Origin of the sequence: Novacetimonas hansenii (assembly GCF_014843995.1) — a bacterium.
Classification (GTDB): Bacteria; Pseudomonadota; Alphaproteobacteria; order Acetobacterales; family Acetobacteraceae; genus Novacetimonas; species Novacetimonas hansenii.
The window spans coordinates 114877-230219 of record NZ_CP062147.1 but is presented as its reverse complement, the minus strand read 5'-3'; the positions used below and the strand labels follow the sequence as shown (position 1 = coordinate 230219).

Genomic DNA, 115343 nt, shown 5'->3' with positions numbered 1-115343 from the left:
GCGGTAAAAAAATATTCTGAACTTGACCTGCTTCGAAGTGGTTTCAAGACACAATGGCATGTCATTGGTGCGTTGATCATCCGGGAGCTGCATACCCGCTTCGGCCGTGACAATATTGGCTTCCTGTGGGTCATGCTTGAGCCTTCGTTACTGACGCTTGGGGTTTCGGTCCTGCATGCCGCCGAAGGTCCGTTTATGCATATCGGCATGCCAACCGGCTCTTTTCTTGTGTCGGGTTACACGTTCTTCTGCCTGTTCCGTTCCGTGGTCAATCGCGCCGGCGGTGCGATCGAGGCTAACCGCTCGCTCCTGTACCATCGAATAGTTACAATTTTTGATATTCTTTTTTCGCGTGCCGTACTCGAGGCGGCCTCGACCGTGATGGCCGTGATTTTCCTGTCGCTGATCATGCAGGCATTTGATTATGGCTTCCTGCCTCAACGGCCGCTGCTCATGATCTGGGGGTTGGTGCTGCTGACATGGATATCGTTTGCATTATCCATGATACTGGCGGCTTACAGCGAAAAATCCAGTACAATCGAACGTCTGGCGCATCCCTTGATGTATCTTAGCATGCCTTTGTCAGGGGCGTTTACGATCCAGCAGATGTTGCCCGACCCATTTCGCTGGTACCTTTCATGGTTTCCGACAACGGAAATATTCGAATATATCCGCGAAGGACAGTTCGATTTTTATGAAAGTGATTATACTTACCCAACCTACGTGATTGGCTGGTGTCTGGTATTGACCTATATTGGGCTGATAAGCATCCGGAATGTTCGTAAGGACATACATCTGGGCTGATGTGGTCCGCCTGTGACCAGTATGTTATATGTCCCCGCCATTCCTAGATAAGAGGTAGTATGATCAACGCTGATACGCCGGATGCAGAGTCTGGCATGATGGTATTTTTGCGACGACGTGCACCTGTCCTTATTGTCGTGGTCCTACCGACTGTGCTTGCGCTCCTGTACTATCTGTTGCTGGCAAGCGGGCAGTACGAGTCCGAGGCCGCTTTTGTGGTCAAGGACAGTCGTCCCAGCGCGCGTAGTATGGCGAGCGGTGGTGGCAGTATGATGGGCGGTGGGGCCATGGGAATGGCCATGGCCGGTGGTGGTGGATTGGCAGAAGGCTTTGCCGTCAACACCTATATGAAATCTCATGATGCGGTTGACGCCCTGCAAAAGCGCCTCAATCTGGTTGCGATGTATCGTCATGCCGATACGGATATCCTGTCGCGCTTGTTCTATGCGGACCCGACACCGGAACGTCTGCTGTGGTATTATCAGAATCATGTGGATGTGGTGTTCCACGAAGATACAGGCGTCACATCCCTTGATGTGCGGGCATTCCGTCCTGATGAAGCCAAGAAAATCGCCGAAGAACTGCTGAAGCTTGGCGAAGAACGGATCAACGAGTTTAACGAGCAGGTTGCGCAGAACACCATCAAGGTGGCGGATGTCGAGGTCAGTGCCGCAGAAAACCGGGTCAGGGAAATCCAGGCCCGTATGACGGCATTCCGTCAGAAATCTGGCGATATCGACCCAAGCAAGAGCAGCGTCGTCGGTATCAGCCTGATTGGGCAGTTGCAGACCGAACTGGCGCAGGCGGATACGCAACTGACACAGATGCTGCGCAATCTTGCCCCCTCCAGCCCTCAGGTGCAGACGCTGAAGCTGCGTATCAATGCCCTTGATACCCAGATCAAGGACCAGCAGATGCATGTTCATGAAAAGGGCGGTGTTTCCGTTAATATGGCGGAATATGACCAGTTGATGCTGGAGCGTGAGTTTGCGCAATCTGCCTATGTCTCATCGGCGACCCAACTGGAAACAGCGCGGGCGGCCGCCCTTCAGCAGCAGGTGTATGTCGTGCGTGTCGTGCAACCGAATCTGCCGGGCATGCCCACATATCCCCATACATTCCTGATGGTTCTGGCCGTGCTGGTGGGGTCGAGCCTGACCTTCATGATCGGACGGTTGCTGATTACTGGTATGCGTGAGCATGCTATCTAGAGTATGGAAATGGTGTCTTGCGCGCGGTCGCGCATCAGTCTGATACGGGAAAGCCGAGACATATCCCCCATAATGGGAGCTATGCTTTCGAATGAAAGAAAATTTCAAGCGTGATGGCCATACAACCTTCCAACTTCATGCGAAAATTTTTTCTGGAGTGCAAAAAGGCATTTGCGATTGGCATCCTGCCGGTCGCCCTCCTTGCCGGGTGTGATACCTTACCAGATAGTGCGCCTACGGAATCCGGTGTCAAAAGCGCGCAATCCAGTCGCAAGAAAAATACCATCGGGTATGGGATTGTTCAGATCAGTCCTGACCTGATTACGTTGCTGAATAGCGAAACGCCCCCCCTGTTTTCGAATATCGCGCAGGCACCGGCGCAGGAACATTATAACAGTGATCGCGCAGGGGCAGGCGATACGCTGGAAATCGATGTTTATGAAATGGGCGAAAGCCTGTTTACGACGCGGACCAGCAGCAATACCGCGTCAGGCATTGCAAGGAGGAGTAATTTCCCCTCCATCCTGGTCAATGGCGATGGAACCATCGACATGCCCTATGTCGGGCATCTCATGGTTGACAAACTGACCTCCGATGAGATCGCCGACAAGATCCGTGCAGGGTTGAAGGGAAAATCAGAGGCCCCGCAGGTTCTTGTGCGGATATCCAAGAATCTGGCGAATTCGGTCATCGTTTATGGTGATGTCAAGCTCAATGGCCGTATGCCGCTTACATTGCATCAGGAACATCTGGTGGATGCCGTCGCCCTGGCGGGGGGAAGCCTGCATGACCCGGAAGACACCATTGTCGAGCTGACCCGCCATAACCAGATTGCGACAGGCCCCCTGAAGCTGATTGAGGATAACCCCGAACAGAATATTCTGCTCGAAGCTGGTGACAGAATTCACCTTATTTACGAACCGCGTACCTACACGGTTTTCGGTGCGGCAGGTAAACCTGTGGAAACGCCGTTTTCAAGATCGAGCGTCAATCTGGCGGAAGCCTTGGCACGTGTCGGCGGCCCGGCGGACTCACGCGCGGACCCGAATGCGGTCTTTATCATTCGGTATGAGAGTTCCACGATTGCAGAGCGTCTGGGCCTGCCGGTGGATTCAACCAAGCCGACTACGCCCATTGTCTATCAACTTGATATGATGAACCCCGCCAGCTTTTTCCTGGCGGAACATTTCATCATGAAAAACAAGGATACAATCCTGATCGCGAATGCCAAGACGAATAAGGTTCAAAAAGTATTCAACCTTATCAATACGTTGATCGCTCCGGGCATGTCGGCTGGACGGAATTTCTGATAAAACCAGTCCCGTTCTATGGGTGTCTGTATTCAGGCAGACACCAAAAATACCGACCGGGATATTTGTATGTATTGATCTCTGGTATGTTTCTGTATTGACGGATGTGGAAAACATTTTGATACAATTTAAGAGGCATTGTCATCTTAAATATATTGAATGGTCATCTGGAATATGGCGTTAAGGAGTGTTCAGGAGCCCTGGCACGCTATATGATATGAAGGGAACTCTGAGGTGGTCCAGAAGATTGGACTTATGCAGATCGGTATGTACGAATAAGCTTGATTCGGGTTCCGTAGCCTCGTATCTGATGCCCTGAGACACATATGCTTGGGGCTGACGATGGGAAGGTTTTCCCCGTTGGATGGCAGCGTGTCGTCTGGAGCAGTCGGGTAATAGAGTTCAAGATGGATTGGTGCGTACCGTAGGCAGTTTCTGCTTTATGTTCCAGATCGGCTTTTCGAGGTGTAGCCAGCATGCAGGATAACAACAGGCAGAAGATGGAGGAGCCGGTCAGGTTATTCAAGAATTCCATCCTTGAACGCCTGACGCTGCTGTCTTTCAACGTCTTTTTGTCCGTCTGGCTGCCGCTTCTGGTTCTGTCCCTGGCCTATGGCGCGTGGAAATCTGCGTCTGTCATTGTTTTTGTGCTCTATGCGGTCATGGGCTTCCTGATCTGGTTTCCCACGGAATATCTGCTGCACCGTTTCCTGTTCCATCTTCAGGCCCGCTATGCCCCGGTGCAGTCTTTGGTTTACCTGCTGCATGGCAATCATCATGAGCAGCCAAACCATCCCCTGCGCAACCTGATGCCGCTGAGTGTCACACTGCCACTTGCGCTACTGATCTGGGTGGGGTGTGCGTTTTTCATCGGTCAAGGCCGGGGGGGAAGTCTGGCGGCTGGTTTCTTTTGTGGTTACGTCTTTTATGACGTGATCCATTATTCCTGCCACCAGTTCCCGATGCGTGGTCCGCTGTTGCGTCGGCTGAAGATCCACCATATCAATCATCACTATCGGGATCATGATACCAATTATGGTATCACCAGCATCTGTATCGATCGTGCCTGCCATACATTGTTTGTGATGCAGGAAAAAAAGTCCTGATTATCGGTGTTGGACAGGTCGTGCGACAGTAAGAGAGTGTTTTAAAACACATCATTGATAAAAATAAGAAAAGTTTTTGGGTGCTGCCTTTTGATCGAAAAAGGCGGTATCCTCTGAAGCTTTTCAGGGAAAGCTTTACCAAAAATCGTTATAATTTCAGTATGTTATCTAGTCTGGCTGTTTCAAACAGTCTCTAAGGCCAGATTTTCTCCATACGCGTAATTTATGGAGGATTATCCGCTAGTCCTGCGTATTTTCCTTTTCATGTTCGTATTCCTGCGCCTCGTTATCAAGGTCGTCGAGTTCTATCATCGCACTTTCCGCACTTTGTGCGGGGGGCAGTGACGGGACGGAGTCCATTTGCGGTTCAGGGGAAGCAACCTTAAGATTGCGCACGACACTGAACGCAACTGTCACTGCACCTATCCCGAACAGGACGCTGCCCAGAACCTGTCCCACCTGTACGCCCATGGGGCCGTACTGCATGCCGATCCATACGAACGGCACGGTTCCCAGCGTCGCGCGTCCCCAGTTGAACAGGGTCGAATAAAGCGGGTGCCCAAGGTTGTTGAACGCAGAATTCGCGACAAACAGGATGCCGATGAAGAAATAGCCGCCGATGGTCCAGTTGCAGAACAGACGGATCAGGTCAGCGGTGGTGCCCGTCGCCGAAAAGATACGGATGACCAGATCCTGTCCCACAAACAGGATTGCCCATGTCAGTCCCACGCAGCCCAGCACCAGTTTCAGGGAGGCGACGAGTGTTTCATGGACCCGCCCCACCTGCCCTGCCCCAAGGTTCTGCGACATGATCGGCCCGATCGAACCTGTCAGTGCAAATACGAAAGCAAAGGCAACGGGTACGATGCGGTCGATGGTAGCCTGCCCCGCCACGGCGGACAGGCCGAAGCTGGCCATGGCATGGGTGACGAAGATCCCGCCGATCGGGGTGGCAAGGTTCGTCAGGATGGCAGGCATGGCGATCTGTCCCACCCGGTGGGTATCGCTGCGGATGAACCGCGCAACCGGCCAGGCCAGCAGGTCATGCTGACGGGCGCAATAGACCCCCAATCCCGCCACGACAGCACGTGATATCAATGTGCTGATGGCGGCACCCTGTAATTCGAAATGCAGCCACAGGATCAGCACCGGGTCCAGCAGGGCAGAAATCAGCGCACCCGCCAATGTAACATTCATGGATTGTTGTGCCGCCCCAACCGCACGCAGCAGGCTGGAGGCCCCCATGCCGACCGCGATCAGCGGCAGCATGGGGGATGCAATATAGAGATAGAGCGCCGCCTGATGTTCCGCCTCTCCCTGCGCGCCCAGCGCATGCAGGATGGGATGTGCCAGAAGGGCAGTGCCAAAGCCGAGCAGGCCTGTCAGCAGCAGCATGACCACGGAAAATGACGAGGCAATGCGCTGGGCCATGTCATGATGGCCTGCCCCTATCTGTCGGCTGGTGGTGGCGCCCAGCCCGATCGACATGCCGATGGAAACCGCGATCTGTATGAAACCGACAGCGGCCGTGAACCCGATGGCGGCGGTCATGGCCGGATTATGCAGGGTGGAGATGTAGAACAGGTTCAGCAGGTCAACCATGAACACGGCCATCAACCCGATGGCACCCGTTCCCGCCATGACGATCACATGGCGCATGATGCTACCCTGACAGAATGCGGCGCAGCGTGTGGATGTGCTCCGTCGCCTGCGTGTCATGCGTAAAGACGCCGGGCGCGATAGAGGATCATGCGAGGGCGGCCAGGGCCTGTCATGCGGTTCATGAGCCCATCATACAGGACATCCCAACGATCAGGAACATGCCGTACGTTGTCCCTTTCGAAGAATATCCCTCATTTTGGGGCAATGCACTGATATGTGTCATTTGTGTCTATATTTCCGCGTTGATTGTGCAGTGCAAAACAAATACAGTAATTGTGCAGTGCAACAAAAGTAAAAAAGAGGTTTATTTATTTTTTACGTTGACGTGGGGAAAATTAAATGGCAATAAGGAGTCATGAGGCCAGCAGGGCTTCGAAAAATACTGAAATGTCCAGCCTGAATACAGGCTGGTATAAAATTCCACATGATGTCCTCATGTGCGGTCAACTGACGGGATACATTGCCATGGCGATGTGTCCCGTTTTTTTTGTCTCTCCCCTGGAGTAGCCGTGCAGCCTGATGGGGGGAGACAATGGTATTTTACCTGTTGGTAGATCCCCGATGAGGCGTAAACTTTACAAAGGATGGCTTTTCATGGGGCCATCCAAGACAGAAGGATACGGATCATGTCCAGACTGACAGCCGCCGAACGCGATGCCCTGCCGGATTCGGCATTTGCCCTGCCCGGCCGACGCTATCCCATCCCTGATGAGACACACGCCCGTGATGCCCTTGCACGGGCAAGCGAGATGCTGCATCGCGGCAACCTGACGCAGGAAGAATACGATACGGTGGTCCGTCGCGCGCGCGCCGTGCTGGGTGAGGGATAAGGGCACAAAGTCGCGCCTATCCCTATCCCTATCCATAAGAAGTTGTTTTTAATTAACAAATTTACAAATCAGGATAAAATTCCTTCGGTGGTGTCTTGTTTCAAAAAGGCTTCACCAAAATCTTTATGCCTTTTCAAACGACCTCTTGGAGGCTGTTTGAAAAGGAAATCTCAATAACATCCTGAAATTATAAAGGTTTTTTGGTGAAGCTTTTTTCAGAAAGCTTCAGAAGACGCCGCCTTTTTCGATCAAAAGGCGACACCCAAAAACTTTTCTTATTTTTTATCAATGAGTTGTTTTTAAACAATTTCTCAAGAGGTCTATCGCGGTTTTTCCTTGGGAAAGCCCCAAAAAAGAATGCCGCCTTTTTTCAAAGGCGGCACCCTGAAATTTCCAATCATCATGCCGCCCAAAGGGGAATGCCCTTTGGCGGTGTCCAGGGGCAGAGCCCCTGAATGGCCGGGATCAGCCTGCCTTGTCGAGTTCTGCTTCCAATGCAGGCAGCACCTCGAACAGGTCCCCCACCAGCGCATAATCCGCAATCTGGAAGATCGGGGCCTCGGGGTCCTTGTTGACGGCAACGATGACCTTGCTGTCCTTCATGCCCGCCAGATGCTGGATCGCGCCGGAAATCCCCATGGCGATATACAGTTCCGGCGCCACAATCTTGCCGGTCTGGCCCACCTGGTAATCATTGGGCACGAAGCCTGCATCAACTGCCGCGCGCGATGCGCCGATAGCGGCCCCCAGACGGTCAGCGAGCGGTTCGAGGAGCTTGAAGTTTTCCTCGTTCTGCATGCCGCGCCCACCGGACACCACGACGCGTGCGGACTCCAGTTCCGGACGCTCCGACTGCGACAGTTCGGTGCCGATGAACTTCGATGTGTCCTCGCCCGCCGGGGTGGCAACGCTTTCGACCGGGGCGGAACCGCCCTCCGTCGCGACGGGATCGAAGGCGGAGGCACGGACAGTCAGCACCTTCTTCGCATCGGACGACTTCACCGTCGCCAGTGCGCTGCCGGCATAGATCGGGCGCACGAACGTGTCGGCGTCGATGATTTCCACGACGTCGGGGATAGGCTGCACATCCAGCAGGGCCGCCGCACGGGGCAGGATGTTCTTGCTGTTCGCGCTGGATCCACCAAGGATGTGGCTGTAGCCGTCGGCCAGCGACACCAGCAGGGCTGCCACGGGTTCAGCCAGCTCATCCGCGCTGGTGGTATCGGCGGCGGACAGGACTTTCTTCACGCCCGGCAGTTTTGCCGCAGCCTGTGCAGCTTCAGCAGCATTGCGGCCCACGACCAGCACATCGACATCGCCCAGCTTTGACGCGGCGGTAATGGCGGAACGCGACGCCTGCCGGATGGCGCCTGCTTCATGGTCGAGAAGTACGAGGACGGTCATGATCAGATCACCTTTGCTTCGTTACGCAGCTTTGCAACCAGTTCGGCGGCGGAACCTACCTTGATGCCCGCCTTGCGCCCGGTGGGTTCGGCCACGGATACGATGCTCAGGCGTGGGGTCATGTCCACACCCACATCGGCGGGCGTGATCTTTTCCATCGGTTTCTTGCGTGCCTTCATGATGTTCGGCAGCGAGGCATAGCGCGGTTCATTCAGGCGCAGGTCCGCCGTGACGATGGCGGGTAGCGCCAGTTCGACGGTCTGCAGGCCACCGTCGATTTCGCGTGTGACGGTGGCCTTGCCGTCATGCAGTTCCACCTTGCTGGCGAATGTGCCCTGTGGCCAGCCCAGAAGCCCCGCGAGCATCTGCCCCGTGGCGTTCATGTCGTCGTCGATCGCCTGCTTGCCAAGGATCACCAGATCAGGCTTTTCCTTGTCCACCAGTGCCTTGAGCACCTTCGCCACCGCCAGAGGTTCGGTCACGCTGTCGGTTTCCACCAGAATGGAACGGTCAGCACCCATGGCCATGGCGGTGCGCAGCGTATCCTGAGACTTGGCTTCGCCAATGGAGACAACCACGATTTCGGTGGCGACACCTTTTTCCTTCAGGCGGATGGCTTCTTCCACGGCGATTTCATCAAACGGGTTCATCGACATCTTGACGCCAGCGGTTTCAACACCGGTGCCGTCGGCCTTCACGCGCGGCTTGATATTGTAATCGATCACGCGTTTTACGGGGACAAGAACCTTCATCACATCTCTTCTCGGTCTGTGTCTGGATGGGGGATCGGAAAACGGGGGACGCCATGACGGGGTCATGACATCCCTGTGGGCATGGGATTACATGCCGCCGGGGTAGTTCGGACCACCTGCCCCTTCGGGCGTGACCCAGTCGATGTTCTGGGTCGGGTCCTTGATGTCGCATGTCTTGCAGTGGACGCAGTTCTGCGAATTGATCTGCAAGGCCGGGGCGGCCTGCTCATCCACGACCTCATACACCCCTGCGGGGCAGTAGCGGCTTTCGGGGGAGCGGAACACATCCCAGTTGACGGTCTTCCACATGGACGTGCTGCGCACCTTCAGGTGCACGGGCTGGTCTTCTTCATGGTTGGTGTTCGACAGGAAGACGGACGACAGCTTGTCGAACGTGACTTTGCCGTCAGGCTTGGGATAGTCGATCTTGGGCGAGATGGAGGCGGGCTCCAGCGTCTCGTTATCCGCATGGCGGGTATGGAGCGTCCATGGCGCGCGACCGCGCAGCAGCATGGCGTCGATGCCGGAATACAGCGCGCCGCCCTTCATGCCAAAGCGCGCGAAGGCCGGACGGATGTTGCGCACGCCGCGTAGTTCGTCCCACAGCCAGGATTCCCTGATCCGCCGCGTGTAGGAGCCCGGCTCCACCCGGTTGGTCAGGAAGGCTTCGGCCACGGCCTCGGCCGCCAGCATGCCCGACTTCATTGCGGTGTGCGTGCCCTTGATCTTGGGCACGTTGAGGAAGCCCGCCGTGTCCCCAACCAGCATGCCGCCGGGGAAGGTCAGGCGCGGAATGGACTGCAGCCCGCCTTCGGACAGGGCGCGCCCGCCATAGGACAGGCGACGCCCACCCTCGAAATACGGACGGAAGGAAGGGTGCAGCTTCACACGCTGCATTTCGTCAAACGGGGATAGCCACGTGTTGGGATAATCCAGCCCGACGACAAAGCCGTAGGAGACGAGGTTTTCCCCGAAATGATACATCCACGCCCCGCCATAGGTGCGGTCATCGAGCGGCCAGCCAAAGCTGTGCTGTACCAGTCCGGGGCGGTGCAGTTCGGCGGGGACTTCCCACAGTTCCTTGATGCCCAGGCCGTAGGTCTGCGGATCGACCCCTTTGCGCAGGTTGTACATCTCCATGACCTGTTTGGTCAGTGACCCGCGGCAGCCCTCGGCGAAGATTGTGTATTTCGCGCGCAGTTCCATTCCCGGCGCATAGTTGTCACCGGGCTTGCCATCGCGACCCACGCCCATGTCGCCGGTTGCAACGCCCATGACGCGCCCGTTTTCGGTCAGGACCTCCGCCCCGGCGAAACCGGGATAGATCTCGACGCCCATTTCCTCGGCCTGTGCGCCAAGCCAGCGGCAGACCTCGCCCAGACTTGCGATGTAATTGCCGTGGTTACGCATGTGCGGCATCACCCGGTCCAGCATCGGGATGCGGTAGCCGCGTGTGGGCGTCAGGTAGAGCATGTGCTCCTCGCTGACGGGGGTGTTGAGTGGCGCGCCAGTCTTACGCCAGTGCGGCAGGAGTTCGTCCAGCGCGCGCGGCTCGACCACCGCACCCGACAGGATATGTGCCCCGATTTCGCTGCCTTTTTCAATCAGGCAGACGCTGGTGTCAGGGGCCAGTTGGCGCAGGCGGATAGCCGCCGCCAGTCCGGAGGGACCGCCGCCGATGATTACGACGTCGAATTCCATAATCTCGCGCGGGTTTTCACTCATACCTAGATCTGTCCTCTTGCGCCATGACCGGGATGACATGGATAGGTGGGATACCACATGTAGCAACGCTTCCTAGAACCGTTTGAAACGGGAATAAAGGTTTGTGTGCATATATGTTGCGCATGTGGCGCATATCCACAGGCCGGACCCCGCAGGTCAGGCGTGTCGTTCAGGCCCGTGCGGGCGGGAACGACAGTTCGTCATGTGCCCGCCATTCGGGACCGACATAATTGACAATCAGCGTCCGGCGCAGCCCTGTGATGGGGCGGCGGACAAAGCCGTGCCATGACCGGTCGGACGGGATGAACAGCAGGCCGGAATTGAACGTACCCGACGCCCGCGCCACGGTCTCTCCCTGCGGGGTCAGCAGGTCGGTGCCCCAGTCATGGGCATTGGCGTCGGTGGAAAGGGAGATCAGCAAAGTCAGCCGTTTTGCCCCGATATCGGTATGCGGCGCCAGCCAGAACCCGTCCGTATCAAGGCATAGTTCCAGCCGCAGGAACGTCCCCGCGAGGTCGATGCCGCAGGTCCGTTCGAAATGCTGCCGTGCCGCCGGGGCATCGAACAGATGCGCCAGATGGTCGAGCGCCGTGTCGTGCGCCCGTCGCGCAGGGGTCACGAAAATCCGGTGTCCGTTGCGCATGGCGCGCTGACCGCCGCTTTCACCCGCATGGAACCGCGTTCCCGGGTTCCAACCCAGCAGGGAGTGCGTGACCGATGGCGGCAGGACATTTTCCATGTTCCAGTGGGGGAACGGGTCCGACCGGCATGGGGCCGTCAGCAGTGCGGTGATGACGGAGGTGTTCGTGACGCCCGGCGTGGCGGCAGAAGATCGGGCGTGGGGGGGCATGGTCATATTCCGCTGGCGTGGCGCTGGGGCATGTCCATCTCAAGGTGGTGGTCGAACGCGGCCGCAACATGACGCAGGAACGCGCGTCCGGCCTCGGTCACGTGGAGTCGCTGGCCCGAGATGATGACAAATCCATCCGTTTCCAGTCCAGACAGTTTGCGCATGTCGTCGCTGAAATATCCAGCGCGCAGCCCATGGCGGGCGATGAATGCGCCAAGGTCGATTTCCATGTCGCACATCAGGCGTTCGATCAGTTCGGCGCGCACACGGTCATCATCGGTGCGGCGCACCCCCCGGACAACCGGCAGGCGGTCGGGTGTTTCGCCCATCAGGCGGGCATAGGCCGCAGCCGATACCGCATTCTGCGTCATGCCCTGCGGGAAAGAGGATATGGCCGAGGCCCCCACACCGATCAGGGTCGTTGCCGGATCGGTGGTATAGCCCTGGAAATTGCGATGCAGCGTACCATTGCGCGCGGCGATGCCCATCGGGTCGGCATGGTGGCTGTAATGGTCCAGCCCCACGGGCAGGTAGCCTGCGGCGCACAGGGCATCGTTGATGGCCGCGCGCTGTTCGAACCGGGCGATGGCATCGGGCAGTTCGCCTGTCGGCATCAGGTTCTGGCGCTTTTGTTTCCATGGCACATGGGCATAGCCGAAAACCGCGAGCCTGTCGGGGGACAGCGCCGCGATGGCGGTGGCCGTGTCGCGTACGCCCCGCACGCTCTGTCGTGGCAGGCCATAGATCAGGTCGATATTGATGGCGCGGATACCCGCCCCGCGCAGTGCGTCGATACAGGTGCGTGTCTGCTCCAGGCTCTGGATACGACCACAGGCTTCCTGCACGGTGGGGTCGATATCCTGTACCCCCAGGCTTGCGCGGTTGAAGCCGAGTTCATGCAGGACCGCCGGATATTGCGCGGGCAGATGGCGGGGGTCGATCTCTATGCTGATTTCGGCATCGGGCAGCAGCGTGAAGCTGTTGCGGATGGTCTGCATCACCTGCCGCAGCGTGCCCACCGGCAGGGTCGTGGGTGTCCCCCCGCCCCATTGCAGGTGTGAGACGGGATGGCCCGTGCCAAGCTGTTTGGTAACGCGGCGCAGTTCCTCGATCAGCAGGGCGGCATAGGCGGCCCGGGCATCGGCGTTGCGCAGGACGGCAGTATTGCAGCCACAGAACCGGCAGAGCGTATCGCAGAAGGGAACATGCAGGTAGAGGGAGAGCGCATCCCCCGCAGGGACGGCCCGCAGCCAGTCGCGGGCGTCGTCCGGCCCCACGGCGTCAGTAAACTGCGCCGCCGTGGGATAGCTGGTGTAACGTGGCAGGTTCCGGGCATACCGCGCAACCAGCGCGGCGGGGTCCGCCACGTTCATGTCATCAGAACCGGTAGGCGATACCGGCGGAAACGACCGTCGGATCCAGCGAGTCGTGGGCACGGACCTTGGTGGTTTCGGAGCCGTTTTCAGCCCATGCGTGCATGCGCACGAACATCTGCTTCACGTCGAAGTTGAAGAACCAGTTGCCCACCAGCTGGTAATCCACACCGGCGTTGATCGACGGACCACCGGTAAAGCCGGAATTCAGCTTCGTCAGGCCAAGCGCACCGCTGGCGTTCATGTTGTGGAACCACATCATCGTGCCACCCACGCCCACATACGGGTTCAGGCGCTTGTGCGGACGGAAATGCCATGCCGCCGTAATCGTCGGCGGCAGCACCCAGGCGCTGCCGACGTCGGTCTTCCCGCCCAGCGCGCCGCCTTCACCAGCGACCTCATGACGGGTGCTGGTGGCGATCAGGTCCAGCGAGATATTGTCGGTCAGGAAGTATTCGAACGTCAGTTCGGGCATGACCTGATTGGTCGTCTTGATGCGCGCGCCCGGCAGGGCTTTGCCATCAAGCCAGACCTTGCTGTCACGATCTTCCGGCAGCACGCCGACGGCCGAGAGGCGGATCATGAAGTCACCCTTGCCCAGACCGATCTTGGTGCTGGAGCATGTCTCAAAAATGCCACAGTGACCGTGGGGACGCGAAGGGGCGACCGGGGCGGCAAGCGGGGCATTCACATAGGCGGACGGCGTCGCAGTCTGAGCATGGCCCGCGACCGGCGCGACAGCCGCGGCGCCCAGCGCCGCCGCAAGGGCAGTGTTACGCATTTTCTTCATCTGGTGCGGACCTTTTCATTCTGACGACTGGACGTCGTAATCAACGTGTTTTGATGACTGGCAACAATCACGCGGCGCTTACATCGCACCTTGATATGGATCAATCAGGCGGGGGGCGAGAAACCGTTAATTTCCGTCAAAAGCAGTGTTCTTTCGACTATGTGGTCGGCAGGACACACTTTTGGGTCCTGTGATGTCATTTTTGCGATGGGCTGCATTGTTCGCATTGCATGACATCCGAGTTCCTGCGCCAGTCGTGTCATGGCCGGGTGAAAGGCGTTCATGACGTGCTGTGCATCGCCGGGCGTCATGACGATGCAGTGGTCACTGGTCAGGACCTGCCCAAGGCGGATGTCGAAATCACGGCGATAGGTCGCCATGGCGCATGGCAGGCCGCGTGTCCCGTAATGCGCGACCAGGATTCCCTGACGCGGGCGCTTGCGCTGTGCGGACATCCGGCGACCGACATCCATCCATCGCCGTCGTTCCATTTCGGGAAAGGCATGCTGGATCAGGGGATAGAGGACCAAAATATCCGCAGCGCCAAGCCGCCGGACCGTCAGGGAGGAGTGTCCATGCACTGGGGGCGGCATCCTTAATTTTCCGATGATTGCAGACTGTTCTGATTTACCGGATTGGGATCGGGGCTTCGCATTGATTTATATCAAGGGGTCAGACATAGTGTCGGGCCTTCGGGGCGCAGTTATTTCGCCGGTGCCCACAGTGCCATGCGCTGCGTCCCGCCCGGGACGACCACAGGGTGTTGCATTGGGCAACAGCAGGGAATTGGGATAAACATGCCGGATACGTCTTCGTGCCAGTTCGAGCAGCGACCACGGCGCCTTGTCATGGGGGCGGTTGGTCTCCAGCCTGATTTCTGCAAGATGTGCAATGTGCGCCCATCCAGCGTGTGCAGCGCCATTGAGGACGAGGATATCTCCCGCCTGTCCGAGGCGGCGGTGGAAACCATCATCACCCCAGGCCGATGCTTTATCGAGGAAGGGGAGCCCGCCACCGATTTCTTCAATGTCACTTCTGGCACGGTCAAGCTGTTCAAGGCCCTGCCCGATGGGCGGCGGCAGATTACAGGATTCGCAGGGCCGGGTCATTTCCTCGGGCTTGCGGTGTCCGACCGGTATGCTTTCGGCGCGGAAGCGGTCGATACCGTGCGCCTGTGCCGCTTCTCGCGGGAGCGGATGCGCGCCCTGCTGGATGATTTTCCCCGCATGGAACGCCGCCTTCTCGAAGAGGCATCCAACGAACTGGTTGCGGCCCAGAACCAGATGTTGCTGCTTGGCCGCAAGACTGCGCGTGAACGCGTCGCCAGTTTCCTGTTGGACCAGGCCAATCACGGTGAACTCAACAGCGCGGGACAGTTGCACCTGCCCATGACGCGTGGCGATATTGCCGATTACCTTGGCCTGACTATTGAGACCGTCAGCCGTACCCTGAGCTGGATGCGTGCGCAGGGGATGATCGACGTGGGCAAGGGGTATGCCATCACGCTGCTGTCGCGGGAACGACTCGAAAGCCTTGCTGAAGGTGAAGACTGAGGGCTCTCAGTTACGGGATACCGCCAGCTTGCGATAGCCGGGCGCTGCCTGGGCCCGGCAGGTATCGCGATCCCTGCATGAAAATTCCAGGATAGTTTTTGATGTTACCTGGTTTTCTACGAGATTGTTTGAAAATAACTCATTGATAAAAAATAATAAAAGTTTTGGGGTGCCGCCTTTTTTTAAAAAGGCGGCGTCTTCTGAAGCTTTTTAGAAAAAATCTTCACCAAAAACTTCTATTCTGTAAATCAAAGCCATGGTTTGCCAAAGGGCTATGCCGCCCTTTGGCGGGTGTCAGGGCAGCGCCCTGAGCCTTACTTCCCCGGCGGCTGACTGTCATCCTCATCAATCATGTCCGGTGTGAATAAGGGCGTCGTCGTCGCCCCCCGTGTCGGGCCGCCGACGATGTGGCCGATAGGGGTCAGGATATCGACATGGTCACAGATGATCTTGAATACAGCGAGCAGCGGCACGGACAGGAATGCGCCACCGATCCCCCACAGCCAGTCCCAGAACATCAATGATCCCATGACCAGCACAGGGTTAAGCGTAAAGCGCCGCGCCAGCACCATGGGCGTGATCGTCTCCCCCTCCGTCAGGTGGATGCACAGATAGATCGCAGGCGGCAGGGTTGCCTGCAGGACGGAAGGGAACGTGAACAGCCCCACAAGGAAATAGATGGTGATCCCCATCATTGGTCCGATGATGGGGATATAGTTCAGCAAAAATGCCATCACCCCCCACAGCAGCGGGTTGGGCATGCCCAGCAGCCAGCATTGCAACATGTTCGCAAGGCCGACGAGGAAATTGATGATCGTGATCGTTGCCAGATAGAGCGAGACATTACGTTCGATCTGATAGGCGATCTGCACGGTCCGCCGCTTGTCCGCAAAGGTGGGCATGATCTCCACAAACCGTCGCAGCAGGCTGTCCCCCTGCGCCAGCAGGAAGAACAGCATCAGGATCATGGTAAAGAACTGCCCCACAAACGCCCGCGTTCCCAGCAGCAGGGAGGAACCGAAGCTGTCGAATCCCCCGCTGGCGGGGGCTGTGGACATCACGATATGTTCGGCGTCATCGCCGCCCGCCTTGGTCGCGTGGTCAAGGTGACTGCCTGCGATGTTCATGAAACTTTCGATCCGCGCCGAGGCGGTGTTGAGCAGGTGGATCGGGCCGCGCAGGAATGCCAGGCGTTCGCCCAGAGCGTTCATCGCCTCTGGCGCGCGTTCGATCCATCCGGCGGCAGGCACCGAAATGGCGGTTCCGATTGCGCCCACGACCCCGAACACCCCAAGGATCAGCACCAGCGCCGCCAGCGGCTTGGGCAGTTTAAGCTTCAGGTGTAAAAAACGCATCGGCGATGACAGCAGCAGGTTCACCACCAGCGCCAGGATCATCGGCAGGATGATCGAAGCCGCGAAATACAGCGTATAGAACACCGCAAGGATGCACAGCACCAGCAGGCATGCGGTCTTCAGGTCCATGCGGGTGTGGCGCATGACCTCCCGCGCGCGATGCTGCTGCATGCTTTCGTAAGTGGGCGTGGCGGACGGCGTTTCAGACGGGGTGGGCATGGTCTCTTCGGGCGGCATGATCCGGCTTCACCTTTGGCAAGACGCAGGGGATCAGGGGACCGACCAACCGGCTTTACCGAGCAAGAAACAGGAAAACAGGCCTAGTCCGTCCGGATTGCCTCCGCAACCCACAACAGTGGCGGGCATTGCCGCTACGCAATTCTTGCAATGGCGGCACGGCACGTATGATGCGGGTACACATGATTGTGAAGCCATTCTTCATCCCACGACGGCGCTTCCCCCTGAGAAGGAGTTGCAAGGTGCCGGATTCAGCGTTCAAATGCTTCATGGATATGAAGGTTTGTCGCCTTCATCGCAGGAAATGGAGAAAAATCATGGCATGGAATACACCCAAGATCACTGAAGTTCCCCTGGGCGCGGAAATCAACAGCTACGTCTGCGGCGAAAAGAAGTAAGACGTTTTCATCGCCACCCGTCTCGTCACGGGTGGCGATTTGCTTATAAACGTCTGCCATGATCGACATCATCGTTCTTGGCGCGGCTGCTGGTGGCGGGTTTCCGCAATGGAACTCCAACGCCGATGGCTGCCGACGGGCCCGGTCCGGCGACCCCGCCGCACTGCCCCGCACACAGGCCTCGATCGCCATCAGTGGCGATGGAGTGCACTGGTTCATCATCAATGCCTCCCCCGACCTTCGGACGCAGATCAGCCAGACCCCTGCGCTGCACCCGCGCGAAGGGCTGCGTTCGACCCCGATCGCGGGTGTGATCCTGACGGGGGGCGAAGTCGATACCATCGCGGGCCTGCTGACCCTGCGTGAACGCCAGCCCCTGACATTGCTGGCCACGGATATGGTGCTGGAGACGCTTGACGCCAATCCGGTATTTGAGGCGTTGAACCGGCAGGTGGTCACGCGCACGCAACTGCCGCTGGAGCAGGATGTCGCGCTGCATCTGGTCGATGGCGCGCCTGCGGGACTGGGCATCCGTGCCTTTGTGGTGCCGGGCAAGGTGCCGCTTTATGCCGAACGTGGGCCGAACCCTGCCGCCATTGTTGAAAATGGCGAGACGATCGGCCTTGAGATCACCGATGGAAAGCGCCGTGTCTGTTTCATCCCCGGCTGCGCACGCATGACCGACGCACTGCGGCGGCGTCTGTCGGGCGCGGACCTTGTGTTCTTCGACGGCACGCTGTGGGTCGATGACGAGATGCTGCGCGCGGGCATTGGTGAAAAGACGGGTCAGCGTATGGGCCATATGTCGCTGATGGGCGAAGGCGGCACGTTCGAGGCGTTCCGCGACCTTGAGATCGGGCGCAAAGTGCTGATTCACATTAACAATTCCAATCCCGTACTGCTTTCGGACTCGGCAGAACGCCAGCAGGCCAATGCGCAGGGATGGGACGTGGCCCATGACGGGATGAGGATAACCCTATGACCGGACAGATACTTTCCCCCGACGAACTGGAGGCCGCGCTGCGTGCCATCGGGGCGGAGCGTTACCATAACCTCCACCCGTTCCACCGTGCCCTGCATGATGGCCGCCTGACGCAGGGGCAGGTTCAGGCATGGGCGCTGAACCGGTATTATTACCAGTGCCGGATCCCGGCCAAGGATGCGACGTTGCTGGCGCGTCTGCCCACGGCGGAACTGCGTCGCGAATGGCGGCGGCGTCTTGTGGACCATGATGGCGAGGCACCGGGAACCGGAGGGGTCGCGCGCTGGCTGAAGTTGACGGACGGGCTGGGCCTTGACCGTGCCTATGTCGAGTCGCTGGAGGGGCTGCTACCTGCCACGAAGTTCGCGGTGGATGCCTATGTCGAATTCGTGCGTGACCGTTCCATCCTTGCTGCAATCGCCTCTTCCCTGACGGAACTGTTTTCGCCGACCATTATCAGCGAACGCGTCTCTGGGATGTTGCGGCATTATGATTTCGTCAACAGCGAGACCCTGGCCTATTTCCATCCGCGCCTGACGCAGGCCCCGCGGGATTCCGATTTTGCGCTGTCCTATGTCCGCGAACATGCCCGGACGGTGGAGCAGCAGGAAGCGGTGCTGGGCGCGTTGAAGTTCAAGTGCGGCGTGCTGTGGTCCATGCTCGATGCGCTGGATTATGCCTATGTCACGCCGGGGCGGATTCCGCCGGGTGCGTTCCGGCCGACCTGTCCATGACGGATGCTCTGCCCCTGACGCCCGACAGTGTCGTGCGGTTTGCCCGTGGCGTACGGCTGCAACATGACCGCGTGCGCGACCAGTGGGTGATACAGGCGCCCGAACGCGCCTTCCTGCCTGATCCTGTCGCGGTGGAGATCCTGCGCCTGGTCGATGGAACGCGCACGCTTGATGGGATTGTCACCGATCTTGCCGCGCGTTTTGCCGCCCCACGTGACCTGATTGCGCGTGATGTGATGGAAATGGCCGCCGACCTTGTGGCGCGGCAGGTGCTGCTGCCATGACGGAAATGCCCCCGCCCCCGATGAGCCTGCTGGCGGAACTGACGCATCGGTGTCCGTTGCAGTGCCCGTACTGTTCCAACCCGATGGCGCTGGAACCGCGCGCCAATGAACTGACCACCACGCAATGGATCGACATACTGGATCAGGCCGCGGATCTGGGGGTATTGCAGGTACATTTTTCCGGGGGCGAGCCAATGGCGCGTCCTGACCTGCCTGACCTGATCCGTCATGCCGTGGGGCGTGGGCTTTATACGAACCTGATCACGTCTGGCGTGCTGATGACGCCAGCTTCCTTCGCCGCGTTGGTGGGGGCCGGGCTGGATCATGTGCAACTGTCGTTTCAGGATATCGAAACCGCCAATGCCGAGCATGTGGGTGGCATGAAGGGCGCGCAGGCGAAGAAGATGGCCGCCGCCGCGATGGTGGTGGCCGAGGGCATGCCGCTGACGCTCAATTTCGTCATTTATCGTGAAAATGTCGGACGTGTGGCGCAGATGATCGATGCTGCGGCGCAGATGGGCGCGCGGCGGGTGGAGATCGCCCATACGCAGTATTATGGCTGGGGCCTGCGCAATCGCGACGCCCTGATGCCAACGCGTGAGCAGGTGGAACAGGCCACCCGTGCGGTGGAGGCCGCGCGTGCGCGATATGCCGGGCGCCTGTCCATTGATTACGTTACGCCCGATTATTATGCCGACCGGCCCAAGCCCTGCATGGGGGGATGGGGGCGTCGTTTCGTCAATGTCTCTCCATCTGGCAGGGTGCTGCCATGCCATGCGGCGGAAAGCATCCCCGGCGTGAAAATCCCTGATGTGCGTGACGCGACGCTGGGTGCGATCTGGGACGAGGCCCCGTTATTTACCATGTTCCGCGGGACGGACTGGATGCCCGCACCCTGTCGCACCTGCGACCAGCGTGAAAAGGACTGGGGTGGGTGCCGCTGTCAGGCGCTTGCGCTGGCGGGGGATGCGGCAGCGACCGATCCGGTGTGTGAGCGTGCGCCAGCCCACGATCAGGTCACGGCAGCCATTGCACGCCTGCCCGAAGTCGCACCGCCGTTTGTCTATCGCCGCTATGCCAATAATGGGGATGACAGACACTGACGGCCTGTATCCTGTTCAGAGAGGGGGTATGGAGTATTATTTCCATATGGCAACTATGTCGCGCGAAGAAAAATCCATAAAGGCAATAGAATTGATCCATGATATGTGAGTAAAAATGTAAATATACATCTCTTTTTTGGAATTGAATTGTATATTTACATAAATTTACAAGCTTGATATAAAATTATGATTTATCAATCAAGTTGTGAAGATGATCATCGCGACCTCTGCGAAAGAACGGCGTAAATGACGGACCATAGTTCCTTTCCTTGTTCGATCTGTATTGATGGGTTTAACCTTGCTCTGGAAAAAGGTACAGGGATTGCGACATATGCGCGTGTACTTTCATATAATTTGCAGGCGTTGCATTGCAGGTTATCCGGGCTATACGGACTGAATTTTCTGGATTCCACGCCTGCATCGTTACGCGAAGTCCTGTTTTTTGATCAGATCGGTCGGGAGAACAGGTGGAAGCGTGGGAAATTTCCCACGCCTCACTGGCTGAAGGAATCTTTTCGCGATGTGAGGGGCATTACCGCAACGCCCGTTCCCCTGTCGGGGCGTATCGAACGGCGCATGCATAAGGATCGCCTGCCCGATTTTGAACGCCTGCTGAATATCCGTGGTCTTTTTCAGCGCGCACCGCAATATTTCAACAAGACCGGGAAATTTTTACGTATCCGCATTCCCAATCCACCACAAATCATGCACTGGACTTACCCGCTTCCAATAATCGTCGAAGAGTCTTATAATATATATACAGTGCATGATATGGTTCCGCTTGTTTTCCCAAGTACGACACTGGATAACAAGAAATACCATTTCAATCTTCTGAAGCGTATTTCAGAAGTTTCAGATGCGGTATGTACCGTGTCGGAATCCAGCAGGAATGATTTTCTTTCGTTCTTCCCGGAAGCGCGGGACAAGGTATTCAATACTTATCAGTCGCTGGATGTCTATTCTGAAAATACGGATGACGCTGAAAAAATTGATATCAGTAAATTCGGACTGATGCCAAAGGAATATTTCCTGTTCTGCGGGTCCTTGGAACCCAAGAAAAATATCGGTCGGATCATACAGGCATTCCTGGCGACACGTTCGTCGCGGAAGCTGGTCATTATTGGCGCCATGGCATGGAAGAATGAGGAAGATAATCGCCTGATTGAATATGGGATCGAACTGGGGCGTATTATCCGGCTTGATTATGTGTCACGGGCTACGCTGCAGAAATTGGTAAGCAGTTCGCGCGCCTTGTTGTTCCCTTCCCTCACGGAAGGGTTTGGGTTGCCGGTCCTTGAAGCCATGGCGCTTGGGGCACCTGTCCTGACAAGCAAGGAAGGGGCGTTGCCTGAAGTTGCCGGTGATGCGACGCTTATGGTCGATGCGTACGACCTGGCATCAATCGAGGCGGGCATTGCCAGACTGGATCAGGATGATGATCTGTGTAAATCGCTCTGTGAAAAAGGTATGTCACAGGCTGAGATGTTCTCTCCCGCCGCCTATCAGAAGAGGCTTGCTGCAATGTACAGGGCTGTTCTGGCGCATGCCCGAACCTGATGAGTGAACGGGCAGGTGTCATGGATGCCTGTCTGTAGAAAATTGGTAAAATAACAAAAGTTTCTTGGGCGATTATTTTGAAAAACTGTTTTTAATAAAAGATGTTTGAGGAATTTTTCCAGAAACTTTTGTAATTTCACGGCGATCGGACAGAAGGGGCGTTTTTGTAAAAATGATGAAAATTTGTTATGAAATCAGGTTTTTTGTATTCCATACAAATTCCTTCGCGACTTAGAGACTGTTTGAAAAAGCAAGTCCGATAAGATCGTGAAATCATAAAAGTTTTTGGTGAAGCTTTTTTCAAAAAGCTTCGCAAGATGTCGCCGTTTTCGATCGAAAGACAACACCAAAAATCGTTTTCTATTGTTTATCAATGCGTTGTTTTCAAATAATATTCAAGGCCTTTTAGGAAAGGCTTCACAAAAAACATTTATAATTTCAGGATGTTATTAATCCTGACTTTTCAAACAGCCTCTTATCGATAGGGGTCGTCCGTATCGAGATAGGTCCGCACAAAATGCGCGATGGCATCCTCCAGCCTGGTGCCCGGCCTGTTATAGCCATCTGTGCGCAGGCGTGTGTCATCGGCCTTTGTAAAATATTGATATCGTGGTCGTATTTCTTCTGGCATATCAATGAAGCGGATACGGTGTTCCTGCCCCAGAACATCGAAGATGGCCCCGACCAGATTGCGAAAGCTCCGTGCCTGGCCGCTTCCGACATTATAGAGGGCTACCCTATGGGATTGATCCAAAAGCCACAGGATCACGCCAAGAATATCTTCCACATACACGAAGTCGCGTAACTGTTCCCCATCCTTGTAATCCGGATGGTGGGAACGGAAAAGGTCAATGGTTTCGCCTGCTTTGATCTTGTCGAAATATTTCGACGCCAGACTCATCATCGACCCTTTATGCTGTTCATTAGGGCCAAAGACGTTGAAGAATTTGAGGCCCACGCAAACAGGGGGCAGCTTCTTCCCGCTTTCCATCCGGGTTGCGACCACCTGATCAAACAGATGTTTGCTCCAGCCATAAAGGTTAAGCGGTCGCAAAGTCCGCAGATGGGCCAGTGACAGGTGATCGCTGAACCCCTGTGTGCCATCGCCGTATGTTGCCGCGGACGAGGCATAGATCAGCTTGACACCACGTGCCGTGCACCAGTCGAGAAGGGAGAGTGAGAAACGGAAATTACTTTCCATCACCTCATCGCCATCCTTGGCAAGGGTGGAGGAATTGGCACCCATATGGATAACCGCTTCGATATCTTCATGCTGTTCCAGCCATGACATGAGTTCATGGGGGGGGACGATATCCTGGATCACACGTTTGCGTAGGTTATGCCACTTTCCATCATTTCCCAATGTGTCGCAGACCACGACATCCATCCGCCCCACCTCATTGAGGGCAGCAACAATGTTCGAACCAATAAAACCGGCCCCACCCGTTACGACGATCACGTGAAATTTTCTCCCTGCCTCAAAGTCGAAAATATACGAATCCCCCTCATGATGGTAGCGCCAGTGTCGGAACCCCATACGGATGCCTGAAAACTGTCCTGGTTTGACAGGGGGGCGATAAGAGGCTGTTTAAAAAGTCAGGCTCAATAACATCCTGAAATTATAAAGGTTTTTGGTGAAGCTTTTTCTTAAAAAGCTTCAGAAGACGCCGCCTTTTCGAAAAAAGTCGGCGCCCAAAACTTTTCTTATTTTTTATCAATGAGTTGTTTTAAAACGCTCACTAAACGATTGGGAGGCCCCGGCATAGTGTCAGCGACGTCCCAAGTCATTCCAGTCGTGTCTGGCAGGTAAGGCCGTTTGCATCCCAATCCGCACCACCGTCAGTCTTTCGCCAAGCATAATTCAGACAATGCGTTGCAAAACTTTGTTTCTTTTCCATGGATTGACCAAGGGAGGCGAAGATATGCCGAATGGCGGTCCGGCCGATGTCAGCCCAGCCTGTTGTGAGAAAGGATCATATGAAAACCCGGATCGCGATCATCGGGGGCGGGGCGAGTGGCGTTCTTGCCGCCCTTCATCTGGCGCGCAGAACTGATCCTGCGGGATTACTGGTTATCGAACCCCGGAAGGGCCTTGCACGTGGCGTTGCCTATTCGACAACGGAACCCGCCCACCTGTTGAATGTGCGCGCGGGCAATATGGGCGCGTTGGCTGATGCACCGGAAGATTTTGTTGCATGGCTGTCACAGCGTGGGGATGGGGCGGCGGATGGCACATCTTTCATGCCGCGCATGCTGTGGGGGGAATATCTGGCGGCACGGTTCGCCACAAGCAATGTCCCTGTTCTTCATCAATGTGTGACCCGGCTGGAGAATCGTGGCAATTCGGCCATCCTCCATATGGATGACGGCAGCAGAGTAGAGGCAGGAAGAACGGTTCTTGCCATGGGACATGCGCTGCCGGTGGATATTCCATGTTGTGATGACGTTGTCCGTAACTCGGGACGATATGTCCGGGCTGTCTGGGACACATGGCCCCGCTGGCCAGAGGCGGATGCACCGGTTGTCCTTGTCGGTTCCGGCCTGACCGCGATTGATATCCTGCTGCGTCTGAGGGCCGGAGGATATGGCGGTGTTATCACGATGATCTCGCGCCATGGCCTGTTACCTTGTGCGCATGGCCCGGTCGAACCCGTGCCTGCCCCGGTTATTCCCATGGATACGTTGCCCACGGCACGGCAGTATCTGCATCACGTGCGCCTGGCCCTGAAAGATGGTGTATCGTGGCGGGCAGCCGTGGATTCATTGCGGCCCTGTAGCAATGCCCTGTGGGCGCGTTTGTCGGACAAGGAGCGATGGCGGTTCCGCAGGCATCTTTTTCATCGCTGGCATACGGCGCGCCATCGTATGGCCCCACCTGTTGCGCGGCGGATTGTCGAAGAAATGGCTTCTGGTCATCTCATTGTCCGCCGTGGCCATGTGGCGGCCGTGTCAGGGGATCGCCATGGCCTGCGGGTTCATGTACGAGCCAGCGAGGGGGAATATCATCTGATGGCCGATATGGTCATGAACTGCACGGCACCGGATACGAATTTCGGTCGCGTGGATAATCCGCTGTTGCATGAACTGTTTGCTCTTGGCATGGCGGTTCATGGTGATCTTGGCAGCACCTTTGCGACTGATGCCAACGGTGCGCTTTTTGGTCATGATGGGCTGGTGTCACCATGGCTGCATGCAATTGGCCCGTTACGTGCGGGAAGCCTGTTTGAAACTACGGCCATTCCTGAAATCCGCCAGCAGGCGCAGGCTCTGTCTACTTTTTTGTTTCCCACATAATATTGGGATGCTGGAGAAGATTTTTAGAGATTTTTTAAAAACAAATCATTGATAAAAAATAAGAAAATATTTTGGGTGCCGCCTTTTTCAAAAGGCGGCGTCTTCTGAAGATTTTCAGGAAAGATTCACTGAAAATATTTATAATTTCAGCATGTTATTGAGGGTAATTTTTCAAATAACCTCTTGAAGACGGTTTAAAAAGCTAAGTCCTATAAGATCATGGAATAATAAAAGTTTTTGGTGAAGATTTTTTCAAAAATCTTCGAAAGACGTCGCCTTTTTTGATCGAAAGGTAACATCAGAAAACTTTTTCTGTTTTTTATCAAATGCATGTTTTCAAATATTCCCTTAAAAAATCTAAGGTCAGAAACACGCGCGTATTACAAAATATTTTTTCATTTCACTTCTGTAGTATTATGTTTATGGCATAGTATATTTCTATCAAAATCCCGTTTTTCAGGAGGATACCCATCACGACTCTTGCTTATGTCACCAAGAGTTTTTTTGAGGGGTGTTTTTTTAAAATCACTGTATTTATAGTATGTTGCAAGCAGAATCCCGAAAATTTCCCAGAGCGTCATGCAGGCTCTACGGACAAGTGTTCTGTATTTTGCCTGTTTGATTTAAAACTACATTACTAAACAAGAAAACATTAAAAACAGGCACGAAGATTTTTCCATTTTCCCTTGAAATTTTGTGTCTGGGCAGCCCGCCCAATATCCATGAATCGTTTTCCTATGCCTTTATTTCCCGGTGCCTGACATTCATATCGCGGCAACTTTTCTCTTCTACCTTACCGATACAAGTCCTGATCCCGGAGCCTGATGAACGTCTGATGTCCGGGACGATATGATTGAGGTGCGGAGAATGAAAATCGAACGTCTTGCCATACCTGATGTCATTCTGGTGACGCCAGCGCGTTTTGGTGACCCTCGCGGCTTCTTTTCCGAAACCTACAACCTGCATCGGATGGCGGATGCCGGTATTCACACCCCCTTCGTGCAGGATAACCAGAGCCTGTCGCGGCATAAGGGGGTCGTGCGTGGACTGCACTGTCAGCTTGCCCCCCATGCGCAGGGCAAACTTGTGCGGTGTACCCGGGGGGCGATCTGGGATGTCGCGGTGGATGCGCGCATGGGCTCACCGACCTATGGGCAATGGGTTGCGGCGGAACTGTCGGAAGATAACTGGTCACAGCTCTGGCTACCGCCGGGTTTCCTCCATGGTTTTGTCACTATGAGCGATAATTCCGAGGTGCAGTACAAATGCACGAGCCTGTATGACAAGGCATCGGAACGCGCTGTGATCTGGAACTGCCCCGAATTGAAGATCGACTGGCCCATCGCGCAGGAGGGTGCGATCCTGTCGGACAAGGATAAAGTCGCACCCGGTTTTGCTGCGGCTCATGGATGGTTTCCCCATGCGTGAGGCCCCAACGCTGAAACCGGTTCTGGTGACAGGGGGCAATGGTCAACTTGCCGTCTCACTGGCCGATGTGGGAGGTGCGCGCGTGATTAAGGTCGGTCGTCCAGATTTCGATTTTGACCGGCCTGAAACCATCGACGCAGTGGTCGCGCGGTATGATCCGGCCTTTGTGGTGAATGCTGCGGCGTGGACTGCTGTGGATGCGGCGGAAACCGAGGTCGCTGCTGCATCCCGTGCCAACCAGACCGGGCCTGCTATTCTGGCATCGGTATGTGCGACGCAGGGGTGCGGACTGATCCATATATCGACGGATTATGTCTTCGCCGGGGACAAGGGCACGCCGTATGTGGAGAGTGACCCGACCTCACCCCGCACGGTCTATGGCGCAACGAAGGCGGCGGGGGAAACAGCAGTTCGGGCAGCATGCCCACAGGCCATCATCTTGAGAACTGCGTGGGTGTATTCGGCGCATGGCAAGAACTTCGTTAAGACCATGATCGCCGCCGGGGCCAAAAACCCGAAATTGCGTGTGGTGGGCGATCAGTTTGGCAACCCCACCAGTTCCGATGATCTTGCGCAGGCCATCTTTGCCATCATCGCCCGGATTGAAGAAACGGGATGGCAGGTGGCTTATCCCGGCGTTTATCACGCCACCGCGCAGGGGGAGACGACATGGCATGGTCTTGCGGTCGCCACGTTGGAACAGGCCGCCCGTCATGGTCAGACACTGCCGGAAATAGAGGCTATCCGTACGCAGGACTGGCCCACTCCGGCGGAAAGGCCGCAGGATTCCCGCCTGAATTGCACGAAACTGAAGCAGGTGTTCGGGGCCAGTCTGCCGAACTGGCGGCAGTCTGTGGCGCGGACAGTGGACAGAGTTTTGGGGGCTTGAAATTGGTGCGACAGGCCATGGATTCTACAGGCCGGGGTGCTGCCCTGAAACCGGCCAGAGGGCTTTGCCCTCTGGAAACCGTGACTTGGTGCCGGGGCAGGTGAAAAAGCCTGCACTTCCTATACAGAGCCGGGATATTCCGGGCTTTCATAATTCAGGGACAGACCGGAATATCGTGAAAATATCAGAGTTTTTCAGTGAATATTTTTCAACATGCCTCAAGGGGGGTACTGCCGTCCTTGAGAAATGCAGCACCCCAGAATTTTATTTTCTTAGAGACTGTTTGAAAACAAACTGTTGATAAAAAACAAGAAAATTTTTTGGGTACCGCTTTTTTTCAAAAAGGCGGCGTCTTCTGAAGCTTTTTAGAAAAAGCTTCACCAAAAACCTTTAGAATCTCAGTATGTTATCGAGGCTGACTTTTCAAACAGTCTCTTATGGGAATGATAAGGTCCGTAAACCACAGTTCATGACGGCCCCGTCGCGGTGGTAGCCTGTGCCGCCTTGCGCGAGGGTTGCCCGATCTCGCGCAGTGGCAGGCCCGCCATCAGGCGCTTTTCAATTCCTTCAAGGCTCATGTCCCGCGTTTCAGGGATGAAGCGCCACGTCACGAATACGAACGCCAGGTTGAACGCTGCGAACATCCAGAAGGTCGGGCCATTGCCGATCCATTGCAGCAGCGACAGGAAGGTCGCGCCAATGATCATGTTGGCGATCCAGTTGGTCAGCGTGGAAATGGAAATGCCAAGGTCACGCCCCTGCAGCGGCTGCACCTCTGAACACAGGACCCAGATCAGGGGACCAGCCGACATGGAAAAGCCTGAAATATAGATCATCAGCATGAACACGGCGATGATCTGCTCCCCCGGTCCCAGAGGCAGCGCATTGAGCAGTACCCCAAGGCCCCCCATACCGACCGCCATGATCAGGAATCCTGAATACAGGATCGGCTTGCGCCCCCATCTGTCCACCAGCCCGATGGCCACGAATGTCGCCAGCATGTTCACCAGCCCGACCATCGCCGTGCACCACAGTTGTGCCGGGCCGACATATCCCGCCAGGGCAAAGATCTTGGGCGCGTAATACATGACCACGTTCACGCCAGCCAGTTGCTGCATGATCTGCAACCCCATTCCCAGCAGGATGGAACGGCGGAAATTACGGTTCGCCAGTAATGCCCAGCCCTTCTGCTTCTGCTGGAGCTGGTCGCTGATGCTCTGGATTTCGCGTCGGGCGTCGCTGCGGCTGTCACGCAGGTTGACCAGCACCTCCAGCGCTTCGCTGCGGCGGTCTTTCATCATCAGCCAGCGCGGGCTGAAAGGCAGGAACAGCGCGCCGATCAGGAACAGCACCCCCGGTACCGCCGCCACGGCGAACATGCCGCGCCAGTTGCCGGAATAGCCGAAGAACGTATTGCTCATGAATGCCAGGAAGATGCCCACCGTAATCATCAACTGATAGGTGGAGATCATGGCCCCGCGTGCGGTCTCGCTTGCGATTTCCGACAGGTAGAGCGGCGCGGTGAAGGCCGCGACCCCGATTGCCAGCCCCATGACCGTGCGGCCCATGATCATCGACGGCACTGACCATGCCAGCGCACACCCGACGGAGCCAAGCACGAACACCACCGCACCCACCAGCAGCGTCCGCTTGCGCCCGATATGGTGTGACATCCATCCTGCGCACATTGATCCCACGGCCGCGCCTGCCATCATGGAACTGACGATCCATTCCTGCGCCACGGTGGAGGCATGGAATTCCTTGGCCACGAAATCCAGCGCGCCAGAAATGACACCGATATCCAGACCAGCCATCAGGCCCGCCAGCGCCGCAAGGCACCCGATAATCACGGAGCGCATGCGCGATGACCCCACAGGCTGCGTGACGGACTGATTCATATGTAATGATCCTTCATTTATTTTTTCTTCGTGACCAACTGGTGGTGGGCGATGGCCCCCATCGGTTTCAGCTTAAATTCGCGATGGCGCAGGTGGGCTGGCCTGTTTCAATTCCTGTTTCAGATCGGCGCGGCGCGCGTCACACCAGTCAGGAAGTAACATGGAACCCCATAGGCACGGGTATGATCAGGATCATTTTCAACCAGATCATTCACCATAAAACGCCGCAGCCGCAGGATCGCCACACCGCCTTCATCCGATATCGCCTCCATATCCTCGCTCATGTCCACGTACCATGCCATGACGCCTGGCCGCTCCGTCAGGGATACGGGCGTGCGGGGGCTGATGGACAGGCCATGCGCCAGCATGGCATCGGCCTGTGACGAGGTCGTGACGATATAGAAAAAACCGTCCGTGGCGTCGGCAGGCCCGAAGTGACGCAAGGGGACGGGGGACAGGCCGATTTCCGTCGCATCAAGATGCGTAACCCGGCGGGGTGGGACCGGGACGGGTGGCAGGGGACGCGCGAACAGGTCTTCCTGTCCTGCTGGTGGGGGGGCAGGCGGGCGTGGGGTGCGCTTTTTCGGGGCGGGTACCGACCCGTTGTCCCGCGGGGCAGCGGGGGGATGCGGCAGGGGCAGTTCGCCCGTTTCGTTGCGACGCGAACGCGTCATCGCGACACTCCGCCCGGCTGCGGGACTCTGTGGTTTGTGCTCTGCCTGCCGCCCCTATGGTGGCAGGTGGACCCGCATCATGCCGGGAAATGCGATGGGGATGCAATTACTGTAATGTGGGGTGGGGTCTGTCGTTGGCGGGGGCTGAAACGCGCAAGAAATATTAGAGACTGTTTGAAAAGTCAGGCTTGATAACATACTGTAATTATAAAGGTTTTTGGTGAAGCTTTTTCTAAAAAGCTTCAGAAGACACCGCCTTTTTGAAAAAAGGCGGCACCCAAAAACTTTTCTTATTTTTTATCAATGAGTTGTTTTCAAACAATCTCTTAAAGGATGCCGCCCCCCTGAAAAAACGCCATGCCTGAAGATCTGGCGGGCCTGTTTTGTGCATACTGTTTCGAAAATATTGTCAGGAAATATTGTCAGGCACAGGCGGCGCAGATGCCCTCGGCCTCTATGGTGGAGGTACGGATGCTGAATTTGCGTGCCTGTGTCGCGGCTACCAGTGCATGGACGATCTGGCTGTCTTCAAGTTCGGTGACATGCCCGCATCGTGTGCAGATCAGGAATTGCGCACTGTGGAGATGGTTTTCACAGTCATGTGCGTTGTGAAGCATATGGCGGCAGGCGACGAAGGCTGACAGGCGTTCGATCTTGTGAATCAGGCCGTGTTCAAGCAGGAAATCCAGCGCGCGATAGACGGTGGGCGGGGCGGCCCCCTTCGTATCGCGGCGCAGGCGGTCAAGCAGATCGTACGCCCCGACCGGTCGGTCCGCACTCAGGACAAGCCCCAGCACCTGACGCCGCTGCTGTGTCAGGCGTGCGCCATGGCGACGGCACATGTCATGCGCGCGTTCCAGCATCTGTTCGACCGCGGGGGTAAAGGTCGGGCCGTCACCTGCTGTTCGCGCATCGTCACGACGATCATCATTGCCCATCTGTCCGGCTTGCTCCTGTCATCCCGTGGGAAGGATATACGCCTCAATCCTGCGGTGATGAAGCCCCGGCACTGTGGGCATGGCCTGCGGGGGAACATCTGACAGGTATCGGGGTGTCTCTTGGGCAAAGGATGACACCGGGGAATGCCCATCTTCCTGATGATGGTATGGTCGGGTGGCGTTTTTTAACGCGGCAGTGAACTGTCCCACCACGCCATGATCAGGATGAATACTGTCACCCCCACCTGTATCCCGATCAGTACGCGCCACGACACGACCGGAACGTCCGGTCCGTCGTCCCCGTCCTGCCGTGTCGTGTCGTTGCGTGGTCTGGGTATGCGCATCCGCCGTATCCTGCCATGTCCGGGAAGGTCCATACGGTCGCAAAGGGATTAATTTCACGTAAAACCCACGCCCGGGACGGCATGGTGGCATGTCCTGGATGGCGGATGGAAACATGTCCCCCCGACAACCTGTTGAAAGTCATGAATGTTTTTCGTGAATCTTTTTTCGTAAAGCATCAACAGATGTCGCCCCTGTTCCAGAACGGGCGACATCTGAAATTTTCATTTTTCGGTAACGCGGTGTTGGTAAAACTCTTTCAGGCTTCGTCGGACGGAGGCAGCATGTGATAGGTGCGGTTGAAATAGATCAGGCCACCATGACTGTCCCCGGTGCGCAGGCTTTCCACCGCGCCGAACATCACGCTATGCGTCCCGACCTCCACGATGCGCTCGATCCGGCAGTCAAAGGAGGTCACGGCTTCCGCCAGAACAGGGGCCCCGGTCGTCAGCGTGGCCCAGTGGCCGGAGGCGAAGCGTTCATGCTGCTCCTGTGCGGAGGCGAACACGCCGGAAATCTCCTGCTGTGCTGCGGACAGGACGTTGATGCACATCGCCGCCCCTTCACGAAAGCGCGGGCGGATGCGCGATGCACGGTTGACACAGACCAGCAGGGTCGGGGGGGTGTCGGTGACGGAACATACCGCCGATGCCGTGAAACCGGCCGGGTCCTCCAGCGTGCCGGTCGTCACCACGCTGACCGCCGCGCCCAGTCGCGCCATTGCATCCCGATAGGTCCGGGCGTCGATACCCATACTGTTTCCTGTTCTTCCTGACGTCACATGATCGCGCGTTGATTAAAACATGCCCCTGACGGGGGTTCCGTTTCCTTATTCTGTCATGCTTGAAGAAGATCGACAATTCGGGAGACGCCGTTGCGATGACACATGAAACGCTGCGCATTTCACGTCACGGGCATCTGGGGCGCATCACGCTGGACCGCCCGCGCGCGCTCAATGCGCTTGATATCGGCATGATCGAGGCGATTGCCGCCTGCCTTGCCCGCTGGCGGGAGGATCGCGAGGTCCGCACCATTGTAATCGACAGCACGTCTTCACGCGCTTTCTGCGCCGGGGCGGACCTGCGTGCACTCATCACGCTGTTGCGGGCACAGGGGGCCGGGGCCGCGCGCGCGGTTTTTCGCACCAGTTACCGTCTGGTCTCCATGCTGGCGGGATATCCCAAACCGGTCGTCTCCTTCATGGACGGCATCGCGATGGGCGGAGGCATCGGGCTGGGCGGGCATGTACGCCACCGGATTGTGACGGAAACTTCCATCCTTGCCATGCCGGAGGTCGCGATTGCCCTGACCCCGGATGCGGGCGGGTCGTACCTGCTGTCGCGCGCGCCGGGCCTGTCGGGCCTGCGTCTGGCTGTAACGGGGGGGCGGATGGATGGGGCGCAGGCCATCGCATGTGGCTTTGCCGACCGGATGGTACCCTCGTGCGATCTGGCGCAGTTGGCGGATGACCTGGCGCGTCATCCGGCGGGACGTGTGCTGGACCTTGCGTCACATGTGTCGGTGGTCGATGGCGGGTGGGGGGACGTTGCGGGGATTGACGCCGTGTATGATGCACCGGACATGGGGGGGGTGGCCGAACGCCTGCGTAACTGCGATGCGCCGTGGGCGCAGGCCGATCGCGCCGCGCTGGCACAGGCGGACCCGTTCGCGGTAGAACTGGCATGGCGTGCATTTTTCGCGGCGCGGGCGTTGCCAAACCTTGATATGGTGCTGGAGCAGGAGTTCCGCCTTGTCTGCGCGTTGATCGAGCGCCCGGATTTTGCCGAAGGGGTCCGGGCGCGCCTGATCGACCGCGATAACGCCCCGCAATGGTCCTGCCGTGATGGCGATGCGGTGGATATGCGTCAGGTCGCCGCCTGTTTCGCATCTGCCCCCCTCTCGCTGGACCTGCCTGTCCGATCCCATTCCCAAGGTTGAAGCCCATGCCCTTTTCCCCTGACTATCGTCCTGACACACGGCACATGACCCTTGGGGATGCGTTTTACGATCCGGTGCGACCGGCTGACTTTCCGGCCCATATCCTGCGGTTTCGCAATCAGGACGCGGCGGCGCGCATTGGCCTCGACACGCTGACGGGGGCGGAGTGGATTGCCCATTTCGGTCGGTTCGACCCCCTGCCCGGCAGCCTGCAGCAGCCGCTGGCGCTGCGCTATCACGGCCATCAGTTCCAGTCCTATAACCCCGACCTTGGCGATGGGCGCGGTTTCTTGTTCGCGCAGTTATATGATGCGTGTGATGGGCGGTTGCTTGATATCGGGACGAAGGGCAGCGGTACAACCCCATGGTCCCGTGGGGGGGATGGACGCCTGACGCTCAAGGGGGGCATGCGTGAAATTCTGGCGAGCGAAACGCTGGACGCGATCGGTGTCACCACCTCGCGCAGCCTGAGCGTGATCGAGACGGGGGAGGCGCTGCACCGCGGGGACGAGCCGTCGCCCACGCGTTCATGCGTGCTGGCGCGGCTGGGGCATTCGCATATTCGTATCGGCACGTTCCAGCGCCTTGCCGCGATGCAGGATACGCCATCGCTGCGCCGTCTGCTCGATTACGTGGTGGCGACGTACTATCCCGCCCTGTCGGGCGCGCAAGATCCGGCGGCGGCCCTGTTCGATGCGCTGTGTACGCGCCTTGCATTGCTGACGGCGCAGTGGATGACGGCCGGGTTTGTCCATGGGGTGCTTAATACCGACAACATCAATATCGCGGGTGAAAGCTTTGATTACGGTCCGTGGCGGTTCGCCACGCATTACGACCCCTCATTCACGGCTGCCTATTTCGATCATTCCGGCCTGTATGCCTTTGGCCGGCAGCCCACGGCGATGATGTGGAATCTGGCGCGGATGGCGGAATGCCTGCTGCCATTTTCGGAAATGGAGAAAATAAGAAGTATTTTTGAAAATTTTCCGCAAAGATACGAAAGATTCCTCGATATTTGTACTCTGCAACGCCTTGGTATAAAGGAAATATCAAGAAATACGTCCACAGAATTGCGCGAATCCGTTTGGTCTTTTCTCGAAGAAAGCACGATCGGGTTTGAATTTTCGTTCTTTGACTGGTATGGTGGTGCCATCAGTCACGACCGTGCCATGTCTGGACCGAGGAAGTATTTCTACGCCTCTCCTTCCTTTCAGACGTTGCGAAGCCAGATCGAAAACCATCCGCCACGTGCGGGTGTCGATGTCACGTTGCCCTATTTCACGCGCGACGATCCATGCACGATGTGGATTGATGCGGTGGAGGACATATGGCGCCCCATCGCCAGCGATGATGACTGGTCCGCGTTCCATGCGACCATGGCGCATGTCGATGAAATGAAGTCCGCCCTTGGCGCGGCGGGGCATGTCCGGTGCGAAACGGATGGAACCCTGCGTGACGCCGGGAATTAAACAGACACCAAGCCATAAGGAACAGGCATGCAGAATTATTCCCCACAATCCCCGGCCGCCCCCTCGGCGCAGCCTGAACCCATTCCCGATCTGTCCGACCTCGAAATCTCGCCCAACGCACAAAAGACGCTCTGGCTCGCAGCCATCGTGGCCGCCATCTGCGGTGGCCTCTATGGCTACGATACCGGTATCGTCTCTGGCGCATTGCTGCTGATTACGCGCGATTTTCACCTCAGCAGTTTTTATCAGGAAATGGTGGCCTCCGCGATCCTGGCGGGGGCGGTCATGGGGTCGTTCATCACCGGGTGGATGTCTGAACGCTTTGGACGGCGTAACTCCGTCATGATCGTCACCGCGGTGTTCGTCACTGGCGCGCTGGCCTGTGCATGGGCACCTGATGTCTATGCCCTGATCGCCGCACGCGTGTTCCTTGGGCTGGCGGTGGGGGGCTCGACGCAGGTCGTGCCGATGTACATCTCCGAACTGGCACCGGCGAAAAAGCGCGGGCACATGGTCACGATGTTCAACATCGCCATCGGTGTCGGTATTTTTGCCGCCAATGTCATCGGCTTTGCCGCGCGTGATGCATGGGGATGGCGCCCGATGGTGGCGATCGCGGCCATCCCGGCGGCGGTTGTCTTTGTTTCCATGTTCTTCCTGCCCAAGAGCCCGCGTTGGGCGGCGGAGAACGAAAGCCTTGATTCCGCCATCGAGCAGTTGCGCCGCATCCGCACCACCCGGCGCGAGATCCGCAAGGAGATCAAGCGTATCCAGGTGACTGCAAATGACGATGCGGCCGCTCATGAGAGCGGCTGGCGTGGGTTGATGCAGTCATGGGTGCGACCCGCGCTGGTTGCCGCGCTTGGTGTTGCGTTCTTTACGCAGGCTGGCGGGCTGGAGATGATGATCTATTACGCGCCGACCTTCCTGTCGGATGCGGGGTTTGGCAGTTCGGCCGCCCTGCTGGCCAGTATCGGCATCTCCATCGTCTATCTGGTCATGACGGTACTGGGGTCGAATATCGTGGATCGTATCGGTCGCCGTCGCCTTGTGCTGGTGATGGGGCCGGGTTCGGTCCTCAGCCTGATCGGGCTGGGCATCATGTTCCTGATCCACCCGGACAAAGGCAGCATCGGAAGCTGGATGATCATCATCTTCATGCTGCTGTTCATGGTGTTCAACGCGGGCGGCATTCAGGTCGTCGGCTGGCTGCTCGGTGCGGAGATGTTCCCCCTGTCGATGCGTGGTAATGCCACCAGCCTGCATTCCGCCATGCTGTGGGGCAGTGACCTGCTTGTAACCAGCACGGCGCTGACGCTGGTGTCCACCATCACGCTGGGTGGGACGATGTGGTTCTACGCCGGGGTTAATCTGGCGTCGGTGCTGTTCATCTATTTCTTCGTGCCCGAAACACGTGGCGCCTCGCTGGAGGATATCGAGGATGCATTGCGCGAGGGACGTTTCCGCCCCACGCGTGAATCCTCCGCCATCGTCGCGGAAGAGGACTGAAAGGGTTAAAGTCCCTGGTGCCGCCTTTTTTCAAAAAGACGGCGTTCCTTGACGCTTTTTGAAAAAAGCTTCACCAGAAACTTTGCTTTCATTTACCGCAGGACGACGTGTTCGCCGTCCTGCGCCGTGGGCAGGCCGAGCACCTGGCGGTAGAAATCGAGTTCCAGTTCAAGGGCGCGGCGCACTGTTGCCTCCTTGCGGAATCCGTGCCCTTCCCCTTCGAATTCATACTGTGCGCAGGTGATGCCGCGTTGCCGCAGGGCCCGCGCCATCTCGTCCGCCTGTGCGGGCGGCACCACCTTGTCATCCAGCCCGTGCAGGAACAGGACCGGCACATGGATATCCGCCGCCTGCGTCAGGGGGGAACGCGCGATATAGGTGTCCTCGTCCTGCGGATAGGGGCCGATCAGGGAATCGAGGTAGCGGGATTCGAATTTGTGTGTCTCCTGCGCCAGTGCGCGCAGGTCGGTCACGCCATACAGGCTGGTGCCGGCGGCGAACAGGTCGGAACGCGCCAGCGCGCCCAGCACCGTCAGTCCACCTGCACTGCTGCCACGGATGACGATGCGTTTCGGGTCCACCAGCCCCTGTGTCATCAGGTGCTGGCATGCGGCGATGCAGTCGTCGATATCCACGATGCCCCATTCGCGTTCCAGCCGTTCGCGATAGGGGCGACCGAACCCGGTGGACCCGCCATAATTGACATCCACCACGGCAAAGCCACGTGACGTCCACCATTGCACCTTGAACGAAAATGCCGGGTTCGCCCGTCCTGTCGGCCCGCCATGCGCCATCACCACCAGCGGCGGCAGCGTTCCTGTCACGCCGCAATATCGTGCATTGGCGGGGGGATAGAAAAAAGCATGTCCTGTTCCCGCCGCCGCATCGGACAAGGGGAAGTGTAGGGCCTGTGCATGGGCGATATCATCCGCCGCCATCGGCAGTGTGATCGCCCGGCGCAGGACGGTGGGGGCCTGTCCCGGTGCGCCGCGCATGACCGATGCGGCATCGTCTGGTGGTGTATCCAGCCACGCCAGCATCCCATCCGACAGCGCGACCGGGCATTGTGTGGGGAAATGCAGGTCCACCGGTGTGGCGGCGCCATCGCGCAGGACCAGCATGCGGTTTTCCCCATCGCGGATGGCAAGGGCAAGGATTGATCCATCCGGCAGCGGGCAGTAACTGCGCAGGCCAAAGATCCATTGCGGCAGACCTATTTCCGCCTGCATGGGCACCACCGGTACCGCCGGGGAGGCATTTGCGACATCGAAGCGGTAGAGGTTCCACCATCCGCTGATGTCCGATGATGCCAGCAGGTTCCCGTTCGCCTCCCACCGGGGTTCGATGACGGATCGTGCCGTCCCGTCATCACCCGCCAGCGTCCAGGGGGCGGCAAGGCGGGGTATGTCTGTTCCCTCCTGCAACAGGGAGGCCGCGCGCAGGCGGGTTGCGTCCCATGGCATGTTGGGATGGTCCCACTCCACCCATGCCATAAAGCGTCCGTCAGGCGACGGGCGGGGGCTGGCGAGGAAATCCGGTCCCATCACCAGCGCCGTGCCGCCATTATCCGTGGGGTCTGCATCCGCGCCGCAGTCGAAGGCAACGATGGCGGCTGCGGCCTCCCCATTCGTGTTGTGGTCTTCGCGCACGCAAAAGACGAAACATCCATCCGGGCTGAGTGCGAAATCGGCAAAGCGCAGGCCATCCATTCCGCCAAGCGCACGCGGCGCGGCATCACCGTCGATCAGCCATACCGAACCGTCGGCCCGGTTGCTGAAGACGACCCGTCCCCCCGCGGCGGTATAGGCCCCGCCCCCATATTCATGGACGCGCGTGCCGACATCGAATGGCGGCGGCGTCATGTCGCGCGTGACGCCCGCACGCCAGCGCACCAGCACGCGGCGGCCTGCCTCGGCCGGGCGTCCCTCAATCCAATAGATGTCCGCCCCATCGGCCCGTACGTCCGACAGGCCCAGCGTTGCCCCGGCGACGAGATCCGCGCTGATGGGGGATGGCCATGTGCCATAGGGAAGGGAGGTCCGGTCCACCGGACTGGATGTGCCCGGATTGGATATGCAAGGAGCCATGTTTTATTCCTGCCATCGTCAGAACGTCGTGATAGAACTTGGCATCTGGGGGTGGTGCCGATATTCCCCCTCCTTGTCCCTCATGCACCACACTTGCCACAAGACGGGTAAAGTCCACTGCTTCAGCATTTTGAACAGCTTTTTCAGCATTATGGCTATGGCGTAATCGGCGTTATCGTCATGCTGGAAAGCATGGGCGTGCCGCTGCCTGCGGAAACGCTTCTGATTTCCGCCGCGATCTATTGCGCCAGCACGCATCATATGGAGATCCGCTGGGTCGCCACTGCTGCCGTGCTGGGGGCGATCATGGGCGACAACCTTGGATACCTGATCGGTCGTATCTTCGGCTTTCCGCTGCTGGAACGTCATGGCGCCAAGCTGGGCCTGACGCCAAAACGGCTGAAACTGGGGCGGTTCCTGTTCAAGCGGCATGGGGGAACAATCGTCCTGTTCGGGCGCTTTGTCGCCATATTGCGCGTATTCATTGCCCTGCTTGCCGGGGCGAACCATATGCCGTGGCATCTTTTCCTGGTGTTCAATGCGCTTGGCGGCCTGTTATGGGCGGGGGGATATGCGTTCGGGGCCTATTACCTGGGACATAAGGTGATGCAGATCTCCGGTCCCGTGGGTATCACCTTTGGCGTGCTGGGGGCCATCGGGCTTGTGGCTTCCATTGTCTTCCTGCGTCGCAATGAACAGCGCCTGACCGAAGAAGCCGAAGCCGCCATGGAAAAAGACATGCAGAAATCCGAACAGCAGGACGCCTCATCATGACAGTGCAGTGGGATATCACACAGGCGCCGCGCCTGAAGGGGCAGGTGGCGGTTGTCACCGGGGCCACTGGCGGGTTGGGATACGCCACCGCACAGGGGCTGCTTGCGCGCGGGGCGGAGGTCATCCTTGCGGGGCGCAACCCGGCCAAGGGGGCCGCCGCGCTGGAACGGTTGCGCGTTGCCTGCCCGGATGGGACGGTTGATTTCATGACGCTGGACCTTGCCTCCCTGCACTCCATCGCCGATTTCACGCAGAACCTGTCAGGGCGCACGGGGACGGTCGATATCCTCGTCAACAATGCAGGTATCATGGGGGCACCCCGGCGGCAGGAAACCGTTGATGGGTTCGAACTGCAGTTCGGGACAAACTTCCTCGGTCCGTTCGCCCTGACGGCGCGGCTGCGCCCCTTGCTCTGTGCGGGGCGGAATGGCGCGCGGGTCGTCACGGTCGCAAGCCTTGCCGCGTTGGAGGGCAGGTTGGTGTTCGATGACCTTCAGGCGCGTCACAGCTATACCCCTTTCGGCGCCTATCGGCAGAGCAAGCTTGCCGACCTGATACTTGCCCTCGAACTCGACCGGCAGGCACGCCAGCATGGATGGCCGATCCATTCCATCGCCGCCCATCCCGGCTGGGCCATGACCGATATCGCCACCAGCCGTTCCACCAGCCCGCAGGGATTGCGTGAACGCCTGCTGCGGCGTGCGACACGGGTGGCCTTTACCCTGATGGGACAATCAGCCGAACGTGGTGCGCTGCCGATCCTGTTTGCGGCTACTGCGCCACAGGCGCGTGATGGTGGGTATTATGGGCCCGATGGCTGGGGGGAACGGCGTGGCAACGTGACGGAGGCGGTCGTGCCGCCCGCCGCGCGTGACCTGCAACTGGCACAGCGTTTGTGGCAGGTATCGGAACGGCTGACCGGGACCGTATTGTCATAAGGGGTGTTTACGGGGGCTTTGTCCCAGTCCCCTCAAGGGTCATAGACCTTTGGAAACCATGATTTTCAAATGAATCAGGGTGCAGGGAACGTGTTCCCTGCCGGGTTCGGGTTCGGGTTCGGGTTCGGGTCTGGGCCGCGCCCGGACGTTTCATGCGTGCGATGGTGTATCGGGGGGCACAGAAAAAGCCGTCAGTTTCGTATAAAGGTCCAGTAAAATGGCTGCCGTCCGGCCTTCAGCGCCTTGGCCTCATACCGTGTCGGCGGCCAGCCTTCGGGGCGTTCGAGTACCGGCGGGGCTGTGCGGAATAATGTCTGCGCACCCATCACTTCCTCCACCCAGGCCTGATAGGTGGGATCGTCGCTGGCCACGCGCCAGATTGCGCCGGGTTTAAGGATGCGCGCCATCATGCGCACCGTATCCGGATGGACAAAGCGTCGCTTGGCATGGCGTGCTTTTGGCCATGGATCGGGAAACAAGAGGAAGGCGCGCGCGATCGACGCATCGGGCAGTTCACGCAGCAGGATGCGCGCATCTTCGTCCCATATGCGCAACATATCGGGCACCGGCGCATCACCTTCGTGATCGTCGGGGACAAGGCGTGACAGCAGCGAACACAGGCCGTTGTCAAAAACCTCGCACGCGATATAGCCCACATCGGGATGGGTCGTGTGCTGCGCAAGGGAGTGTTCGCCCCCGCCAAAACCAACCTCCAGCCAGATTTCACGTGGGGTGTGGCCAAAGGCGTGGGCCGGGTCCGCCATCGCGGTTGTGGGAAAGCGCATGCGGGGCAGCGTCAGATCAAGCAGGCGCTGCTGGCGCGGACGCAGGGGATGGCCACGCTGGCGCCCGTACAGGCGATCGGGTGACGCCTTTACATCCACACTAGCCGTCATGAAAAAAGTCATCCTTGGTCGGATGCGATGGGGCATTGCCCGCATCGCGTCATGGCGTGACTGGCCCCGCCATCAACGGGACCGGCCACGCCGTCAGGCACTCAGCGGTTGAAGGCGCTGCGCAGGGTGTCGACGAGGTCCGTCTTCTCCCACGTGAAATCGTCCTTCGCCGCGTCGGGCGTGCGGCCGAAATGGCCATAGGCGGAGGTCTGGGTATAGATCGGGCGGTTCAGGCGCAGGTGCTTGCGGATGCCGCGCGGCGACAGGTCCATCACTTCGCGCAGGACACGGCCCAGCTTGTCTTCATCCACATCCTTGCCCGTCTCTGCAAGGTCAACATAGACCGACAGCGGATGCGACACGCCGATGGCGTACGAGATCTGCAGCGTGCAGGCATCGGCCAGGCCCGCCGCAACGATGTTCTTTGCCAGGTAACGGCAGGCATAGGCCGCGGAACGGTCAACCTTCGTCGGGTCCTTGCCGGAGAACGCGCCGCCGCCATGCGGGGCCGCCCCGCCATAGGTGTCAACGATGATCTTGCGTCCCGTCAGGCCGCAATCCCCATCGGGACCACCAATCACGAAAACGCCGGTCGGGTTGACGTAGAATTCTTCTTCCGGGCACATCCAGCCTTCGGGAAGGATATCCTTCACCACGCTGCGCAGGTCTTCGCGGATGGCCTGCTGGCTTGCGCCTTCGACATGCTGGGTGGAGATCACGACCGAGGTCGCGCCCACCGGCTTGCCATCGACATAACGCAGGGTGACCTGGCTCTTGGCGTCCGGCTGCAGGGCTGCGGCGCGCGGGTCGCCCGCCTTGCGCAGGTCACGGATGCGATGAAGGATGCCATGTGCGTAATGCAGCGGTGCCGGCATCAGGCTTTCGGTTTCGCGCGTGGCAAAGCCGAACATGATCCCCTGATCGCCTGCGCCTTCGTCCTTTTCGCCCGCGCTGTCAACGCCTACGGCGATGTCGGCGGATTGCGCATGCAGGTAATATTCAACCTCGGCGTTTTTCCATGAAAAGCCCGGCTGGTCATACCCGATGTCGCGCACGGCTTCACGCGCGCCTTCGATCAGTTGCTCTGGCGTGACAGATGCAGGGCCACGCACTTCACCGGCAAGGACGATGCGGTTGGTCGTGACGAGGGTTTCACACGCAACGCGGGATTCACCGTCGGCCGTCAGGAACGCGTCAAGAACGGTATCGCTGATCCGGTCGGCAACCTTGTCAGGATGTCCTTCCGATACGGATTCCGAGGTAAATAGAAAGTCGCCTTTGTTGCGCATGTTAATTCCATAATGTCTGGTAAAAGGACGATGGGACGCCTCGAACACAGGCGTTAAACAGTGCACGGATTTGGCCGAAGTTCCCGTTAGCGTCAAGTTTTTTTGCGGAATACCCCCATCGCGTGCGTGAAATTCACTCCAGACCCAGTACGTTATCCATTGAATACAGACCAGCCTCCCGCGTTCTGCTCCACTGTGCTGCGCGCACCGCGCCAGTGGCATAAATGCGGCGGTTAAAGGACCGGTGGGTCAGAGAAAGCTGTTCGTTGGCGGACGTAAAGATGAGGCTGTGTTCGCCCACTACCTGTCCCCCGCGCAGGACGGCGAAGCCGATGGCATCGTCGGCACGCGGGCCGGTATGTCCGTCACGGGCGGTTTCGATATGGTCCTTCAGCACGATGCCGCGCCCGTCCGCCACGGCGTTGCCAATCGCCAGCGCCGTGCCTGAGGGGGCATCGACTTTCTGCCTGTGATGCATTTCCAGTATTTCGGCATCATATTCGCCTCCCGGCAGGGCCGCGGCCATCTGGCGCGCCAGGCGGGTCATCAACGTCACCCCGGGGGAAAAGTTCGCCGCCTGCACCACAGCAATGCGCCGGGCCGCCTGCTCGACTGCCGCCTGATCTTCATCGCCCAGGCCGGTCGTGCCCAGTACCCATGCCGTTCCGGCCTGTGTCAGGGCCTGGGCATGTGCGCGCACGGTTGCGACATTGGTGAAGTCGATTACCACATCGCAGACCTGTGCAAGGTCCGCCATGGAGGTAAAGACAGGACAGGGCGGGGCGATGGTGTCGCCGCCAGCAGGGTCCATGACGCCGTTGCGTGTTGACCCCCCCGCCAGAATGGCGCCAGCCGCCGCGACTTCCTCACGCAGCAGGCGGCCCACCCGACCATTGATCCCGGCAATGCCGATACGCACCGTTTTCGTGTCCATGAAACTCTCCGCCCCGCTGTGATCCTGATAAAACTAACAAAAGTTTCTGGGGGCCGGATTTTTTCACAAAGGCGGCTTTCCTTGAAGCTTTCTGGGGAAATCTTCATCAAAAACTTTTTTCGAAAGTGTTTGAAAATAACCATTGATAAGGAATGGGAAAATTCAGGCGTTTCCCCGGTCTTTTGAAAATGTGCTGTCCTGTAAATAATGTTCCAAAAATATTTGCCATTCCAGTGGGTTGCTGGACAAAAATTTCAAACGGCCTTTTGTATTTTCAGGATTTTCGCTGGATTGCCTGTGCAGACAACCTCCATAAGAGAGTGTTTGAAAACAAGTCATTGATAAAAAACAGGAAAAATTTTTGGGTGCCGTCTTTCGATCGAAATAAGGCGGCGTCTTTCGAAGCTTTTTGGAAAAAGCTTCACCAAAAACCTTTATAATTTCAGTGTGTTATCGAGCCTGACTTTTCAAACAGTCTCTAAACAGATGGCGGCGCGACCGGGGGATCGCGCCGCCTGTAACATATCCATGGTGCAAGTTGGGGGGACACCATGCATATGAAAAAGGAGCCTATACCCGATCCGGCGGCCATTTCAACCATGGCGCACCGGGCCGGGGCGATGATGGTCAGAGCTTGCCTTCGAGGAAGTCCTTCACCTTGCTGAAGAAGCCGGTGCTCTCCGGGCTGCCCTTGTCATGTCCCCCACCATCGGCCTCGAACTCCTCAAGCAGTTCACGCTGACGGCGCGTCAGGTGGCGCGGGGTTTCCACGACGACCTGAATATACATGTCGCCCCGTGCCGAAGACCGCAGGACGGAGAACCCCTTGCCACGCAGGCGGAAATTCTCGCCCGTCTGGGTGCCTGCCGGGATCTTTACCTTGGTACGTGACCCATCGACGACCGGTACCTCGATTTCCGTACCCAGCGCCGCCTGCGCCATGCGCACCGGCACACGGCAGTAAATGTTGGCCCCGTCGCGCTGGAACAGGGGATGGGCCTCCACGCTGATATGGACATACAGGTCGCCCGGCGTGACGCCTGCGCCACCGGCCTCGCCCTCGCCCGACAGGCGGATGCGCGTGCCATCCTCGACCCCGGCCGGAATCGCGACCTCCAGCGTGCGGTTCTTTTCCACCGTGCCGGTGCCATGACATGCCTTGCAGGGATTGCGGATCAGGCGACCGCTGCCATGACAGGTCGGGCAGGGACGTTCCACAAAGAAGAAGCCCTGTTGTGCGCGGACCTTGCCCGCACCATGGCAGGAGGGGCAGGTTTCTGCCGGCTGGTCCTTGTCTGCGGACCCGGTGCCGTCACAGCTTTCGCAGGTCACGCGCGTGGGGACGCTGATCTGTTTTTTAACGCCGGAGAATGCCTCTGCGAACGTGATGCTGACCTGCACCTGCAGGTCAGCCCCCGCGCGACGGCCGCCGCGACGTCCCCCCATCATGTCGCCGAACATCTGTTCAAAGATATCGCCAAGCCCGCCACCGCCGAAATCAAAGCCACCGGCACCAGGGCCGCCACCCTCGAACGCCGCATGGCCAAAGCGGTCGTAGGCTGCGCGTTTCTGATCGTCCTTCAGGACGTCATAGGCTTCGTTGATTTCCTTGAACCGGTTTTCGGACTCGGTATCGCCGGGATTACGGTCCGGGTGGTATTTCATGGCCAGCCGGCGATACGCCCTCTTGATTTCGGTGCCATCGGCATCACGGGCAACTTCCAGAACCGCGTAGTAATCAAGATTGGTGGCCATAATGGGTCCTCGGTGGAAACGGGGCCGCCCCGGGACGGGGGATGGGTGTCCCTGTTATGGGCACGGCGGAACCGTTGTCGATTGGGGTGGGGAATCCGCATCGGATTCCTGTCGGGGCTTTAAAAACAGGAAAGGCGCCCGTCTTCCACGAAGCACGGGCGCCACCTGGGACCAGGGGCGGAATGCACATGGCTTCCGCGCCCCCGTTACCGGAGTATGTATGACGCCTTGCGACGATCAGGACGATTTCTTGCTGTCGTCCACATCCTCGAAGTCGGCATCCATGACCTTTTCGCCGTTCGGGGCGGCACCCGCACCCGGCGCGGCACCTGCGGCACCCGGCGCGCCTTCTGCCTGACCGGCCTTATAGACGGCTTCACCCACCTTCATCGCAGCCTGTGTCAGGCGATCGGTCGCCGTCTTCAGGGCTTCGGCATCGCTGCCTTCAAGGGCCTTGCGGACCTCGGCAATCGCGGTTTCAGCTTCGGCCTTGTCGGCTGCCGGAACCTTGTCGCCAGCTTCGGACAGGGACTTTTCGACCTGATGGGTCAGACCTTCGGCCTGGTTGCGGGCCTCGACCTGTTCCTTCTTGATCTTGTCGGCGGCGGCATTCGCTTCCGCGTCCTTGACCATGTTTTCGATGTCGGATTCAGACAGCCCGCCGGACGCCTGGATCTTGATCTGCTGTTCCTTGCCGGTCGCCTTGTCCTTGGCGGACACGGACACGATGCCGTTGGCGTCGATGTCGAACGTCACCTCGATCTGCGGCACGCCACGCGGGGCGGGCGCGATCCCGGTCAGGTCGAACGTGCCGAGCATCTTGTTGTCGGCAGCCATTTCACGTTCGCCCTGATAGACCTTGATGGTCACGGCGTTCTGGTTGTCTTCGGCCGTGGAGAAGGTCTGGCTCTTCTTCGTCGGGATCGTCGTGTTGCGGTCGATCAGGCGGGTGAACACACCGCCAAGCGTTTCGATCCCCAGCGACAGCGGCGTCACGTCGAGGAGCAGAACGTCCTTCACGTCACCCTGCAGCACGGCGCCCTGTACCGCGGCGCCGATGGCCACGACTTCGTCAGGGTTCACGTTGCGGGCGGGTTCCTTGCCGAAGAACTGCTTCACCGCCTCGATGACCTTGGGCATGCGGGTCATGCCGCCGACCAGGATCACTTCGTCGATTTCACCAGCGTTGACCGACGCATCCTTCAGCGCGGCGCGGCAGGGTTCCAGCGTGCGCTGGATCAGGTCGTCAACCAGGCTTTCCAGCTTCGCGCGGGTCAGCTTCAGCACAAGGTGCTTCGGACCGGACGCATCGGCCGTGATGAACGGCAGGTTGATTTCCGTTTCCTTGGCGGAGGACAGCTCGATCTTCGCCTTTTCCGCGGCTTCCTTCAGGCGCTGCAGGGCCAGCTTGTCCTGACGCAGGTCGATGCCCTGCTCGCGCTTGAACTCATCCGCGAGGTAGGAAATGATCCGCGCGTCAAAGTCTTCACCGCCGAGGAACGTGTCGCCATTGGTGGACTTCACCTCGATCACGCCATCGGAGATTTCGAGGATCGAGACGTCGAACGTGCCACCACCAAGGTCATAGACCGCGATCGTGCCGCCGTTCTTCTTCTGCAGGCCATAGGCAAGGGCTGCTGCCGTCGGCTCGTTGATGATGCGCAGGACTTCGAGGCCCGCGATACGGCCCGCGTCCTTTGTCGCCTGACGCTGCGCGTCGTTGAAGTAGGCCGGGACCGTGATAACGGCCTGCGTCACCGTTTCACCGAGATAGGATTCAGCCGTTTCCTTCATCTTGCCCAGGATGAAGGCGGAAATCTGTGCCGGGGCATATTTCTTGCCCTGCGCCTCGACCCACGCATCGCCATTGTCGCCCTTGACGATGGCATAGGGGACAAGGTCCTTGTCCTTTGCGACGGTCGGGTCGTCAAAGCGACGGCCGATCAGACGCTTGACCGCATACAGCGTGTTGGACGGGTTTGTGACGGCCTGACGCTTTGCCGCCTGACCCACCAGCATTTCACCATTGTCGGTGAACGCCACCATGGACGGGGTGGTGCGTGCGCCTTCGCTGTTTTCAATAACGCGGGTTTCGTCGCCTTCGCGAACCGCAACGCACGAATTGGTCGTGCCAAGGTCGATACCGATAACCTTACCCATGAATACTCTCCTTGATAGCTGCCTGCGTGGACCCGAAGCATCCGCGCAAACCCTTTGATCGTTCATTCATTTGCCAACGGGGACAGGGGACTGTCATCTTCACATCCACCCGGCGCACCCGTCAGCGTCACTTTCCGATTTAAGCAGCCCCCTGCGCCCTTTCAAGGGGGTGGGCGCCGATCAATCGGCATTTTCAGCCCGTGATATCAGGCCTGTCCCTTGGACACGACGACCATTGCAGGCTTCAGCAGGCGACCATGCAGTGTCCATGCGGGCGTCCATGCCTGCATGACGGTGCCGGCGGGGTGTTCGTCGCTGTGCTGTTCGGCCATCGCCTGGTGCTGGTTGGCGTCGAACGGCTTGCCCTGTGCATCCACGGCGACGATGCCGTTGCGTTCAAGGATGCCGATGAACGAGCGTTCGGTGCTTTCGATTCCCTCGCGCATGCTTTTGATGATGCCGTCTTCGTCCTCTGTGGGGGCGGGCAGGCTTGCAAGCGCGCGCTTGAGGTTTTCTGCGGCTTCCACCACGTCGCGGGCGAATTTCTGCGTGGCGTACTGCCGCGCATCCTCGATTTCGCGCTTGGTGCGGGTGCGCAGGTTCTGCATTTCCGCCTCTGCGCGTACCCATTTTTCACGCATGGCAGCGACTTCGGCCTCCAGCTCCGCAATGCGGTCCGGGGTTTCGGCACCGGTTTCCGTCGCGCCTTGCGCCGTGGCTTCGGCCTCGGTTGTCGCGGCGTCGTGTGGTGACTGCGTGCCCTCTGTGTGGGGCTGGTGTGCGCTGGCGCCGTATGGGGCGTCAGCGTTGGGGGTGGGGTCTGTATCGTGGGTCATGACCTATCAAGTAGGTAACGGTCGCCAGATGGACAAGGCATGACGCTCTGCACAGGCATGCCGAATTTGCGTGCCGTGCCGTCTTCGCTTTCTGCCCCGTCTGGTGCCAGGCGGCCGTCCCGTCCCTTCCTCATGTTCATCAATATGGCGCATGCCCTCATGACATGCGGGTCGATATGACGCTATGCTTCAACCGCCCCACAAGGCAAGTCCCCGACGCGCGCGCCCGGTGGCCGCAATCCGCAGATGAAGCAGAAGAGATCCTGATGGAGCCGACGAAACAGACGATCGTGCTGGTTGATGACGATCGCAACATCCTGACGTCCGTGCAGATGACGCTGGAAGCGGAAGGGTTCACCGTCCATACCTATACCGATGGTGAAAGCGCCCTGCATGGCCTGATGAGCCGTGCGGCCGACCTGGCGGTGCTCGATATCAAGATGCCGCGCATGGACGGGATGGAGCTGTTGCAGCGGCTGCGTGCGCGGTCGCAGCTTCCGGTTATCTTCCTGTCGTCCAAGGATGAGGAGGTGGACCAGTTGATGGGCCTGCGGCTGGGGGCGGACGACTATATCACCAAGCCTTTTTCGCAGCGCCTCCTGCTGGAGCGTATCCGTGCGCTGCTGCGCCGTAACGAGCTGACCCGTAACGAGGCCGTGGGCGCGAACCCGGCGGGCAATATGGTGCGCGGCAACCTCTCGCTTGACGAGACGCGCCACCAGTGCCTGTGGCATGGGCGTGATATCCAGTTGACGGTAACGGAATTCCTGCTGGTCAAGGCGCTGGCCACGCGTCCTGGCCTGGTAAAGTCGCGCGATCAGTTGATTGATGCCGCGTATGGCGAGAACATCTATGTCGATGACCGGACCATCGACAGCCATATCAAGCGTGTGCGCAAGAAGTTCCGGCAGGTGGATGAGGATTTCAACCAGATCGAGACGCTGTACGGCATAGGCTATCGCTATAAGGAAGAGTAGGATTTTCCCCTGAAGCGCCCGATCACCATGCCTGATATCGCCGTGCGCCTGTCCGCGTTGCGCGCGCGCCTGCGCCCCAGGGGCACGGGCGGCCGCCTGTCGGGGAACACGGCCGCTGCCGTGGCGTATATGGAGTACCGCACGCGGCTGGTCTCTCCGCTCATGCGGCGTATCTTGCTGGTCAATATGTTGCCGCTGGGGCTGCTGGCGCTGACATTGCTGTATCTGACACAGTTCCAGAACAGCCTGCTGGAGGCCGAGGTGTCGGCCCTGCGAGAGCAGGCGCGCATCTATGCCGGTGCGCTGGGGCAGAGTGCGGTGACATCCACGCGCCATGGGGTCCTGCTGGACCCTGCGCTGGCGCGTCCTTTGCTGCTGCGCCTGACCGAGCCAAGCCCAAGCGCGCGTGCCCGCCTGTTCGCCCCCGATGGCCAGCCGGTTGCCGACAGTCGTGTCGAACGGGTTGGGCGCGCCCCCACACCGCCCGGTGGTACGGCGCATGACGGGATGGGGGAGGAAGACGACCATTCCCCCCTGTATCCCGAGTCCCGGAATATTGGCGAACGGCTGTATAACTGGCTGCTGTCGCAACTGCCGACCCTGTCGGGGGAGCGTATCATGACGCTTGACACCCCCGACACCGACCCATCGGTGCAGCCGGTGGCCGGGCCGAACGGCATGCGCATCATGGAAATGCCCCCCTATATCCGCCGCACCGCGCACCAGCGCCTGATGGTGACGGTGGCTGAACCCGTGATGCATGAGGGGCAGACCACGGTGGGGATCATCCAGTTGACGCGTGAGGCGCGCGACGTGGACCGGTCCCTGTTCGCCGTGCGATCGTCCATCCTGTCGCTGTTCCTGATGGCGCTGGCGCTGACGATCCTGCTGTCATGGTATCTGTCGCTGACAATCGCGCGGCCATTGCTGCGCTTGGCGGCATCGGCGCATGTGATGCGTGAATCTTCCGGCCGGACCGATACCGTGCCCGAACGCCTGCTGTTGCGCCGTGACGAGATCGGGGAGGTGGCGCGTGCGCTTCAGGACAGCGCGAGCGCGCTGTGGGCGCGCATGGACGCCATCGAACGCTTTGCTGCCGATGTCAGCCATGAAATCAAGAACCCTCTGTCATCCATCCGGTCCGCCATTGAAACGTTGCTGCGTATCGAGGACCCCGAACGCCAGCGGCGGCTGATGATGATTATCCATGACGATGTGCGCAGGCTGGACCGGCTGATTACCGATATTTCCGACGCCAGCCGCGTGGATGCCGAACTGTCGCGCGCGCGCGCAGAGCCCGTCGCCGTGGTGCCCCTGCTGTCGGTCCTGGCGGAAATCCACCAGACCACGCGCCAGCCCGGACAGCCGGTCATGGGTGTCGCAAGCAGCGGCAACAGTGCCGAGCGTCCGTTGACCGTCATGGCGGTGGAGGACAGGTTGGTGCAGGTGTTGCGTAACCTGATCGGCAACGCGATTTCGTTTTCGCCCCCCAATGGGCAGATCCTGCTGAGTGCGGTGCCAGCAGGAAACATGGTGGAAATTGCCGTTGCCGATGAAGGGCCAGGCATTCCGCAGGCGAAGCTGGATAATATTTTTGACCGTTTCTATTCCGAGCGCCCGACAAGCGAGAATTTCGGACAGCATTCGGGATTGGGCCTGTCCATCAGCCGCCAGATTGTCGAGGCCCTGCGCGGGACAATCAGTGCGGAAAACAGGATTGATGCCGATGGGAAAGTGACCGGCGCAAGATTTGTCATCTGCCTGCCAAGAGTAGGTTAGATGCGATATGAATGTGCAGTCCAAGGCATGGTTTCGCGAAACCCATTGATTATAAAATGGTATATTTAAATAAAAATTTGATATGGACCTGGTAATTCTGGATGTTTCCTTTTTCCGGGAATTGTCACGGACCTCGTGCTTTGGGTTCAGGAAGAGACGCCATATTTAAAAAACATGGCGTCCGGGAATGTTTTTCACCATAGGATCACGAATGGCATTATGCCTCGTGTAACATGACGGTGGCGGGTTGTGCATCGTGTGTGGATTTTGGTGTGGGTGTGGTGCCTGATGACACGATGTCGGTAATGGCTTTGTAAATCCTGTAATACACCATGCGTCCGAAGTGCTCCCGGTCGGTCTGGTCACTTTTGTCCCTGACATAATCATCAAGTTGCAGGGGGAAAGAATTTTTTCTTTGCGTTATCAGCTCAATGATTTTCTGGTTGAACGGGATATGGGTCAGAACTGTTTCAAGTTCATTTTCCCGATTGAGGAATTGTTCCCCACCCAGCAGGATAAATAAGAAAGCCCCTTCGGGAATGCGGGATAGGATATCCCTCAGGCAGTTTTCGAAATATGATGGGTCAGGGCTGTGATAATGAAAATCTCCTGATGCGGCATTGCGGAAAATATCATCAAGGAATTTATTCTGGTCATGGTATTCTTCGCGTGAAAAATTCTCCGTCATGATGGAACGGCATTCAGGGAATGGATACCTGATGACATTATCCTGGTATGAATATGTTGCGTACAATGCATCAACGGAAAAATTCAGCACGTACACATCAAAGGTCATATCATTGAACTGCGTTTTAAAATCTTCACGCCGATAACCAAGCTGCGATATCCATTCCAGCCGCTCATCCGTCAGTCCATAGATCGCGTCACGGAAAAGTTGTGAATGGTCAATGCGGATGCCGACACCATCGCGACAGAAATTCTGTTCTTCAACCACATGGTTCCGGCCCTGTTTCAGGTAATGGGCCAGTCCGGCAGCGTGGCAGCCCCCGCGAATATATATGCTCTTTTTATGTGTTGTGGTTTCGGTGGCGGCGTCACGTCCTTCCTGATTGATCCAGTCAATGTGGGCCGGGGAATTCACATCCGATATGACCTTACCCTGTACATGCAGGTCGGGTCTGTCCAGCGACTGGTAAACCCATTGTTCAATCCCCATCCCCAGGATGCGGCATGAAAAACAGAAATGCTCAAAATAGCTGATCCTGTTGACTGAGACGAGGGAATAGAACCCCACGATACCGTAATCACCAAATTTATCGCTTACGCGGACGAGCCCCGAATATCTGAATGCCTGCTTGATCTGTGACAGCAGGATATCCCTGGATTCCTGCTGGTTTTCGGGCAGGCGCTGCTTTGTAAAGTTCAGTTGGTTTGTACGGTTGATCAGTTCAATGGCACGATCAAGGTGGTTTTCGACATCATAGATGATTTCCACCTTGATGTTACTTTCTTTCAGGAAGCCTTCGATGGTGGAGAAGGTTTCTTTCTCTTCATCCCGGCTTTCAAGAATTTTGTAATGTTTCAGTCGTGACAGGACCGTATCATCCTTGCCCATCATACGTGCATCGACCAGAAGGTGGGGAATGACATGTTCATCCGCAACCTGGATTGCCGGGTTGACCGACAGCACTTCCTGAAGATTATGGGGATTGTCATCAATGAACAGGACTGTTTCAGGACGAAGCTGTATACGCCTGATGATTTCAGAAACCCTCCCCCCTTTTGGGGACCAGTCGATGCTGGGGAATACGAAATAATCCCAGATCCCTTTTTCCTGCAGGATGCGTTGAACGGAATCTGGGTCATTTTTTGAACAAATGGAACTCATGATGCCTCTCTTGGCAAGTTCCACGACGATATTATGATGCTCATCCGAATAGGAAATGCCCCCTTCGGTCAGGGTGCCATGCCAAAATGTTTCATCAAGATCCCATATAACAAGACGAATTTCTTCAGACATAAAATTTCTCCATCAGGCGGATGACGCTTTGGCGTATTGGAGACAAAATATTGTAAATTATTCGTCAATATTTTTATGAACTTTTAAAGTAATATATAAACATAAATCTATGATAAAATCTGGCTTTTAAGAGTATTTGAATAATTTTTGCAGAATGTATTACAAAAAATACAGTCCTAAAATTTCCATTAAGAACCTGTTTGAAAAGATAATTCCGATAAAATATTGGAAATAGTAAAAGTTTTTGGTGAAGCTTTTTTTAAAAAAGCTTCGAAAGATGTTGCCTTTTCCGATCAGGAGGCAACATAAAAATATTTCCCTATTGTTTATCAAAAATTTGTTTTCAAACGGGTTTTTAAATCTCCTTCCCAAGAGGAAGATGGTACCAATGACCGTTTTCAAAAATTGCCGGGCTATGGGCGTCCTGATCGTTTACGATCTGCCCTTCGACCGGGGTTGGGATGTTCCTGATCTGATGTTCGGTCATAGTGGGCAGGATGACGCCCTGTTTTGCGTTCAGTCTGCCAAAAATAATGGTATCCCCCGATCCTGTCAGTTCAAGTGCATCTTCATAATGTGTCACCAGATGCATATTTCCATCATAATCACCAAACATCTTGATTCTGTTCGGATCGCTGCGGCCAAAAGAAACTGGCCCCAGTTCCCCCAGCCAGAGTGCGGGCGCACAGATATTTCCAGGGCATCCGGTATTGGCATAACGCAGGTCTATGGCAGCATTTTTATAGGCCCCCATGATCTGGAACGCACTGTCATAAAACGTATAGGCCCCAGCGCGGAGCAGGATGCCATTTCCCACCTCAAGAGTGTTGTGGCTGTCGTCTTTTTGCTGTTGTGATCCAACGAGGAGGGCAACCCTGTCATGCCCGTCGTCCGCACCGCTGGCATACAGGTCTATTTCAGCGGATTCTATTCCCCCGGCCTTTGATGACGGTAATCCCGTCTTGTCGATCACGCCTGTATTTATGCCTGAAATCTGGCTTCGTGGGCCATGGCTGTCGGTAATGGCGGGGCGGATCGCAAAAAGGTTCGCATCTGTTTTTATGGCCCCGTTATAAGAGGCGGCGGTCAACTGGCTGCTGAGGCAATAGACCTGTCCCCGATTTTCGATGCTGGCTTCGTCACAGTTTTCAGTAATCCCAAAATGGGCGTTGTAAACAGGGTTTTTCGTGGTATTCCAGTTTTTGGCAGGTGTGTTGATCGTGTAATCCACACTGACCACTGCGCCGTCGCCAGCATGATTGCCGTTTTTGGCGATGTTGAGGGTGCCGGCATAGTTGGAGATGACCGTATCACCGGTCGGTGCGGGAAAAATGCGAAAACTGTTCCCCGATGCGGCATCGCTTGCGCCATCGGATATCCAGATCTGTGTGCCCTGATACCCCGAAACGGGTGGCGTGTGATCTGTAAATGATCCTTTTGGTATCCGCAGCAGGGCCGAAGACGTAAAACTGCCCCGATAGGCGTCGAGGGAAAGGCTTTCATCACCTCCATCGAACCTGCCCCCAAAATCCAGTGGCGACAGGATATCATTGAAATGTCGTGCCATGGTACGGGATGTCATGCCGCCTGCCGTCCGTACCCGTGCCGGGCTGGCATCCCCGTCAAAGGCACCGGTCGTATCCAGTCTGGCGACGCCACCGGGTGATCCTATGTCTGTCTGTTGTACGGCGTGATCCGCATATGTTGCGATTTCACCAAGGGTCATGGGCCAGGACAGGCCGGTAACGGTATCCCGCAGGTCGAGTTTTTCCGGCGGGGTCGAGGATGTGCAACCCGGCGAAAGGGCGGTCGTATTATCCGTGCATGGGGCTGCTGGATGGCGCAGGTGGTTGGGGATGCTTTCCTGTGCGATGGCGTGCCCGATACTGAGGAACAGGAAAGCGGCCACGGTGCGTTTCAGGGGCATGGCTATCGGGCTTTCATGCTTTAAGTAAAGCATATCAAATATATTGGAGAGTTTCTGAGAAATTTTGCTGCAATTTTCATTGCATATGGATTTTCATTCACATATTCACCAAATTTTTAGTGATATTATGATGCCATGTTGTGCATGACCTCTTTAATGAACAATTAACAAAATAAAAATAACATTGATATATACAATATTAATAATATGTTAATATGAAGTGTATTTGTTAATTACTTGTTAATAGTTGACCATATTTTACATGTATTTTATGATATTTTTATAAGATTATTGTTACAAGGGGTGATCGCGCCATGATTACATATTCTGTTCTTTCTCCGCTGGCTGAAGAAAGCGGAGCCAATGTAATCATCTCCAAGACACTATTCCGCTTTCTGCTTTCAGAATATCTGAAATCCCTTCCTTTTGACGAGCAGGCCTATCTTCAGACAAACCCTGATGTCGATGCGGCAGTTCATCGGGGGGAGATAAAAAGTGGTCACGAACATTTCCTTTATACCGGTTTTTTTGAAGGTCGTGATACCGGCGGGAATGAGTTTGATGAAAAATGGTATCTGAAAAACAATCCCGATGTTGTGGCATCCGTCCGTCGTGGCGACTGGACAACAGGCAAGGAACATTGGCAGGCCGTCGGTCGTGCTGAATTGCGGGCGCCAAGCCGCGCGCTGGTGCCGCTGTATGATACGTGGCGTCAGTTCCTGTTGAACAACAAGTATAAATAAAAGCAGGAGATATTCATTGCCGGGCCTGTTGCAGGGGATTCTATACCATGAATGGTGATATGGATGATTTCATAGAAGGGTCTGCCCGTCGCTATATCCTGTCCCTGTCTTCGCGGTATGATGAACTTCTGCCACCGTCACAAGATCTGGCGCTTGTGCTTGGTCGTCTGGAATATCTCCAGCGTGCGCATCCCAGTGCGCGTGACATCATGTTGGGAATTGGCCTGTGCCGTCTGGCGATTGGTGAACCGCGTGCATCGGAACCACTTGAATATCTGTCCCTGCATGCTACTTCCCCCATTGCACGTTTTTTCCTGTTGCTGACACGCCTGCGGTTTGGGGCGCATGATCGTACTTTTGGTGAACTGCGCGCATTCCTTCGTGAAGTGGCTGTTGTTTATGAACATGTTGCCTTTGTGGTTTTTAGCATCCTGTCGGGTGCGCACCGTTGTGGCGGGTGGTGCGCCATGCAACCCGATGGCCGTATTGTCATCGGGTTGGAGGATGGTACTGACAATGATGACATCAGGTGGCGCCATGACGATACCGAATATCAGGCGGAGCTGCGCTTGGTTGGGGGCTTTGGCGGATTTTCGGTCTATGAGATTACAAATTTCGAACTTCCCTCCCACCTTCCCGCCATCCATGTCCTGCATAATGGCCGGGATATGTTGGGCAGCGCCCTTGAATCCCGGACAATCTGGCGATGCGAAGGGTTTGTGGAAGGCAGTTCCGAAGGCCTGACGGGATGGTTCCGCCACCCCAATAACCTGGCATCGGTCGATCATGTGTGGGTCCGGGCTGCTGATGGTGATACCCTGCTCTTTGACGGTGTGCTTGGCGATGTCGCGACCGACTTCCTTGTCGCAGAAAAGGAGCGCACGGCATTCCTGATTCCGTGGGGCGACCTGGCCGGGGTGGAAACACCATGTGTCCGGGTCATGGATCGTTTCCAGCAGGAATTTTACGGCAGTCCGCTCGATCCCCTTGCCGGTGCGCGGTATGCGCGTGCGCAGGCGCAATGGGTGGCGCGAACATTCCCCACTGCATATTCCAAGGTTACGTCACCTGAATTCAACCAGCCCTTTCCCGCGCTGTATACGCCGCAATTCGCACAGCAGGGTCTTCCTGCCGTATGCCGTGAAGCACGTAGAAACCGGGTTGCCGTCATCATCCCGGTTTACAAAGGGTATGAAGTTACAAAGGAATGTATCGAACTGGCCCTGCAATGGCGGGGCCCGGACGAGCGGCTGGTCGTGATTAACGATTTCTCACCCGACCCCCGTATCGTCGATTTCCTTGAAACCGTCGCGGGGCAGGAGGGTATTACGGTTCTTTGCAATGCGCGTAACCGTGGCTTTACTTATTCCGCCAATCGTGGTCTGCGCGAAGTCGGCGGGGATGAGGATGCGATCCTGTTGAACAGCGATACCATCCCGCCCCCGGGCTGGATTGGGAAACTGCGTGATGCCATCTATCGCGCGCCGGACATCGGAACGGCAACGCCACTGTCCAATGCCGCGACCATCTTCAGTTATCCACGCAATGATGGCAATAACCCGATCCCGTCATATGACGAGGTGGTCGAGCTTTCATCCATGCTGGAGGAAATCGGCAACGCGGAGATTGTGGAGGTTCCGACAGGTCACGGGTTTTGCATGTATATCCGCGCGGAATGCCTGCACCAGACAGGTGTCCTGCGCGAGGACGTTTTTGCCCAGGGCTATGGCGAAGAAAATGATTTCAGCCGTCGTGCTGCGTCACTGGGATGGCGGCACGTGGTATGTCTGGGCACTTATGTCGGACATGCCGAAGGACAGTCCTTCAGTGCGTTCAAGGGCGATCTTATCCGGCGTAACCTCGGACTGCTCAATGGATTGCATCCCGGTTACGATCGCCTTGTCAATGAATGGCAGAAACGCGACCCCCTGCATCGGTTCCGGCGTGAACTTGATGTCCGCCGCCTGTCGCAGGCCGTTGCAGGGCGTCATACCGTTGCATTGATGACGCATGACCGCGAAGGGGGGGTGCATCGTTTCGTACAGGAACGCGCGCTGGCCATTGTCGAAGATGGACGCATTCCGCTCATCATCTCTCCCTGCCCGGCCGATGCGCCAGATGGCTATCCCCGGTGGGAGGTTGTGCCTTATCTCGCCGATGATTATCCCAATATCATTCTATCGCGACGTGGGCCGGACCTTCGTGAACTTCTGCTGTCGCTCAACTGTGAAAAAATGGAAATCCACAGTTATATTGGCGCAGGAATAAAGGACATCCATTGGGTTTCCCTCTTTGGACTCGCCTATGATGTTTATCTTCATGACTATTCCTGGTTTTGCCCACAGATTACGCTTGTATCGCACAACAATCTTTATTGCGGTGAGCCCGAGGCTTCCGCTTGCGAGACCTGCGTCATGGACCGTGGCCGGGCGACGTCTGATGATACGGCATTGTCGTTATTGCGGGAACTCAGCACGGATATCCTTCGGCGGGCACGGGCAGTGATTGCATCATGTGAGGATGTGGCCACACGTTATCGCCGGCATATCGATGTCGCGATTGTCCTGGAACAGTGGGAGGCACCAGTGACAACGCAGGATATCATTTTCAGGCCACGGCACCCCACGGATATCAGGCGTGTTCTGCTGATCGGGGCAATCGGCATTGAAAAAGGATATGATATCCTGCTCAGGCTCGCGCGATATGTTGCATCCACGGGGCTGCCGCTGCGGTTTTCAATCGTGGGGTTTACATGTGACGATTCACGGCTGCTGGAAACCGGGGTTGTGGATATTACCGGACGTTATGCCGAAAACGAACTGACCTCACTGATACAGATGCAGCATTGTGACTGGGGCTTTCTGCCTGCCGTGTGGCCTGAAACCTGGTCCTATGTACTGACGGAGTTCTGGCGTCACAAATTCCCCGTGGTGACATTCGATATCGGGGCCCCGGCCGAACGTATCAGGATGGCAGGCGGGGGGCTTGTTATCCCGCTTCATCTGCCTGTCGCGTCGTTGGCCAACATCTTGTTGAATCCAGCGCATTTCATACAATCATGATTCATGCGGGAATTTCCTTATCTCCATTAGTGCAGAACAGGTTTTCACAGGGACAGAGAGTATTGTGATGTCGATTGAGGATCTGGCCATAAAACATGACTGGGCATGTTTCAACGCGTCATGGTACAAACAGCATTATCACGCCGTCATCAGCGCATTCGACCTGCATGATGATGGCAGTATATTTCGGTTTTATAAGGATTTTGGAGAAACGCTGGGCCATTCACCCAACATGTTTTTTGACGAGGAATGGTACAGGATGGTCTATCCCGATGTCCTTTCCCTTATTGAATCCGGGAAGGTTTCATCAGGATTTGAACATTATCATCAATATGGGTGCAAAGACCGTAATCCAAACTGCTTTTTTGATGAAGAGTTCTATTGCCGGACACAGGTCTGCATGTCCCCTGAACAGCTTGAGGCACATGGGCTGCGTAATGGTTATGACCATTTCCTGAGATATGGGGCCCACGAAAAACGCGATGCATCCCTGTTCTTTTCAACGACGCTGTTTATCAGGGAAAACCCTGATTTTCTTTATGATGACCGTAACGGCATATTTGCGGCATTCCTTGAAAACGCTACGGATCATACCGTGGTCGAGCGTCGCACATCCGCGTATTTCGACCCGGAATGGTACATGCGCGCCTATCCCGATATGTCCAGGCATATAGATGAATGGCAGCATCCGCTGCGACATTATCTGGGAAATCCGTCACCAGAAGCGTTTGATCCCAACCCGTTTTTTAGCGAACGATTCTATACGCAGGGCAACCCGGATGTGACGGCGGTTATCGCGGATGGATGTTTCAGGAATGCGTATGAACATTTCATACGTTATGGGCAATATGAAGACCGTCGTCCACATGCAAGGGTAAACCTGACGTCGTATGCGCAGGACCCGGCCATTTCGGATGTTGTGGGACAGGGGAAATATCCTACCCCGTTTGCCGCCTATGCCATGCTTTATGGAAAATTCCCTGATTCAGGCGATGAATCTCACGGACCCGAAATGGTCTGCAAGCGCGCCTATCGCCGCATGTCAGAGGTTCGGACGGCGCTTTTGCTGAAGCAGTGTATGGATTTTTCATGCGACCTGCCTGAACTGAGCGTAGTGATGGTGGTTCATGACCAGTTTGCGTTTACCATGACGGCGCTTGCATCGTTGCGTGCGACCTGCGACGCGGCGATCCAGCTTATCCTTGTCGATGGGGCCTCGACAGATGAAACGATCCTGATCGAACGTCATGTCCGTGGGATCGAGGTTATCCAGCTGTCTGAAAATGTCGGGTTCCTTGCCGGGGCCAATTTGGGTCTGGCCCGGGTGGCTGCGCCCTATGTGCTGTTCCTGAATAATGACGTGGAACTGTTGCCCGGTGCGGTGAATGCCGCCTGTGCGCGTCTGCGTCGGGACGAAAGAGCGGGCGCGGTTGGCGCGAAGCTGGTCCGTACGACCGGCGAGCTTCAGGAGGCAGGCTGTATCGTCTGGAATGACGGCACGACCTCGGGCTATCTGCGGGGGGCCTCCCCCATGTTGCCAGAGGCGAATTTCGTGCGTTCCGTTGATTTCTGCTCTGGTGCATTTCTTCTGGCACGGACCGAAGTCGTCAAGGAACTCAATGGATTCGATCCATTGTTCGCCCCGGCGTACTATGAAGAAACCGACCTGTGCGTCCAGATCAGGCAGCGTGGTTTTGAGATTGTCTATGACCCTGATGTCGTTGTCCTTCATTATGAATTCGGCAGTGGCAGGCAGGATGACATTGATGCCTGCCTTGGGCGGAACATAGGAAAATTCTTCCATAAGAACCGTGATTATGTAGAGGGAAAATACCGACGTGACGAATCCAACCTGCTGAAGGCACGCTTTGCCGAATCTGGGAACAGGCGTGTTCTGTTTATCGAAGATTACCTGCCGCAGCGTGCGATCGGGGCAGGTTTCCCCCGTTCCAACGATATCGTACGCACCATGGTGGACATGCTGGGCGCACATGTCACGGTCTATCCCATTTTCCCGCCACGGTCGCAGCCCATGACGCGATATCAGGATTTTCCAGACAGGGCAGAGATCATATGGGATCGGGGGCTGGGGGATCTTGCGGCGTTTCTGCGCACCCGTGCGGGTTATTATGACATCATATGGATCGGGCGGACCCATAATGCGGATCGTCTGAAGCCCATTTTTACGGCATGTGAGACGGCCCTGACAGGGTGTCGGGTGGTTCTGGATACCGAAGCCCTCACGGCGTTACGCCTGCAGGGCAGGATGCGGATCATGGGGCAAACGGACTTGCCAGACCTGGAGGGCATGCTGCGTTACGAATTGCGGAACACGGATTTCATCGACCGCTTTGTAACGGTCAGTAAAGGGGAAGCGACCTTAATCAGGGGGATTGTGAATCAGGATGTGTCCGTTCTGGGCCATATGCAGACGCCGGTTCCCCGTTCGCGCGCCTTTAGCGAACGCAGGCATTTCCTTTTTGTAGGGGCCATCCAGAATCTGGAATCCCCCAATTGGGATGGGTTGGCGTGGCTGAATGACCATGTCGTGCCCTTGCTGGATAATTTCCTGCCCGAAGACATCCGTATCAGGGTGGCCGGGTATGTTGGCAATGGCATCGACCTGTCCAGCATATTGACACATCCACGTTTTGAATTGCTGGGGGCTGTCGAAGATCTGGTGCCCCTGTATGATACACATCGTGTTTTTATTGCCCCGACACGTTTTGCGGCAGGCATACCGTACAAGATCCATGAAGCCGCGGCGCATGGTCTGCCCATTGTGGCGACCGATCTTTTGATCCAGCAGGTGGGCTGGGAACCGGGGGGCGATATCGCAGGCGCATCGGAGACGCAGCCACTGGCATTCGCAGGGGGTATGCAGCAGGTCTATACGGATGAAACGCTGTGGAATCAGCTTCGGCGTAATGCGTTACATCGCATATTCCTCGAAAATCGAGCAGATGATTATACAAGGGCCGTAACAGATATCCTGAATTTTAAAAACTGATTGTGAAGTTGGTAGATATTTTCATATCTCACGGTTTTTACTTCGTATGTAATAATAAAATCCACGCTGGATTTCCGGGAAGCCTTTTGAACAAGCATATTCTGGCAAAAGATAGCAGATAAAACCCATTATTATCAATGGTTTAAGTTAGAGATTGTTTGAAAACAAACCATTGATAAAAAACAGGAAAAGTTTTTGGGTGCCGCCTTTTCTCAAAAAGGCGGCGTCTTCTGAAGCTTTTTGGAAAAAGCTTCACCAAAAACCTTTAGAATTTCAGTATGTTATCGAGGCTGACTTTTCAAACAGTCTCTTAGATGTTTTTAAATGTGGGCAGGAAGCTGAGACAAGCTTGGGCAGGGGCATCAGGGACGTCACCATTCGGTATGTCTGTGAAGTATATATTAACAAAAACCTTATAACATAAGGGACCATCATGTTGATCAGTAACGCTTCCTAGGAAAATATAATGGAACCTGTCCGGTTGGTCATTTGGGATCTGGATGAAACATTCTGGAACGGGACCCTGAGTGAAGGGGGCATCCATCCAGTTGAAAAGCACATCACCCTGATCAAGGCCCTGTCGGAGCGGGGGATTGTCAATTCCATATGTTCGAAAAATAATTTCGGGGATGCCGAAGCTGAACTGAAGAAAATTGGTGCATGGGAGTATTTTATCTTCCCACAGATCGCCTTTGCCCCCAAGGGACCAATGATAAAGGCAATTGTCGAAGCGACGAATCTGCGTCCCGAAACGATGATGTTCATTGATGATAATCCGATGAACCTGAACGAGGCCCTGTTTTTTTATCCAGGCATGCAGGTTGCCGATCCTGGAATTATTGGCAACATGCTTGAAGATGACAGGTTCCAGGGCAAACCGGATGCAGGGATGGATCGTCTTGCAAGGTATAAGGTGCTGGAGGAAAAGCATAAAGATCGGCAGGACATACAGGGGGATAATATCAGTTTTCTGAAACAGAGTGGGATCAGGGTCAGTTTTCATTATGATATAGAAAAAGAGTTTGATCGCATACATGAACTGGTCAACAGAACAAACCAACTCAATTTCACCAAAAATCGCTGGCCGGAAGATAGGGGTGCAGCGTGGAATATGTTCCAAAATGAGTTTTCGGAACGGTTTCCAGCAATCTCTGGATATGTAAAAGTTTCTGATAAATATGGTAACTATGGAATATGTGGGTTTTTCCTGATTGGTGAAGGCCGGGCAACACATTTCCTGTTTTCCTGCCGCATCATGAGCATGGGGGTGGAACAGTTCTGTTGGAACCACCTCATGCGGCCACATGTGCATGTCGTGGGGGATGTCATATCCTCGTTGGACGGGCATGTGGACTGGATAGAGATCGTTGACGATGTTGATGATGTTTCAAATAATTTTATCAGTGAATATGCAAAGAATTTGAAAGTATGCCTGCGTGGTGCATGTGATTTCACGTCCATGGAACATTATTTCCGGGCCCGTTATAATGTGATCGGGGAATTCCCGCTTGCTTATAAATCATGGGCTTTCAGCCCTTGGGTCAGGACTGTTGCGGTGACTGAGGCCTTGCAGACCCCGGAGGGACGCAAGCTTTTGCAGGCAACAAGTATTTTCCCGGAAAATTATCTGGAGTCGGCAGTCATAAGCGGGGAAGCCGATATTTACGTCCTGTCATTTTCCGTTGAATATGCAGCACATTTATATAGGTCCCGTTCCACCGGAGTAACGCTTTCATTATGCAATGATTTTCTGGCCGGGCGGGATTTCAGTGAAACATCCTATGAAACACTTGTCCAGAAATTTGGCCGCGATCCTGGCTTTTCGGAAAGCGAATGGGAATTCATGCAAAATGAGTTTGAATTTTTCGCCCATCATGACATCGGGATGTTTATGGCCGATGTCTGTAAATTATTTGAAAAATTAAAGGGTAAAAAGGTTATCGTGCTGGTCCTGAATGAACGGATAGGTACGGATAATTGGATCAGGTCGGTTTATGGGAACATCAACAGGATTGTCGTTCCCCTGTCGAAAATATATGGCTTTGATCTTGTAGATTACGGAAAATACGTCAGATCCACCGATGACCTCGCTGCGCCAGATGATCACGGAGTTCATTTCTCCCGTGAAGTATATCTGAAAATGGCTACGGAAATCATGGATATTTGCGATAAATATGCACTGGAAGTCGAAAAACCCGATTAATAGTCGGGAATCATAAAAGTTCTTGGCGCGGATTTTTGCAAAAAATTGGAAGAATAGTGTTTTTTGGAAAAAATACGCGCCAAGGACTTTTATTGTTTCACCAATCGGCTGTTTTTAAAAAATATCTGGAACCATTTCAGGGAATCATAGGTGATGGATTGAAAATTTCTTAATACCAGAGCATTTCCACCGAAAACCGGTTCGGTGGAACTGTTCCAGTTTGTTGTCTTTACGAGCATCTTCACCTGTTTGAATGCAGGCATTCAAACAGGATCTGCTTTAGCCGTATTCAGGAGGCAATATCTTTCGAGGATTGTTGAAAGAGAGGCATCATAATATTTTTAGGAAATATGTGATTATTAAAAGATATTTTTATAAAATGCGCGAGCAGGAACGGATTATGTCCAGTGATCCTGATCCCGTCATCCGATTCGTGTCACGCAGTTTTCACACGGGACCGGCATATGATTTATTTTCTGTTTATGAAGCATATATAAAATATAAAAATCAGGGATAAGGAACATAAAATGAACGTGGTCGCTGTGATGAGGCTTCTTAACGAAGATGATGTTATTGAAGCAAATATAAGACATCACCTTGCTCATCTGGATCGTATTATTATCCTCGATGATGGCAGCGCGGACAGGACATTAGGGATCATTGAAGACATGATTCAGGAGGGTCTGGCAATCACGTTGATAGAGAAGCCATGTATTGTGTCGAGTGAACGCGAAAGAAATACATTCCTGTACAATACTGCATGCAGAGATTTTGATGCGGATTGGGTATTTTTCATTGATGCTGATGAATTCATTGATATGCGTGGCAGGGTTGAGGGGTTTTCGAATTTCATAAAAACCGTTCCCCCCAATTTTGAATCCATCCTTCTTCCCATCAGAAACTATATGGATACAATATTTGATAAAACCGAAGAACGGGTCGTGCCCCAGCGTATGATATGGAGAACGATAGAGAATATCGGCGTCCTGAAAGTTGCCGTCCGGGGCAAGATCCCTGGCAATATCCAAATCAGTGAAGGCAACCATACCGCATATCGTGACGGTATCGAACTGCATGCCTTTGGGGGCAGCAACCTGTGCATTGCGCATTATCCCCGGCGGTCCGGCTGGCAGGACATATATAAATGGATCATCATGCGATTGAAGATCACTGCGGCGGGGCGGCGTGAGGTCACAAAAGGCACGGGATCGCATTATATCGAACCCCTGCGGATTTTGATGAACGACCCCAATCGGATCATTAATGACAAGGGTTTTTTCGAACGAACCCCTAACAGCGATTATACAATGGATATGATGAAGTATGATGGTGGTGACCTGAAATATACCGAAGACGCAGATTACAAGGCAAAATGTATCAAGCTGGTTCTGGAATATTCATTTTCTCTTGCGCGGGCATTCGGGCAGGAAATGGACGAGAACGAGCAGTTTCGTAATCGTATACTTGCATAAATCACCATCGGTCCCACAGGGACGTGTATGCGTAAAATAATACAGCTTTCCAGAAGCCCCTTTTTTAAAAAGGGTGCGTCTGGGGAATGATTTGAAGAAAATATTGTCATAAAAAAAAACCCTCCTGCATGGCGCAGGAGGGGTTTTCGTCACGGTTCGGATTGCTACGACGGTGGCTTACGTATTCATCGCGTCGAAGAAATCCTTGTTCGTCTTGCTGTATTTCAGCTTGTCGAGCAGGAAGTCCATTGCATCCATCGTGCCCATCGGCGCCAGGATACGGCGCAGGACCCACATCTTCGACAGGTCGGCGCGATCGACCAGCAGCTCTTCCTTGCGGGTACCACTCTTGGTGATGTCGATGGCCGGGAACGTGCGCTTGTCCGCCAGCTTGCGGTCAAGGATCAGTTCGGAGTTGCCGGTGCCCTTGAACTCTTCAAAGATCACTTCATCCATGCGGCTGCCGGTATCGATCAGGGCGGTTGCGATGATCGTCAGCGACCCGCCTTCCTCGATGTTACGCGCCGCGCCAAAGAAGCGCTTGGGGCGCTGCAACGCGTTGGCATCCACACCACCGGTCAGCACCTTGCCCGATGACGGCACGACCGTGTTGTAGGCACGCGCCAGACGGGTGATCGAATCCAGCAGGATAACCACGTCGCGTTTGTGCTCGACCAGGCGCTTGGCCTTTTCCAGCACCATTTCGGTCACCTGCACATGACGCGTCGCCGGTTCGTCGAAGGTGGAGGACACGACCTCCCCCCTTACCGAGCGGGCCATGTCGGTCACTTCCTCGGGGCGTTCGTCGATCAGAAGGACGATCAGGAACACTTCGGGGTGGTTTGCGGAAATGGAGGACGCGATACTCTGCAGCATCACGGTCTTGCCGGTCCGTGGCGGCGCCACGATCAACGCGCGTTGCCCCATCCCGATGGGGGACACAAGGTCGATCACGCGTGGGGTAAAGTCGCGCGCCGGCCCCTTGCCCTTGCCTTTCGCACTGCCTTCGGCTGGTCCTACGGCGGTATTCTCGACCTCCATCTGCAGGCGGCGTTCGGGATATAGCGGCGTCAGGTTATCGAAATTGATGCGCTGGCGTACGGCCTCGGGCGGTTCGAAATTGATCGTATCGACCTTGAGCAGCGCAAAGTAACGTTCCCCATCGCGGGGCGCGCGGATCTGCCCTTCCACCGTATCGCCGGTGCGCAGGCCAAAGCGCCGCACCTGGCTGGGGGAGATATAGATATCGTCGGGGCCGGGCAGGTAATTTGCCTCTGGCGAGCGGAGGAAGCCGAAGCCATCCGACAGGATTTCGAGTGTTCCATCCCCATAAATCGCCTGGTCATTCTCGGCCAGTGTCTTGAGGATGGTGAACATCAGTTCCTGCTTGCGCAGGGATGATGCGTTTTCAATGTTCAGACCTTCGGCATAAGCCAGAAGATCTGCTGGTGTTTTGGCCTTGAGTTCGGCGAGATGCATGCAAGCGTTGCCTTGGACTGGCAGTTCAGGGGGGAGGAATGGATAATATCCGGTGTGACATGGGGAAGCTGGCTGTCACATCCGAGCATCTGCAGACGAAGTCAGAAATGCGACGTGGATATTACATTCATACAGAGGATAAGGCATCATGGTCATGCGACCACGCAGCTCATAGGGTGTCGATACTCCATGTGACCTGAAAAGTCAACATGGATTGCGATTACTTACCCAGCCACCCTTTGCGCCAGAACCACAGCAGCGGCAGGATCACGGTCGCCGCCATCAATGCCAGCGAATACCAGTATCCATATTTCCAGTTCAGTTCGGGGATATCATGGAAATTCATCCCATATATCCCCGCGACCAGAGTGGGCGCCACGCCAATGAAGCTGACCACCGTCAGGATCTTCATGCCGTTATTCTGTTCGATACTGATGAAGCCCAGAGTGGCATCAAGCAGGAACTGCACCTTGTTCGATGTCTGCGATACGAAATCATTAAGCGATTTGATATCGCGTTCCACTGTGGCAAGCCGCCCCTGTAATTTGTCTGACAGGTCGCGCTTTTTATTCTCGGTTACAAAGATGGTGATGCGTTCCAGTCCCAGCAGGCTGTCGCGCACCGACGACGCCAGGTCGCCTGACCGTCCCACACGGCTGAGCATGCTGCGCAGCAGCCCGTCCATGCGTCGCATCCCGCCATGTTCGGACTGGAACACGTCCTTGGACATCCCATCCAGCGCCTGTCCCAGATGTTCAAGGATATCCGCCAGTCGGTCCACGACCGCCTCAAGCAGCAGGGTGACGCATTCATCCCCCGACAGGCGGGTGGACTGTCCCGCCACCTGCCGCGCCACCACGTCGAATGCGGTGAAACCGGTAAAACGGATCGTCAGCAGCCGGTCGCGCATCAGGACGAATCCGACGGGGGAGGCAAAGAAGTCATCCCCGATCTGGCGCACCAGGGGCGTGGACAGATAAACCGCGTCATCTTCCATGAACAGGCGCGATGAACTTTCGATCTCGTCCAGTTCGGCGCGCGTGGGGATACGTTGTCCCGTGACCCGTGCGGCCAGTGCCTGCTCCTCCTCGGTCGGGTCCAGCAGGTCCAGCCACGGAACGTCCCTGACCTCTTGTGCATCGGCCTCGCTCGTGATCGTCCGGGCGGGCGAGCCGGGCCTGTGCGCAAGAAACATAAGCTATCCTCTTTTCGTAACCTGTCCCGGCCTATCATCGGGACAACCGGCTTTATGTCAAATCGTGACAGCCTGCCGGGGGGCAGGAGGGGGTGGCCTTTTCACGCCATCGGGTCCAGAACGCCGTAGGCGTATCATCGCGCGGGGACGTGCGATATACCATCATCGACACCCGCACGAATTTTATTCCCTGTGGAGAGCGAAAGTTGAGCGCAGCACAATCCCCGGCCCCGCCGTCCCGCGCGAACAGCCTGCGTACCGGCCCGGATGAACATGGGCGGTTTGGTATCTTTGGCGGCCGGTTTGTTGCCGAAACCCTGATGCCGCTGGTCCTCGAACTGACCGAAGCCTACAGGGAAGCACAGGCCGATCCCGAATTTCGGCGTGAACTGGAATATTACCTCAAGGATTATGTCGGCCGACCCAGCCCGCTGTGGTTCGCGCGTCGCCTGACGGCGGAACTTGGCGGTGCGCGTGTCTATATGAAGCGCGAGGAACTCAACCACACCGGCTCGCACAAGCTGAATAATGTGATGGGACAGATCCTGCTGGCACGCCGCATGGGTCGCACTCGCATCGTCGCCGAAACCGGCGCGGGACAGCATGGCGTCGCGACCGCCACGGTCTGCGCCCTGTTCGGCATGAAATGCTGCATCTACATGGGGGCGACCGATGTGGAGCGGCAGAAGCCCAACGTGTTCCGCATGCGCCTGCTGGGGGCGGAGGTCATTCCCGTCACGGCCGGGGCGGGGACGCTGAAGGACGCAATGAACGAGGCGATGCGTGACTGGGTCACGAATGTGCGCGACACCTATTTCCTTGTCGGTACGGTGGCCGGGCCGCACCCCTATCCAGAGATGGTGCGTGATTTTCAGTCGATTATTGGTGTGGAAACCAAACAGCAGATCCTGGAGGCCGAAGGCCGCCTGCCTGATGCGATTGTCGCGGCCATCGGTGGCGGGTCGAACGCGATGGGCATCTTCCACCCGTTCCTTGATGACCTGTCCGTGCGCCTGATCGGGGTGGAAGCCGCAGGCCGTGGCCTTGATAGCGGGGAGACCGCCGCTTCCATCGAGCGTGGGCGCCCCGGTGTGCTGCATGGCAACCGCACCTATCTGCTACAGGATGCGGACGGGCAGATCGCAGAGGCGCATTCCATCAGCGCGGGCCTTGATTACCCCGGCATCGGGCCGGAACATTCCTGGCTGCATGATATTGGCCGCGCCGAATATGTTGGTGCAACCGATGACGAGGCCCTGGCCGCGTTCCAGCTCTGCACGCGGACGGAGGGGATCATCCCCGCGCTGGAATGCGCCCACGCCCTGGCCTATGTCGCAAAGCTGGCGTCCACCATGTCGCCGGATCAGGTCATCGTACTGAACGTATCAGGCCGGGGGGACAAGGATATCTTCACCGTCGCCGCGCATCTGGGAGTGTCGTTGTGAGCCGTATTGCCAGTCGATTCGCCGCCCTGAAGCAACAGGGGCGTGGCGCCCTGATCCCGTATGTGGAGGCATGCGACCCCGATTATGAAACCTCGCTCGCATTGCTCAAGGGGATGCCGGGGGCAGGCGCTGACCTGATCGAGGTCGGCATGCCCTTCAGCGACCCCAGCGCCGATGGCCCGACCATCCAGAAGGCGGCGCTGCGTGGCCTGCGTGGCGGGGCGAACATGCCGCGCGTGCTGGAGATGATCGCGGAATTCCGGCGCGACGATCATGACACGCCGATCATCCTGATGGGATATCTCAACCCGATCGAGGCATATGGCCATGAACGGTTCTGCGCCGACGCCGCGCGCGCGGGCGTGGACGGGCTGATTATCGTCGATGTCCCGCCAGAGGAAGGCGACCTGCTGCGTGGGCCTGCCGCGGCGAACGGGCTGGACATCATCCGCCTTGTCGCGCCAACCACGCCGGATGCGCGCCTGCCGGTTGTACTGAATGGGGCATCTGGCTTCCTGTATTATGTCAGTATCACAGGTGTAACCGGCACACGCACGGCCAGTACCGATGAACTTGCCGTCGCGATCCCGCGCCTGCGCGCCGTGACGGACCTGCCGATCGCCATCGGCTTTGGCATCCGCGCCCCGGCGCAGGCGGCCAATGCCGTGCGTGCCGCCGATGCGGCCGTCGTGGCCTCCGCATTGCTCAACACGCTTGAGGGGACGCTTGATGCGGATGGGAACGCCACGGCGCAGACCGTTGACAGCGTGCTGTCGCACTTGCGCGAACTGGCCGATGCGGTCCATGCCGCGCGGGTATGAACGTGAATCTGGCATAACGTGCGATCTGCCTGTATGGAGCAGGCGCATAGACGTACGTCAGGGAGAGGTAACATGAGCTGGCTGACCGAATATGTCCGGCCCAAGATCCGTGGCCTGCTCAAGCGGGAAGTGCCGGACAACCTGTGGACCAATTGCGAGTCCTGTGAACAGATGATCCTGGTCAAGGATCTGCGGCGCGCGATGAATGTCTGTCCGCATTGCGGGCACCATATGCGCGCCTCGGTGCATGAGCGCCTGGAATGGACGTTCGACAAGGGGGAGTTCACCCGTATCGAACTGCCCAAGGCCCCGGTTGATCCCCTGTCCTTTCGTGACCGCAAGCGTTACACAGACCGGCTGAAGGACGAGCGCGCGAAGTCCCAGCTTGAGGAATCAATGGCGGTCGCGCATGGCCGCATCGGTGGGCATGATGCGGTTGTCGCGGTCATGGCGTTTGAATTCATCGCCGGCACGATGGGGGCGGCATTGGGCGAGGCATTCCTCGCCGCCGCCCGCCTTGCGATCCTGCAACAGGCCCCGCTGATCGTCTTTACCGCATCGGGTGGGGCGCGCATGCAGGAAGGGATGCTCAGCCTGATGCAGATGCCGCGCACGACCATCGCGGTGGAAATGCTGCGCGAGGCAAGGCTGCCTTATATCGTGGTCATGACCAACCCGACGACGGGCGGGGTCTCTGCCTCCTTTGCGATGCTGGGCGATGTCCAGATTGCGGAACCGAACGCCCTGATCGGCTTTGCCGGGCAGCGCGTGATCGAGGATACCGTGCGCGAAAAGTTGCCCGAAGGGTTCCAGCGCGCGGAATATCTGCTTGATCACGGCATGCTCGACATGGTGGTCACGCGGTCTGAACTGCCGACCATCCTTGGCACCCTGATCGGGCAACTCAACCACGCCCATATCACGCCATCCGCAGCGTAACCTGCGCGGCGTAACCTGTAACGGTCCATCATGAATGCTTCGCCAACGTCCGGTCTTGGTCCTGAATTCGCCGGGCGTACCGGTGTGATCCTCGAACGGCTGAACCAGCTTTATCCGGCATTGATCGACCTGTCGCTGGGGCGTCTGGAACATCTGCTGGCGTGTCTGGGTCATCCCGAACGCCATCTGCCGCCGGTCATCCATGTGGCGGGCACCAATGGCAAGGGCAGCACCTGTGCCATGATCCGCGCGATTGCGGAGGCGGCGGGATGGCGTGTCCATGTCATGACGTCGCCGCATCTTGTGCATGTGACCGAACGCTTCCGTATTGCCGGGCGTCTTGTGTCCGAACCCGAACTGGCTGCGGTGCTGGAGGAGATCGAACGCGTCAATGAAGGCGCGCCGATCACCGTGTTCGAGGTCCTGACAGCGGCGGGATTCGTGCTGGGCGCGCGTCATCCTGCCGAATTGATGATCGTCGAAGTCGGGCTGGGCGGGCGTTACGACGCGACCAATGTGCTGGCGCGCCCGGCGGCATGCGCTATTGCCTCCATCTCCATGGATCATGAGGCGTTCCTTGGCGATACGCTGGAAAAGATCGCCCTGGAAAAAGCCGGTATCATCAAGGATTTCGTACCGGTTGCCACCGGACGGCACCCGGCGGACGTGATGGGTGTGATCGCCCGCACGGCGGCGGAACATGATGCGCCCTTGTGGCGGCGTGGTCATGAATGGTCCATCACCCCGTCACCCGATGGCGCGCGTCTGGTCTATCGCGATGGGGAAGGGATGCTGGAACTGCCGCATCCCGGCCTGCACGGGGCGCATCAGGTGGATAATGCGGGCCTTGCGGTTGCCACCCTGCGTGCAAGTGGCCTGTCGATCCCGGCTGGCGCGTGGGCGGGCCTTGCCGATGCGCACTGGCCTGCACGGTTGCAACGGTTGGGGGGCGCGCTGGCGCAGGTTTTGCCCGATGGGTGGGATCTGTGGCTCGATGGTGGGCACAACCCCGGTGCGGGGGATGCATTGGCGCGCGTGATACAGGACTGGTCTGATCGTCCCGTCCACCTGATCGTTGGCATGAAACAGACCAAGGATGCCTCCGGTTTCCTTGCCCCGTTGCTGCCCCACGCCGCAAGTGTGCAGGCCGTGGCGGAGCCTGAGCAGCACCTTGCCCTGCCGGTCGCAGAGATTATCGCGGCAGGACAGGGACGTGTCACCGCAGGCCCCACCATCCGTCAGGCGTTGGAACATCTGTCACACAATAATACGCCGTCCCGGCCGCCGGCACGGGTGGTGATCTGCGGCAGCCTGTATCTGGCCGGGGTGGCGTTGCAGCAGGATGGCTGGATCGCGACCTGATCCGAAACCCCTGTATTGAGTATGGCATCCGGGTGCGGCCCGGACCTGGCAGGGAGCATGCTCCCTGCACCCTCGATCTGTTGAGGCGAAGGGGTTTCCAAAGGTCTGTGACCTTTGGTGGGGGTTCGGGGGCAAAGCCCCTGAAGGTCGCCATCAGGTGACGAAACCCCTGTATTGAGTAAGGCATCCGGGTGCGGCCCGGGCCCGGCAGGGAGCATGGCTCCCTGCACCCTCGACCTATTTATGGAAAGTGGTTTTCGACAGGCCGTGGCGTGTTATGGCAACAGGATCGTGCTGCCTGTTGTCTTGCGTGATTCCAGCGCGACATGCGCCTGTGCGGCGTCTTTCAGGGCGAAACTCTGTCCGATGCGTGGGGTCAGGATGCCCTGTTCCACCAGTCCGAACAGTTCCGTCGCACCCTCCACCAGTTCATCACGCTGTGCGATATAGGTGCCCAGTGACGGGCGCGTCAGATACAGGCTGCCATGACTGGCCAATGTGCCGACCGCAACATCCGTTACCGCGCCGGATGCGTTGCCATAGCTGACCATCAGGCCACGTGGCGCAAGGCAGTTCAGGCTGTCTTCGAACGTGACGCGGCCGATGCTGTCATAGACGACCGGCACCATTGCGCCGTCGGTCAGGTCGCGGACCCGCGTGGGGATGTCATGTGTGCCGACCAGAACGTCGGCCGCCCCGTTGGCGCGTGCCAGTTCGGCCTTTTCCTCGGTCGAAACAATGCCAATGACACGTGCGCCCAGATGCCGCGCCCATTGGCACATCAGCAACCCGACCCCACCTGCCGCCGCATAGACGAGGATGTTTTCCCCCTTGCGCACCTTATATACCTGTCGCAACAGCATATGCACCGACAGGCCGCGCAACATGATTCCCGCCGCCGTTTCGAACGGAATGGCGGCAGGCAGCGCCACCACGCGGTCTGCCGCGATGACACGGTGATGCGCATATCCGCCCAGAACGATGGGATAGGCCACCCGCGCCCCCACCGCGAGGTCGGTTACACCTGGGCCAACCGCCGTCACCACGCCCGCACCCTCCATGCCCGGCGTCGCGGGCAGGGAAGGGAATTTGTAAAGGCCACTGCGGTAATAGGTGTCAATGAAATTGACGCCCATTGCCTCTTGGCGGATCAGGACCTCGCCTTTGCCCGGAACGGGAATTGGCAGGTCTTCGATACGCAGGACGTCGGGACCGCCATATTCGTGGACGCGGATGACTGTGTTCATGACAGGGTTTCCTTGTGGTGAAGGAGGCTGTGTGTTCAATCCAGATCGGGGGCGTCGGTTTCCAGATCCCGCAGGAAGGCGCGGTCCATCGCCCCGCGATCGCCGGGATAGGTATCCGCGTCGTAATCCGCGCATCCTTCCATATTTACCCGGTGGCAGGGGATCAGGATGGGTATGGGGTTTTCGCTGCATGCGGTCACAACATCGGCCACCGTCACGCTGGCCTGCCGTGCGACCTCGGCGCAGGGGAGGGTATGGCCCATCGGGATGGTGCGGATGAATGTCCATGCCGCAACCTGCTGTGGTGTGCCATAAGGGGACAGCGGCAGGGTGCATGGCGTGGTGTCCCCATCGAAATAGGCATCGAGCCAGTCGCATGCGCGTCGCAACAGGGGTGTTTCTTCCTGGTCCCGGCCCCAACCCCAGTCGAGCGCCACAATCGTGTCGTCCTCGGCCGAGACGGTCAGCGGGCCAGTGGGGGAATGCAGGGAGAGTTGTGGCATGTGTCACCTTGATCACGACAGGGACGTGGACGATAACCCGTTCCCGTCACAGAGGAAATGGGAACAACCCGAATGACCGCGGCAACCGAGCTTCCAGTAAGGCGACATGGCGACGGTATGGCGCCCGTGATTTTTGCCCTCGCCACCGGTGCGGGGCGCGCCGCCATTGCCGTCATGCGTATCAGTGGCGCCGGGTGTGATGCAATCCTGCGCAGCCTGTGCGGTGGCCTGCCTGAACCGCGCCGCGCGTCATTGCGTGGGATATGGCGACGTGATGCGGATGCGGGGCCGGGCGTGTTGCTGGATCGTGCCGTCGTGCTGTGGTTTCCCGGTCCCAACAGCTATACTGGCGAGGACAGTGCCGAACTGCACCTGCATGCCGGGCCTGCGGTCATTGCCGGTGTGGCCGATGCGCTGGTGGCGCTGGGTGCGCGTCCCGCCGAACCGGGGGAGTTCACGCGCCGTGCTTTTGCCGGCGGTCGGCTCGACCTTGTGCAGGCGGAAGGGATTGCCGACCTGATTGATGCGGAGACCGAGGCCCAGCGGCGGCAGGCGCTGGCACAGGCCGATGGCGCACAAAGTCGCCTGTATGAGGATTGGGCCGCGCGTCTGCGGACAGCGCTTGCCCATCAGGAAGCATTGATCGATTTCCCGGACGAGGACCTGCCGCCGGAAGTGGAAGACGCATTGCTTGGCACGCTTGCGCAGTTGCGCGACGAAATGCAGGCGTACCTTGATGATGGCAGTCAGGGAGAGCGCCTGCGTCGGGGGCTGGTATTTACGATTGTAGGCGAGCCCAATGTGGGGAAGTCGAGCCTGCTGAACACGCTGGCGCAGCGTGACGCCGCCATCGTGTCGTCGCGTGCCGGGACCACGCGCGATGCGATCGAGGTGCGCATCGTGCTGGGTGATGTCCCGGTGATAGTGGTGGATACGGCGGGCCTGCGTGAAACCGATGACGAAATAGAGGCCGAGGGCGTGCGACGTGCATTGTTTCACGTGAAACAGGCAGATTGCGTGATACATGTGTTTTCAGGGGCAGCGGTACCGGATAAGGTCGGCCCCGACAGCATCATGGTCTGCAACAGGATTGATGAGGTTGCCGCCCCGCCGGGCATCATGGGTATCAGTGTGCGGACCGGGGAAGGGATGGAGGCCCTGCGTGATGTTCTGGCGCAACGTGCGCGCGACCTGACGCAGGGACGTGCCGCCGCCCCCCTGACGCGGGCGCGTCATCGCGCAGCGATCGAGGAGACGGCCCATCACCTGAACCGCGCCGCCGATGATGCATGGCCGGAGGTGCGGGGCGAGGAAATGCGTCTGGCGATGCGTGCACTGGGGCGCCTGACCGGGGCCGTAGGGGTGGAGGCGCTGCTGGACACGGTGTTCGGGCAGTTCTGTATCGGCAAGTAGGGATAGAGCAGGAGTAGGGGGTAGGGTGAACGCCACGTACAACGCCACTTATGATGTGATCGTGATTGGCGGCGGCCATGCCGGGTGCGAGGCCGCTGCCGCTGCCGCGCGGTGTGGCGCGCGGACCATGCTGCTGACCCATCAGCGTGCGACGGTGGGGGTGATGTCGTGCAACCCCGCAATCGGTGGAATTGGCAAGGGGCATCTTGTGCGCGAAATTGACGCGCTGGATGGCCTGATGGGGAAGGCGGCGGACCGGGCGGGTATTCATTTCAAGCTGCTCAACCGCTCCAAGGGGCCTGCCGTCCATGGTCCGCGTGCGCAGGCGGACCGCTCCCTTTACCAGCGTGCGATCCTCGATCTTCTGGCTGAAACCGAAGGTCTGGAGATTGTCGAGGGCGCTGCGGGTGATCTTGTGGTGGATGATGGCCACACGGTCCGTGGCGTTGTGTGTGAGGATGGGCGCATCTTCCATGCCGGGGCGGTCGTCCTGACGGCGGGGACGTTCCTGCGGGGGGTCATCCATGTTGGCCATGACAGTCAGCCTGCCGGACGTGTGGGGGAGGCCCCGGCCCATAGGCTGGGGGAGCGGTTGCAGGCGCTGGGCCTGCGGATGGGGCGGCTGAAGACCGGCACGCCCGCCCGTATTGCCCGTGACAGCATCGACTGGGATGCTCTGGCGGAGGATCGGGGCGATGCGATTCCCGAACCGTTCAGCCGCATGACCGACACGATCACGAACCCCCAGGTGTCATGCCGCATTACCGCGACGACACCCCGTACGCACGATATCATTCGTGAACATCTGCACCTGTCGGCCATTTATGGTGGCGCGATTTCGGGGCGGGGGCCGCGTTACTGTCCTTCCATCGAGGACAAGGTCGTACGCTTCGCACAGCGTGACAGCCACCAGATATTCCTTGAACCCGAGGCGCTGCCGGATAATCCCGGGGGGGGACTGGTCTATCCCAATGGGATCTCCACCAGTCTGCCTGCGGATGTGCAGGAACAGATGCTGCATTCCATACCCGGGCTGGAACGCTGTCGTATCGTGCGCCCCGGCTATGCGGTTGAATATGACTATGTCGATCCGCGTGAGCTGACCCCCGCGCTGGAGCTGAAGTCCCTGCCGGGCCTGTTCCTTGCCGGGCAGGTCAATGGCACGACGGGATATGAGGAAGCCGGCGCGCAGGGAATCGTGGCCGGTATCAACGCCGCGCGTCGTGCGGCGGGCGAGGGGGCGGTGACGCTGGATCGGGGCACGGCCTATATCGGTGTCATGATTGATGACCTGACGACGCAGGGGGTGTCCGAACCCTATCGCATGTTCACGTCGCGTGCGGAATATCGCCTGACGTTGCGCGCGGATAATGCCGATCTGCGCCTGACGCCGCTGGGCATGGCATGGGGCTGTATCGGCCCCGCGCGCCGTCAGCGCTTTGCGGAGGAGCAGGCCGCGATCGACATGGCGATGGAACGTGCCCGCACCGATACCTATCCGCCCGAAACCCTGCGGCGTGAGGGGATTACAGTATCTGCCGACGGGCGTGCGCGATCGTTGCTGGATGTCATGGCGACGGGGGCGCTGATGGATGTGGTGGAGAAGGTTGCCCCATGGGTGGGCAGCCTGTCGTCACGGGTGCGTCAGCATGTCGCGACCGAAGCCCGGTACAGCGGATACCTGTCCCGACAGGAACGCGAAATCCGCCAGCTTGCCAATGACGGACGCCTCGTCTTGCCGCATGACCTTGATTACCATGCGATTGGTGGCCTCAGTACCGAAATGCAGGAACGCCTGTCGCAGGCGCGGCCTGTCACTTTTGGTGCGGCACAGCGCATTCCCGGCATTACGCCTTCCGCACTGGTGGCGGTATTGTCGCATGTGCGGCAGGTGGCCTGATGTCGGGGGCAGACATGATGGGGCATGCAGGTGTGCTGGATGATGTTTCACGTGAAACACGCGATCGCCTGACGGCCTATGCTGACCTGCTGGTGCGCTGGAATGCGCGCATCAACCTTGTGTCCCGTCCGGACCTGGCGCAGTTATGGCCCCGCCATATTGCCGACAGCCTGCAACTTGCGGCCCTGATCCCACAGGGTGCGCGGGTTGTGGATATGGGGTCGGGCGGGGGATTTCCCGGGCTGGTGATTGCGATGGCGACTGACGCGCATGTCACGCTGATTGAATCTGACCAACGCAAGGCCGCGTTCCTGCGCGAGGCCTCCCGTGTGGCGGGTGTGCGCACCCGTGTCATCGCCGCGCGGATCGAGGCGGCGGAGGCCGGGCCTGCCGATATCGTCACCGCGCGTGCCCTGGCCCCATTGCCGCAGTTATTGCAATGGGGCGTACGATTTCTGGATAAGGAAGGATTCTGCCTGTTTCTGAAGGGAAAGAACGCAGACGAAGAACTCAATGCCGCCAATGCCGACTGGCGTATGGCGGTGACCCGAATTCCAAGCCGCACTGATGCGGATGGTATCATTCTTAGATTGAGCGATATAAGGCGTGTCACAGACCACAACCATGCATCATCCGGTCGATAAGGCCGCGCATGCCCCCCGCATCATCGCCCTTGCGAACCAGAAGGGCGGGGTGGGGAAAACAACTACTGCCATCAACCTTGCCGCCGGTCTTGCGGCAGGTGGGTTCCGTGTTCTGCTGATTGATATCGACCCGCAGGGAAATGCGTCCACCGGGTTGGGGATCGGTTATGAAAACCGGCGTCGTGGGACCTATGCCCTGATTGGGGAGGATGCGCCGGCGGCTGACCTGATCCAGGAAACATCCGTTCCCGGCCTGTCGGTTATTGCGGCGGATACCGAACTGGCCGGGGCGGAACTGGAACTGGTCATGTCGGATCGACGGGAATATCGCCTGCGTGATGCCATTGCGCGGATTGGCGGTGAATATGATGTCATCCTGATTGATTGCCCACCCAGCCTTGGCCTGTTGACGCTGAATGCGCTTGTGGCCGCACAGGCGGTGATCGTGCCGTTGCAGTGCGAGTTTTTTGCGCTGGAAGGGATCAGCCAGTTGGTGCGCACCGTCAACAGCCTGTGCAAGTCCCTGAACCCGGCGCTGAAGCTGGAGGGGATCGTGCTGACGATGTATGACCGGCGTAACAACCTGTCGGAACTGGTGGCGGCGGACGCCCGCAGCTTCTTTGGCGATCGCGTGCTGGAGACGGTCATTCCGCGCAATATTCGCATTTCCGAAGCACAGAGCCATGGGCAGGCCGTGATGTTTTACGACGCCCGTTCCTCCGGCAGCCAGGCCTATAGGGCGCTGTCGGATGAAGTGACCTCACGCCTTGCACTCAGGGCGGGCCGGAAAGGGAAAAAGCAGGGATGAAACCCAAGAAGGATGCCGCCCGCCCACGATTGGGCCGGGGGCTTGCCGCGTTGCTCGGCGATCAGGTGAACATGCTCAATCCTGCACCGGGGCTGGAACCGCGTAAAAATATGGATGGTGGCTCTGTGCTTCCGGTGGATGTCCTTGAACCCGGCCCGTTCCAGCCGCGCCAGCACATGGCCCCCGAAGCGTTGGAAGAACTGGCGGATTCCATCCGTACGCGGGGTATTTTGCAGCCGATCCTTGTGCGTCCCCACCCGGATCGTCCCAATATGTTCCAGATCATCGCCGGGGAACGGCGCTGGCGTGCCGCACAGCTTGCGTCCCTGCATGAGGTGCCGGTCCATATCCGTGCCCTTGACGATGGCGATGCGATGGCGGCGGCGCTGGTGGAAAACCTGCAACGCGCAGACCTGAATGCCATGGAAGAGGCGGAGGGCCTGCAACGTCTGCTCGACGATTACCGCCTGACACAGGAAGAACTGGCGGGGGCCATTGGCAAGTCACGCCCCCATGTCGCCAATATGGTGCGCCTGTTGCAACTTCCCCCGCCTGTGCGTGATGCCGTGCGGGACAGGGAACTGTCGGCGGGTCATGCACGTGCGCTGCTGGCGCATCCCGATCCTGTCGCGGCGCTGAAGGTTGTGCTGAAACAGGGGCTCAACGTCCGCCAGACCGAGGCCCTGTCGAAAAAAACGGATGCAAAGAACAAGGTCGCGGCAAAGCGGGAGGAGCAGGCGCATAAAGACCCGGAAATCGGGTCGCTGGAACGTGACCTGACGGCAAAGCTCGGGTTGAAGGTCCAGATTACCTTTGATGGCAAGGGTGGTTCGCTGCGTGTGGATTACCGTTCCCTGGACCAGTTCGATGGGTTGCTGCGGCTGTTGCAGGCATGAGGCATGAGGCATGAGGCATGAGGGAAGGGGGCAGAGGGTTCTTTCCTGCGGAAAAGGACCAGGCCGCTTCTGCAATTATACGGGGTGGTTTCAAACCTCTGCCCATGGCCTGATCGGGGGAATGTTTCTGCGGGTTTTGAATGTGTGTTCTTTCGGGCGTTAAAAAACAAACGATGAACCTGTGGACGTTCAGGTGGGGTGATGGTGATCCATGGGGTGGGTTCACTATGTTGGAAAAAATATTCAAAAAACCCCTTGTCGCCATGGGCCTGTCTTGGTAAAAGCCCCTCACCCGAAAGGGGAAAGTCTGTGGGCGCATAGCTCAGTTGGTAGAGCAGCTGACTCTTAATCAGCGGGTCCAAGGTTCGAGCCCTTGTGCGCCCACCACAGAATTCCGGTGTAACGCCGATTGCCGTATGAAAATCCCGGTATCATCTGATGCCGGGATTTTTTGTATCTGGACAACAATCCGGCAATATCCGCCCAAGATGCCCGATAAAGATCATAAACGGCGCCATGCTGCCTTTTTAACAAGGGCGACGGTGTTGCAGATTTTTGAAAAATCTCCACCAAACTCCCTTTACCATTCAGGTCATGTTCCGTGGATATGCAGGTTCCAGCCATTGGACGGGGACGGGGTGTTCTGCTGTGGATATGGCCGGTTCTGATATCAGGAAAGGAAGCGTCGTCAGTGAAGCAGTATATCCTGTCCCTTGCCATTTATCTGGTGGCTGGTTTGTGTGAAATTGGTGGCTGTTTTGCTTTTTGGGCGTGGTTGCGGCTGGGGCGGTCCATCGCCTGTCTGATCCCTGGCATGGCGGCGCTGGTGGCGTTTGCGTGGTTGCTGACACGCATTGATACCGATACGGCGGGGCAGGCCTATGCGGCCTATGGCGGGATCTATATCCTTGCATCCCTGACATGGATGCGCGTGGTGGAGGGATATGCCCCGACACGTTGGGAAATCCTGGGGGCTGCGATTTGCCTGATCGGGGCAGGGGTGATCCTGTTCCATCCCCGCAATGCATAAACTGCCGCGATAGCCCCGCAGAGAGGTCGCAGCCCCAGAGTCCTGAAGGGGGGCGGTATCAGAAGGTTTGTCATTCTTTGGCAGGCCATTTGAAATGGCAGGACCAGTCACCTACTGACATTATAAATGTTTATGGCGCCGCTGTTCTCGGAGCGTGTCTGAAAACAGCTCATTGAGAAAAAATAAGAAAAGTTTCTGGACGCCGCCTTTTATTTCAGAAAGGCGGCGTCTTCTGAAGCTTTTTGGGAAAAGATTCCCCAAAAACCTTTATAATTTCAGTATGTTATTAAGAATGACTTTTCAAGCAGTCTCTCAAACGCTGCGCAAAGATATGGATCTTTGGGAAAAGGCATATGTCTGGATTCACTCCAGTGCGATGGGCTTGTATGTCGGGGTATAGATCATGCCCTCGACCCATTTGCGGATATCGTCGGGGCGTTCGACATGGGCCATGTCATGGTCAAAGATATATTCTGCAAGGCGACAGGCCGAGGTGATTTCCACCTCCACGATCTGGTCCTGTGGCGGGAACAGCCGCCCGCGCGCACGGCTTGCGGTATCCACCTGATCCGCAAGCGCATGTGCGGCCTCGATGATGATATCATCGGTGATGTGGCGTGGGCATGTGGCATAGGTGGCCAGGCCGAGCCCCGGAAAGATATAGAAATTGTTGGCCTGCCCCGGATGGAAGGACCGGTCCCCGACCTGGACCACCGGATACTGGATGCCGGCGGCATACAGGGCCTGTCCCTTTGACCAGGTATAAGCCTGTTCCGCCGTGCATTCGGCATTGGGGATCGACAGGGCAAAGATGATGGGACGGCTGTTGATCGCGCTCATGCGTTCGACCACCGCCTGTGTGAAGGCATCCCCCATGGTGGATACCCCGATCAGGATCGTGGGACGCACCCGCGTAATCACGTCAAGAAGGTCTGTCGTGGGCGTATCATCGCGGGCATAGCGGCGCTGCTGTTCCGACAGGTCGGTGCGCGATGTGACCAGCAGCCCGTCCTTGTCCATCATGGTGATGCGCGCGCGCGCGGCATCTTCCGACAGGCCCTCGCGCTGCATGGCGCGTACAAGCAGGTCTGCGATACCCAGCCCTGATGACCCCGCGCCCAGAAACACAACCTTCTGGGCCGACAAAGGGGCTTCCAGAATCTGTAGGGCCGTGGTCAAGCCGGCCAGTGTGACAGCCGCAGTGCCCTGAATGTCGTCATTGTAGCACAAAACACGGTCGCGATAATGCGCAAGGTAGCGGATCGCATCCGTGCCTTTCCAATCCTCGAAATGGATGCAGCAGGGGGGGAAGACCTCCTGTACGGCATTGACGAATTCCTCTACGAACGCATCAAGTTCCGCCTGTTCCGGCGGTTCGCGCCGCAGCCCGAGATAAAGCGGGTCCGCCCGCAGTGCCGCGTTGGTCGTGCCGATGTCCAACTGGATCGGCAGGGTGGTGTGTGGTGGCACGGCCCCGCATGCGGTATAGAGCTGCAGCTTGCCAATCGGGATGCCCATGCCGTTGACCCCGATATCGCCAAGGCCAAGGATGCGCCCGCCTGTTGTTACGCAGATAAAGCGGACATTGCGTTCGGGCCAGTTACGCAGGACAGAGGCGATGCGCCCCTTATGTTCCAGGCTGATATACATGCCGCGCGGGCGGCGGTACAGGTGGCTGAACGCCTTGCACACCGCACCCAGCGTCGGGGCATAGATGATGGGCACGAATCGTGCCGGGTCGGACATGACGACCTTGTAAAACAGGGTTTCATTCCGGTCGCCAAGGCTGGAGAGGTAGATATAGCGTTCAAGGTCGTTCGGTTTGGCGTCAAGATGGCGGAACACGCGTTCCGCCTGACGTTCCAGTGTCTCGATCTGTGGCGGCAGCAGCCCTTCGATATCCAGTACGCGCCGTTCCTCCGCGCTGAAGGCGGTTCCCTTGTTCGCGGCGGGATCGTTCAGCAGCGCCGCTCCCCGCGGAAAGGAACGGGACGTGGGATGGGTCATGATGTGCGGTCTCCGGCAATGGAAAGCAGGCAACGGGCCATGATATAACAGCCGAGCATGCCGCACATGGAACGGGTCAGGCCAGAGGCAGTTCGTTCACATTGACGACGCGCCATCCCTCGCGCAGGTGTTCTATGACGCTAAGCGACAGGTTCTGGACCGAAAAATGCAGTGCCGTATGCGCATGGACATGCAACGCATGCGCCAACGCCCCGCGGATCGCCCCGCCATGGCTGACGACCACCATGTCCTGTCCCGCATATTCACGCGACATACGATCCAGCGCCGCACCGACGCGGGCGCAGACCTGCACCATGCTTTCGCCACCCGGTGGCTGTTCCGTGGCCCCCACGGACCAGAACGGATGCGCCGGCACCGCCAGTTTTTCCGGCAGGCGGTCATGTGTCGTGCCGTGCCATTCGCCCATCGACTGTTCGGTAAAACCCGGTTCGATCCGGCTGGCCTGCATGCCATATCCGGCCTGCTGGATGGCCTGCGCCGTCTGCTGCGCCCGACCAAGGGGGGAGGTGAACCATAATGCCGGATGCGGCAGGCGACGGGCCAGCGTCTCGTACATCGGGCGTTGCGCGACAAGGCTGTCGGGGCATAGCGGCACATCCATCGCACCATACAGGTGCCTGCGCGCGTTCTGTTCAACGATGGCGTGGCGGATCAGCCAGAACCGCGTAACCCCCTTCTGCAATTGCGGGGTGTCGAGGAAATTACCGTGATTCTGCGACATGAGGGCAGGGGTCTCCATAGGCTTTTGTCAGCGTGACGTGTGCGTGTACGAAACAGCGAAGAAAAAACCGGGTTCTGCCCGGACCCGGCAGGGACCACAGGTTCCTGCCCCCTGTCTCTGGAGAAATAAAAGCGTCTGCAGGACCTCGGGGTTAAGCTGAATTCAGAAGTTTTTGGTAAAGCTTTTTTCAAAAAGCTTTGAAAGACGTCGCCTTTTTGAAAAGAGGCGACACCCAAAAACTTTCATTGTCATCCCTGCTCCAGGTGATGCGGCATGTAGGTCGGATGCGGGTCATGGGCGGCGATGGTGGGCCAGTGGCGCAGGATCAGGCTGATTTTTTCCACCACACGACGGACATCGCGTGTTTCGCGCTCCATCCGGCGTCGGCTGTCCATACCGTCATGCGAGGGCTCGCCCGAAACCAGGCGCGCGCCCGCCGAAATGCGCAACGCCCCGGCCAGCTCCCCGCCCAGCGCCGGATGTGCAAGCGGCACCGGCTGTCCCACATGGCACAACAGTGCCGCAAGGCGGCGTTCATCCCCGTCACCGGTGGGGATGACGGTCGATAGGTCGGTATTGAGCCATACATAAAGCCTGCGTGCCTGTGCCAGCGCCAGCGGGCGGAAGGTGTCATGTGCATCATGTGCGCGCACGAAAAAGGACAGGATCGTCGCGGCATCATCCCATGCATCGGCCAGTGGTGGTCGGCGCGGGGCAACAGGGGGCAACAGGCACAGGTCGGGATTATGCGTGATGGCGTCGCGTGCCGCTGACAGGAATGTCCGCAGGCGTTGCGTGACGGTGGCGCGTGGCACCTCCGACAGTGCGGCCATTTCCGCAAGGGCCGCCTGCCAGCGCAGGCTCAACCCGATATTGTGCCCCGTCGGCAGCACCATGCGCGCGTGTCCCGCAGGCCATGCCGCCTGATGGGTGTATTGCGCCAGCCCCGTCGGCAGGGGCGTGCCCGACAGGCGCGCCATGACCGGCGCAGGCAGCAGGACCGCCCCGCAGAACGGCGGCCCCGTAAAGAACTTGGACCCCGTGACCATCACCATCCACCCCCGGTCGAGGTAGTCGCGTACCCGCACGGGGTCGAGTCGCGTCTGGCAGGCATCGACCACCACATCCACCTGCCCGACCGCGGCCGTGGCGATGAGGGTATCGAGTGTTTCCATCTGTGGGGCGAGCAGCCCGGTTTTTGACAGGTCAAGGCGATGCAGCAGGATATGCCGCCCGCGTGCCAGTTCCGCGCGCGCCACGCGCAAGCAGTCCGCATCGACCTGCGCCAGCGGGATCTGTTGCCCGCGTGCGTCACGCATCGGCAGGTCGATTACCTGCGTATCATCGGGGAATCCCGCGATCAGGTGCCCCTTTGGCACCATGTGACCCAGCGCGGTATCGTTGGCGAAATGGCATCCGCGTGCGGCCAGGGGCACGCCGCTTCCGGTTTCTTCCGGCGCGATCAGGATATTGCTGACCGCACGTCCCCCCGGCGCCAGCGCCGCCAGCGCCAGTGCATAAAGTTCGCAGTCCGTGCCAGAGGGGGCAAGGATGATCCCCTCATCCCCGCGCAGGCCGAAATACCGTGCGATTCCGTCATGGATTTCCGTCGTCAGGGCGGCAGGCACATCGGCATGCGGGTCCGACAGGGCGGCGGCGATCAGGCGCAGGCGCGCCGCCTCCGCCCCGGCAAAGCCACGTTCGGAGAGCGAGGACGCGGTGGATGAGGCGAATGTGACCGCCCACGGGCGCGGCCGGTGTGAACAGCCATAATGGTTCAGGCCGGTCGTGGGGTCGATACTCAGCCGTGCATCGCCGCCCAGGGCCATCAGTGTTTCGGTCGGCCCGGTCCACGGCCACACTGCCTGCATGCGCGCATGTATGGCCGCGATGTCGGGCGTATCGGCGGGCGCGGGCTGGCATGGTGCCACGGACAGCCAGACCTCATGCAGGATGGCAGGGGAGGGCAGGTGGTCTGCTGCCATGATGTCGATCCACGCCGGCAGCGGCCCCGCGACCGTGGTGGGGGCGGCGTCGCAGGTGACGTCCAGCCCGTGAAACAGTGCCGCCGTCCGCGCCGCGCACAGGGCGGCGATGACGGGGTGGCGGGGGGCAACCTCCAGCAGATGCGCCAGTTCGAGCGCATGGCGCAGGTAAAATGCGCTGTGATCCCCATGGCCCAGACATGCCGCGCCCAGCAGCACATGCCCCGTATCGGTGACGCGGAAGGGGACGGGCAGGTCAGGCGACAGGCTGATGCGCCGCGAACCGGCGATAACGCGCAGATCGGGACGTTCAAGGACCCGGATCAGACCTTCGGTGAGCTGGTGGGCAAACACGGGGTTCTCCGTAATGGCGCGCGTCAGGGCGTGGTGGCGGGCACGTCATGGCCGGGATGTTGCGCGTGGGTGGGGGCATTGTCCCGCAGGGCCATGGCGGCGGGTGGTTCGGTTATATGCGCTCTGGTTACGGCATGTGTGATGGCCGGCGGACATGCCAGCGTCCATCCCGCCTGTCGTGCGGTCAGGCACATATGGGCTGGTGGCGGGGCGATGGCATGGATGGGTGGGTCAAGGGGCAGGTACAGTTCACGGCTCATCAGATGTAGCGACTTTCCGTCCGCCCGACCATATTGACCATCCCCCATCACCGGGCAACCCAGTGCCGCGCAATGCACCCGTGCCTGGTGGGTACGCCCCGTCTCCAGCCGCAGTTCAAGCCAGCTTGCCGGGCTGCCATCGGGCATGTGGCCGCGTGCGAGGCACCGCCACGCCGTGCGGGCGTCCTGCCCGTCGGGCGTGATCTCCATCCGCCATTGCCCGCGTTCCGCCCGCCGCAGCAGCGGGGCCTCGACCACCCCATGCCCCGCTGTGGGATGGCCATGGGTGATGGCCCAGTACACCTTGGTGGTCCGGCCACTGGCGAAACATTCCTGTGCCGCGATCAGCGCCTGTTTGCGCAATGCCACCAGCAGGCACCCCGATGTGTCACGATCCAGCCGGTGCGCCAGCCATGGCCCGTTGCGATGGCGTGACATCAGGGCGAACGCGTCTTCCACGCTTGGCCCGCCCGCGCGACCCGCATGGGCGGGCAGGCCGGGGGGCTTGTCGATCACGATGAAGTGCCGCGTCCGCAGCAGGACAGGGAAGGGCAGTTCCCCGTCGTTGCGGTCCGATACAGCACGCGTGACAGCACGCGGGGCGGGGGATGTGACGCGGGGGATGGCGGGTCTGCGGGGTTTCATTCGTCGTCGGCGGTCTTGCGCATCAATACCTCGCGACGGCCGACATGGTTGGCTTCGCTGACGAGGCCTTCTTTCTCCATCTGCTCGATGATCTTGGCCGCGCGGTTATAGCCGATCGAAAGATGGCGCTGGATAAAGGACGTGGACGCCTTGCCTTCGCGCGCGACAAGCTCCACCGCCTGTCCGAACAGGCTGTCTTCCTCGTTCCCGCCTGCGCCGCCGCCAATGGCGCGGCCACCCCCGTCCTCGTCCTGGGCGGAGATGACTTCATCGTCATAGATGGGCTCCCCCTGCGCGCGCAGGAAGGCAACCACGGCCTCTACTTCGCTATCATCGACGAAGGGGCCATGGACGCGCGTGATGCGGCCCCCCGCCTGCATGAACAGCATGTCACCACGCCCCAGCAACTGTTCCGCCCCCTGTTCGCCAAGGATGGTGCGGCTGTCGAATTTGCTGATGACCTGAAAGGAGATGCGCGTCGGGAAGTTCGCCTTGATGGTGCCGGTGATGACATCGACGGACGGGCGCTGTGTCGCGATGATCAGGTGAATGCCCGCCGCGCGGGCCTTTTGCGCCAGACGTTGCAGCAGGGCCTCGATTTCCTTGCCCGCGACGATCATCAGGTCCGCCATCTCGTCCACGATCACGACGATATAGGGCAGGGCATCAAGTGCGAGTTGCTGTTCTTCGAATGTCGGCTTGCCCGTTTCGGGGTCATATCCCGTCTGCACGCGCCGGGTCACGATTTCGCCCCGCGCGCGCGCCTCGGCCACACGTTCGTTATAACTGGCGATGTTGCGGACCTGCAGGTGCGCCATGGCGCGGTAACGGCGGTCCATTTCGCGTACGGTCCATTTCAGGGCCGCGACCGCCTTGGCCGGTTCCGTCACCACCGGCGTCATCAGGTGGGGAATGCCCTCATAGATCGAGAATTCAAGGATCTTGGGGTCGATCAGGATCAGCCGGCACTGATCCGGTGACAGCCGGTACAGCAGTGACAGGATCATGGCGTTCACGCCCACCGACTTGCCCGACCCGGTGGTGCCCGCGATCATCAGGTGTGGCATGGAACCAAGGTCGCTATAGACAGGTTCCCCCGCAATATCCTTGCCCAGCGCGAGGTTCAGGCGCGCGCGGGCATGCACCCAGCGGTCGTCGCGCAGCAGTTCGGAGAAATAGACCGTGTCGCGGCGGGTATTGGGCACCTCGATCCCGATGACATTGCGTCCCGGCACCGTGGCGATACGCACGCTCAGCACCGAAAGGGAGCGTGCGACGTCATCCGCAAGTCCGATGACGCGCGCGGCACGGATGCCAGGCGCGGGCATCAGTTCGAACAGGGTGACGACCGGGCCTGCGTGATAGGTCCTGATTTCCCCCTGCACGCCGTATTCGGACAAGATGGTGACAAGGTGCGCGGCGTTCGCCTTCAGCAGTTCTTCCGTCGGGCCGGTGGTGGCATGTGACGGTGGGGGCCGAAGGAGGGAGAGGGGCGGCAACTGCCATGTATGCTGCTGCGGTGCGTCATAGCGTTCGCCCATCGGTGCGGTGGTCGTACCCGTCGGCGGGGCCGCCGGTGGCAGGTCTTCGGGCACGGGGGACGCGGGTGGGCGCGTGGCGCCCCCGCTGAACAGACGTCCCAGCAGGGTCGGTCGTTCGGGCTGTGACGGGGTGTCGATCGGCGGGGCGAATGTCGTCGCCGGTGTGGGCGCATCCTCGTGCCAGGGGGCAAGGTCCTGCGGTTCCGACGGATTCACCAGCAGCGGCGGGGAAATATCCTCCTCCATTCCTGGCGGATGGACCCAGTTCGTGCCGATCGACACCCGGCCCTGCATGGAGGATGCGGGCAGGCTGGCTGCGGGTTCGGGCTGCGTGGCTGTTTCCCGTGCGGGGGGCAGTGGCGGTGGCGCGGCGTCACGCACGCTTAGCGAGCGTGAGGTCGCAGGCAGCGGCACGGGCGGTGGTGGCGTCATGGCCCGCGCGGGCGTGGTCTCGGGCACAGCGGGGGCAGGCGCCTGCACGGGGGCGTGCGTCGTCACGGGATAGGCCGGGTCCGGCGCACGGGGGGCTGCCTCGGGCTCCATGCGGCGGGGAAGGGGGATGTCCTCTTCAGGCAGGGCGTCGGCAAGGCTGTCACGCGCCCGGGGGGGCGCGTCCGTAATGGTGGGGGCAGGGTCGCTGCGCGAGGCCTGCACCCGTGCGCGCATGTTGCCCGCAAGGGTATGCGCCCCGCCCGCAAGGCGGACGGGCTGGCGTCCCACCATGCGCAGCGCGCGCCCGATCGCGCGCCATTCCGACAGTGACAGCGCCAGTGCCAGCGGGATCAGCAGCAGGGCCAGAACAAGGCCCAGCAGCCACATGATGGGCCGTCCCCACGCACCCATCATGCTGACCCCGGCCTGGAGCGCCATATGCGCCAGCGACAGCCCTACCGCCCCACCTGGCCCGGAATCGGCCGGCCATTGCGGATTGGGGACGGCGGGGAACATGATCGGCACGGCCGCCAGCAGGGCGGACAGGACCGGCATCGCCGCCAGCAGCGCGGCCACGCGGATCAGCCCGGAGCCCACGCCATTATGGCGGATGATACGCCATCCCCATGCGATCAGCGCGAGGATGACCAGTGCGCTGGTGATGCCCATGTTCTGCAACAGGAAGTCCGACACATATGCCCCGACCGTGCCCAGCAGGTTGGTGGGGGCCTGCGCGCTGGAGGTATTGGCCGAGGAATCGCGCGGATCATAACTCCACAAGGCGGCTATCAGCGCCAGCGCCAGCATCCACAACGCCACCCCGCCCGTTTCGGCAAGACGCCGCAGCAGCCGGGTCCGTGTGGGGCCGGATGTCAGGGACTCGGGGATGAAACGGCCGGGGATCGCCAAAAATCCGTATCCTGCTTGTGTGGCCATGACATCGCGGCATGCAGGTTGCCGGGGTGTGGCCGTCATGAAAACTCTGGGCGCAAAGGGGCGGGCATGACGCCATGCGCCCACATCCGTGGGACTATAACGCGGCCATGGCGCGTGACAGAAGGGCGGTTGCGCCTTTTATGGACGAAATTATCGTCCCGTGGCATCCTCGTGCCGCCAGACCGACAGCCGTGCCGCACCATGTTCGCGCTGCGCCAGCAGGCGTTCGGGGGCGACGGGCGGGATTTCGTCGGCGGCTGTTTCCACGATCAGCAGCGCGCCCGGTGCGATCCATCCCCCCCGTTCAAGCGTGGCGAGTGCGGCGGCGGGCAGGTCGCGGCCATAAGGGGGGTCAAGGAACACCAGCCCCGCCGGGGTCGCCGCCCCGCGTGGGGGCAGGCGCGTCATGTTCCATGCCCGGACCTGCGCCATGGGCTGCGCCCCGCACGCGGCGATATTGTCACGCAGGGCCGACAGCGCGTTGCGGTCGCTTTCGATGAACAGCGCCGCCGCCGCCCCGCGCGACAGGGCCTCCAGCCCCAGGGCACCGGTGCCGGCGAATCCGTCGAGCACCTGCGCGCCCTCCATCACGTCACGTCCGGCCCATGGCGCATGCATCAACATGTCGAACAGCGCCTGACGCACCCGGTCGGCGGTGGGGCGTGTGACACGGCCCGGCGGCGCGCGCAGGGCGCGGCCACGGAAACGGCCGGCAACGATCCTCATTCCCGTCGTGCCCGTTACGCCCGCGTGTTGCGGCGCGGGTTGGCAAGGCCGGGCACCTGTTCACGCAGCACCTTGCCGGTCACTTCCTCCAGCTCCTCGCGTTCGAGCGTGCCAAGCTGGAACGGGCCATAAGAGGTGCGGATCAGGCGGCTGACATGCAGGTTCAGTCCACGCATGACCTTGCGGATTTCGCGGTTCTTGCCTTCGCGCAGGGAAACCGTCAGCCACGCATTGTCGCCCCGGCTGGAATCCAGCGCCGCCTCGATCGGGCCGTAATGGACGCCTTCGAACACGCTGCCCTGTGCAAGGTCGGCCAGTTGGTCTTCGTTCACCACGCCAAAGACCCGCACGCGATAGCGACGGATCCAGCCGTTGCTGGGCAGTTCCAGCTTGCGCGCCAGTTCACCGTCATTCGTCAGCAAAAGCAGCCCTTCGCTGTTGAGGTCGAGTCGGCCGACGCTGATGACGCGCGGCATCCCTTCGGGCAGGGAGGCGAATACCGTGGGGCGACCATCAGGGTCGCGATGGGTCGTCACCAGCCCGTCAGGTTTGTGATAGCGCCACAGGCGCGTGCGGTCGGGTGCGGCGATGACTTTGTCATCCACCTGCACGATGTCGCCATCGGACACGAAGGTGGCGGGATGGCGCACGATGTCGCCATTCAGGCGCACGCGCCCTTCCTCGATCATCCGTTCGGCATCGCGCCGGCTGGCGACGCCGGAACGTCCCAGCCACTTGGCGATGCGATCGCCATGCGGCGTGGTGGGGGCGGGGGAGGCGTCTTTTGTCATTCTCTGTGTCTCGAAGCGTCGATCAGGGCATCGAACAGGAGCCGGTCCCCTGTTGAAATGCCGAATTCGGGATGCCATTGCACCCCGATGCAAAAAGGATGGCCCGGCAGTTCCACGGCCTCGATCACGCCATCGGGGGCGACGGCGCTGACGATGGCGCGCCCGGGGGTTGCGACCGCCTGGTGGTGGGCCGAATTGACCGCCATGCGGGTGGCGCGCGTGATATGCGCAAGACGCGTGCCGGGGACGATTGTGACCTCGTGTCCGGCTTCGTCGCGCGGATTGGGCTGTTCATGGGGCAGGGGGGCCGTGATGGTGTCGGGGATATGCTGTATCAGTGTGCCGCCCAGTGCAACCGCCAGCAATTGTTCCCCGCCACATATGCCCAGAATGGGCCGTCCCATCCGCAACGCGGCCTGTACCAGCGCCAGTTCGGCGGCCGTGCGCGTGGATTTCGTGGTGACGGTGGGATGTGGCGCATCCCCGCCATACAGGTCGGGCGCGATATCGAACGCCCCGCCAGTGACGATCAGGCCATCGAGTCGCGCCATGATGGCAGCCGCCCCCGCCGAATCATGGGGCAGCCCGACCGGCACCCCACCTGCGGCCGTGACGGCATCCATGTAGTTGCAGCGTATGGCGTACCATGGATAGCGTGAGTATCCGCCCTGTTGCGGTGGACAGGGCGGTTCGCAATCCAGTGTCACGCCGATCAGGGGATGGGACGTATCCATTCCGTTTCCCTAGAATAATTCGCAAGGAAAGGAAATGCGCCCGCGTCCGTCCCGTGTCGTTTCGTCAGTCCGGGCCTATTGTTGCGCCACGGGTGCGAGACTGCAGGAAAGGGGACAGGATTCGGAGCGGCGGACGCCACGGGGGGCATCCGCGATGGCCATGCCTGCAACGATCGCGGCTGTGGTCAAAATCAGCGTAAGCGTATGCATGCCCTTTCTCCCGTGTGCTGTCAGGCGTGTCGTGTGGCCGTGCGATCCGTGCAAAAGCCTGCAGGAATGCGGCGCGGGTACGAGACGCGGTTAAATTCAGGACCCCTGATTACAGAATATTGCAAAACGTAACACCACATAGGTCAATGATGGCAGCACACGTCAGGGAATGTCCATGAAAATGGCGGTTTCCTGACGTTAATGTGCATCGCTGTGGTGTTTTTGCACGGTCATATAACGGTAACATAAACCGGGGCCGACCCGTGCAACGCCGTAATGGCTTGAATGGTTGCGGTGCGGGGGTATCGTGCCGTGATGCCTGCATCTTTCCCCCCCGCTGCCGCCCGTCCCGATGGTGTGATGGACCCGATGTCCCTTGCCTTTGCCGAGGCGCGCGCCGCCGCCAGCCGGGGGGAAGTGCCTGTCGGTGCGGTGGTGGTCGGCCCCGGTGGCGTCATCCTGTCGTGCGCGGGGAACCGGTCGGAAGAATGGCATGACCCGTCGGCACATGCGGAAATGCTGGCCCTGCGGGAGGCCACGCGGATACGCGGGGGGCAGCGGCTGTCGGACTGCGCCCTGTATGTCACGCTTGAGCCGTGTCCCATGTGCGCGGGGGCGGCGGTGCATTTCCGTATCGGACGCATCCTTTTCGGGGCATATGACCCAAAGGGCGGTGGCGTGGACCATGGGCCGCGCCTGTTCGCCCGTCCCGGCTGCCTTCATCGCCCGGAGGTCATCGGTGGCCTGCGCGAGCGCGAGGCGCAGGACATGCTGCGCGCGTTTTTTCGTAACCGTCGCATGTCCTGAACCATGCGATGCCTCCCCGGTTGTCTCCCGGTCGCTCCCGGTTGCCCCGGGGTTGCGTCACGATGCGTAATCTAACGTATCTTTCATGCCATGGTATAAGTGGGGTTGGTTCTCTTGCGTCACAGTGCGGGCGATGGGACTGTAACCCCGGTCGGGACGGCCCAGCCCGACGCAAGCGAGATCAGACCAAGATGTTCAGGGATGCCATGTCAGACGCATTACAGCCGAAAACCGTTTTTCCTCGCCCGGTGCGCGGGGCCTTCCTCGCCACATTGCTTGCCAGCAGCCTGCTGGGTGGGATGGTGGCCGGTGCGCCATGCGCCCGGGCGGATGACAGCGGCGTCATCCGGCCTGATACGCAGGTCCAGCAGCTTCCGAATTTCGTCAACCTCGTCAAACAGGTGAAGCCCGCCGTCGTTTCCATCACCGCCAAGATCCACAATGCCGATATTGGCGAGGACGTGGGTGGCGGTGGCGGCATGCCCGGCGGCTTTCCGTTTCCCTTCCCGTTCCAGATGATGCCGCAGCAACATCATGATGTGGAGGCCCGGGGCTCTGGCTTTGTCATTTCGCCCGATGGGTATGTCGTGACCAACAACCATGTCGTAAAGGGTGCGACGAAGGTGACGGTGACGCTTGATGACGGCACCAGCCTGCCCGCCAAGATCGTCGGCCGTGATTCCAAGACGGACATCGCGCTGCTGAAGGTCACGCCTTCGGGCAAGCTGCGCTTCATCGAACTTGGCGATTCCGACAAGGTGGAGCCGGGGGAATGGGTTGTTGCAGTGGGCAATCCCTATGGCCTGGGCGGCACGGTGACGGCGGGCATCGTCTCTGCACGTGGCCGCGATATTGGCGACGGGCCGTATGATTCCTTCATCCAGGTTGACGCGCCGATCAACCGTGGCAATTCCGGTGGCCCGCTGTTCACGCAGGACGGCAAGGTCGTGGGCGTGAACACTGCCATCCTGTCGCCATCGGGCGGTTCGATCGGCATCGGCTTCGCCATTCCGTCCGACACGGTCAAGAACGTGGTCGAACAGTTGGAGAAGACCGGCCATGTGACGCGCGGCTATCTCGGGGTGACGGCGCAGGTGATCACGCCGTCCATGGCGACGGCGCTGGGCCTGAAATCCGTCAATGGCACGCCGGCCACAGGCGCCCTTGTCGCCAGCGTCAGCGCCGGCAGCCCGGCGGAAAAGGCCGGGATCAAGGCAGGGGATGTCGTAACCGACCTGAATGGGCAGAAGATCGATACCCCCCATACGCTTGCGGTCAAGGTGGCGTCCGTCGTGCCGGGGACCAAGGTAACGGTCGGCTATCTGCGCAATGACAAGCCCCAGACCGCCAGCGTGACCATCGCGAACCTTGGCAAGGGCGGCTCGACCGACGGGACGGTGGGCGATGACCATGCCGACGACAAGGGACCGCGCCTTGGCGTCTCGCTTGCGCCGCTGACGCCGGATGCACGCCAGCAGCTTGGCCTTGATGAAAATGTCCATGGCGTGGTCGTCAGCGATGTGCAGCCCGGTTCCTCGGCAGAGCAGGCGGGCATCCATGCGGGCGACGTGATCCAGGCCGTGGGCAACAAGCCGGTGGAAAATCCCCGTGCCACGGTATCCGCCATCCGCCAGGCGCTGGAGACCAATCATTCGGTCCTGCTGCGGGTTGTGCGTAACGGCCAGAGCATTTTCGTCGCGGTGACACCGGGCAGCGATGACGCCGATAACAGCAGTGATGACGATGATGGGCAGTAAGGGAGAGGCTGAAGGCAACTGACTGATAAAAAACAAGGGTCTTTTGCCCGATCTTTCCCACGGAAAGCTTCGGCTACATGATGGCCAAAGATCTTTGTTCTTTTTATCAACGGATTATTTTCAGGCACTGTCCTGATTGTGTGAACCGGGGGCATGTCCCCCGGTTTTTTCATGGCCATGGTCGATATGTGTGCGTGCCATTGCGCCTAAAGGTGATTGTCGCGACCGGACTTCTTGCGTATCTGCTGTGCGTCGTGTTGAAAGTCGCGGAGGCGTTATGACTGGTCCAGTATCATCCGATCCCCAGATCCCCACGCCGGGAGAGGCCCGCCTGATTGATGGCAAGGGCTTTGCCAACCGCCTGACGCAGGACATCGCAGAGGATGTGCGCGCCTTCTATGCCCGCCATCAGGTCACGCCCGGCCTTGCGGTGGTTCTTGTCGGCAATGACCCCGCAAGCGAAGTGTATGTCCGCAACAAGGCCTTGCAGACCCATCGCGCGGGCATGCGTTCATTCATGCATATGCTGCCCGAAACCACGTCGCAGGAAGAACTGCTGGCGCTGATCGCACGACTGAATATCGATCCCGAGATCCACGGCATCCTCGTGCAGCTTCCGCTGCCGGGCGACCTTGATCCCGTCGCCGTGACCAACGCCATCGACCCGCGCAAGGATGTGGACGGGCTGGGCGTGGTCAATGCGGGGCGTCTGGCGCTTGGTCTGCCGGGCCTTGTGCCATGCACCCCGCTGGGCTGTCTTTTGTTGCTGAAATCCTATGTTGGGGATCTGCGTGGCCTTAACGCCATGGTGGTGGGCGCTTCGAATCTGGTGGGCCGCCCCATGGCGCAACTTCTGCTGCGTGAGGGGTGTACCGTCACCGTCGCGCATATCGACACGCGCGATCCACAGGTGCTGGCGCGGCAGGCGGATATTCTGGTTGTCGCGACCGGGTGCAGCGGGTTGGTGAACGGGGCATGGATCAAACCGGGGGCGACCGTGATTGATGTCGGTATTTCGCGCGTACCGGTGGAAAATGGCAAGACGCGGCTGGTGGGGGATGTGGTGTTCGACGAAGCCCGCCATATCGCGGGGCAGATTACCCCGGTGCCCGGTGGTGTCGGCCCGATGACGATCGCCTGCCTGTTGCGCAACACGATGCAGGCGGCGCGTGAACTTGTCGAAGGTGTGGGGGATACCGTGTGATGCAGGTTTCCGTCGAACTGATCCCACGCGATATCGAAACCCTTCTGCGTGACGCGGCGGAGGTGCGGTCGTGCTTCCCCCTTGCGGATATGATCAACATTCCCGACCTGCTGCGCTTTCCCCTGCGGAGCTGGGACGCAGCCGCGCTGGCGCGTCCGCATTTCCCCAATGTGATCCCGCATATCCGTGCCATCGACATCGCGCCTGACGCGCCCCTGCCGGGTGTTGGGCAGGAAGGGCTGGAGGCAGTATTGGTGGTGCAGGGCGACCCGCCATCGGACCTGCGGCACCTGACCTATCCCAACACGACCGAAAGCATCATCCGCCGGTACCGTGCAGAGGCGCCGCATCTGGCGGTTTATGCCGCATTCGACCCGTATCGCCGCGCCCCTTACCGGGAGATGGAGGCCATCGCACGCAAAAAGGAAGCCGGGGCGGTCGGGTTCTTTACGCAGCCGATTTTTGACATGCGCATGCTGGACCTGTGCATGAACTGGCTGCATGGGGAAAATGTGTTCTGGGGCATTTCCCCCGTGGTCGGCCCGCGTTCGCGTTCTTATTGGGAGACGACGAACCATGTCATCTTCCCCCATGATTTCGAACCGACGATGGAGGCGAACATCGCTTTTGCCCGGCAGATGATGCGCACCGTGCGGACACAGGGGGGCAATGTCTATCTCATGCCTCTACGGGTGAACCTGCAGCGTTATCTTGTTCCGCTGTGTGGTGTGTAAGCGGCCGTCTGGCAGGGTATTCCCCCTTTAAACCCGCCGGGATCTACAAATTCTGGCGCACTTCTGTTTCCAGAAACATCGCTATGGCTATTGCATTTCTGAAAAAGGCCACAGTCAGAAATTACAAGGGGTGATTGGAAATGCCCCATTGGGGGAATGGGCAAAGATTTCAGGTATGGTCCTGATAAAAAACAGGAAAAGTTTTTTTGGGGGCCGACTTTTTTAAAAAGGCGGCGTTTTCTGTTATCATATGCCTGTCCCGGCGGGGACAGTTCAAATCCAGCCCTGTGCGCGGATCAGGCCAAAGGCGGCGATCGTGACCATGCAGGTGATGCGGCCATCGCGGATCATGGCCTCCATTTCCTCCAGCCTTACCTTGTGACAGGTGATGTCTTCTTCCGTCTCCTCCCGCGCATGTGGCCCCTGTGTCAGGCCGGTGGCGAGATAGGCGCGGCCCTTTTGCGTGGTATATCCCGCGCCCTGGTACATCAGGCCCGCATCGCGCATGTTTTCCGCCACAAGCCCGGTCTCTTCCCGCAATTCTCCGTGCGCCACGTCCTGCGCGCTGGCATCAGGGCGGGTTTCCCACATGCCCATCGGCAGTTCCCACATCCGCTGTTTTATGGGGTAGCGATATTGCTGGACCAGCGTGACGAAGCGTTTGCCGTTCTCTTCCCACAGGGGCAGGATCACGACGAAATCCCCACGTTCGACCACGCCGTACAATCCCTTGCGGCCATTGGGGCGGATGATGATATCTTCCCGCACGCGGGTCCATGGGTTTTCATAGGCAAGGCGGCTCGATACGGTGACAAATCCGCCGGCGTCGGGTGTGGGGTCGGATGGGGTGTCGGTCATGGCATGCGTGCCTGTTGTCTGTTGGCGGGATGACGTCGGGGCAGGTTATATGTTACGCGCCTGCGCTGCCAACCATGACACGCACCGTATCATGTGCGTGGGTCACGCGGTTGTATTGCTGTCGTGATGCCTTTTTACTGATATTGCGTCATTGCATTGCCATACTGCCCATATTCACGCGGGCCTGACGGGCGCGCCGTATGTCCCAGCCGGAGTTTCGATCCCATCATGACCCTGCCGCAGACGTCCATGGCGTCACCAACACGGCGGATTCTGGCCGTCGTCCTGTTCAACCTGCTATGTTACATTGATATCGGGCTGCCGATGGCGGTCATCCCGGTTTTTGTGCATCAGGTACTGGGATATAATACGGTCATCGCGGGTTTCGCCGTATCGTTGCAGTATCTCGCGACCTTCGCCTCACGCGCGTCGGCGGGGCAGGCGGCGGACCGGCGCGGGGCGAAACCGGCCGTAGTGGTCGGGCTTGCGGTCTGTACCCTGTCGGGCCTGATGCTGATGACGTCGGGCCTGCTGCGCCATTATGCAGCCCTGTCGGCGCTTTTGCTGATCTTCAGCCGCGTTTTCCTTGGGGTGGGTGAAAGCTGGACCGCGACCGGCGCGATCATGTGGAATATCGGGCGCGTTGGCGCCACGCGCACGGCGCAGGTGATTTCATGGAATGGCGTGACCTCCTATGGTGGTATCGCGCTGGGTGCGCCCATCGGGCAGATGCTTTCGGGCATGCCGCTGCCTTATGGCGGGCTGGTGCTGGTGGGGGCCCTGTCGGCGGTGCTGCCATTGGCCGGATTCCTGCTGGCGCTGGGATACGAACCCGTGCCCCCCGTCGCGCACAAGGGGCCGCGCACACCATTCAGCACCGTATTCTGGCGCGTTCTGCCCCATGGGGTGGTGCTGGCATGCGGGTCGGTCGGGTTCGGCACCATTTCATCGTGCCTTGCCCTGTTTTTCGCACACCAGAACTGGGATGGCGCGGCTGTTGCGCTGGCGGCGTTCGGGATCGTGTTCGTGCTGGTGCGGTTTGTCTTCGCACGCCAGATCGACCGTCGCGGGGGCCTGATCGTTGCACTGATTTCCCTGATTGTGGAGACGATCGGCCTGCTGGTGCTGTGGCGCTGTTCGGGGGTGTTCATGGCCGATGTGGGCGCTGCACTGACGGGGGCGGGGTTCTCGCTTGTGTTTCCGGCGCTTGGGGTACTGGCTGTTGCACGGGTCGGGCCGGAAAATCGTGGCGCAGCACTTGGTGCGTTTTCCGTATTCCTTGATATCGCCGTGGGCCTGTCGGGGCCGCTGCTGGGTCTTGTCATTCAGACAATGGGGTATGGCGCGTTGTTCATGGTGTCGGCACTGTTTACGCTGGCGGGTGTCGGGACCACGATCCTCCTGCAACGCCAGGCGCGTGCATGACCGGACGGGCCTGATATCCATCGCCAAGATTTGTGGGAGACTGCTCTGATATGTCCATTTCCTCGGTCGCTGTATTCTGTGGATCGCGCTTTGGCGTGCGGCCTGAATTCCGTGATGCCGCCACTCAGCTCGGCGCGTGTCTGGGTCAGGCGGGGATCCGGCTGGTTTATGGTGGTGGCCATGTCGGCCTGATGGGGGCTGTGGCCGATGCTGCGATCACGTCGGGCGGACGCGTGACCGGGATCATTCCTGCCTTCCTTCATGATCGCGAGGTCATGCATGAAGGGGTGACGGACCTGACGGTCACGACCTCCATGCATGAACGCAAGGCGCTGATGTTTTCGAAATCTGACGCTTTCGTGGTGATGCCCGGCGGCCTTGGCACCTTTGACGAGACGATCGAGATCATGACCTGGCGACAGCTCAGACAGCATGACAAGCCGATTTTCATCGTCAATATCGCGCGCTGGGCCGATCCGTTGCTGGCGATGATCGAGGCGACGATCAAAAGCGGATTCGCAGCCCCGGATGTGCGCCGCCTGTTCTGCGTGGTTGATGATGTCCCCGCCGTGATGCGTGCGCTGCGTAATACGGCGGCCACCGATGGTGGCAACGCCAATGTCGGTCATTTCTGAAAAGACGCGCCCCCCTCTTGCGGAACCCGCCAGACCCCTGTATAGCCGCGTCCAGACGGAGTGTAGCTCAGCCTGGTAGAGCACTGTGTTCGGGACGCAGGGGCCGGAGGTTCGAATCCTCTCACTCCGACCACCCCTGTTTTTACAGGGGGCCGGTCATCTTTCCCGGTCAGGAAATCGCCTTTGGGCGATGTTTCCCCCCAGAAAATCATGCCTGAAATTATTGGATATGTGCCTTCTCGTGCAGGTGGCTGTATCTTCCCATATTGATGCTGACGCGCGTGGTTGTGTCCATGTCCCATTGCATGGGGGCGGGCGTAACATATCGATAGGATCCGGTGCCGTATGGGGGCGTATTTGTGGGGCATGATGCCCTGGCGAGGGAGGAACTGGGAATGAAGCGCTTTCTTCTGGCTGGCGTTGCGCTGGCCCTGGCCGGGGGCATGGTCGTCGGTGGCCCTGCACCCGCCTATGCCCGTGGTGGCGGGGGTGGCTGGCACGGCGGTGATGGTGGTGGTCGCATGGGCGGCGGCTGGCATGGCGGCGGTGGCAGGTGGCGTAATGTCGATGGCTGGCGTGGCGGCGGTTGGAGCGGTCGCGGCTGGGGCTGGGGCTGGGGTGGCGGTTATCCGATGTGGGGCTGGGGCGGATGGGGATATCCGTACGGCTGGGGTTGGGGCTGGGGTGGGTATGGCCTTGGTGTCGGCACTGGCATGGCCATCGGGGCCGCAGCCGTCGCCGCCAGCCGCCAGGCCGCGCCTGGTATCTATAACGGCACCAGCGGGTCCGGGCCTGAAGACGACTCCGTCTATGATGCCGAACTCAACAGCCTGTATTCCGAGATGCAGCAACAGCAGCAGTCAGCACCGCCATCGGCCCTTGTACCATCGGGGGGCAGTGCGGGGCAGGCAGGTGCGCGCGGGACCACCATGCCCGCTACACCCATGCAAAATGCGCATACCTGTCCAAAAGGACAAGTATATAATGACCTGACGGAAAACTGTGACCAGTCCTGACGGGGATGATGCATGTCCGAAGGATTGTGTTACTAATGTCCCTGAACAAGAAGCGCCGTAGCGGGGCAGGCCATCCCGTTCCCGGCAGGATCAGTATCGGGCCAGGTATGATGCAGACAATGACGGTACAGAAATTTTCCAGGGTATTCCTGCTGGCGACCACTCTGGTCGGGGGCACTGTTGCGGTGGCGCATGCGGAACCGGGCGGATGCCTGAAATATGGTGCGGTCGGTGCCGTGGGTGGGCATGTCGCCAACCATCATACGGTGGCGGGTGCCGTGGGCGGATGCGCGGTTGGTATGTACAAGCGCCATGAATACCGCAAGGGCCTGCGTGAAAAGGCGGCCCTGTATGACAAGGAACATCCCGCCGACCCCAAGGAGAGCCTGTGGCAGCGTTACCGCAACCGCAAGACGGATGAGCAGAAAGCCACCCTGTATGATGCGGAACATCCCCCCGCACCGCAGGCTGCATCTGCGCACTGAATCTGTTGCACTACCCGGCCCTGCATGTGGGGCCGGAGTAGTGTAAAAGAGTATTTTAAAGAACCGGTTGAAAACACATCATTGATAAAAAACAGGAAAAGTTTTTGGGTGGTACCTTTTTCCAAAAAGGCAGCGTCTTCTGAAGCTTTTTAGAAAAAGCTTCACCAGAAACCTTTATAATTTCAGGATGTTATTGAGCCTGACTGTTTTAAACAGCCTGCTAAAGCTTCGATAAAATATTGCCTGTCCGTGCACGGGCAACGTCTGAAACATTTATTATTCAGGCTTTACCATGTCGGTTTTTTCAAATGCTCTGACATGAAGGAAAGGCGTCCCGTACTGGTCGGGATGCCTTCCTTTTTTATGTCCCCTCACTCTGGCGTGGCAGGTGCGTCAGTCCAGCCCCGCAATTCGTTGCGGATAAGCGTTTCAAGCATATCAATCGCAACCGGGGCGTTGTTCAGGCAGGGGATCAGGGTCAGTTCTTCGCCCCCGGCCTTAAGGAAGGCTTCACGCACTTCATTGCCGATTTCATCCAGCGTTTCGATACAGTCAGAGACAAAGCCCGGCATGATGACCGCGATCCGTGTCACGCCCTGTGCGGGCAGGGATTCGATATACGGCGCGGTATAGGGTTCCAGCCATTTGGCCGGGCCGAAACGGGACTGATACGTCAACGGCATCGTATCCGCATCATATCCCGTGGCAGTGCGCAGGGCTGCGATCGTGCGTTCGCAGTCGGCGGGATAATGGTCGCCTTTTTCCACATACTGTTTGGGCAGGCCATGAAAGGATGCGACGATTTTCTGTGGCGCGACGGGCAATGTCGCAAGATGTTCGCGCACCCGCGCCGCAAGCGCGGCGATATAGGCCGGGTGATCGGGAAAGGGCGGTAGCGTGCGTGTCGCCGGCTGGTTGCGCAGGCGCATTAACGCGCGAAATGCCTGGTCGTTGGCCGTGGCGGTGGTTGTGGCGCTGTATTGCGGGTAAAGTGGCGCGATAAGGATACGATCGCATCCCTGCCGGATCAGGTCATGCAGCGCGCTGGCGGTTGTAGGGGTGCCATAGCGCATGCCCCATGCCACCCTGATTCCATCGGGGGCCAGCCGTGCGGCCAACCCTTCGGCCTGATCGCGGGTATAGGTACGCAGCGGGCTTTCATCACGGTCGGTGTGCCAGATACGCTGGTATGCGGCGCCTGTCTTGCGCGGGCGGAAGGTCAGGACGATCGCATTGAGGATCGGCTTCCAGATCAGGGGATTCGCCTCGATGATGCGGCGGTCCGACAGGAACTCCCCCAGATAGCGGCGAATGGCCGCATATCCCGTCCCATCAGGGGTTCCGAGGTTGCTCAGAAGGACGCCCACCCGAGGCGTGTGGGGTGGTGAATCCCGATGGATGGTTATGAATGTCATGGGGGTATTGTGCTACAGGAGGAAACGTCTTTATGCAAAAGCCTGCGTCAGGAATATCCTGCGGAATATGGCGGCATTCCTTGGGTGGTTCTGTCCAACGGTTTCAGGATGCCGTCGCCCTGCGTGGGGCTGTTTCCAGATCCCTGTGATAGGCAATGACAAACCTTAAGGGTGCCACCTTTTGTCGATGCGATACCTAAAGACTGTTTGAAAACAAACCATTGATAAAAAACAAGAAAAGTTTTCGGGTGCCGCCTTTTGATCGAAAAAGGCGGCGTCTTCTGAAGCTTTTTAGAAAAAGCTTCACCAAAAACCTTTATAATTTCAGTGTGTTGTCGCGCCTGACTTTTCAAACAGCTTCTTAGGAAACTGCGCAAGAATTCTGTGATTTCAGGGGCGGGATCAGCGTCGGTTGCGGACACGGACCGGCTGGGCCTGTGGGGCGAGGCCCCTGGCGCGCACAAGATGAAGTGCTGCGGCCACACCCACGGAAAGGGCGAGCATAAACGGTGAAAGAAGCTGGACAACGGTCATGATACGGTCCCTTTCCACATCGCGGTTTTTCAGTGAACCGCGATGGGTGTGTCCGCGTCAATGAAAAAAGTGCCATCCATGGGTGGCCCGTACATTCGTTTCATTCCACGCACGCCTGCGCCAGCGCAATACACTTGCGCATCAGGGAGGCGATACCCATCTGTTCCAGTCGCACCACAGGAAAAACCAGCCCGCCATCACGCGCGATGGCGTTGGTAAAGCGTGTAACATGCGCCGCATAGACATCGACGATCAGTGTGAAATGGGTAAAGACATGCTTTACCTCCCCCACATGACGCCAGTGGGGGGCAGGCCGTCCCGGCGGGGCATGGCGCAGGCCTTCGTCGTGCGACCAGCGTTCGGCCCGCCATTGCGGCCCCGGCAGGCCCAGTGTGCCGCCAAGCAGGCCGCTTTCCTCGCGCCGGTGCAACAGCAGGTGGTCACTGGCGTCGGTCATGTAAAAATGGATGCCGTACCTGGTGGGACGCGGGGCCTTTGGGGTCTTGCGCGGCAGGGTGGCGGCGATTCCCTCCCGCAGTCCCGCGCATGCGCCCTGCCACGGGCACAGCGCGCATGCGGGCGCGCGTGGCGTGCAGATCCCCGCGCCAAGGTCAAACAGGGCCTGTGCGAAATCCGATGGGCGGTCATGCGCCAGCGGATCATCATTCAGGTGCGCCGCCTGTCGTGCGATGGCGGGGCGCGCGCGTGGCAACGGGTCGGTCATGGCGAACAGGCGCGTGGTGACACGTTCGACATTGCCATCAACCGGCACAACGGGACGGGCGAACGCGATTGCGGCGATCGCGGCGGCGGTATAGGGGCCAATTCCCGGCAATGTGCGCAGCCCCTCCACCGTGTCGGGGAATCGTCCATCCATATCGCGCACCACCATCTGTGCGCAGGCATGCAGATTTCGCGCCCTGGCATAGTAGCCGAGTCCCGCCCACGCCCCCATAACGGTATCCTGGTCCGCACGGGCAAGGTCGTGCACGGTCGGGAACAGGTGTGTGAAGCGTTCGAAATAGGGGATGACGGCAGTGACCGTCGTCTGCTGCAGCATGATTTCGCTGAGCCAGACATGATACGGATTTGCGGTTTGCCCCGGCAGGGCACGCCATGGCAGGGTGCGGCGATGCCGGTCATACCAGCGCAACAGTTCGGCAGCAGAAGGTGACGCAGAAGGTGACACAGGGCCGCTTATGACGAAGGAACCGACACGGGGCAAGCGAAAGAACGCCGCCAGTGCCCCCCAACCCGCATCGGCCGGGTCCACCCGCGCCACACCGCAGGCGGAGGCCCCGTACCGTGCCCGCCGGTTGCGCAGTCTTGGCGCATTGATGCCGGGCGTGACCCGTCCCGCCTTTCGCAAGCAGTCGCCCGCCGCCGTGCAGGTGATGCTGGACTGGCCTGATATCGTGGGGCCGGAACTGGCCCGTGCGACGGTTCCGCGCCGCCTGTCGGCCGGGACGTTGACGGTGGCATGCGTCGGGCCCGTCGCGACAGAGTTGCAGCATCTGGCCCCCGTCGTGATCGCGCGGATCAACGGCGTGTGTGGTGCGGGTGTCGTCAGCAGGCTGAAGATGTTGCAGGACATTACCCTTCGTCCCACCCCGCCGCCGCCTCGCCCGCGTCCGGTGCCTGTGCCGGTGGTGATCGGGGATATGCCCGAAGGACCGCTGCGCGATGCGCTGTCACGTCTGGGGGGATGGGTGGAGCAGCGCGGCACGGCACATCGCGAAGGCGTGGCTAGGGGCGGCATTGTGAAACCGCGCGGCGGTATTACATAATGATGGCGGGCAGCCATGAAACCGTCGCGAAAAGGACGCTTTTGCAGGACATGAACGCGCACGCACCGCCGGGATGGTCCCGACAGGGGCGTGGAGCATGCCCGCAGCAGGGGTAATGCGTCACCACCCGCAAAAGGGGTGATGAAGAAAAAGGATCTGGGTCGATGCGCAGGATTGCAATGGTGCTGGCGGTGTCGCTTGGACTGGTCAGCGTATTGCCGGCGCCGTCCGCCTATGCCTGGCATGGTGGCGGTGGCTGGCATGGTGGTGGCTGGGGCGGCGGTTGGCGCGGCGGCGGCTGGGGTTGGGGCTGGGGCGGTTTCGGTGCGGGGATGATGGCCGGGGCGATGATGGGGCGCGCGTTTTCACCCTATCGCTATTATGGCTATCCCTATCCTTACCCTGTCTACAGGTATCCCGCGCCCTATCCTTATTATGCCTATCCGCCGCCGCCCCCCCCACCACCACCGGTTTACGGCTATCCCTATCCCTGATGGCGTTTTTGCAGGCCGACCGGTGACAAGGATATGGCAAAGATTTCCCGGCGTTGCCTTTATTTCTGGAAAGGCAACGCCTTTAATCGGGGGGATTGTCCGAAAAACAGGCCAGGTTCCTGGATGCGGGTTTTTCTGAAAATCAATATTATGGAACGGTTTTTGAGAGACTGCCTGAAAAGTCAGGCTTGATAACACACTGGAATTATAAAGGTTTTTGGTGAAGCTTTTTGCAAAAAGCTTCAGAAGACGCTGCCTTTTTCGATCAAAAGGCAGCACCCAAAAACTTTTGTTTTTTATCAATGACCTGTTTTCAAAAACTCTCTTAAAAACAGATCCTCAAAATATTTTATGATTCCATAGGGGATGCTGGCCGTGCGTTTTCAAACGGCGTTCATCAATGCATGCTGTTTCCCAGATGCTTTTGTGCATAAAGCCTCGGCCACATCGTGGCTGTGAAACACAGGCGAGCGTGAACACATGTGTCCCTCAGGTCGCGCCTGACGTGCGGTGGACGCCATGTGCTGAGGCGATGAAGGCGCGGATCAGGGCAGGGGATTTCACCCCCGGCGCGCTTTCCACGCCGGAGGAGACGTCAACCGCAGGTGCGTCGCTGCGCATGATGGCGTGTGCCACGTTATCGGGGTTCAGGCCACCGGCCAGCATCCAGGCAACGGGGGACCGCCATCCATGTGTCAGGCCCCAGTCAAGGCATACGGCATTGCCGCCGGGGCGCGTGCTGCCTGCCGGCGCGCGGGATTCAATGACAAGCCCGTCAAGCCCGGTATCGTGGGGCAGGTCGGCGCGCGTTGCGACCCCGACCGCCCGCCATACCGGCAGGCCAAAGCGCGCACGGATTTCCATGGCGCGCGGTTCGGGGGCATAGACCTGCAAACCGTCAAGCGTGACCGTGCCGAGGACATGTTCGATATCCGCATCCGTCGGCTTTACGAACAGGCCAATCCGCCCCGGCCCGCCAGTGGGCACCCGTGCCGCCAATGTCGCGGCCATTGTGGGGGTGATGTTGCGCGGCGAGGGGCCAAAGAATACGAATCCGACCCAACGGGCCCCCCCATCCATCGCGGCATCCAGTGCCGCGCGATCGGTAATGCCGCAGATCTTGACCCCGACCGTCATGGTCAGGCCGACAGTTCCGCCGCGATGGCCGCCGCCGCCGCCGCCGGGTCGGGCGCGCGGGTGATGGGACGCCCCACCACGATCCAGTCCGCGCCTGCCGCGTGGGCCTGTGCCGGGGTCATGATGCGTTTCTGATCGCCCACCGCACTGCCTGCGGGACGGATACCGGGCACCACCAATACCGGTTCATCACCCAGTGCCGCGCGCAGCAGGCGGATTTCGTGGGGGGAGCAGATCAGCCCGTCCGCCCCGGCCGACACCGCAAGGCGGCCCAGCCGCACCACCTGGTCCGCCACATCCGACTCGACCCCGGTTTCATGCAGGGCGTCGTCATCAAGGCTTGTCAGTACTGTCACCGCCAGCAGCAGCGGGCGTTCCCCTTCGGCAAAGGTCTCGTCAATCGCCCGGCGCGCGGCAGCCACCATGGCCCGTCCGCCCGATGCATGGATCGTCAGCATCGCCGGGCGCACCCGCGCCAGGCTGCCGATGGCTGACGCCACGGTGTTGGGGATGTCATGCAGCTTCAGGTCAAGGAACAGCGGCCTTGTGCCTGCGACCTCGCGCACGGCCTCAAGCCCCTGTGCATAGGTAAACTCCAGCCCCAGCTTGACCATGGGTGACGCATGCGCGGTCGCGTCACGCCATGCGATGGCCTGGCCACTGTCCTTGGTGTCGAGCGAGACAATCAGGCGGGTCTGGCGGGGCTGGCGGGGCTGGCGTGTATGGCCTGCGGGCATGGGGTCAGGTCCTGTTTTCGTCGTGGGGCGGGGCAGGGATGGTGGGGGTGGGCGCCTGCGTAATCTGTGGCTGCGCAGGGGCGATGGGTGCGGCAGCATATGCGGATGGGGGAGTGGCCGTTGCGGCCATCGCGGAATTGGCCGCAAGGCTTGCACGCAGGGTTGCCGTTTCGGCCTCCAGCGTGCGGACCTGCTGTTCCGCCTTGCGGGCGCGGCGGATCTGTCCCAACGTCCCGATCCATGCGCAGACATAACCCAGCGCATAGAACACTGCCCCCGTCACCAGCGCCAGTACGCCGGGGGAGGAGTCCCATTTCAGTTCCAGCCATGTCATGGGGGTCGAGCCCTGGTTGCAGGCAGCCAGGATAATGAGCCCGAGCACGAACGGCAGCGTGATGAACAGACGGATCATGATGCGCTTCCCTAGCGTCAAGGATTTTCCCCTGCAAGGAAAACCCTGTCGGGGCAGTATGGTCACGATGTTTGTGACAGCATGAAAGCTTGATCCCGCTGGTGCAACATGATGTCGTGGATGACCGGATTGCCACAAACGCGCGGCGGAAAGGGGCGGGATGGGAAAAGTCATTGCCTTTGGTGCCGCCACCCGGCGGGATGACGCAATGTGGGGCGTGGTTGCGACCCTGGGTCGGCGCATGCGTGTCGCAAGCCTGTATGCCACGCGGCAGGCGGCGTTGGCGGATTGCGAATGGCGGATGCAGCAGGTCGCGGCCTATCGTGCGTTCCTGCGGCAGTCGGGGCAGCCTGCGCCGGTTTATGATATCCGCCCCGTGCGCCGTGCGGACCTGCCGCGCGGATGGCGTCCGCTGCCGGCGCTGGGCTTCCTGCGGGGACAGTTCTTCTGAATGTGGCATAACTGGATGCGGCACAACGTGGCACATGGTGTGTTGCGCCCGTCCCCCCGTCGTCCCATAGGGTATGACCGGTCAGTCCCCTGGCGGGATTGCATTTTCACCGCATCATTCGCACAGTCGCGCGCGTTGCGCCCGATGGGGCGCCCCCGACACGCCATCCAGAACCAAAGCAGCCAAGGACCGAGAGACTGATGACCGAAATTCCCAGTGACCTGACGCCTGTGCTCGATCAGGTTGATCGCGCCCTTGACGATAGCCTGTCGCGCCTGTTCGGTCTGCTGCGTATTCCCAGTGTCTCCACCCGGCCTGAACATGCGGGTGACTGCTGTGCGGCGGCGCAATGGCTGTGCCAGGAGCTGGAGGGTATCGGTTTTTCCGCGCGCCTGTGTGAAACGCCGGGCCATCCGGTGGTGGTCGCCCATGACCGCACCCCGCCACAGGGACCGCATGTCCTGTTTTATGGCCATTACGATGTGCAGCCGGTCGATCCGTTGAACCTGTGGCACAGCGACCCGTTCGAACCGACCATGGTGACGCGCGATGATGGTGCGCGCCAGATCGTCGCGCGCGGTGCGTCCGATGACAAGGGACAGGTCATGACCTTCATCGAGGCCCTGCGCGCCATCCGTGCGACGCATGGTACGATGCCGGTGCGCATCTCCCTCGTCATCGAGGGGGAGGAGGAAAGCGGTGGTCCCAACCTCGTGCCGTTCCTGACGGCGCACCGCGATGAACTCGCTGCTGATATCGGTCTGATCTGCGATACCGGCATGCTGGGCGCGACACCTGCCATCACGACTGCCCTGCGTGGCATGGTGGGGGAGGAAGTGACCCTGAAATGCGCCACGCGCGACCTGCATTCGGGCATTTACGGCAATGCCGCGCGCAACCCGATCGAATTGCTGTGCACGATCCTGTCTTCTGTGCGTGATCGTGAAAGTGGTCGCGTCACGTTGCCGGGATTTTATGACGGTGTGCGTGAACCTGCCCCCGAACTGCGCCAGCGCTGGCGCGAGATCGCGCCTGATGACGCGACCTTCCTTGGCGAAGTTGGCCTGTCGCACCCTGCGGGGGAGACGGGATACACCGCCATAGAGCAGACATGGTGCCGTCCGAGTTTCGAGATCAATGGCATTTGCGGTGGCTATACCGGTGAAGGGTTCAAGACGGTCCTGCCTGCGATGGCGTCGGCCAAGGTGTCGTTCCGCCTGGTCGCGGGGCAGGACCCGGTGCGCGTGCGCGAAAGTTTCTGCAGCCATGTGCGTGCCGCCCTGCCGGCGGACTGCACCGTGGAATTCACCCCCCATGGCGGGTCGGGCGCGTGCGTCGTGGCCGATGACGCCACCGGCCTGCGCCCGGCCCTTGCGGCGCTGGGCGCGGAATGGGGCATGCCTGCCGTCACCATCGGTTGTGGCGGTTCCATCCCCGTTGCTGCCGACATGCGCAATATCCTTGGCATGTCGGCGCTGCTGATCGGGTTTGCGCATGATGATGACCGCGCCCATTCCCCGGACGAGAAATATGACCTCGTCTCCTTTCACAAGGGCATCCGGTCGTGGGTGCGCATCCTGCACGCCTTTGCGGCGGCCTGAACTTAGAGATTGTTTGAAAACAAACCATTGATAAAAAACAGGAAAAGTTTTTGGGTGCCGCCTTTTCTCAAAAAGGCGGCGTCTTCTGAAGCTTTTTAGAAAAAGCTTCACCAAAAATCTTTAGAATTTCAGTATGTTATCGAGGCTGACTTTTCAAACAGTCTCTTAGGGAAAGGCAAGGCCGATGTCCGACATGCTGGCCCTGACGATGGGCGACCCGGCGGGGATCGGCCCCGAAATTACCGTGGGCGCGTGGCAGGCGCTGCACCGGCATGGCCCGGCCTTTGTCGTGATCGGTGATCCCGCCATCCTGGCACGTGCGGGGGGGGCGGTGTGCGAGGTGGCCGATGTCGCGGCGGCGCGGGCGGCGTTTGCCGATGCGATTCCCGTCCTGCCGCTGCCGCTTGGCGCCCCGGTGGCGCCGGGCCATCCCGACAGCGCCAATGCCGATGCCATTACCAGCAGCATCGCCCATGCCGTGCGCATGGCGCGCGGGGGGGAGGTCGCGGGGGTCGTCACCAATCCCATCAGCAAGGTCGTGCTGCGTCGGGCGGGTTTTCCCCATCCCGGCCATACCGAATATCTGGGCGAACTGTGCGGCACGCCAGGGCGGGAGGTCATGATGCTGGCCTGTCCGTACCTGCGGGTGGTGCCGGTGACGGTCCATGTCGCCCTGCGTCAGGCGATCGCCGAACTGGGCACGCATGATATTATCCGCACCACGCGCACCACGCATGCCGCCCTGCGCCGGGATTTCGGGATTGATGCGCCACGTATCGCAATCGCCGGCCTGAACCCCCATGCGGGCGAAGGCGGTACGATGGGCACGGAAGAACGCGACATCATCATTCCCGCGATCGAGGCCCTGCGCGCGCAGGGTATGGATATTACCGGCCCGTGGCCGCCCGATACGATGTTCACGCCTACGGCGCGCGCGCGTTATGACGTGGCGATGTGCATGTACCATGATCAGGGGCTGATCCCGCTCAAGACACTGGACATGGCGCAGGGGGTGAATGTCACGCTTGGCCTGCCGATCATCCGCACATCCCCCGACCATGGTACGGCCTTCGATATTGCGGGACAGGGCATCGCCGATCCATCGAGCCTGGTGGCGGCGATGCGCATGGCCGCCGAAATGGCAGTACACAGGAACATGTCATGACCTCTTTTTCCCATTCCCCACAGCGTCTGGGTGTAAATATTGATCATGTCGCCACCGTGCGGAATGCGCGCGGCGGCACCGACCCGGACCCCGTGCGTGCCGCCCTGCTGGCGCAGGCGGCGGGCGCGGACGGTATTACGGCCCACCTGCGTGAGGATCGGCGTCATATCCGTGATCGCGATCTGGCGCGCCTGCGCGCGGAACTGGCGATCCCGTTGAACATGGAAATGGCCGCGACGGCGGAAATGGTTGCAATCGCGACCACCCTGCGCCCGCATGCCTGCTGCCTTGTGCCCGAACGGCGGGAAGAGGTGACGACCGAAGGGGGCCTTGACGTCGCGGGGCAGGAAACGGCGTTGTCCGCGCAGGTCGCGCGCCTGCGTGATGCGGGGATACGCGTGTCACTGTTCATTGACCCCGATGCGGAACAGATTGCGGCCGCCGCCCGTGTCGGCGCGGCGGTGGTGGAACTGCATACCGGGGCCTATGCCGGAACGGGGGGCGGGGATGACGATGCGCAGGTCCGTGAACTGGCACGGATTGCACGTGGCGCGACGCTTGCGGCATCAATGGGGTTGGAGGTCCATGCGGGACATGGGCTGAATTACGACAATGTCGCCCCGATTGCCGCGCGGCCGGAAATCGTCGAACTCAATATTGGCCATTTCCTGATCGGGCAGGCGATTTTCGATGGCCTGCCCGTTGTCATCCGCCACATGAAGGGACTGATGGCCCATGCCCGCACCAGATCGGCGCAGGACGGGGCCGCATCCCAGGAGGGATGAGGGATAAAAGTTTCTCGTGCAGCTTTTTCATCAGAGATTGTTTGAAAACAAATCATTGAGAAAAAATAAGAAAAGTTTCTGGGTGCCGCCTTTTTTCAAACAGCCTGTTAAGAAAGCTTGCGAAAAACGCCGCAGGGTCCTGTCCTTTGGAAGCCATGACAGTCCCGTGGAACGGTGGGTGTCTCAGCCGCCCGTGCCCCCGATCGTCAGGCCGGTCATCTTCAGCGTCGGCTGTCCCACGCCCACCGGCACCCCCTGTCCTGACTTGCCACAGGTACCGATCCCGGGGTCAAGGGCGGGTTCCTGTCCGATCATGGTGACTTTCGTCATCGCATCCGCACCGTTACCGATCAGGGTCGCGCCACGGACCGGGGTGGTGATCTTCCCGTCCTCGATCAGGTAGGCTTCCGATGCGGCGAAAACGAACTTGCCCGAGGTGATGTCCACCTGCCCGCCGCCGAAATTGACGGCGTACAACCCGCGTTTCGTCGTGCGGATCATATCCTCCGTCGTGGCGTCACCGCCCAGCATGATGGTGTTGGTCATGCGTGGCAGGGGGGCATGGGCATAGGATTCGCGCCGTCCGTTTCCGGTGGGCCGCACCCCCATCAGGCGTGCGTTCAACCGGTCCTGAAGATATCCGGTCAGAATCCCGTCCTCGATCATGACGGTGCGGCCTGTCGGGGTGCCTTCGTCATCGACCGTCAGGCTGCCGCGCCGTTCGGGCAGGGTGCCATCATCGACCACGGTTACGCCGGGGGCGGCCACGCGCTGGCCCATCAGCCCGGCAAAGGCGGAGGTGCCCTTGCGGTTGAAATCCCCCTCCAGCCCATGGCCCACGGCTTCGTGCAGCAAGATGCCGGGCCAGCCCGCACCCAGCACGACTTCCATTTCGCCCGCCGGGGCCGGGGCGGCGTCAAGATTGACAAGAGCCATGCGCAATGCTTCGTCCACGGCCGATTTCCAGACCGTGGCGTCAAGCAGGCGGGTATAGGCATACCGCCCGCCCAGCCCGTGCCCGCCACTTTCGCGGCGGCCGTCCTTTTCAACCACTACCGAGACATTCATGCGCACCAGCGGGCGGATATCGGCCACGCGCTGCCCATCGGGGCGGATGATCTGCACTGCCTGCCACTGTGCCGAAAGTGACGCCATGACCTGCACCACACGCGGGTCGCGGGCGCGGGCATAGGCGTCAAGTTCCGACAGCAGGGCCGCGCGCGTGGCGAAGTCCGTCTCCCCCAGTGGGTTGAGCGTGGGATAAAGCCGGTGGTTCGTCGCCTGCGGCCCAACCGCAAGCGTGCCGCTGCGGCCCGCGCGGATCTGTGTCACGGTTTCGCTGGCGCGGCGGATCGCACTTTCGCTGATATCGTCAGAATGGGCGAAGCCGGTTTCCTGGTCCATCACCGCGCGCAGGCCAAAGCCGGAGGAGGTGTCGAAGGTTGCCGAACGGATCACCCCTTCGTCGAGGGAGATCACCTCGCTTTCGCGGTATTCCAGGAACAGTTCGCCATCATCCATGCCCGCCAGCGCCTGCGCGACAAGGCGTTCGGCCTCTGTCCGGCCCAGGCGTGCATCGGCGCGTTCGAAAAACAGGCTGTCCGTGGTGGCCAGGGGGGACAGGGTGGGATCAGGCGACATCGGGAATACTCCGCGGATAACGGGAACGTGGCCGCGCCCCTGTGGCAGGGTGCCCGGTGGCGCGATGCCCTGTGATGTAATGCCCTGTGACGTGATGCCCCTGTGATGCGATATCGAATGGCGTGATATCCGCGACAGGGGAACCGGGCGCATGCAGGGCCATGTATCGGGACCATAATCCGATTACCGTCATGGTGAAACCGTACACACGAAACGGCGCGCAACATGAACTGGACACAAACTGGATACAATAAAAAATGAACTTCCCTCCATGTGGGTGGTTTTCCTTTTCGTTCCCCGCGCATGCAGGGCATGGTGTGCGGTATGTTGCGGTCCCAACAGCGTGGAGTTCAGACGTCTCGTGAAAGTTTCCCTCATGGCCGGTTCGGCCCTGTCGCGTCCGGTCGCGCTGTGCGCGGGCGCTGCGTTGGTCGCACTTGTGTCATCAGTGAGCCCCGCGCTGTCGCAGGAAACCCATCAGGGCGCACAGGCCAGCCCACAATCCCCTGTTGCAGCGTCTCTCCCTGCCGCTTCCGTCCCTGCCGTCCCGACGCAGCCCCCCGCGGAAGGGACAGTAGCGGCAGGTCCGACGACGCCCCCGGCCCCTGCCGCAGCAGCCGCCCCCGTAGCTGCCCCAATGGCAGCCCCTGTGACATCTTCCGTAGCGTCACCTGCCACATCTTCTGCAACATCTTCTGGCACCTCGCCTGTGGCTTCCCCCGCGTCGGCCATGCCCGATGCGGGGGCGGCATCCGCACCCGCCGTGTCACCCCCCACACCCGTGTCGTCGCCCGCCCCTGCAACGCCCGCCGTAACGCCCGCTCCCGCAACGTCTGAGGCCGCGGCTTCTTCTATTCCGGCGGCCCCAACCCCTGTGACTTCAGCCCCGGCATCGCCTGTTCCGGCCACCATTACGGCCGCGAAGCCGGAGGATGACACTTACGCCGTGCCCACGCCGCAGGACCTTGGTGGCGCGGGTATGGCCGTTCCCCCCCGGGCGACGACGCCACCCGCAATGGCCGCGGATGGCACCAAGGCGGCGTCGCCGGGCGCGCATGTCGATGCCACGCCCGCAGGTATCCTCGCCCCCGCCCCACAGGCGGGGCAGAAGCAGGAACCCGCCGGGTCGCACATGGTTCCGCCCGCCAATGCCCTGTTGACGGAGGCAGCGGCCCCGGTGACCATCACGCAGGACCTGCGGCCGCCTTCTGTCGTCCTTGATGGCCTGTTCGAGGATATTGCGCGCGCGCATATCTATGCCGACGCCAAGACGGCGGTGGATGCCATCCCTGACGAATCGCCGGAGGATCTTCTGGCGCAGTACAAGGCCGCCAAGGCGCGCCCGGATTTCGTGCTGAAGGATTTCGTCAGCCAGCATTTCACCCTGCCCGAACGCAAGACCGTTACCTACCAGCGCAGCCCGAATGAAAATGTGCGCGATTATATCATGGGCATGTGGGATGTGCTGCAACGTCCGCCCGATACGCAGGTGCAGTATTCTTCGCAGCTTCCGCTGCCTTATACCTATGTCGTGCCCGGTGGCCGTTTCAGCGAACTGTATTACTGGGACAGCTATTTTACCATGATCGGGCTATATGAGGACGGCAAGATCGACCTGATGCGCGACATGGTGCGCGACATGGCGTCGATGATCGACCGTTATGGCCATATTCCCAATGGCAGCCGGACCTATTACCTCAGTCGTTCGCAGGTGCCGTTCTTCTCCCTGATGGTTGACCTGCTGGCGATGCATGACGGGCAGGTCGCCTATACCAAGTTCCTGCCCGAACTGCAGGCGGAATATGATTACTGGATGGATGGCGCGGATTCGGTGTCGCCGGGCGGGGCGTACCGGCATGTGGTGCGCCTGCCCGACGGGACGGTGATGAACCGTCATTGGGATGACCGCGACACCCCGCGTGACGAAAGCTATCCCGAAGACCTCGTCACGGCGGCGTCGCAGTCGGCGCGCAAGCCGGAGGAGGTCTATCGCGAC

98 protein-coding genes and 2 tRNA genes (2 of these 100 only partly in view) are annotated in these 115343 nt (G+C 59.1%); 54 read left to right on the top strand and 46 right to left on the bottom strand.

Going from position 1 to position 115343, the window contains the following annotated elements; translation table 11 throughout:
- The 4 genes from IFJ82_RS00975 to IFJ82_RS00960 all read left to right on the top strand — a co-directional run.
- Positions 1 to 804 carry the 3' portion of an ABC transporter permease gene (locus IFJ82_RS00975; protein WP_075595460.1) on the top strand. It extends 9 nt beyond the left edge of the window, so the window shows 804 of its 813 coding nt (coding positions 10–813); its start codon lies beyond the left edge, outside the window; its stop codon occupies positions 802 to 804.
- 107 nt (positions 805 to 911) lie between these two features.
- Positions 912 to 2015: a lipopolysaccharide biosynthesis protein gene (locus IFJ82_RS00970; protein WP_146222331.1), complete on the top strand. Its 1104-nt coding sequence runs from the start codon at positions 912 to 914 to the stop codon at positions 2013 to 2015.
- Between the two features lie 113 nt (positions 2016 to 2128).
- Positions 2129 to 3325: a polysaccharide biosynthesis/export family protein gene (locus IFJ82_RS00965; protein WP_003616775.1), complete on the top strand. Its 1197-nt coding sequence runs from the start codon at positions 2129 to 2131 to the stop codon at positions 3323 to 3325.
- A gap of 476 nt (positions 3326 to 3801) precedes the next feature.
- Positions 3802 to 4431 (top strand): sterol desaturase family protein, encoded by a 630-nt coding sequence (locus IFJ82_RS00960; RefSeq protein WP_225578724.1) that lies wholly within the window; start codon positions 3802 to 3804, stop codon positions 4429 to 4431.
- 240 nt (positions 4432 to 4671) lie between these two features.
- On the opposite strand, the gene IFJ82_RS00955 is transcribed toward IFJ82_RS00960, so the two are convergent.
- Entirely contained in the window at positions 4672 to 6090 is a 1419-nt protein-coding gene (locus IFJ82_RS00955) for an MATE family efflux transporter (RefSeq protein WP_003616778.1), read from the bottom strand.
- Positions 6091 to 6719: 629 nt separating this feature from the next.
- Here IFJ82_RS00955 and IFJ82_RS00950 point away from each other — a divergent pair.
- Positions 6720 to 6923 (top strand): hypothetical protein, encoded by a 204-nt coding sequence (locus IFJ82_RS00950; RefSeq protein WP_003616784.1) that lies wholly within the window; start codon positions 6720 to 6722, stop codon positions 6921 to 6923.
- A 465-nt stretch (positions 6924 to 7388) separates the two neighbouring features.
- Here the strand turns inward: IFJ82_RS00950 and IFJ82_RS00945 are convergent, their stop codons facing one another.
- The 7 genes from IFJ82_RS00945 to IFJ82_RS00915 all read right to left on the bottom strand — a co-directional run bounded on the left by IFJ82_RS00945 (position 7389) and on the right by IFJ82_RS00915 (position 14410).
- Positions 7389 to 8327, bottom strand: coding sequence for an electron transfer flavoprotein subunit alpha/FixB family protein (locus tag IFJ82_RS00945; protein WP_192265299.1), 939 nt, complete (start codon positions 8325 to 8327; stop codon positions 7389 to 7391).
- A 2-nt stretch (positions 8328 to 8329) separates the two neighbouring features.
- Positions 8330 to 9079, bottom strand: coding sequence for an electron transfer flavoprotein subunit beta/FixA family protein (locus tag IFJ82_RS00940; protein WP_192265298.1), 750 nt, complete (start codon positions 9077 to 9079; stop codon positions 8330 to 8332).
- 87 nt (positions 9080 to 9166) lie between these two features.
- Positions 9167 to 10804, bottom strand: coding sequence for an electron transfer flavoprotein-ubiquinone oxidoreductase (locus tag IFJ82_RS00935; RefSeq protein WP_003616789.1), 1638 nt, complete (start codon positions 10802 to 10804; stop codon positions 9167 to 9169).
- Between the two features lie 169 nt (positions 10805 to 10973).
- Positions 10974 to 11660 (bottom strand): 2OG-Fe(II) oxygenase, encoded by a 687-nt coding sequence (locus tag IFJ82_RS00930; RefSeq protein ID WP_192265297.1) that lies wholly within the window; start codon positions 11658 to 11660, stop codon positions 10974 to 10976.
- Complete coding sequence (hemN, locus tag IFJ82_RS00925) at positions 11657 to 13027, bottom strand: oxygen-independent coproporphyrinogen III oxidase (protein WP_192265296.1); 1371 nt, start codon at positions 13025 to 13027, stop codon at positions 11657 to 11659. The genes IFJ82_RS00930 and hemN overlap by 4 nt, the downstream gene beginning before the upstream one ends.
- 4 nt (positions 13028 to 13031) lie before the next feature.
- Complete coding sequence (locus IFJ82_RS00920; RefSeq protein ID WP_003616794.1) at positions 13032 to 13817, bottom strand: OmpW/AlkL family protein; 786 nt, start codon at positions 13815 to 13817, stop codon at positions 13032 to 13034.
- A 104-nt stretch (positions 13818 to 13921) separates the two neighbouring features.
- Complete coding sequence (locus tag IFJ82_RS00915) at positions 13922 to 14410, bottom strand: hypothetical protein (protein WP_048859222.1); 489 nt, start codon at positions 14408 to 14410, stop codon at positions 13922 to 13924.
- A 204-nt stretch (positions 14411 to 14614) separates the two neighbouring features.
- Between IFJ82_RS00915 and IFJ82_RS00910 the strand changes: the two genes are divergently transcribed.
- The gene (locus IFJ82_RS00910) at positions 14615 to 15370 is read left to right on the top strand and encodes a Crp/Fnr family transcriptional regulator (RefSeq protein ID WP_048859223.1); all 756 of its coding nucleotides are present in this window, start codon (positions 14615 to 14617) and stop codon (positions 15368 to 15370) included.
- 314 nt (positions 15371 to 15684) lie between these two features.
- Here IFJ82_RS00910 and IFJ82_RS00905 read toward each other — a convergent pair whose 3' ends face one another.
- Complete coding sequence (locus IFJ82_RS00905; protein WP_003616799.1) at positions 15685 to 16962, bottom strand: AI-2E family transporter; 1278 nt, start codon at positions 16960 to 16962, stop codon at positions 15685 to 15687.
- A gap of 317 nt (positions 16963 to 17279) precedes the next feature.
- Here IFJ82_RS00905 and pqqA point away from each other — a divergent pair, with 317 nt between their 5' ends.
- The 6 genes from pqqA to IFJ82_RS00875 all read left to right on the top strand — a co-directional run bounded on the left by pqqA (position 17280) and on the right by IFJ82_RS00875 (position 22020).
- A complete protein-coding gene (pqqA, locus tag IFJ82_RS00900) occupies positions 17280 to 17360 on the top strand; it encodes a pyrroloquinoline quinone precursor peptide PqqA (RefSeq protein ID WP_075595519.1) in 81 nt (26 codons plus the stop codon).
- Between the two features lie 58 nt (positions 17361 to 17418).
- Positions 17419 to 18342 carry a pyrroloquinoline quinone biosynthesis protein PqqB gene (gene pqqB / locus IFJ82_RS00895; RefSeq protein ID WP_062808403.1) on the top strand — a complete coding sequence of 308 codons (924 nt, stop codon included), beginning with the start codon at positions 17419 to 17421 and terminating at the stop codon, positions 18340 to 18342.
- Positions 18339 to 19076 (top strand): pyrroloquinoline-quinone synthase PqqC, encoded by a 738-nt coding sequence (gene pqqC, locus IFJ82_RS00890; RefSeq protein ID WP_062808404.1) that lies wholly within the window; start codon positions 18339 to 18341, stop codon positions 19074 to 19076. The genes pqqB and pqqC overlap by 4 nt, the downstream gene beginning before the upstream one ends.
- Entirely contained in the window at positions 19073 to 19360 is a 288-nt protein-coding gene (gene pqqD, locus IFJ82_RS00885; RefSeq protein ID WP_062808405.1) for a pyrroloquinoline quinone biosynthesis peptide chaperone PqqD, read from the top strand. The genes pqqC and pqqD overlap by 4 nt, the downstream gene beginning before the upstream one ends.
- Positions 19357 to 20463, top strand: a complete 1107-nt coding sequence (pqqE, locus tag IFJ82_RS00880) for a pyrroloquinoline quinone biosynthesis protein PqqE (RefSeq protein ID WP_075624840.1) — start codon at positions 19357 to 19359, stop codon at positions 20461 to 20463. The genes pqqD and pqqE overlap by 4 nt, the downstream gene beginning before the upstream one ends.
- A 246-nt stretch (positions 20464 to 20709) precedes the next feature.
- The gene (locus IFJ82_RS00875; RefSeq protein ID WP_192265294.1) at positions 20710 to 22020 is read left to right on the top strand and encodes a glycosyltransferase family 4 protein; all 1311 of its coding nucleotides are present in this window, start codon (positions 20710 to 20712) and stop codon (positions 22018 to 22020) included.
- 475 nt (positions 22021 to 22495) lie between these two features.
- Here the strand turns inward: IFJ82_RS00875 and rfaD are convergent, their stop codons facing one another.
- The gene (gene rfaD, locus IFJ82_RS00870; RefSeq protein ID WP_040510312.1) at positions 22496 to 23479 is read right to left on the bottom strand and encodes an ADP-glyceromanno-heptose 6-epimerase; all 984 of its coding nucleotides are present in this window, start codon (positions 23477 to 23479) and stop codon (positions 22496 to 22498) included.
- Between the two features lie 518 nt (positions 23480 to 23997).
- Between rfaD and IFJ82_RS00865 the strand changes: the two genes are divergently transcribed.
- The 3 genes from IFJ82_RS00865 to rfbD all read left to right on the top strand — a co-directional run bounded on the left by IFJ82_RS00865 (position 23998) and on the right by rfbD (position 27631).
- Positions 23998 to 25314 (top strand): FAD/NAD(P)-binding protein, encoded by a 1317-nt coding sequence (locus tag IFJ82_RS00865; protein ID WP_192265292.1) that lies wholly within the window; start codon positions 23998 to 24000, stop codon positions 25312 to 25314.
- Between the two features lie 867 nt (positions 25315 to 26181).
- Positions 26182 to 26742, top strand: a complete 561-nt coding sequence (rfbC, locus tag IFJ82_RS00860) for a dTDP-4-dehydrorhamnose 3,5-epimerase (RefSeq protein ID WP_192265290.1) — start codon at positions 26182 to 26184, stop codon at positions 26740 to 26742.
- Positions 26735 to 27631: a dTDP-4-dehydrorhamnose reductase gene (rfbD, locus tag IFJ82_RS00855; protein WP_192265288.1), complete on the top strand. Its 897-nt coding sequence runs from the start codon at positions 26735 to 26737 to the stop codon at positions 27629 to 27631. The genes rfbC and rfbD overlap by 8 nt, the downstream gene beginning before the upstream one ends.
- 467 nt (positions 27632 to 28098) lie before the next feature.
- Here the strand turns inward: rfbD and IFJ82_RS00850 are convergent, their stop codons facing one another.
- The 5 genes from IFJ82_RS00850 to IFJ82_RS00830 all read right to left on the bottom strand — a co-directional run bounded on the left by IFJ82_RS00850 (position 28099) and on the right by IFJ82_RS00830 (position 32237).
- Positions 28099 to 29529, bottom strand: coding sequence for a sugar porter family MFS transporter (locus IFJ82_RS00850; protein WP_003616818.1), 1431 nt, complete (start codon positions 29527 to 29529; stop codon positions 28099 to 28101).
- Between the two features lie 119 nt (positions 29530 to 29648).
- On the bottom strand, positions 29649 to 30203 hold the full coding sequence (locus IFJ82_RS00845; RefSeq protein WP_192265286.1) for a hypothetical protein: 555 nt from the start codon (positions 30201 to 30203) through the stop codon (positions 29649 to 29651).
- A gap of 422 nt (positions 30204 to 30625) precedes the next feature.
- Positions 30626 to 31141, bottom strand: a complete 516-nt coding sequence (locus IFJ82_RS00840) for a transcriptional repressor (protein ID WP_003616823.1) — start codon at positions 31139 to 31141, stop codon at positions 30626 to 30628.
- 185 nt (positions 31142 to 31326) lie between these two features.
- Positions 31327 to 31485: a hypothetical protein gene (locus IFJ82_RS00835; protein WP_003616824.1), complete on the bottom strand. Its 159-nt coding sequence runs from the start codon at positions 31483 to 31485 to the stop codon at positions 31327 to 31329.
- A gap of 257 nt (positions 31486 to 31742) precedes the next feature.
- A complete protein-coding gene (locus IFJ82_RS00830; RefSeq protein WP_003616827.1) occupies positions 31743 to 32237 on the bottom strand; it encodes a flavin reductase in 495 nt (164 codons plus the stop codon).
- 125 nt (positions 32238 to 32362) lie between these two features.
- Between IFJ82_RS00830 and IFJ82_RS00825 the strand changes: the two genes are divergently transcribed.
- From IFJ82_RS00825 to IFJ82_RS00815, 3 genes are read left to right on the top strand one after another with little or no spacing between them, the layout of a single operon-like run.
- Positions 32363 to 33421, top strand: a complete 1059-nt coding sequence (locus tag IFJ82_RS00825) for an enoyl-CoA hydratase/isomerase family protein (protein ID WP_192265285.1) — start codon at positions 32363 to 32365, stop codon at positions 33419 to 33421.
- A 5-nt stretch (positions 33422 to 33426) separates the two neighbouring features.
- The gene (locus IFJ82_RS00820; RefSeq protein ID WP_192265283.1) at positions 33427 to 34890 is read left to right on the top strand and encodes a protein adenylyltransferase SelO family protein; all 1464 of its coding nucleotides are present in this window, start codon (positions 33427 to 33429) and stop codon (positions 34888 to 34890) included.
- A gap of 27 nt (positions 34891 to 34917) precedes the next feature.
- Positions 34918 to 36399 carry a sugar porter family MFS transporter gene (locus IFJ82_RS00815; protein WP_003616832.1) on the top strand — a complete coding sequence of 494 codons (1482 nt, stop codon included), beginning with the start codon at positions 34918 to 34920 and terminating at the stop codon, positions 36397 to 36399.
- A gap of 92 nt (positions 36400 to 36491) precedes the next feature.
- Here the strand turns inward: IFJ82_RS00815 and IFJ82_RS00810 are convergent, their stop codons facing one another.
- Complete coding sequence (locus IFJ82_RS00810) at positions 36492 to 38486, bottom strand: S9 family peptidase (protein ID WP_192265281.1); 1995 nt, start codon at positions 38484 to 38486, stop codon at positions 36492 to 36494.
- 180 nt (positions 38487 to 38666) lie between these two features.
- Here IFJ82_RS00810 and IFJ82_RS00805 point away from each other — a divergent pair, with 180 nt between their 5' ends.
- The gene (locus IFJ82_RS00805) at positions 38667 to 39260 is read left to right on the top strand and encodes a DedA family protein (RefSeq protein WP_003616838.1); all 594 of its coding nucleotides are present in this window, start codon (positions 38667 to 38669) and stop codon (positions 39258 to 39260) included.
- Positions 39257 to 40198, top strand: coding sequence for an SDR family oxidoreductase (locus IFJ82_RS00800; RefSeq protein WP_003616840.1), 942 nt, complete (start codon positions 39257 to 39259; stop codon positions 40196 to 40198). The genes IFJ82_RS00805 and IFJ82_RS00800 overlap by 4 nt, the downstream gene beginning before the upstream one ends.
- A 191-nt stretch (positions 40199 to 40389) precedes the next feature.
- Here IFJ82_RS00800 and trmB read toward each other — a convergent pair whose 3' ends face one another.
- From trmB to IFJ82_RS00770, 6 genes are all read right to left on the bottom strand, one after another.
- The gene (trmB, locus tag IFJ82_RS00795; RefSeq protein WP_192265279.1) at positions 40390 to 41094 is read right to left on the bottom strand and encodes a tRNA (guanine(46)-N(7))-methyltransferase TrmB; all 705 of its coding nucleotides are present in this window, start codon (positions 41092 to 41094) and stop codon (positions 40390 to 40392) included.
- 101 nt (positions 41095 to 41195) lie between these two features.
- Positions 41196 to 42383 (bottom strand): methionine adenosyltransferase, encoded by a 1188-nt coding sequence (metK, locus tag IFJ82_RS00790; protein WP_003616845.1) that lies wholly within the window; start codon positions 42381 to 42383, stop codon positions 41196 to 41198.
- A 133-nt stretch (positions 42384 to 42516) separates the two neighbouring features.
- Positions 42517 to 43317: a 4-hydroxy-tetrahydrodipicolinate reductase gene (dapB, locus tag IFJ82_RS00785; protein WP_003616846.1), complete on the bottom strand. Its 801-nt coding sequence runs from the start codon at positions 43315 to 43317 to the stop codon at positions 42517 to 42519.
- 627 nt (positions 43318 to 43944) lie between these two features.
- On the bottom strand, positions 43945 to 45072 hold the full coding sequence (gene dnaJ / locus IFJ82_RS00780) for a molecular chaperone DnaJ (RefSeq protein ID WP_003616848.1): 1128 nt from the start codon (positions 45070 to 45072) through the stop codon (positions 43945 to 43947).
- A 237-nt stretch (positions 45073 to 45309) separates the two neighbouring features.
- Positions 45310 to 47232: a molecular chaperone DnaK gene (gene dnaK, locus IFJ82_RS00775; protein WP_003616850.1), complete on the bottom strand. Its 1923-nt coding sequence runs from the start codon at positions 47230 to 47232 to the stop codon at positions 45310 to 45312.
- A gap of 206 nt (positions 47233 to 47438) precedes the next feature.
- Entirely contained in the window at positions 47439 to 48068 is a 630-nt protein-coding gene (locus tag IFJ82_RS00770) for a nucleotide exchange factor GrpE (RefSeq protein WP_192265277.1), read from the bottom strand.
- Between the two features lie 266 nt (positions 48069 to 48334).
- Between IFJ82_RS00770 and IFJ82_RS00765 the strand changes: the two genes are divergently transcribed.
- Complete coding sequence (locus IFJ82_RS00765; protein WP_062809736.1) at positions 48335 to 49045, top strand: response regulator transcription factor; 711 nt, start codon at positions 48335 to 48337, stop codon at positions 49043 to 49045.
- A 27-nt stretch (positions 49046 to 49072) separates the two neighbouring features.
- Positions 49073 to 50824 (top strand): stimulus-sensing domain-containing protein, encoded by a 1752-nt coding sequence (locus tag IFJ82_RS00760; RefSeq protein WP_408901699.1) that lies wholly within the window; start codon positions 49073 to 49075, stop codon positions 50822 to 50824.
- A gap of 217 nt (positions 50825 to 51041) precedes the next feature.
- Here the strand turns inward: IFJ82_RS00760 and IFJ82_RS00755 are convergent, their stop codons facing one another.
- Entirely contained in the window at positions 51042 to 52805 is a 1764-nt protein-coding gene (locus IFJ82_RS00755) for an HAD-IIIC family phosphatase (RefSeq protein WP_192265275.1), read from the bottom strand.
- 355 nt (positions 52806 to 53160) lie between these two features.
- Positions 53161 to 54732 carry a hypothetical protein gene (locus tag IFJ82_RS00750; protein WP_192265265.1) on the bottom strand — a complete coding sequence of 524 codons (1572 nt, stop codon included), beginning with the start codon at positions 54730 to 54732 and terminating at the stop codon, positions 53161 to 53163.
- Between the two features lie 314 nt (positions 54733 to 55046).
- On the opposite strand from IFJ82_RS00750, the gene IFJ82_RS00745 reads away from it, so the two are divergent.
- The 5 genes from IFJ82_RS00745 (at position 55047) to IFJ82_RS00725 (ending at position 65222) form a co-directional block, all read left to right on the top strand.
- Positions 55047 to 55475, top strand: a complete 429-nt coding sequence (locus IFJ82_RS00745; protein ID WP_192265264.1) for a hypothetical protein — start codon at positions 55047 to 55049, stop codon at positions 55473 to 55475.
- 47 nt (positions 55476 to 55522) lie between these two features.
- Positions 55523 to 58537 carry a glycosyltransferase gene (locus IFJ82_RS00740; protein ID WP_192265262.1) on the top strand — a complete coding sequence of 1005 codons (3015 nt, stop codon included), beginning with the start codon at positions 55523 to 55525 and terminating at the stop codon, positions 58535 to 58537.
- A 67-nt stretch (positions 58538 to 58604) separates the two neighbouring features.
- Positions 58605 to 61547, top strand: coding sequence for a glycosyltransferase (locus tag IFJ82_RS00735; protein WP_192265260.1), 2943 nt, complete (start codon positions 58605 to 58607; stop codon positions 61545 to 61547).
- Positions 61548 to 62013: 466 nt separating this feature from the next.
- Positions 62014 to 63750: a phosphatase gene (locus IFJ82_RS00730; protein ID WP_192265258.1), complete on the top strand. Its 1737-nt coding sequence runs from the start codon at positions 62014 to 62016 to the stop codon at positions 63748 to 63750.
- A 527-nt stretch (positions 63751 to 64277) separates the two neighbouring features.
- Positions 64278 to 65222, top strand: coding sequence for a glycosyltransferase family 2 protein (locus tag IFJ82_RS00725; protein ID WP_003616873.1), 945 nt, complete (start codon positions 64278 to 64280; stop codon positions 65220 to 65222).
- 177 nt (positions 65223 to 65399) lie between these two features.
- Here IFJ82_RS00725 and rho read toward each other — a convergent pair whose 3' ends face one another.
- On the bottom strand, positions 65400 to 66701 hold the full coding sequence (rho, locus tag IFJ82_RS00720) for a transcription termination factor Rho (protein WP_048858749.1): 1302 nt from the start codon (positions 66699 to 66701) through the stop codon (positions 65400 to 65402).
- Between the two features lie 220 nt (positions 66702 to 66921).
- Entirely contained in the window at positions 66922 to 67896 is a 975-nt protein-coding gene (locus tag IFJ82_RS00715; RefSeq protein ID WP_003616876.1) for a magnesium transporter CorA family protein, read from the bottom strand.
- Positions 67897 to 68102: 206 nt separating this feature from the next.
- On the opposite strand from IFJ82_RS00715, the gene trpB reads away from it, so the two are divergent.
- The 4 genes from trpB to IFJ82_RS00695 all read left to right on the top strand — a co-directional run bounded on the left by trpB (position 68103) and on the right by IFJ82_RS00695 (position 72463).
- Positions 68103 to 69341, top strand: coding sequence for a tryptophan synthase subunit beta (gene trpB / locus IFJ82_RS00710; protein WP_225578723.1), 1239 nt, complete (start codon positions 68103 to 68105; stop codon positions 69339 to 69341).
- A complete protein-coding gene (gene trpA, locus IFJ82_RS00705; RefSeq protein ID WP_003616880.1) occupies positions 69338 to 70162 on the top strand; it encodes a tryptophan synthase subunit alpha in 825 nt (274 codons plus the stop codon). Before trpB ends, trpA begins: the two co-directional genes overlap by 4 nt.
- A 72-nt stretch (positions 70163 to 70234) precedes the next feature.
- The gene (gene accD / locus IFJ82_RS00700; protein ID WP_003616882.1) at positions 70235 to 71101 is read left to right on the top strand and encodes an acetyl-CoA carboxylase, carboxyltransferase subunit beta; all 867 of its coding nucleotides are present in this window, start codon (positions 70235 to 70237) and stop codon (positions 71099 to 71101) included.
- Between the two features lie 30 nt (positions 71102 to 71131).
- Complete coding sequence (locus IFJ82_RS00695; protein ID WP_192265256.1) at positions 71132 to 72463, top strand: bifunctional folylpolyglutamate synthase/dihydrofolate synthase; 1332 nt, start codon at positions 71132 to 71134, stop codon at positions 72461 to 72463.
- Between the two features lie 275 nt (positions 72464 to 72738).
- On the opposite strand, the gene IFJ82_RS00690 is transcribed toward IFJ82_RS00695, so the two are convergent.
- Positions 72739 to 73710: a quinone oxidoreductase family protein gene (locus tag IFJ82_RS00690; protein ID WP_075631595.1), complete on the bottom strand. Its 972-nt coding sequence runs from the start codon at positions 73708 to 73710 to the stop codon at positions 72739 to 72741.
- A gap of 35 nt (positions 73711 to 73745) precedes the next feature.
- Positions 73746 to 74213, bottom strand: a complete 468-nt coding sequence (locus IFJ82_RS00685) for a methylated-DNA--[protein]-cysteine S-methyltransferase (protein WP_192265254.1) — start codon at positions 74211 to 74213, stop codon at positions 73746 to 73748.
- 117 nt (positions 74214 to 74330) lie between these two features.
- Between IFJ82_RS00685 and mnmE the strand changes: the two genes are divergently transcribed.
- From mnmE to IFJ82_RS00650, 7 genes are all read left to right on the top strand, one after another.
- Positions 74331 to 75626: a tRNA uridine-5-carboxymethylaminomethyl(34) synthesis GTPase MnmE gene (gene mnmE / locus IFJ82_RS00680; RefSeq protein WP_003616889.1), complete on the top strand. Its 1296-nt coding sequence runs from the start codon at positions 74331 to 74333 to the stop codon at positions 75624 to 75626.
- Positions 75627 to 75651: 25 nt separating this feature from the next.
- A complete protein-coding gene (mnmG, locus tag IFJ82_RS00675) occupies positions 75652 to 77526 on the top strand; it encodes a tRNA uridine-5-carboxymethylaminomethyl(34) synthesis enzyme MnmG (protein ID WP_192265252.1) in 1875 nt (624 codons plus the stop codon).
- Complete coding sequence (gene rsmG / locus IFJ82_RS00670) at positions 77526 to 78170, top strand: 16S rRNA (guanine(527)-N(7))-methyltransferase RsmG (RefSeq protein ID WP_003616893.1); 645 nt, start codon at positions 77526 to 77528, stop codon at positions 78168 to 78170. Before mnmG ends, rsmG begins: the two co-directional genes overlap by 1 nt.
- Complete coding sequence (locus tag IFJ82_RS00665) at positions 78151 to 78978, top strand: ParA family protein (RefSeq protein WP_003616895.1); 828 nt, start codon at positions 78151 to 78153, stop codon at positions 78976 to 78978. Before rsmG ends, IFJ82_RS00665 begins: the two co-directional genes overlap by 20 nt.
- The gene (locus IFJ82_RS00660) at positions 78975 to 79874 is read left to right on the top strand and encodes a ParB/RepB/Spo0J family partition protein (protein ID WP_003616897.1); all 900 of its coding nucleotides are present in this window, start codon (positions 78975 to 78977) and stop codon (positions 79872 to 79874) included. Before IFJ82_RS00665 ends, IFJ82_RS00660 begins: the two co-directional genes overlap by 4 nt.
- Positions 79875 to 80185: 311 nt before the next feature.
- Positions 80186 to 80261 (top strand) — tRNA-Lys (locus tag IFJ82_RS00655).
- Between the two features lie 304 nt (positions 80262 to 80565).
- Positions 80566 to 80904: a YnfA family protein gene (locus tag IFJ82_RS00650; protein WP_408901698.1), complete on the top strand. Its 339-nt coding sequence runs from the start codon at positions 80566 to 80568 to the stop codon at positions 80902 to 80904.
- A gap of 363 nt (positions 80905 to 81267) precedes the next feature.
- Here the strand turns inward: IFJ82_RS00650 and IFJ82_RS00645 are convergent, their stop codons facing one another.
- The 8 genes from IFJ82_RS00645 to IFJ82_RS00610 form a co-directional block, all read right to left on the bottom strand.
- On the bottom strand, positions 81268 to 82911 hold the full coding sequence (locus IFJ82_RS00645; protein ID WP_192265251.1) for an NAD-dependent malic enzyme: 1644 nt from the start codon (positions 82909 to 82911) through the stop codon (positions 81268 to 81270).
- Between the two features lie 76 nt (positions 82912 to 82987).
- Complete coding sequence (locus IFJ82_RS00640; protein ID WP_080545484.1) at positions 82988 to 83653, bottom strand: histidine phosphatase family protein; 666 nt, start codon at positions 83651 to 83653, stop codon at positions 82988 to 82990.
- A gap of 248 nt (positions 83654 to 83901) precedes the next feature.
- Positions 83902 to 85992, bottom strand: a complete 2091-nt coding sequence (locus IFJ82_RS00635; RefSeq protein ID WP_192265249.1) for a hypothetical protein — start codon at positions 85990 to 85992, stop codon at positions 83902 to 83904.
- 23 nt (positions 85993 to 86015) lie between these two features.
- The gene (locus tag IFJ82_RS00630; RefSeq protein WP_192265247.1) at positions 86016 to 86897 is read right to left on the bottom strand and encodes a pseudouridine synthase family protein; all 882 of its coding nucleotides are present in this window, start codon (positions 86895 to 86897) and stop codon (positions 86016 to 86018) included.
- Positions 86894 to 89845 (bottom strand): DNA translocase FtsK, encoded by a 2952-nt coding sequence (locus IFJ82_RS00625; RefSeq protein WP_408901697.1) that lies wholly within the window; start codon positions 89843 to 89845, stop codon positions 86894 to 86896. Before IFJ82_RS00625 ends, IFJ82_RS00630 begins: the two co-directional genes overlap by 4 nt.
- A gap of 111 nt (positions 89846 to 89956) precedes the next feature.
- Positions 89957 to 90532 carry a 16S rRNA (guanine(966)-N(2))-methyltransferase RsmD gene (gene rsmD / locus IFJ82_RS00620; protein ID WP_192265246.1) on the bottom strand — a complete coding sequence of 192 codons (576 nt, stop codon included), beginning with the start codon at positions 90530 to 90532 and terminating at the stop codon, positions 89957 to 89959.
- A gap of 14 nt (positions 90533 to 90546) precedes the next feature.
- Positions 90547 to 91323 (bottom strand): pseudouridine synthase, encoded by a 777-nt coding sequence (locus IFJ82_RS00615; protein ID WP_003616915.1) that lies wholly within the window; start codon positions 91321 to 91323, stop codon positions 90547 to 90549.
- Positions 91320 to 92057 (bottom strand): gamma-glutamyl-gamma-aminobutyrate hydrolase family protein, encoded by a 738-nt coding sequence (locus IFJ82_RS00610; protein WP_003616918.1) that lies wholly within the window; start codon positions 92055 to 92057, stop codon positions 91320 to 91322. The genes IFJ82_RS00615 and IFJ82_RS00610 overlap by 4 nt, the downstream gene beginning before the upstream one ends.
- 525 nt (positions 92058 to 92582) lie before the next feature.
- On the opposite strand from IFJ82_RS00610, the gene IFJ82_RS00605 reads away from it, so the two are divergent.
- The 4 genes from IFJ82_RS00605 to IFJ82_RS00590 all read left to right on the top strand — a co-directional run bounded on the left by IFJ82_RS00605 (position 92583) and on the right by IFJ82_RS00590 (position 96769).
- Positions 92583 to 93074, top strand: a complete 492-nt coding sequence (locus IFJ82_RS00605) for a nucleoside deaminase (RefSeq protein ID WP_192265244.1) — start codon at positions 92583 to 92585, stop codon at positions 93072 to 93074.
- Positions 93075 to 93265: 191 nt separating this feature from the next.
- Positions 93266 to 94831, top strand: coding sequence for a Do family serine endopeptidase (locus tag IFJ82_RS00600; RefSeq protein WP_075595429.1), 1566 nt, complete (start codon positions 93266 to 93268; stop codon positions 94829 to 94831).
- Between the two features lie 277 nt (positions 94832 to 95108).
- A complete protein-coding gene (folD, locus tag IFJ82_RS00595) occupies positions 95109 to 96035 on the top strand; it encodes a bifunctional methylenetetrahydrofolate dehydrogenase/methenyltetrahydrofolate cyclohydrolase FolD (RefSeq protein ID WP_003616926.1) in 927 nt (308 codons plus the stop codon).
- Positions 96035 to 96769, top strand: coding sequence for a methylenetetrahydrofolate reductase (locus tag IFJ82_RS00590; RefSeq protein ID WP_192265243.1), 735 nt, complete (start codon positions 96035 to 96037; stop codon positions 96767 to 96769). Before folD ends, IFJ82_RS00590 begins: the two co-directional genes overlap by 1 nt.
- 273 nt (positions 96770 to 97042) lie before the next feature.
- On the opposite strand, the gene IFJ82_RS00585 is transcribed toward IFJ82_RS00590, so the two are convergent.
- Positions 97043 to 97627 carry an NUDIX domain-containing protein gene (locus IFJ82_RS00585; RefSeq protein ID WP_003616930.1) on the bottom strand — a complete coding sequence of 195 codons (585 nt, stop codon included), beginning with the start codon at positions 97625 to 97627 and terminating at the stop codon, positions 97043 to 97045.
- Between the two features lie 228 nt (positions 97628 to 97855).
- Between IFJ82_RS00585 and IFJ82_RS00580 the strand changes: the two genes are divergently transcribed.
- From IFJ82_RS00580 to IFJ82_RS00560, 5 genes are all read left to right on the top strand, one after another.
- On the top strand, positions 97856 to 99052 hold the full coding sequence (locus IFJ82_RS00580) for an MFS transporter (protein ID WP_003616933.1): 1197 nt from the start codon (positions 97856 to 97858) through the stop codon (positions 99050 to 99052).
- Between the two features lie 50 nt (positions 99053 to 99102).
- Entirely contained in the window at positions 99103 to 99687 is a 585-nt protein-coding gene (locus IFJ82_RS00575; RefSeq protein ID WP_192265238.1) for an LOG family protein, read from the top strand.
- A gap of 56 nt (positions 99688 to 99743) precedes the next feature.
- Positions 99744 to 99820, top strand: a tRNA-Pro gene (locus tag IFJ82_RS00570).
- A 262-nt stretch (positions 99821 to 100082) separates the two neighbouring features.
- Positions 100083 to 100703 (top strand): hypothetical protein, encoded by a 621-nt coding sequence (locus tag IFJ82_RS15850; protein WP_075624875.1) that lies wholly within the window; start codon positions 100083 to 100085, stop codon positions 100701 to 100703.
- A gap of 119 nt (positions 100704 to 100822) precedes the next feature.
- A complete protein-coding gene (locus IFJ82_RS00560; RefSeq protein WP_371861367.1) occupies positions 100823 to 101188 on the top strand; it encodes a hypothetical protein in 366 nt (121 codons plus the stop codon).
- A gap of 371 nt (positions 101189 to 101559) precedes the next feature.
- Here IFJ82_RS00560 and hemH read toward each other — a convergent pair whose 3' ends face one another.
- From hemH to mutY, 4 genes are all read right to left on the bottom strand, one after another.
- Entirely contained in the window at positions 101560 to 102603 is a 1044-nt protein-coding gene (hemH, locus tag IFJ82_RS00555; protein WP_040510333.1) for a ferrochelatase, read from the bottom strand.
- A gap of 47 nt (positions 102604 to 102650) precedes the next feature.
- On the bottom strand, positions 102651 to 103025 hold the full coding sequence (locus IFJ82_RS00550; protein WP_192265229.1) for a hypothetical protein: 375 nt from the start codon (positions 103023 to 103025) through the stop codon (positions 102651 to 102653).
- Positions 103006 to 103137: a hypothetical protein gene (locus tag IFJ82_RS15845; protein WP_003616946.1), complete on the bottom strand. Its 132-nt coding sequence runs from the start codon at positions 103135 to 103137 to the stop codon at positions 103006 to 103008. Before IFJ82_RS15845 ends, IFJ82_RS00550 begins: the two co-directional genes overlap by 20 nt.
- A 100-nt stretch (positions 103138 to 103237) precedes the next feature.
- Positions 103238 to 104326, bottom strand: coding sequence for an A/G-specific adenine glycosylase (mutY, locus tag IFJ82_RS00545; RefSeq protein ID WP_225578721.1), 1089 nt, complete (start codon positions 104324 to 104326; stop codon positions 103238 to 103240).
- 148 nt (positions 104327 to 104474) lie between these two features.
- Between mutY and IFJ82_RS00540 the strand changes: the two genes are divergently transcribed.
- Entirely contained in the window at positions 104475 to 104924 is a 450-nt protein-coding gene (locus IFJ82_RS00540; protein ID WP_048858773.1) for a DUF721 domain-containing protein, read from the top strand.
- 164 nt (positions 104925 to 105088) lie between these two features.
- Positions 105089 to 105418: a hypothetical protein gene (locus tag IFJ82_RS00535; RefSeq protein ID WP_040510336.1), complete on the top strand. Its 330-nt coding sequence runs from the start codon at positions 105089 to 105091 to the stop codon at positions 105416 to 105418.
- Between the two features lie 489 nt (positions 105419 to 105907).
- On the opposite strand, the gene IFJ82_RS00530 is transcribed toward IFJ82_RS00535, so the two are convergent.
- The 3 genes from IFJ82_RS00530 to IFJ82_RS00520 are packed head-to-tail and all read right to left on the bottom strand — an operon-like array spanning position 105908 to position 107704.
- On the bottom strand, positions 105908 to 106555 hold the full coding sequence (locus IFJ82_RS00530; RefSeq protein ID WP_192265225.1) for a phosphoribosylanthranilate isomerase: 648 nt from the start codon (positions 106553 to 106555) through the stop codon (positions 105908 to 105910).
- 2 nt (positions 106556 to 106557) lie between these two features.
- A complete protein-coding gene (pyrF, locus tag IFJ82_RS00525; protein WP_192265223.1) occupies positions 106558 to 107292 on the bottom strand; it encodes an orotidine-5'-phosphate decarboxylase in 735 nt (244 codons plus the stop codon).
- 4 nt (positions 107293 to 107296) lie between these two features.
- Positions 107297 to 107704, bottom strand: coding sequence for a LapA family protein (locus tag IFJ82_RS00520; RefSeq protein WP_192265221.1), 408 nt, complete (start codon positions 107702 to 107704; stop codon positions 107297 to 107299).
- A 160-nt stretch (positions 107705 to 107864) separates the two neighbouring features.
- Between IFJ82_RS00520 and IFJ82_RS00515 the strand changes: the two genes are divergently transcribed.
- The 4 genes from IFJ82_RS00515 to IFJ82_RS00500 all read left to right on the top strand — a co-directional run bounded on the left by IFJ82_RS00515 (position 107865) and on the right by IFJ82_RS00500 (position 111706).
- Entirely contained in the window at positions 107865 to 108155 is a 291-nt protein-coding gene (locus IFJ82_RS00515) for a hypothetical protein (protein ID WP_003616958.1), read from the top strand.
- 200 nt (positions 108156 to 108355) lie between these two features.
- Complete coding sequence (locus tag IFJ82_RS00510; RefSeq protein ID WP_192265219.1) at positions 108356 to 109756, top strand: M20/M25/M40 family metallo-hydrolase; 1401 nt, start codon at positions 108356 to 108358, stop codon at positions 109754 to 109756.
- A gap of 184 nt (positions 109757 to 109940) precedes the next feature.
- On the top strand, positions 109941 to 110921 hold the full coding sequence (gene pdxA, locus IFJ82_RS00505; protein WP_003616962.1) for a 4-hydroxythreonine-4-phosphate dehydrogenase PdxA: 981 nt from the start codon (positions 109941 to 109943) through the stop codon (positions 110919 to 110921).
- The gene (locus tag IFJ82_RS00500) at positions 110918 to 111706 is read left to right on the top strand and encodes a pyridoxine 5'-phosphate synthase (RefSeq protein WP_075595076.1); all 789 of its coding nucleotides are present in this window, start codon (positions 110918 to 110920) and stop codon (positions 111704 to 111706) included. Before pdxA ends, IFJ82_RS00500 begins: the two co-directional genes overlap by 4 nt.
- 183 nt (positions 111707 to 111889) lie before the next feature.
- Here IFJ82_RS00500 and tldD read toward each other — a convergent pair whose 3' ends face one another.
- Positions 111890 to 113347, bottom strand: coding sequence for a metalloprotease TldD (tldD, locus tag IFJ82_RS00495; protein ID WP_003616966.1), 1458 nt, complete (start codon positions 113345 to 113347; stop codon positions 111890 to 111892).
- Positions 113337 to 113510 carry a hypothetical protein gene (locus IFJ82_RS00490; protein WP_003616968.1) on the bottom strand — a complete coding sequence of 58 codons (174 nt, stop codon included), beginning with the start codon at positions 113508 to 113510 and terminating at the stop codon, positions 113337 to 113339. The genes tldD and IFJ82_RS00490 overlap by 11 nt, the downstream gene beginning before the upstream one ends.
- Positions 113511 to 114326: 816 nt before the next feature.
- Between IFJ82_RS00490 and treF the strand changes: the two genes are divergently transcribed.
- Positions 114327 to 115343 carry the 5' end (the start) of an alpha,alpha-trehalase TreF gene (gene treF, locus IFJ82_RS00485; RefSeq protein ID WP_408901707.1) on the top strand. It continues 1407 nt past the right edge of the window, so the window shows 1017 of its 2424 coding nt (coding positions 1–1017); it begins with the start codon at positions 114327 to 114329; its stop codon lies beyond the right edge, outside the window.

Coding starts and splice junctions, on each gene's coding strand:
- IFJ82_RS00965 (WP_003616775.1), top strand. CDS start 2,129: ATGGCCATACAACCTTCCAACTTCATGCGAAAATTTTTTCTGGAGTGC.
- IFJ82_RS00960 (WP_225578724.1), top strand. CDS start 3,802: ATGCAGGATAACAACAGGCAGAAGATGGAGGAGCCGGTCAGGTTATTC.
- IFJ82_RS00955 (WP_003616778.1), bottom strand. CDS start 6,090: ATGCGCCATGTGATCGTCATGGCGGGAACGGGTGCCATCGGGTTGATG.
- IFJ82_RS00950 (WP_003616784.1), top strand. CDS start 6,720: ATGTCCAGACTGACAGCCGCCGAACGCGATGCCCTGCCGGATTCGGCA.
- IFJ82_RS00945 (WP_192265299.1), bottom strand. CDS start 8,327: ATGACCGTCCTCGTACTTCTCGACCATGAAGCAGGCGCCATCCGGCAG.
- IFJ82_RS00940 (WP_192265298.1), bottom strand. CDS start 9,079: ATGAAGGTTCTTGTCCCCGTAAAACGCGTGATCGATTACAATATCAAG.
- IFJ82_RS00935 (WP_003616789.1), bottom strand. CDS start 10,804: ATGAGTGAAAACCCGCGCGAGATTATGGAATTCGACGTCGTAATCATC.
- IFJ82_RS00930 (WP_192265297.1), bottom strand. CDS start 11,660: ATGACCATGCCCCCCCACGCCCGATCTTCTGCCGCCACGCCGGGCGTC.
- hemN (WP_192265296.1), bottom strand. CDS start 13,027: ATGAACGTGGCGGACCCCGCCGCGCTGGTTGCGCGGTATGCCCGGAAC.
- IFJ82_RS00920 (WP_003616794.1), bottom strand. CDS start 13,817: ATGAAGAAAATGCGTAACACTGCCCTTGCGGCGGCGCTGGGCGCCGCG.
- IFJ82_RS00915 (WP_048859222.1), bottom strand. CDS start 14,410: ATGCCGCCCCCAGTGCATGGACACTCCTCCCTGACGGTCCGGCGGCTT.
- IFJ82_RS00910 (WP_048859223.1), top strand. CDS start 14,615: ATGCCGGATACGTCTTCGTGCCAGTTCGAGCAGCGACCACGGCGCCTT.
- IFJ82_RS00905 (WP_003616799.1), bottom strand. CDS start 16,962: ATGCCGCCCGAAGAGACCATGCCCACCCCGTCTGAAACGCCGTCCGCC.
- pqqA (WP_075595519.1), top strand. CDS start 17,280: ATGGCATGGAATACACCCAAGATCACTGAAGTTCCCCTGGGCGCGGAA.
- pqqB (WP_062808403.1), top strand. CDS start 17,419: ATGATCGACATCATCGTTCTTGGCGCGGCTGCTGGTGGCGGGTTTCCG.
- pqqC (WP_062808404.1), top strand. CDS start 18,339: ATGACCGGACAGATACTTTCCCCCGACGAACTGGAGGCCGCGCTGCGT.
- pqqD (WP_062808405.1), top strand. CDS start 19,073: ATGACGGATGCTCTGCCCCTGACGCCCGACAGTGTCGTGCGGTTTGCC.
- pqqE (WP_075624840.1), top strand. CDS start 19,357: ATGACGGAAATGCCCCCGCCCCCGATGAGCCTGCTGGCGGAACTGACG.
- IFJ82_RS00875 (WP_192265294.1), top strand. CDS start 20,710: ATGACGGACCATAGTTCCTTTCCTTGTTCGATCTGTATTGATGGGTTT.
- IFJ82_RS00865 (WP_192265292.1), top strand. CDS start 23,998: ATGAAAACCCGGATCGCGATCATCGGGGGCGGGGCGAGTGGCGTTCTT.
- rfbC (WP_192265290.1), top strand. CDS start 26,182: ATGAAAATCGAACGTCTTGCCATACCTGATGTCATTCTGGTGACGCCA.
- rfbD (WP_192265288.1), top strand. CDS start 26,735: ATGCGTGAGGCCCCAACGCTGAAACCGGTTCTGGTGACAGGGGGCAAT.
- IFJ82_RS00850 (WP_003616818.1), bottom strand. CDS start 29,529: ATGAATCAGTCCGTCACGCAGCCTGTGGGGTCATCGCGCATGCGCTCC.
- IFJ82_RS00845 (WP_192265286.1), bottom strand. CDS start 30,203: ATGACGCGTTCGCGTCGCAACGAAACGGGCGAACTGCCCCTGCCGCAT.
- IFJ82_RS00840 (WP_003616823.1), bottom strand. CDS start 31,141: ATGGGCAATGATGATCGTCGTGACGATGCGCGAACAGCAGGTGACGGC.
- IFJ82_RS00835 (WP_003616824.1), bottom strand. CDS start 31,485: ATGCGCATACCCAGACCACGCAACGACACGACACGGCAGGACGGGGAC.
- IFJ82_RS00830 (WP_003616827.1), bottom strand. CDS start 32,237: ATGGGTATCGACGCCCGGACCTATCGGGATGCAATGGCGCGACTGGGC.
- IFJ82_RS00825 (WP_192265285.1), top strand. CDS start 32,363: ATGACACATGAAACGCTGCGCATTTCACGTCACGGGCATCTGGGGCGC.
- IFJ82_RS00820 (WP_192265283.1), top strand. CDS start 33,427: ATGCCCTTTTCCCCTGACTATCGTCCTGACACACGGCACATGACCCTT.
- IFJ82_RS00815 (WP_003616832.1), top strand. CDS start 34,918: ATGCAGAATTATTCCCCACAATCCCCGGCCGCCCCCTCGGCGCAGCCT.
- IFJ82_RS00810 (WP_192265281.1), bottom strand. CDS start 38,486: ATGGCTCCTTGCATATCCAATCCGGGCACATCCAGTCCGGTGGACCGG.
- IFJ82_RS00805 (WP_003616838.1), top strand. CDS start 38,667: ATGCTGGAAAGCATGGGCGTGCCGCTGCCTGCGGAAACGCTTCTGATT.
- IFJ82_RS00800 (WP_003616840.1), top strand. CDS start 39,257: ATGACAGTGCAGTGGGATATCACACAGGCGCCGCGCCTGAAGGGGCAG.
- trmB (WP_192265279.1), bottom strand. CDS start 41,094: ATGACGGCTAGTGTGGATGTAAAGGCGTCACCCGATCGCCTGTACGGG.
- metK (WP_003616845.1), bottom strand. CDS start 42,383: ATGCGCAACAAAGGCGACTTTCTATTTACCTCGGAATCCGTATCGGAA.
- dapB (WP_003616846.1), bottom strand. CDS start 43,317: ATGGACACGAAAACGGTGCGTATCGGCATTGCCGGGATCAATGGTCGG.
- dnaJ (WP_003616848.1), bottom strand. CDS start 45,072: ATGGCCACCAATCTTGATTACTACGCGGTTCTGGAAGTTGCCCGTGAT.
- dnaK (WP_003616850.1), bottom strand. CDS start 47,232: ATGGGTAAGGTTATCGGTATCGACCTTGGCACGACCAATTCGTGCGTT.
- IFJ82_RS00770 (WP_192265277.1), bottom strand. CDS start 48,068: ATGACCCACGATACAGACCCCACCCCCAACGCTGACGCCCCATACGGC.
- IFJ82_RS00765 (WP_062809736.1), top strand. CDS start 48,335: ATGGAGCCGACGAAACAGACGATCGTGCTGGTTGATGACGATCGCAAC.
- IFJ82_RS00760 (WP_408901699.1), top strand. CDS start 49,073: ATGCCTGATATCGCCGTGCGCCTGTCCGCGTTGCGCGCGCGCCTGCGC.
- IFJ82_RS00755 (WP_192265275.1), bottom strand. CDS start 52,805: ATGTCTGAAGAAATTCGTCTTGTTATATGGGATCTTGATGAAACATTT.
- IFJ82_RS00750 (WP_192265265.1), bottom strand. CDS start 54,732: ATGCCCCTGAAACGCACCGTGGCCGCTTTCCTGTTCCTCAGTATCGGG.
- IFJ82_RS00745 (WP_192265264.1), top strand. CDS start 55,047: ATGATTACATATTCTGTTCTTTCTCCGCTGGCTGAAGAAAGCGGAGCC.
- IFJ82_RS00740 (WP_192265262.1), top strand. CDS start 55,523: ATGAATGGTGATATGGATGATTTCATAGAAGGGTCTGCCCGTCGCTAT.
- IFJ82_RS00735 (WP_192265260.1), top strand. CDS start 58,605: ATGTCGATTGAGGATCTGGCCATAAAACATGACTGGGCATGTTTCAAC.
- IFJ82_RS00730 (WP_192265258.1), top strand. CDS start 62,014: ATGGAACCTGTCCGGTTGGTCATTTGGGATCTGGATGAAACATTCTGG.
- IFJ82_RS00725 (WP_003616873.1), top strand. CDS start 64,278: ATGAACGTGGTCGCTGTGATGAGGCTTCTTAACGAAGATGATGTTATT.
- rho (WP_048858749.1), bottom strand. CDS start 66,701: ATGCATCTCGCCGAACTCAAGGCCAAAACACCAGCAGATCTTCTGGCT.
- IFJ82_RS00715 (WP_003616876.1), bottom strand. CDS start 67,896: ATGTTTCTTGCGCACAGGCCCGGCTCGCCCGCCCGGACGATCACGAGC.
- accD (WP_003616882.1), top strand. CDS start 70,235: ATGAGCTGGCTGACCGAATATGTCCGGCCCAAGATCCGTGGCCTGCTC.
- IFJ82_RS00695 (WP_192265256.1), top strand. CDS start 71,132: ATGAATGCTTCGCCAACGTCCGGTCTTGGTCCTGAATTCGCCGGGCGT.
- IFJ82_RS00690 (WP_075631595.1), bottom strand. CDS start 73,710: ATGAACACAGTCATCCGCGTCCACGAATATGGCGGTCCCGACGTCCTG.
- IFJ82_RS00685 (WP_192265254.1), bottom strand. CDS start 74,213: ATGCCACAACTCTCCCTGCATTCCCCCACTGGCCCGCTGACCGTCTCG.
- mnmE (WP_003616889.1), top strand. CDS start 74,331: ATGGCGCCCGTGATTTTTGCCCTCGCCACCGGTGCGGGGCGCGCCGCC.
- rsmG (WP_003616893.1), top strand. CDS start 77,526: ATGTCGGGGGCAGACATGATGGGGCATGCAGGTGTGCTGGATGATGTT.
- IFJ82_RS00665 (WP_003616895.1), top strand. CDS start 78,151: ATGCATCATCCGGTCGATAAGGCCGCGCATGCCCCCCGCATCATCGCC.
- IFJ82_RS00660 (WP_003616897.1), top strand. CDS start 78,975: ATGAAACCCAAGAAGGATGCCGCCCGCCCACGATTGGGCCGGGGGCTT.
- IFJ82_RS00645 (WP_192265251.1), bottom strand. CDS start 82,911: ATGACCCATCCCACGTCCCGTTCCTTTCCGCGGGGAGCGGCGCTGCTG.
- IFJ82_RS00640 (WP_080545484.1), bottom strand. CDS start 83,653: ATGTCGCAGAATCACGGTAATTTCCTCGACACCCCGCAATTGCAGAAG.
- IFJ82_RS00630 (WP_192265247.1), bottom strand. CDS start 86,897: ATGAAACCCCGCAGACCCGCCATCCCCCGCGTCACATCCCCCGCCCCG.
- IFJ82_RS00625 (WP_408901697.1), bottom strand. CDS start 89,845: ATGACGGCCACACCCCGGCAACCTGCATGCCGCGATGTCATGGCCACA.
- rsmD (WP_192265246.1), bottom strand. CDS start 90,532: ATGAGGATCGTTGCCGGCCGTTTCCGTGGCCGCGCCCTGCGCGCGCCG.
- IFJ82_RS00615 (WP_003616915.1), bottom strand. CDS start 91,323: ATGACAAAAGACGCCTCCCCCGCCCCCACCACGCCGCATGGCGATCGC.
- IFJ82_RS00610 (WP_003616918.1), bottom strand. CDS start 92,057: ATGGATACGTCCCATCCCCTGATCGGCGTGACACTGGATTGCGAACCG.
- IFJ82_RS00605 (WP_192265244.1), top strand. CDS start 92,583: ATGCCTGCATCTTTCCCCCCCGCTGCCGCCCGTCCCGATGGTGTGATG.
- IFJ82_RS00600 (WP_075595429.1), top strand. CDS start 93,266: ATGTTCAGGGATGCCATGTCAGACGCATTACAGCCGAAAACCGTTTTT.
- folD (WP_003616926.1), top strand. CDS start 95,109: ATGACTGGTCCAGTATCATCCGATCCCCAGATCCCCACGCCGGGAGAG.
- IFJ82_RS00590 (WP_192265243.1), top strand. CDS start 96,035: ATGCAGGTTTCCGTCGAACTGATCCCACGCGATATCGAAACCCTTCTG.
- IFJ82_RS00585 (WP_003616930.1), bottom strand. CDS start 97,627: ATGACCGACACCCCATCCGACCCCACACCCGACGCCGGCGGATTTGTC.
- IFJ82_RS00580 (WP_003616933.1), top strand. CDS start 97,856: ATGACCCTGCCGCAGACGTCCATGGCGTCACCAACACGGCGGATTCTG.
- IFJ82_RS00575 (WP_192265238.1), top strand. CDS start 99,103: ATGTCCATTTCCTCGGTCGCTGTATTCTGTGGATCGCGCTTTGGCGTG.
- IFJ82_RS15850 (WP_075624875.1), top strand. CDS start 100,083: ATGAAGCGCTTTCTTCTGGCTGGCGTTGCGCTGGCCCTGGCCGGGGGC.
- IFJ82_RS00560 (WP_371861367.1), top strand. CDS start 100,823: ATGACGGTACAGAAATTTTCCAGGGTATTCCTGCTGGCGACCACTCTG.
- hemH (WP_040510333.1), bottom strand. CDS start 102,603: ATGACATTCATAACCATCCATCGGGATTCACCACCCCACACGCCTCGG.
- IFJ82_RS15845 (WP_003616946.1), bottom strand. CDS start 103,137: ATGACCGTTGTCCAGCTTCTTTCACCGTTTATGCTCGCCCTTTCCGTG.
- IFJ82_RS00540 (WP_048858773.1), top strand. CDS start 104,475: ATGCCGGGCGTGACCCGTCCCGCCTTTCGCAAGCAGTCGCCCGCCGCC.
- IFJ82_RS00535 (WP_040510336.1), top strand. CDS start 105,089: ATGCGCAGGATTGCAATGGTGCTGGCGGTGTCGCTTGGACTGGTCAGC.
- IFJ82_RS00530 (WP_192265225.1), bottom strand. CDS start 106,555: ATGACGGTCGGGGTCAAGATCTGCGGCATTACCGATCGCGCGGCACTG.
- pyrF (WP_192265223.1), bottom strand. CDS start 107,292: ATGCCCGCAGGCCATACACGCCAGCCCCGCCAGCCCCGCCAGACCCGC.
- IFJ82_RS00520 (WP_192265221.1), bottom strand. CDS start 107,704: ATGATCCGTCTGTTCATCACGCTGCCGTTCGTGCTCGGGCTCATTATC.
- IFJ82_RS00515 (WP_003616958.1), top strand. CDS start 107,865: ATGGGAAAAGTCATTGCCTTTGGTGCCGCCACCCGGCGGGATGACGCA.
- IFJ82_RS00510 (WP_192265219.1), top strand. CDS start 108,356: ATGACCGAAATTCCCAGTGACCTGACGCCTGTGCTCGATCAGGTTGAT.
- pdxA (WP_003616962.1), top strand. CDS start 109,941: ATGTCCGACATGCTGGCCCTGACGATGGGCGACCCGGCGGGGATCGGC.
- IFJ82_RS00500 (WP_075595076.1), top strand. CDS start 110,918: ATGACCTCTTTTTCCCATTCCCCACAGCGTCTGGGTGTAAATATTGAT.
- tldD (WP_003616966.1), bottom strand. CDS start 113,347: ATGTCGCCTGATCCCACCCTGTCCCCCCTGGCCACCACGGACAGCCTG.
- IFJ82_RS00490 (WP_003616968.1), bottom strand. CDS start 113,510: ATGGCCCTGCATGCGCCCGGTTCCCCTGTCGCGGATATCACGCCATTC.